This window comes from Aetokthonos hydrillicola CCALA 1050 (assembly GCF_017591665.1).
Classification (GTDB): Bacteria; Cyanobacteriota; Cyanobacteriia; order Cyanobacteriales; family Nostocaceae; genus Aetokthonos; species Aetokthonos hydrillicola.
The window spans coordinates 57,672-156,077 of sequence record NZ_JAAKGC010000010.1 but is presented as its reverse complement, the minus strand read 5'-3'; the positions used below and the strand labels follow the sequence as shown (position 1 = coordinate 156,077).

Genomic DNA, 98,406 nt, shown 5'->3' with positions numbered 1-98,406 from the left:
ATCAAGATTGGCAGGAAGTTGAGCAAGTAGGTTCCGAGATATTACAACGATCATTGAGTGCGATCGCGTCCCAAATTCTCCTTCCCCAACCACCACAGCCAGATGCATTACCAATTGTCGTCTTTAAGACCAAGTCCGCCTAAAGATATTGGGAGCAAAGTTACAACGACGATAATAGGAACAAACACTAAAAGTTGCAAATAAGAAATGGGGATTTTTAATTGTTGCGCGATTAAATAATGGTAATAAACTATGCCAAGCTGAAGTATTAACGAAAGTCCCATTGATAAGGCTAAAGCTTGGGGGTGTTGGGCAAATTTTCGCAACAAAATCTGAATCTTGGCAAAGCGCGCTGCTAGTCGGCTGAGGTTAAACTTTTCTAACCACGGTTCTGCCAAAATTAACAGCTTAGGACTTGATATCAGCAATACTGCTCCGACTAAGCTTGCCACACAGCCAAGAAAAAGCAAAATAATATCCCAACGCCCTATTAGTCTAAATGCTGGTGGTAAACCTAACAACGCTAAACCTGATAAAGCGGCTAAACCTGTAAATCTTTCTAAAAATACAGATACGAGTGCGACTTCAGAATCTTTAGTATGTTTTGCAACTCGATAGATCCGGTAAGCATCTCCACCCAAAGCACCAGGAAGAAAAATATTGAGAAACATTCCAGCAAAATAACTACTTATTAAGCTACTCATTGGTGCTGAATGACCGCTAGAATTAAGAACCACTTGCCAACGGATGCAGCTCAATACTTGACAACCTGTGTAGTAGAGTAAGGCGAAGATGATAAACGGTAACGACAGGTTTTGACACTGATTCCACGCTTGAGCAAAATTTATGTGAGTAAATACCAATATCAGTAGACAAACACTAACAGCCGTTTTAATAAATGTGATTGGTTTTATTTTCAACGTTCCTTCGCTCCCATTAAAAAATACAACGTATGGGGTATGGGGCATGGGGCATGGGGCATGGGGCATGGGGCATGGAGAAATTTCAACCTTAACCACTGTCGATTACCCATTACCCATTACTAATTGCCCATTGTTCATTGCTCCTGTGCTCCTCAGCCCCTCTGCTCCCTTGCTTCTTAAAAGGCTCCCAAATCTTTACCCTGACTAGATATACGACTTGGTAATCCATCTTCTGGTTGCCATAGTCGCAGGCGAGTGCCAAATGAGTCAATAATCGGTTTACCTAAGGTTTCAATATACTTCCAAGTAGTACCTCTAAACCTACGTTCTCTAGTGTCTTCTATATGAATCCATACTCGTTTAGATTTTTCAAGGACACGGTTCATCTGTTCTAAATTATTAAGTACTACCCCACCAGCCCAACGATCAATTAATCTACCTTCATGCCAGTAAGTTGCATCAAAATACCCAGTCCCCATTAAGAAATAATCTAATTTCCCTAAATTGGTAACTGCCAAAGATGGTAAAGTCGAAATAACTACATCTCCTTTCTGTTTGTGTTTCTGGATATATTCAAAAATTTGGCTGTTACGTCTGTTAATCGATTCGTTATACGCAGCTAATGTTCTGGCTGGTTCTATATTGCCAAGCACTAAAAGAATAGCTATGCTCAGGGCGATCGCTCTTATCGGTAGCAAGCCATCCAACACGCCCTGCAATTTTGCTCCTATGCTTTCTGTAATACAAATTGCACTGTAGATAGCTAGTAAAACAAATATTGGATAAATGGCATATCCATACCGTTCGGCTGTATCATAACAGAGAATGCTTACAAGAAGAATTTGAGAAAATACCAAGCTAAATAAGAAAACTATTTTGCCATTCTGACGTTTTATAAAGTAAACAAACCCTACAAAAAATAAAAGAGTATAAAGCGTTTGCATTCTGTCAGAACCAACTAATAAATTCGAAGCAAACTCTGTAATATTTGTAAAGTGAAGCCGTAGATAAGGCGCAGTGCTATCGCTTATTGCCGGGAGAGGAGTCAAAAGTCGGATAGACGCAAAACCTAAATCATAAATGAATATGACTATGGTCATGAAGCTACCGAAAACAATTTGCCAATCTTTTAACAAATTAAAGGGGCGATAAAAGTAAAGAAACCCTAACAAAAATGCTGGAAGTAAAGTTAAGCTAATTTCTTGAGTTAGCAGAGTTAAAGTTAAAGTAACAAAAAATATGGGCTGATAATTATTTTTACGCGATCGCTCAATAAAGGCTTTGAAAAATGTCCATACAGATAACAGGCTCATAAATTGCTGAACTTGGTAAAACCGAATATAGCGGGAATACCAAACTTCCCAAGGATTGATAGCTAAAACTGCTGTTACTAGCAGAGCAATCCATACTTTCCCAGTAATTCTACGAGCAATAATATAGATGAGAATTAAAGTTGCTGTTCCAAAAAACGCAGATAAATATTTACCATGAATGACAGAATCTCCCACGAGCCGTAACCAAAAAGCTAGTAGGTAGTGATAAAATGGGCCACGAGTGTACCAAATACCTGAAGTTGCGATGGGTGCGCCTGTGCGAAGAATACCTCTAGTAGCGTCTAGGGAGGTATGTTCATCTGTATCCAAGTCCATAAAACTGAGGTTATAAATCCTCAATCCAAAACCAACACCGATGATGAAGGCTAGAAAAACCCACTCACCCCAAATAGACCATTTGTGCTGTAAATCTGTGGTATCTTGTTTTGATTCGTAGAAGCAGACAATTGTTGAAGCAATAATTCCAGCAAGAACTGCTAAACAGATAATGACAAAGATGTTTCCTTGAGTTGCTAGCTTTAAACTTGCATAAGCAACTAACCCAAGCACGAACCAAAGAAACCATTGAGCAAATTTTCTCACATGGTGGTGAGATCTGATCAGGTAAAAAAGCAATGTCAGTACAAAACTACCTGTAAAACCTAGCAATATTAGGTAGTTGCTGTGTGAGTGAGCAAATAGCAACCCTGTTTCCGATTCTCCGTAGCGGTGTTTGAGTAAGCTAATGCAAATTAAAAACAGAGTTCCTGGTGAAAGTATTGCTGTACCTATGTTAAAGCTATCCCACCAACTTTTGTGAGGTTCCAGCCACAAGCCTAAAATCAAGGCATAGCCCACAGCAAAGATGATGCCCGCTAATTGCCAAAAACCTTGATGCAAAAGATAATTAGGGTAATTGAGTAGATAAGCATTACCCTCAAAACTGCGTTCAAACTGTTGCGCCTGGGGTAAATTGAGAAGGGTAACTGGTTGAGTCTCCCCTGCACCTTCTGTCCAACCTGGTGTAATTTGGGTTAGTGATGACCAAGTGCGATCGCTCTTGATCTCGGAGACTATTTCGCCTTTGTCTGTATGAGTCCATCCATCTAAGAAAAAGCTCACACCGTTTGGTAATGGCGCATTTATAGGATTAGCCAAGCTGACGGCTAAAATGTTATCACCAGGATAGAGGAACTTCGTGACTTCTATTAAATGTAAGCTATTGCCATTCTCAACGTTATAATGCTTAATCAACGAGCCGTTAAGCAGCAAAGAGTAATCACCATTACCAGCAAATCGAATATAAGCACGAGAAATATCAGCTGACGGTATTTTCCATCGACCCCTAAGCCATACTTGTCCTTTAGCGCTTTGAGTTCCGCTGATCCAAGTTCCTTGTAAGGGACGCTCAAACAAACTTTTACTTAAGCGACTATAAGTTGCTTCTGTAACTCGATGAAGCACCTTGGCTTGCGACCAATTAACATCAACAAAATCAGGGTTATACCATTGCAATGATTGGTAAGCTTCTGATAGATTTGAAACAACCCACTTCTTGACTCCTGTTGTCAATTCAATAGGAGGTGCATTAGCAACAGGATAAACAGCACCCTCAAGAACGAAACGCGGATTTGTTTTTCCTTTAAGAATTTCTAATCCTATGACATTTTTACCAGGACGCAGGAAAGAAGTTAAATCTACATAACTTGTTAGCTTCCAGTCTTTAGAACTGGCGAGTAAATAATTAGCAGTCTGAATATGGTAGTGATGATTATCATTAAAATCTTGCGATCGCGGGATTTTGATCCCAGCCGCTAAACCCAGAGAGCTGTTGAGTGCGCTGTTTTCTCTTGCTACCAGTTGTCCATTTACATAAAGTTTAAAGTCATTATCGGCGCTTAATTGCAGCCAACCAGCCTGTACATCACCAGGTATATCAAATGTGTGGCGAGCGTAGAAACGGTAATTTGGTGATTGGGGTGCGATCCATTGAGCGTTTTCTGACCAAACAACACGCTCTATCGATGTAGGTATTTTCTCACAAATAGAAAACCCCAACATCCCCAGTAAAAGTCCCAAAGTTAACATCAATCCTAATGATAGCCAACTTGTTAACCGCTTCATTATTGCTCCTTTAGGTCAGATTCACCCCAGGTTTTACTGTCTACTGATCTACGATAGCTTTGCCAGGTGTTATTAATATCACCATTTTTATATTCAGCCCAAGCTAAATGTAAATATGCTTGTCCAAGTAAGCCAAGTTTTTGCTCTTCAAAATATCGTTGATCGTTTATAATCTGCTTAGCAACATCTGCTGATTTTGAAAATTCTCCATTCACAACTCTAGCTAACATCAGATCATACAGAGCTTCTACATGACCAGGAAACACTTTTAATGCTCTTTCAAAAGTATCTGCTGCGGCTGCCGCCTTTCGATTATTTTCATTATTAAGATAACTTATAGCTTGATTTAAAATTGATGTTGCAAGATATCCTCTAACTAAAAATTGATTTGGTTTTATATCTAAGGATTTCTGCCAGTCATTTTCTGCTTTTTGAAAATCACCGTTTCTATATTCTTCCAGTCCTTCTACAAATTTGATTAATGCAGGATCCGGTACTTTGGCGTAGTACTCTGCTCTTGCTAACCGCTCTAAGGATGGTACATTTCCCTGAAATGCTGGATACAATTTCTGTAATACTTTGCTAGTATTTATAACTGTTAAATAATTCCCTTTAGCAAATTGCTCATCTAGATTATAGTCAATAATATTAAATCCAATTGTTGAAAATAAAATTATAAAAATTACTAATAATGTTGCTGGAATTACTTTGTTTATATCGCTTAAAAAATTTTTAAAGTTGGTACCTCTTAATCTGACTAACTGCGGTTTCACTATTGCCCATTTTCTCAGAGAATTAATGGGCACAGGAGTCAAATTAGATTCCAAGAACAGCGTATTCTCTGCTTCTAAATAAAGTCCAAGTAAGCTAATGATTATTCCAAAAAAGCAGAAAATCCAACCTCTACCAATAAACGTAAAAACGCTATTTTTATAGCCAAACATTTCAACCACAACTTTATTCCACGACGGCATTTGAAAAAATCGGCTGTCTTGAATTGATATGGTTAAAGTTGGAAGTGGCGGTGTTGGGTTATTTAAAGATACTTTTTGTTTCCATGCTGCTTGGACTTCTGAAAAATTGTTATCTACGTGAGTTGATACGGTTTCTCCTTGTTCATAGTAAGAGGAAGCTATGAAAGCAACCGTAGGCGACCAAGTAACGATGAAATAAGGAAAAAGCAAGGTTGCTATTAATCCAACCCAAAAACTTAACCGTAACTTATGAGCAATCGATTGATTAGTTAACTTGAATTTAAAGATGAAAGCCAAACCGATACTTGCTAATAATCCTGCTAAAACTCTACCAATGTTTGTAATAGCCAGATTGGCGTGAAAAGCTTTTAAAGATTCTGGCGGTAACTGAAACCAAGGATAAATTGCTCCTAGCAATAAAACTAGACATCCGATGAAAAACGTCAGCTTTTCTCTCTTAAAAAAGTTTTGCCACTGGTACAGTTTTTGCATTGCAAGTATCTAGCTAAGACTTTATAATGAGAACGTCGCTTTCTGATCCATAAAATCGGGTTGTGCAGAGGCTGCTGGTTTGGGTTTTGCACTTGATAGTTGCTGATGGTGAGCTCCATCATTTGCTACTTGTGTGAGTTGGGTATGAAGATGATCTCCAGGATTTAAGCCAGCAGGATAGACAACCACTTGCTCTTTAGGTTGTAAGCCTTCTAAGACTTCGCGTTGGTTGTCAATTGTCCTACCAAGCTTAACTTTTCTCACTACAGCTTTTCCTGCTTCTGCAACCATTACCATTCCTTCACCACCAGATAAATGGGTGACGGAACTTTCTGGAATGACTAAATTTGACGAGGCTTGAGTAAACTGAACATAACCTTGCAAACCAGGAGGCATTTTTAAGTTCTCAACACCAATCCACACGGAGTAAGTATACTGGCGCTCAACACCGTTTCTTTGTCTAGTTTGATCTGTTTCTACAGTGGGGTTTAGTTGAATAACCTTTCCTCGGAAGGTGCGTCCTGGATATGCTACTAGACTAACCGTTGCTTGATCGCCTAGCTTGATAGCGTTTAGACGTGCTTGATCGATGTAAGCCTTAAACACAGTATTTTGAGTGAGAGTCATGACAGATGCGCGATCGCGAACATCTATAATTTCTCCACTATGAATATTGACCTTACTCACCAAACCATCAGTACTGGCATAAATGACCGTTCTACTTAAATCCCTTGTTGCTTGTTGCAGTTCTATTTTTCTATTTTCTACTAACAAGCGCGCATCTGCCAAATCTTTATCTAGAGTTTTCTCAGCAAGCTCTAAAGCTTTTTGTGCACTAATTAATTCGTTTTGGCGAGTGATATAAAAATCTTTGTTACTAAATTGCTGTGTTTGGGTATTAAGAACTCCTTGTTGAGCATTTAAAAGTTCCTTTTTCCGTGTTGCATAAATATCTTGGGTATCGTAGAGAGTAAACTTAGAAATTGCTCCTTGTTTAGCGAGTATTTGAACTTGTTTGAGTTTTTGTTCAGTTGTTTTTAATCTTACCTGAGCTGCATGAACATCATTTTTTAATTCCTGCTGTGCTAGGTTATCAATCTCTTTCAATTTTGTCTTAGCTGCATCTAACCTTGCTTGATTAGATATAACATTCTGTTTCAGAACCATTAACCGTTCTGGGGCTGAGTGCTGCAAAGCCTGCAAGTTTTTTTGTGCAGTAGCAAGGTTGTTGCGAGCTGTCTCTACTTGGTCTTGAAAAGGAGCCTTTTGTAACTCAAGCAAAGGTTGTCCACGATGCACCCACTGTCCTTCAACAACATGGACTTTTTCTACTGGTCCAGATACTAAAGATCTAACCTCTACCTGCTGCATAGCAACTGATTCACCGGGAGCAGCAACACCATCTTCTAAATTTTTTGTCGTGACTTCAACAATTGGAACTTTGATCGGTTGACCTAAAGTCCGCTTTACAGCAGGATAACCTATAGCCGAAGAGTAAAATCTTGATTCTGGATCTTGGAGTGCTGGTAAAAGAACAGCAATTGATAAAATGGCTATTCCACCTATAGGAGCTGCTGTAAGTGTTGTTAAAACTGCACGAGATAATAAAAACTCACGAGAGGGCATCTTTTTGTGCTTTTGTATCAGTTGTCAGTTATCATCTTCTAGCCCCTGGGTTATAGCCGGGGGTTAGTGACTTACCGGCGAGCAGTTATTAATTTATTGTTCACTGCTAACCAATTATCCAAAGCTGTAGTAAAAACCTGCTCCCACAATATAGTAATACGAGCCCAGCTGAAACGAACTTGGATATCTGCCAAACCTTTTTGTGCCATTTGTTGTGCTTTAACCGGATTGCTCAGTAGTGTTAAGATACCTTCTGCTAAAGCTTTTGGGTCTTTCTGTGGTACTAGCAATCCCGTGCTATCAGATTGAATTACATCAACAATACCTCCTACAGCACTAGCAATTACAGGTTTTTGGTGAGCTAAAGCCTCAATCATCACAATTCCTAAACCTTCAGTGTCACCTTTGCTATCTACAATAGCTGGCAACACAAAAATGTCACACCCAGCGTATTGGTCAGCGAGTTCTTCTTTACTCACAAACCCTAGGAATTTTACATGGTTGTTGAGATTCATTGCTTGGCACTGTGACTTAATCTCCTGTTCAAGAATTCCCTTACCTACGACGTGTAGGTTTACGGGTTGTTTCGCTAAGACTAGTGGTAGAGCATCCAATAAGTATCGTAACCCTTTGCGTTCATCTAGTCTACCTACGAACAAAAGAGTGGGGATCTGGTCGTGTGGTCGTTCTTTCGGTGGTTTAGCTTCAACAGTTAGACCGTAAGGGATGACGGTAACAGATCCATCGTAAAGTTTACGAATCAGCCCGCAAGTAAAAGAAGAATTGGCTGTGACATTTTTGGCGATCGGTAATAACCAACGCAGTATATGTGCCACAAAACCAAATTTATTTGCTAGCATCAATTCAGCTCCGTGGAAACAAAATACCATCGGAATGCCTAGTAAAATACTACTGGGTAAAGCCATCAATCCATGGGGAAATGGCCAATGAATTTGGAGTAAGTCTGGTTTTTCTTTGCGACATACCCAAAATAGCTGGATTGTACCAAGCAGGATATATAAAGCAGCTGCTAGCAAATAAAGGGGCTGTCTTTGTAACTTAGTGGGAGCTCCGTCTCGTGCTAAATTTTCAAACCGTTTTGGTGAGTAGCGGAAGCGATAAACTTTCACTCCATCTAATACATAGCTTTTGCAAGCTTCATAAGCAGGTGCAAATACTGTAAATTTTCCAACTTTTGCTTGCAAACGCACAATTGCTTCCCGTACGAAGGCTCCATGATTTCCATCAGCCGTCATCGGATAAACAGATGAGACGACCAAGATATGTTTATCTTCAAGAGTCACTGTGATTGTTTAGTTGTTGGCGAATGGGCAATGGGCATGGGGCATGGGGCATGGGGCATGGGGCATGGGGGATTATACTAATTACTGCTCCCCTGCTGACGCCAGTCGCCTCAAGTCGGGAAACCCGCCCACGGCGCTGGCTCCCCTGCTCCCTTTTACTCTTTGACTCCGATAGTTTCTCGTTGATAAATACCTGCATAATTCGGTGCAAAGTTCACCGGCTTTTGATAAGGCTGTATCATTGATTGACGGCCTTCAGTTTGAAACCACCACCATAATTTAAGGAAATCAATAGCAGATGTTACAAGGCGTCCTTTGCCAAATTTACTCTTTCCAGAGTAGCGATCATGCCAGGGAGTAGGAACTTCCGTGACTTGATATCCCCGTGCTGCAAGTATTGCTAGTAAGTAGCGATGGGTAATTTTTTCTAGGGGTAAATTCATTAATACGTCACGGCGGACTAATTTGATCCAATTCATGTCATGGATTTTTAACCCAAAAACCAAACGACAAGTTAGGTTCGCCACTGAAGAAGCCAAAATTTTACCGTCACCGCGCTTTTGTCTCCAACCTGCAACTGCATCTACTCCAGGCTCACAGGCTTGTAAGAGTAATGGTAAATCCGTACGAGGATCGGATTCTAAATCTGCTTGTCCCCAAAATATCCAATCAGTTTTAACATGCGCTAAAGCGGTCTTCCATACTCCTGTTACACCGCGTCTTACAGTATGACGTATGACTTTCAAAAAGTCATATTTCTTAGTTAAATGAGCTAGTACTATTGGGCTATGATCTGTGCTGCCGTCATCAATTATGATTACTGGTAAAGTAAAGCCAAGGTTCTGGAATGTTTCCTCAAAATTTAGTAGGAGTTTCTCCAAATTACCTTCCTCGTTCAATGCTGGAATGACTACTGTAATAGAACGACTCTGATATGCAGGTTCCAACGAAAAATTTGAGTTTTTTTCCTGAGTAGCACGAGTTTTATAGGGCATCATGTCTTTCCTTGAGCTAATTTCGGTGCTATTGGCTCGATACTATTTCCAACTGAATTACTTTGATACACGTTGATAAAACCGTGCATCACAAAGTTAATAGCAGTAGATAGTAAATGCTCCTTCTTTAGCTAACCATCAAAGTAGCTGGTAGTTAGGTGTATCTCCAGGCTTATACTTTTGGATTAGATTTATCAGCTGCCTCCTTTAAGACAGCTAAATACACACAGGAATTTTCATGAAAAAGTATTGATTTTTCCACAGTATAATTAGGTGGTAGATGCTCGCATTCCTATGTTTTAAGAAATTCAAGCCGTACACACATATGCGATGTGTTTTTGTCACTTTCACAAGTATAGATGGTTTAGTGAAAAAATCAACAAGTTTTTTTATGGATTTTGAAGTTGTGATGAAATCTTTTATATCTACTCCCACAGAAAATTAAGAAATTTTACGTTTTTACATTTGAAACCCTTATGTAAAAACCTACATATAATATACAATTTTTATCAAAGCAATTATTATAACTTGATTTATAAAAATAATTTTATTTTTTATTTTATTAATTATTTTTACTTTATTAAAACCAAATTGTTATCTCTTTTCTATTACTCTAAAAAAATAAAAATCTACGATACTTGCCAATACTTCCCACGTCTTGAGAACATAAGAGCTCAGTGGGGTAGAAAAGGAGATAAGAATTTACGGATTTATTTGTTATAAATTCTACACCCCTATCAGTTAATACAACGATCATGAATAGATCTTGCGGTAGTAAGTCTGATAATCTTCTGAAAGCAAGGGTTGCCACCAATCGCGGTGAGCCAAGTACCATTCAACTGTTAAATGTAGGCCTTCTTTTATCGTTACTGACGGTGTCCAACTTAACTGAGCTTTTATCTTCGTCGAATTAATAGCATATCTTCGATCATGTCCAGGTCTATCCTTGACAAATGTAATTAAATCTGAAGCAGGACGTACTGGCAGTTTAGATGCTAATTGATCCATCATCTCACATAGTATCTGAACAAGGGTGATATTTTCTACTTCATTATTACCGCCAATATTGTAAGTTTCACCTGGTACCCCAGAATGAATGACCATATCCAATGCTCTACAATGGTCGTATACGTATAGCCAATCTCGAATGTTTTTGCCATCACCGTATACTGGTAGTGGTTTACCAATCAATGTATTAATACACATTAATGGAATCAGCTTTTCTGGAAACTGATAAGGGCCATAATTGTTAGAGCAATTAGTGATGATTGTTGGGAGTCCATATGTGTGAAAAGATGCACGAACTAAGTGATCGCTGCCAGCTTTGGATGCAGAATAAGGACTGTTGGGGGCGTAAGGAGTCGTTTCACTAAAAGGAGGATCATCAGAACCAAGACTACCGTAAACTTCATCTGTAGAAACATGAAGGAAGCGATAATGATCTGGTTTGGAGTTTGCTTCCCAGTGTTGGCGAAAAGCTTCTAGCAATCTGAAAGTTCCCACAACATTGGTTTGTACAAAAGCATCCGGTTCTAAAATTGACCGATCAACATGAGATTCAGCAGCAAAGTGGGCGACTGTGTCAATACTTTCAGTTTTTAGGAGATAATCCACAGCAGCGCGATCGCAAATGTCCCCCTGTACAAAGCGAAAATTTTTACAATCTTCAACTTCTGTTAAATTACGACGATTTCCCGCATACGTTAATGCATCTAATACTACTACTCTATCATCAGGATACGTTCGGCACCAATGATGCACAAAATTTGAACCAATAAATCCTGCACCACCAGTTACCAATAGCCGATGATTCATTGAACACACTCCTCTTCTATCTTTTTATCTAAATAGGATACAGCAGGAATACTACTTTCCTCCCTCTTTTCCCCGGCTCCTCTCCTTCAATAGGCTGTTGAATCAGCATGGTAAAAAATTGATATTAAATACCTATTAAGTAAATTTTTTCTGTCCGGAAATATTCTTGGGCTAATGAATAAATATCTAAGGAATACCTAGAAGACCAATAAAAAAGTGTCTCAGAGGTTTCGGAGTTATTGTCTACTTCAAAGTACGGAGTAGCAAAAATGACTATGGGCTTCGTAACTTCATACCTTTTCGGGGTTGGATGCGCTTAACAGTAATTTATCAGCAAAGAAGATGAATATAATTCGTTTGCTTAGCATATTAGCCATACAGGCATCTACGTTTACTACCATAAATTTTGTTGCACTAGCACAGGCGGTTCCGACTGTTCCTCAACAAACAATAATGCGGAAGATATGTTCTTTTGATGCAGTTGAGGAGTTGTTACCTTCCCCTTTCGCTTTAGACCAGCAGAATAATACTAGACTTTCGTACCTCAAAGACCAAGGTTTTAGAGAAGAATCTTCTGGTTCTTGGGTTTGCTATGTTAATGAACAGAATAGGGACTGGGGTTATTACACTCTCTTTAGGGTGCAACAACTCCAAGGAAAAGTCATTGCCAGTTCCTTCCTAAAGAACGGCAGTTTAATCAACGGACAAGACTACCGCAGTCTAGACTTATTCATGAGTCTGATTGAACACAATACAAATATAAAGCAGGGGACTCGCCAAAGTATACAAAGATATTTACAAGCTTTTATCACTCTTATCAAGCAAGGTAAAATCACACCTTCACGTCGTGGCTATATTTTCGACCAACCAAATAATGGCTATGTCGTTTACCATCCTATTTTTGCCGGACAACTAAAGGGTACAGCAATCACAATCAACATTAACACATCCCAAAAATAAGTAATTTTTTAAATCTATCTCCTCTGCTCCTCTGCTCCCCCCTGCTCCGTAAGTTTTGACTTTTGACTTCCCCGTAGGGGCTGCTCCCTTTCTTCCTAAAATCTAGGTGGAGATATTATTAACTCCACCTAAATGAGCAGTTCGGCACTCTGCTGCTGCTAAGCAATTAACAAGTTAACTCTTAAAAGTCACGATGCGTGAGAAGTGTAACAATTTGCTATCAGTCAAAATTAGCTAAGCAGGGTATATAACGAAGTGAGCTACATTTTGACTGGCAAATTGTTCAATCGTTTACGTTGGGCAAAGTACAGCAATTAACATCATTCAAGCAGACTTTACCCCACTGCAAAGCCCAACGGACAAGAGCTACTCGATTGTCTGTCCCGGTCTTAGTAAGAATATTGCTGATATGATTATCAACTGTACGCTTGCTAATTTCCAGTTTAGCTGCAATTTCTTGGTTAGTTAAGCCAGCGGCCACTAAATCGATAATTTGCAGTTCTCTGTCTGACAGACTAACAGGGGTCTGAGACTCGCCACCAGCCATGAGTTATTTAATCCTCCATTGGTATATGTACTTAATGACTCCTTTTCATTTTAGAAGATTCTTTTAGCTGTAGGCATTTCAAGTGTTAGCGACGATACTTTTATTGATATTTATTTTGCGGCTACGGTGAATATGAGGGTAAAACAAACTGTTCTCGTCTCCGAAGCCAAGGACACAAGCAACTTTGAATCTTCATTACTCAAACTAGGCGATGCACTGGAAGAATTTCGGTATTTAACCCAAATTTCCTATTCCTGCTTTAATTGGGAGCTTCGTCAGCATAACACAGAGCATTTGATTAATTGTATGAATAATTGCCGACATATAGCTCAAAATATTGTAGATTTTATACGGGAATTTGTAATCAAAAATCGACAATTGAAAATCAGATGAGCAATCCCCGTGTTTTATGCTTGGGTGAAGTTTTGTTAGATTGTTTAGCTGACCAGTTGGGTCTAAAGTACGAGGAAGTTCAATCTTGGACTCCATACCCAGGAGGCGCACCAGCTAACGTTGCTTGTGCTTTGGCAAAGCTAGGAACACCAGCAGGATTTATTGGCGCAATAGGTCAAGATCAATCAGGAGACGCGCTGACAAAACTTCTGCAAGAAGTAGGTGTGGATATAACAGGTGTACAACGCCATCCTACAGCACCGACACGGCAAGTTTATGTTGTGCGTGATCAAAAAGGCGATCGCAACTTCGCTGGGTTTGGTGAGTATGACACTACTGAATTTGCGGATGCTTTCCTCAAAGCTGATCTCCTACCAGAGTCACTATTTCAAGAAGCAGATTTTTTAGTTCTGGGAACTTTAGAGTTGGCTTACCCTGAAACTGAAAATGCTATTCGCCGCGCCTTAGAACTAGCAGAACGATACGATCTTAAAATTGTGCTAGATGTCAACTGGCGTCCTGTATTTTGGACTGATCCTAACGCTGCGTTGCCAAAAATTCGCGAATTATTTAACCAAATCGATTTTATTAAACTCTCTAAGGAAGAAGCTGAGTGGCTATTTGAAACAAGCGATGCAGGAGCTATTACTTATCGCCTTAGTTCGGTTGAGGGAGTGCTGGTAACAGATGGAGAAAACGGTTGCAGCTATTGTCTTGGGGAAAATGAAGGTAAACTAGCTAGTTTTTCTGTTCCAGTTGTGGATACAACTGGAGCAGGAGATAGCTTTTTGGCTGGGTTCATCCACCAAATCTGTCAACATGGTATTATGAGTTTGAGTAACCACGAAACGGTAAAACAAATTATCACGTATGCCAGTGCCGCCGGGGCTTTGACGACGATGAAACCGGGTGCGATCGCATCCCAGGCAAAGGCAGGCGACGTAGAAGCTTTTCTAGCATCTCAACGACTTCCATAGATGTGAAAATTCATCCCAACACCTCTAAAGAAGGTGATTGGGATGAATTTCGGCGAGCCTAGAAAACGAAAAACTGTTTACATTGCTAAGTTAACGATGAGCCAGTACCCAACAAGTAGTGAAAAAACACCAATCCACAAAGTTAATGGGCTTAGTTCGGGTAGCTTATTTGGAAGTTGGGGTAGTTTAATTTTGTTTATCATACACCTGCTCCTTATTAAAGTTGATTTTTACTACCAAGCGCAAGTTGTACTTTTTAGGTACTAGGAATTGATGTGTTTAAGACAACCTAACGGTAAAGCCTTACACTCTAAACCTCGTGGTTTTTTTATTCCTGTTTCTTTGCGCTTTGAGCTAGAAATCCGAAAGATAGATCTGCTCTAGACCATGTCAACAAGTATTTTGTTTAATACCAAGTGTCCTTAGTACAGCTTTCTTAGAACTTCTCAAATGAGAAGTACCATTCAAAATTGTTGATGAGCTTAGGGTGTAAGCTTTTGAACGGTTGAATGAGTAATTTGTTCGAATTAGTACTAGTCCAGCACGGAGTAAATAAACTTCCCATTCCCTTAGAGGAAGCCCAAAGGACTACGAAATTGCGCAAAAGACCAGTAGAATTAATTCTTGTGACTTTTGACTTCCGCGCAGCGACGCTAGGCAGTTGGCTATTAATATTTGCTGTTTGATTTTGTAAAGCAGTGCGTTACTCTTTAGTTGCTATTGCCAAACAAAAATCTAAGTCCCCTCAATTTCAGCCAACACGTCCAGGAATTTTATCCTTTTGTACTGGCTCTTTCACCACAAGGCACACACATTTCATTTTTACTATTCTAGCAATATTAAAATTTTTTGAAGAATTTAAGTTACAAGCCTACATATCTAGTCAAGAGGGGCTTAGTTAATTAGTCGATTAACTACGTAATTGCAAGTAAATTTTATACATTCATCCTTTGCTTTCCTAAATTCAAAAAATTGTCATCGTTCCCGAGAAATAATAGATTAATTTGAAAATCAAATCAATCTGATAAATTTTTTAAATCAGATATATAGTAATTTATTAACCTACGGATAGAAGAAAATTAGATTGAAATGATATAAATTTAATGTTACATTCTTACTGCTGTTGCATCTTATTTAATTTAAAAATCTTTTTAGTAAGAAAGTTACCCTTTTTTTTAATCTTACTTTTTCGGAGGTTTTTTATGCGAATCGCTCAAGTCGCTCCACTATGGGAGAGAGTGCCACCTCCAGGTTATGGTGGTATAGAGCTAGTAGTTGGATTGCTGACTGATGAACTGGTTCGACGTGGTCACGAAGTGACGCTATTTGCATCAGGCGATTCGATAACATTAGCAAAGCTAGTGTCAGTCCATCCCCGTGCTATAAGACTTGACCCGACCGTAAAAGACTATAGTATTTATGAAATGCTGCAACTGAGTCAAGTATATGAACAAGCGGACGAATTTGACATCATTCATTCTCATATGAATTGGTCTGCGTTGTCTTACGCAAATTTAGTAAAAACCCCTACAGTTCATACGTTGCACAGTGTTTTTACTTCCGATAATGAAAAATTGTACAAACATGCAAAAAATCAACCATATGTGAGTATTTCTGATTCACAACGGGAACCAAAGTTAGAACTTAACTGTGTAGCAACGGTATATAACGGTATTGATGTCAACACTTATAAGTTTTATCCCCAACCGGAAGAACCACAATATTTAGCGTTTTTAGGACGGATGTCTCCAGAGAAGGGACCACATTTGGCGATCGCTATTGCAAAACAAGCAGGTTGGCACTTAAAAATGGCAGGTAAAGTAGATCCTGTTGATAAGGAATACTTTGAAACCCAAGTCAAACCTCATATTGATGGTAAGCAGATTGAATACTTGGGTGAAGCAAACCACGAGCAAAAGAACATACTGATGGGTGGTGCAGTAGCCACTTTATTCCCAATCACCTGGCGAGAACCCTTTGGGCTAGTGATGGTGGAATCAATGGCGTCTGGGACACCAGTCATTGCAATGAGATTAGGATCCACAGCAGAAGTTATAACTCACGGAAAAACTGGTTTCCTGTGCGACAACGTAGAAGAATGCGTCAACGCCATTAGCAAAGTTCCTGAACTAAGCCGCGTTGACTGCCGAGAATCTGTATGTAACCGTTTTAGCGTCGAGCAAATGACGAACGGTTATGAAGCAGTTTACCAAAAAGTTTTGGCAAAACAATTTGCTCAAAAAAACGGACACTTTCGCAATACAGTGATTGCACGCGATTAAAGAAGGAGTTAGGAGTCAGAATACAGGAGTCAGAATTAATCTCGTTGGGTGTCTAAAATTGCCAACAAGATTGAAAAGACTGTACAGATGGTAGATAGAGATTTAAACCTCTTTATTGATCTGCGCGCACTGCAGTAGTCATTCTGACTCCTGACTCCTGACTTCTGTATTATTGTTACTGGCATGATGAGGAAGTCAAACCAGGAGTGTAGGGCGTATTTGTGGAGGCTTGAGCTGTTAGTATAACAGTCCCTTTTTGGTTAACGTACCAGCCTCGCGCTGGGGGTGGTAGCTTTGAAGTACTTGTACTTTCTATTGTCGTTGTAGAATTAGGAATATATTCTGCTTGAGTAGTAGAAGGTTCAAAAGTTATCAAAGCTTCGCTTGCTAAAGGTTCAGTGGGGCGCGGAGGTAATCCTCCCCGTCCTCTGAGAGTAAGCTCACTCTTATTTCGTTCCCTGTTTGCTGGACAAACTTGTGCCACGATTTGTTCCGGTTTAACTACCTCTTGTGGCAAATTGATCACTTCTTGCTTTATTTGAGTGTCTGGTGTCTTGACATTAACAACACCATTAAACCCTAACGTCGAGCTAGCACTGATTTGGCATTCACGGCAGGTAAATAATCCAGAAGTATTGATTTGGATCTTTCCACCTCTCCCTTGAAAAGCGTTAGCGTTAATTGTGCTACCCTCTAGCAACACAACAGAGTTGGTAAACTTAAATCCACTAACATTAATATTACCACCGTTGCCAGTTCCACCTGCTTGTGCTGAAATCTGGCTACCACGGCGCATTTGTAAGCTATTGGTTTGGAGGGTGATGTTACCACCTTCACCAGACGTAGTACTTGCAGATAGAGTCCCTTTGTTATCAAGCTTGATAGAGTTAGCTACAATTTCGAGGTTCCCTGCTTTTCCCTTACCTAGAGCTGTAACATCTATAGTGCCCCTATCTTGGACAAACAAAGAACGAGCATTGATCTGCAAAGTTCCGCCATCTCCTGCTCCATCATTCCTAACAGTAACTTGACCACCATCTGAAACAATCAGTTGTGCTGTATTAATCGTCGTGTTACCTGATTTTCCGGTTGGGGTAGAAGGCAATCTAAAAATCTGTTGCAGGCTAGGATCTACAAAGCTTGCAGAAGCACCGATAACACTAGGATTAACTGATCCTGGTACTGTACCTTTAACTTCTACAAAATCTCCAGCGTTGATAACCACACTCCCAGAGGAACCACTCGCGAAGGCAAAAGCTCCAACTCTTCCCCCATTTTCTACTGTTAATCTTGGTGTATTGATTGTGAGAACGCTTGCATCTCCAGAACTAAACGAAGAAGCTAACAAACCGCTAGGGATAAAAGATGGGGTGTTTACACCATTGATATCTATAGAATCAGAAGCATTGATATTAAGATTTCCACCTTTACCTGTTCCAAAAGTAGTAGAATCAACTGTTCCACCTGCACTTGTGGTCAAGCGACCAGTTGATATTGTGTTATCGCCCGAATCTCCAGGACCAAAAGTAGAGGTAGCAACAGCACTGCTAAGGAGAGGGTTAAGAGAACTCACACCTACGACTTGTAGAGATTTGGGTGCTTTGATATTTAAGTTACCGCCTTTTCCCTGACCATAGGTGCTTGCAGCAACACTTGCTCCTCCTTCTACGGTTAATTGCAGAGTAGAAATTTCAACATCCCCTCCCTTACCAAGCCCCACTGTTTCATTAGTAATGCCGCTCCGGATTGTACCATTTGCATTAGTTCCCTGTAATGTCACAGATTCAGAGGTGCTGATGTTAATTGTTCCTGCTGCTTGAGAACCTTGGTTTTGAATTAAAATTACTGAACCATCTCGCATTGTGAGATTTCGCCCTTGAAGTTGAATAGATCCAGCATTAACACCGCTAGCATCTGCTAATGAGAGCGATCGCATATCAATATCTTGGAAAGAAGACACTCCTTGATAGCCTAAAGTCCAGCCACCTAAAGTTGGTTGAATACTAACCAATCCTTCTCCAACACTGCCTAACTCTATTCTCCCTCCCTCTGCTGTGAGTGTTGCGCCATTAAGATTAATATCACCCCCAACCAATGCCAACGTTTGTCCCGGCTGTACCCGTAAACCTGTTGAATTAGTACCTCTCGTTACTGGATTGAAAATGCTATTAGTTATAGTTAAATTATGACCCGTACCTTGCACATTAATCGCGGCTGGATTTCGCCCAAATTGTAAGCCTATCGGCACACTAACCGTCAGCAAGGGCGCATTCTGAGGGTTTGTGGCGCTAAATTCCGCACCATTGGCAAATTTTAGGCTACTTGCTGTACTTGCTAGGAACGAACCTCCAATACTTAACTGTGCATTAGAACCAAAATTAATCCCATTGGGATTAATTAGGATCAAGTTAGCACTGCCGTTGGCTCGAAGTAAACCATCAATAATAGATATAGAATTGCCCGTCACTCGGCTAATGATATTGCTAATATCTAAGGCGTTATTGAAAAAGGCTGTATTGCCAGTTGGAACTGAAAACTCTACAAAGCTGTGGAACAGATTTGCACCAGCTTTTGACCCTCCAGTAATTTCATATACATTACCAGCTTTACTAACACTGGTTGAGACAGTGCTATCAGGTGTAATTTGCCCTTGAGCAAAGCTAATAGTGATAAAAAGGCAACAAAAATTTATAATGCTTGTTGCCAAAGTTCGGCACACAACCAGTTTCATAGCAACCTCATGTATAGATGTATAAAACCGTCAGTACTCAGAGCGATTAGCTCTAGGTGGGGACTTTCAAGAAAATACGGTTAATCTAATTTAAACTGATTGAATGAATATATACAAGTCTAAATCTAAATTTAACATCAAATACTACAAGCTGCTTTTTTAATAGCAAAGACGCATTGGTTCAGCAGTTTCTTTAAGAAAGGATTCTTTTGTCAATAACTTTATCTTGTTCTCCATTTAGCAGTTTCTTTAAAAATTGTTCTCCCATTTTTAATAACTGTTAATTGATGAGGGGTAAGAACGTAACGGTAAATATCAGGATAATCTTCATTCAGGGCAATAAAAGTATTACGCTTTTTTGTCCGAAGCAGAGGGATAGTGATTTCAGTACTACCATTTTTTGCTCTACCGACATAGATCTGGGGAAATTTGCTGCCGCAAATAAAAATATCAAAGTTATGCGTTTCAGCGTATATAAACTCATTTGGGTTATCTTCAGGACACTGGCTATTAACTGGCTTTGCTTCCGCTGGAGTTGCTAAGAAAAATGATAAGATCAGGGGTACAGTTGTTAAACACAAGATTGCGCGTTTCATAGTACTTTCAATAGAAGTGTAAGAGTATAAGAATGTCAATTTGTTTGAAGATTCGAAGTTCAAAATTAATTTTGAACTTTGAATCTCAAGTCAGCCAGCCAGCGATTTAAATCGCTGGCTGATAGCTAAAGTCCTCTCAAGAGGACTGCTCAAAGATTTGAGTCCATTTCAATGGAATGCGCGCTATTAGCCCGGAACTTAAGTTCTGGGCGGGATATCGGGCTAAATAATTAATCTTAAGCTTCAGTAGCTAAAGTTTCCCAAGTCACATTATCAACAACTCCTGTTGGGGACAGTTCACGGGATGCTTGTAAGTCTTTGATCGCATTCTCTGTTTCTGGTCCAAAGTGGGCATCAGTTGCAATACTATAGCCATGAAAGTTAACTAAAAGTAGTTGAACAACGTATACAGCCTCACCTTTTGAACCTTTACGTAATTTGGGCAGACTAGGTGCTGTTAAGATTTGTTCTGACATAACTTTTCACTCCTCTAAAAAGTTAAATACTATGTGATTGGTGAAAGGGTAATGTGGTAGCTCTCCGGGACGCTTCATACTCGAAGTAGCTATTACTACACTATCATTGTTATCTACCTTTTGATATAGATGTAACTAAAATCAACTTATGCACTATCAATGAGCAGACGGAGCTTTTCCACCAGAACCACCTTTACCCAGAAATAGCAATAAAGGTAGTGAGCAAAAGAACACTACTCCGACTACCCGAAAGATATCAGCGAAGGATAAAACGGCGGACTGTTGATTGATCGTTAGATCAATTACGGTTAGTGCTTGTAGATGAGCTGTGTTAGCATCCATTCCGCGACTCTCGAATAGATGAGTCAGTATGTCGAGGCGCTGATTGGTTAGTAAATTGTAAGGAGTAACATGGCTCACTAATATTGAGCGGTGGTAAGCTTCTCGTTGCTCAAGGAGTGTAGTCAGTAAAGCAATTCCTACACTACCTCCTAATTGACGGGTGAGATTGTAAAAGCCAGACCCGGCTGAGATATCTTCTTTAGGTAGTGGACTTAAACTTGCTAAACTTAGGGGAAGAAACATCAAAACTGTGACTGCTCCTCGCCATATCAAAGGCCAAAATAAATCGTCCGTACCTGTTTGCGGTGTGATACTTGATAGCTGAAACATCACTAAGGTCATGCCGATCGCACCGCTACCAATCAATAATCTGGCATCCACTTTACCGGCTAGTTTGCCTAACATAATCATCGCGATCGCAGAAGCTAAGGCTCCAGGTGCTAGTAATAGTCCTGTCTGCGTTGCGGAAAACCGGAGTATATTCTGCGCAAAAATCGGTACAGCAAAGAGCGCTCCATAAAGCCCCATACCAAGAATACCTGAGTAAAGACTCCCCGCAGCCAAGGAGCGGTGACGTAGCACTCTCAAGTCAACCGCTGGATGTTTTGTTGTGAGTTCTTGCCAGATAAACAGTCCCAATCCAACGAAAGCAACTACTGTTAGGGTGCTAATAAAACCAGATTCAAACCAATAATTCTTTTGTCCTTCTTCCAAAACGGTTTGGAAGCTACCTATAGTGAGCGTCAAAAGCGCAATTCCTAACCAATCAACGGTTTGATTTTGGCTTTTACCTTTATTTGTGTCTTTTAATAAGAATATTGAAGCCAATATTATAGCTACAATACCAAAAGGAATATTAACAAAGAATATCCAACGCCAACCTAAACTATCTGTTAAGAATCCTCCCAGAGTAGGACCAATCGCTGGTCCAGCAATCACCCCAACACCAAAGACCGCTTGAGCAACAGCTTGTTCTTGAGGTGGAAAAGTTTCAAAGAGGATTGCTTGAGCTTTCGCAAGCAACCCTCCACCACATAAACCTTGAAGAATACGGGAAATAATAAGTACTAGCAGATTGGGAGACAGTCCACACATCACTGAGGCAATGGTAAAACCAATCAGCGAGAAAATGAAATAGTTCTTCTTGCCAAAGTAATCTCCGAGCCAAGCAGTTAAAGGAATTAAGATAACGTTGGCGATCGCATATCCTGTCACAACCCAAGCAACTTCGGTGATTGTTGCTCCCAGACTTGCTTGAATATCTGTCAAAGCAACGTTGACAATGCTGGTGTCAATCACTTCTAGAATGGCTCCTAGGGAAGCCGTCAGTGCGATCGCCCATTTGCGAGGACCATAGACATAACCAGATTCCGTAATAGTCAAAGGTCGAGCTTGATGAGAAAGTGGACGCTTGGAGATTGTGGTCATTTTTAGTAAGGAGTCAGAAGTCAGGAGTCACAAGTCAGAATAGAATTTTGTCTTACCGGTGAATCAATGCTGGTAAGACGGAGTAGAAATTTCACATGAATGAAGTCAGGGTTTCAGCACAGAATCTCCTGACTCCTGAATTCTGCCTTCTGACTCCTTTTCACTGATCCCACGGACAAAAATATCTACGCAATTATGGATATAATCTTCACGGCTGTAGCTCAAAGGAGTTAACGCTGCGCTACGTCGTAGCATTCCCGCTAGCAAGATACCTATAAACATATCAATAGATGCAATTAAGTTGATGTCTGACCTGACAGTTCCTCTTCCTTGACCATTACGCAGGTATGCGATCAGTTTTTCTTTCAAGGATCTTGCAGCTTCTTGCATTATTTGCCTCGCTGCTTCAGGATGACGTTTGGCTTCTCCAATAAAGGTACGAATTAAATCTTCTTGTGCCTCTAACATGGAGTTATATAGATGGGCATAATTTTTTAAATCGACGTGTAGATCCTGTGTCCACTCTTCTGGATGCGCTAAGGCTTCTGTCTGTAGAGCCAATACATTTTCAATCACAGCCTCTAGGAGTTGTTCTTTGCTGGCAAAATGGCGAAATAAAGTTACCTCATTTACACCCGCAACATGAGCAATTTCACGAGTAGTTGCTCCCTGAAGACCAGCTTGAGCAAAGACTTGCGTCGCAGCTTCTATTAGTCTTGCCCGAGTAAGGGCAGGAGAACGTATAGTTTTATTCATATAATGAAAGTAAGTAAACACTTGCTTTCATTATAGTAACCAAAGTACACCCCGTCCAGCCATAAGCTTTTCCACATTTAAGTTGCTTTTTGCTCTATTAGTCGCAAAAGCTTCAAACCCTATGCCCTATGCCCTATGCCCTATGCCCCTTGCCCCTTATTGTCTAAATACGCAAACTAGATGTGGAACATCTTATTTCGATACATTGAAAATATGAGCCCGTAAGTTATCTTGCCTTCACGTTGATGTGATGCATAGTTTTTCTAGATACTTGTGTCAAGTCTGCTCAAACTGAAAAAACTTATCAGCCTGGTTACGAAAAGTTATAGATAAAATGATAATATTTCTGAGTAATAAGTAAAGATTTGTTTTATTTTGCAAAAAATTGTGATAACCTAAGTATGGAAGGTTAAATTTCGTTCACAAAAATTCTCGCCTCTGACTTGCAGCAACGTCAAGTTCAGAGTTATTGAAGGAAAATGTGGCAAAAGCCTAGTGGTGGCCACCGAAATCCGAGATTTTGGTGGTCAACAGCAAACATGGAGTCACAATCCTCGACTATGTCTCGCTTGTGCCTTTGTTCAATTTTTTCTCCTAGCAAATTTAGTAAGGTAGGCTCACACTATGCCATTCACCATTGATTCAGCCCGTGGTATTTTTCCTAACACTTTATCTGCTGACGCTGTACCTGCCACCATTGCCAGGTTTGCTCAGCTCAGTGCAGAAGATCAGTTAGCCTTAATCTGGTTTGCTTACCTTGAAATGGGTAAAACAATTACAATTGCTGCTCCTGGTGCAGCTAAGATGCAGTTTGCAGAACCCACTTTAAAGGAAATTAAGGAATTGTCATTCCAAGAGCAAGCACAGGTGATGTGTGACCTTGCAAATCATGCTGATACACCGATTTGCAGAACCTATGCTACCTGGTCTGCGAACATCAAACTGGGTTTCTGGTATCAGCTTGGAGAATGGATGGAAAAGGGAATTGTTGCTCCGATTCCAGAGGGTTATAAACTTTCTGCTAATGCCGCAGCAGTGTTACAAGCGATTAGAGAATTAGACGCAGGTCAACAAATCACTGTTTTACGTAATAGTGTAGTTGACATGGGTTTTGAACAAAGTAAATTGGGAAATTATACAAGAGTTTCTGAGCCTGTTGTGGTTGCTAAAGAGATATCACAGCGCACTCGAGTCTTAATTGAAGGCATCGATAATCCGACTATTCTCAGCTACATGGATAACTTGAATGCTAACGACTTTGATGCACTGATTGACCTATTTTCATCTGATGGTGCTTTGCAACCTCCTTTCCAAAGACCAATAGTTGGAAAAGATGCTGTCCTTCGCTTCTTTAGAGAAGACTGCCAAAACCTCAAGTTGATTCCAGAACGAGGAGTTCAGGAGCCCGCAGATGACGGCTATACTCAAATCAAAGTTACTGGAAAAGTTCAAACCCCCTGGTTTGGTGCAAGTGTAGGGATGAATATGGCTTGGAGATTCTTGCTCAATCCCGAAGGCAAGATTTTCTTTGTGGCGATTGATTTGTTGGCATCTCCTAAAGAGTTGTTAAACCTCGCTCGCTAGATGGATTCGAGAATATAAGCTAACCTTCAATGATTGTGAGTGAGCGCTCTCTTGTCAAGGGCGCTCCGCTCCGCATCGAATATCAAGCCTGCATTTAGATAACTGTATAAATTTTCAGATTTGATGACGGACGTGACTAATACTGAGTGGTCTGAGATAGAAAAAAAAGTTGCTCAAGATGCTTTTGAGAAAGCCTATGAACGAGAAACTCATGCTTTGATCGGGGAAGTTCGCTCGCAAGCAAATGCCATTAAAGAAATTCATGACATGTGGCGTTTACACGATTTCTTGAGTGCAAGGAGACACGAGATGGATGGTAAGTACGACTACAGTTACTCAGTTCTCATCTTTGTGTTTGCTAAGTTAATCCAACAGGGTTGGCTGCATATTGAGGAATTGGATGGAGTTTCCAAAGATAAGCTTACCAAAATTTCTGCTCTGGCACGTACTATATAATTTGTAACAGTATTTTGCCTAAGTTGATAAATTTGTTAACTTATCAAACAAAGACGCAGGGATTGATGACTTTGTAGAGATTTAAAGATATAGAGAGGCTTCAGTAAGCCTGTTATTTCCTACTCTTTGAGTTTCTGCCTCGTTTTCAAGCTCTGCGTCAATATCAATCAATCTTGATTTTACGCAAATTTGTACATAATTCTCTCTAAAGGAGTAATTTCTTAAGAATACCCCCCCAAGGGATTGTGTTTTTTCATGCAGACAGGTTTTATAGAAGAGTTACACACCTAATTCAAAAGTCAGGGCGTTTAAAGCACTTATTTTTATATGGGTACAATCGCTTTTTCAAACTGGCAAATCTGGTTAATCCAACCACATTTAGCCATGCACGTCCCAGATGGCTTTTTGAACTTACCAGTTCTTCTTGTCACTTGGGTAATCGCCATCGGTTTAATTGCGATCGCCCTAAAGCAGGCACAACTAGAATACAAAGAACGAACTGTACCTTTAATGGGAGTTTGTGCTGCTTTTATTTTTGCCGCTCAAATGGTGAATTTCCCAATTCCTGGTGGCACATCCGGTCATCTTCTAGGTGGAACTCTAGCAGCATCACTATTAGGACCATGGGCTGGAGCATTAGTTATGGCTTCAGTTTTCATCGTGCAAGGTGCTGTGTTCCAAGATGGAGGATTGACAGCATTAGGCGCAAACATTTTCAATATGGGATTGATCGGCACCTTTGGCGGTTACTATATCTACCGTACAATTCGCTTTGCTATTGGCCGTGATAAGTTGAATGGGATGGTAGTTGGTACAGCTATTGCTGCTTGGGCAAGTGTTGTAGTGGCATCAATTATCTGTGCATTCGAGCTAGCTTTATCGGGTACAGTGCCTTTACCAGTGGCTTTAACAACTATGGCTTCTTGGCATGTAGTCATTGGTATTGGTGAAGCATTGATTTCAGTGATAGTTGTGAGTTTCGTTTGGCGGACTAGACCTGACCTATTATATGATCCTCCCCGTAAGGTTCGCTCATCTGCCTCTCGTCCCCTTTCGCCGCGCTAATAGAGACTTGATTTATGAGTGATAATCTCTCACAAACCCGAAATAACGCTTTAATTATTGCTGGCTTAGGCATAGCCTTACTGATGGCAGTTTTTCTCTCTCCCTTTGCTAGCCAGAACCCAGATGGATTAGATAGAGTTGCTAAAGATCAAGGCTTTGACAAAAAAGAGCTAGAGCATCCACCAGCTAAACAGTTACCCTTTAATACAATCTTTGATTCCTATACTTTTCGATTTATACCAGGATATGATAAGGGGGGTTTGCCTAATAAAGTTGCGACTTCAATAGCGGGTTTAGTTGGAACTCTAGCGACTTTTGGTTTAGCTTGGGGAATTGGTAAACTTGCTATTCGAGGCGCTGGCTCATCTACCAATGATGAATCCTTACACTCTGAGAATTCCGATCAACAGCTCAAATAAATAGGAAGTTTTATAGATGTTGTTGCATATAGGAGCATTTCATCTTGATATTGACAGTCAACGGGTGACTCCTTGGCACAAACTCACACCTCGTATTCGGATACTGTGTACAGTCCTATTTGTATTTGCTATCGTTCTGACACCAAACGGACATTGGTGGACTTGGGGTATTTATGGTTTAACGATATTGAACTTAGTCTGGCTTAGCCAAGTAACTCTTATCGTCCTAGTGAAGCGCTTAGCAGTTGAATTTAGTTTTATTGGAGTTGTTCTACTTGGGACTTTATTTCGTGATGGTGGTAAAGTTCTGTGGTCTTGGGGATCACTAAAGATAACAACATTAGGTTTGACGATCTTGGGAAGTGTAACCCTCAAAGCAATGTTGTCATTGTTAATTTTAAATGTGTTGACGCTCACAACTTCAGTGCCGGTGCTATTGCAATCCATGATTGAATTGCGAATTCCACCCTTGTTGGTAGCGATTTTGAGTTCCATGTATCGTTACATTGGTGTTTTAGTTGGTGAGTTTAATGCTATGCGTCGTGCTGCTGCATCACGCAACTTGATGAGTAATAAACGTTGGCAACGCTTAGTAATGGGTAATATGATCGGCTCACTATTTATCCGCACCTATGGACGAGGTGAGAGAGTTTATTATGCGATGATATCACGAGGTTATCAAGGGGTTCCTTCAGGGGAAAAAGTCTCACCAACTCGACGGTATGATATTTTGGCTCTGAGTTTGACAGCGATTTTGGTCTTATTAGGACAGGTTATTTATATACTTTAATTTGTATATAGGACGCGGGCAAGATGCCCGCACTACAACAATAATTTTAGGTTTTTATCTTACGTAATTTATCTGCACATTATATTTATTTTATCTAGATGCATCACAATCCCATCTCAATTCAAAACCTTAGCTATACTTACCCTGATGGGACTCAGGCTCTGAGGGAAGTCAATCTATCTATAAAAGCAACTGAGCGTGTAGCGTTAATCGGCGCTAATGGTTCAGGAAAGTCTACGCTACAATTACATCTAAATGGTATTATCTTGCCTCAAGAAGGACAGGTAACGATTGGTGAGTGGTCTGTCTGCCAAGAGTATTTACAATTAATTCGGAATTTTGTTGGGTTAGTGTTTCAAAATCCAGACGATCAGTTATTTATGCCCACAGTTTGGGAAGATATCTCATTTGGTCCTCTTAATCTTGGGTTAAAAGGTGAACAATTGCGAAACCGTGTCCTGCAAGCAATGAAATCAGTTAATCTTGATCCCGAATTGTATGGACAACGAAGTACTGAGAATTTGTCTGGAGGTGAAAAGAAACGGGTTGCGATCGCTGGAGTTTTGGCAATGCAACCTCAGATATTAGTATTTGATGAACCCTCCGCTCAATTAGATCCCCGTTCCCGCCGTCAGTTGATAGAGTTATTACAAACCTTACCTCTCACCCAGTTGATCGCAACGCACGATTTAGATCTAGCCTTAGATCTGTGTACTCGCACAGTTGTTTTAAGTCAAGGTCAAATCGTTTATGATGGTGCAACTGAGTGGGTTATGAGTCATCCAGAATTTTTACAGCAACACTCTCTAGAATCCCCCCTCTGTTACAGTCGCCCTTACTGTCAACTAGAACACGCACCTATTTCTAGTGTGACTGCATTTAAATCAGCCAGGGATTATAAATCCCTGTCTAAAAGCTAAATTCCTCTATAAGAGGAATGGAAACGAATGTTTTATAGTTCAATCTTCGATACTTTTGTGGCGTTGATGCAGTATTTACACCACTTTCGAGGTGCGTTTATCTGTTGTCTGGCCACTACCTATATTTCAATCAAGGAAGACTTCTATATCAACTTTTGCTATAATGTAAGTACATCACGTGCATACACTATGAGTAACTCCTACAAAATCCGTAGCACTAAGATTGGTAACAGCACAGGATTTCGGCTACCTGCGGAGTTCTATCGCGAACATCCCCAGTTTGCGAATGCTTCTGGTTGGATAGAAGTCTTATCTCCAGATACCGCCATCGTCAAAATTATTCCTGAATCAAACGAGGATGAGGAAGATTCCCTGATGATGCTGCTGTTCCTCGATTTTGCAATGACAGAAGCATTGAGGAATAATACCTTACAACCTTACACAACCGAAATGTCTGAATCTGCGCATCGATTAATTGAAGGCGTAGAATTAGAAGACAATTCCCTGGAAGGTGGCTAAACTCCTCATTAATGCTTGGGAGATTTATTTTCACCCGCAACTTTTTGGTACTCAGTATCAAGAATTATTTGATCGGGTTTCTCATTTGCGTGAAAAGTTACCAGAAAGTGAGTTTAAAACTCATGCAACAGCGAAGTTATTTGCAGCGATTACTGTTGCAATTGAATCCAAAATTCCCTCAGATCCTTTTGCAAGTCATTTTGCATTGACAGGAGTGTTAAAACGTTACGGACGAGTAAAGAAGATGGGTTTACCGCAAAGGTACCGTCTGTTTTTTCAGGCTTTTGATACCCCACAGTTAAAGGCTATCGTAATTTTATGGTTGGGATTTCCCCGCAAAGAGGGTGCGAAGAATGATTGTTATGAAGTATTTACCAAGATGGTGGCAAGGGGAACATTCCCAGATACTTTAGATGAATTGATTGCAGAAGAGGAAAAAATCGATAAAGCAGATGAAGATTAACGATGATTTAATAAGCTAGCGATCGCCGTAACTTAGATCTTGCACCTTTAAGTATAAATACTGGATCAACGCCATAAAAGTATCGAAGATTGAACTACAAAACATTCCTTTCCATTCCTCTTATAGAGGAATTTAGCTCTTAGACAGGGATTTATAATCCCTGGCTGATTTAAATGCAGTCACACAATCAGTATCGTCGCGGTAGCATTTATATTTATCACTTTATTGGTGCAAGATATGAGGTAACCAACTTCGTTGGCTCAACAGGTTTAGAAATATGCTCTTGGAACCCGGCTCATACCATTTCACGAAAATCATGATACAAATACGGAGTGTAGGGGCGAACGCCGTTCGCCCTTACAAATGTTTAATGCGTTTATACCAATTCGTATTTAATTTGTAAAAAAATCTCAGGAAGCGATAGCTTGCAATGGTGCGTTACGGACTTCGTCCTAACACACCCTACTGGCGTGGCAAGGCTAAAATGTTGCATTAGATTTTGAGAGCATCCAATTTTCAAAATGTAATGCGTCCCTTGCGCGTGTCCGCAGGACTCACATCTTGCTCTCTGGTCATAATAAGCGAGCTTTCCGGCTCGCACTACCAAATCATAAATTCAAACATCTCGGAGTTTTATCAACAGAAATGTCGGAGTCTGCACATCAACTAATTGAAGGGGTGGAATTAGAGATCTAATTACTCTGTTCACTTACATCAAAGTTACAAGCGACTATTGATTTTACTGGCTCAGTTTGACTCAAGTTAATGGGTTGATGAGGTACGTTACCAGGAATATAAATAAAATCTCCGGGTTCAATAATCACCGATTTTTGTAAGCCTTCGCCATACTTAAGCCTATAGGGAACATAACAAGCTCCACTGATTATCGTCATTAACACACCAAAGATATAATTTAGTTTGGGCTTTTGAAATATCGTGTCATGCATGAACTCATGAGTTAGCAATGCAGCCCAAATACTGGTATGAGTAATGAGTATTATTCCTAATAAGTTGACCCATATCTGACCCACTAATATTAGATAAAAACTTATAAAGAAACCACTAATTGTGTAAATTAGGACAAGAACATCTAAAATGGACTTATTTTTGAGCCAATCTTTTTGGGTAGCTTGATATTCCATGCTTCAATTTGATATACAAATAACTTTATTAATTAGAAAAAAATACCACGTTATGAAGTGTTTAGCAAGATGGTTGTAAAGGGGACATTTCCAGATACTTTAGATCAATTGATTGCAGAAAAGGAAAAAATCAATAAAGCAGATGAAAATTAATGATAATTTAATAAATTAGCGATCGCCTCAACCAACTTTTTCGGTTCAACCGGTTTGGAAATATGCTCTTGGAAACCTGCTGAGAGTGCAAGCTGCCGATCTTCCTCTCTTGCATAGGCAGTTATGGCGATCGCGGGAATGACTCCTCCCTGTACTGATTGTAGAGAGCGCACTTGCTTCACTAACGTATAACCATCACTTTCTGGCATCCCAATATCGCTAACCAGGATATGGGGTTTAAAAGATTCAATAATTGCGAACACTTCACCAGCTGATGCCACTCCCATTACCTGCGCCCCATACTCTTTAATGATAAAGGCGAGTAACTCGCGGTTATCTGCTTCATCATCAACTAGTAAAACTCGTGTCCCCGTAAGATCAACTTCACCGTCTTTCAAGCCTTTGGAGTCATCTTTTTGAACTTGATCACTAAGCAATGGTAATCTAATGGTGAATGTTGCACCTTGCCCCACACCAGGACTATTAGCACAGATTGTGCCACCATGGGCTTCCACTAGAGAGCGCACAATTGCTAACCCTAGCCCTAGTCCACCGTACTGGCGAGTGATAGAAGAATCTTCTTGGCGGAAATACTCAAAGATGTGTGGCAAAAAGTCGGGATTAATACCTTTTCCAGTATCCGTAACTTTAATCTGAGCATGCCCATCGATCCGCTTCAGATAGATTGATACTCGTCCATCCATTGGAGTAAATTTAATTGCATTAGACAGCAAATTCCAGACAATTTGCTGTAAGCGCATAGGATCGCCCAAAACCTGTCCAATATCAGGCAACACCTGATGAATCAAGATTGACTTGGCGATCGCCGCAGTTTTCACTGTTTCAATAGCTGACTCAATGACAGCTACTAAACTAGTAGGTGCTGCATTCAAACTCAGTTTGCCGCGCAAAATTCGAGCAACGTCCAGCAAGTCATCTATAAGTTGAGCTTGCAGTTTAACATTGCGTTCGATGGTTGCCAACGCTTCCTTAGTTCTTGATTCATCCAACTTACGAGTTTGCAGCAGTCTTGTCCAGCCTAAGATTGGGTTGAGAGGAGAACGCAACTCGTGAGAGAGAATAGCAAGAAACTCATCTTTAATACGGTTGGCGTGTTCTGCTTGAGATCTTGCTAATTGCTCCTGTTCCAACAGGTGATCGCGTTCGATTTCAGCTTCTTTGCGATCAGTAATGTCTTGCACATTACCGATCATGCGTACAGCATTGCCCAAATCGTCATAAAAGATTTGTCCTTTGGACGCCAACCAACGAATACCATCTGGATGTAGAATACGGTATTCATCCTCATAATAGTCCTCTCTCTGCTGAACGGTCTGCGTTATTTCTTCAATTGCTGGGGTGCGATCATCCGGGTGCAGAAAAGCCAACCACTGTTCAGCGCTCACATTCTGTGTGCTTGGATCAAGCCCAAACAGAGCACAGTATTCTTCAGATACATAAGCACTACCACCAATCATATCCCAGTCATACAACCCTGATTTGGTAGCTTTATATGCCAATTTTAACCGTGCTTCGCTCTCCCGTAAGGCTTGCTCTGTCTGCTTCCGCTCAGTGATCTCAGCACAAACCGTGCTGATACCGATAACTTGATCCCCATTCTTCAAAGGCAAAAAATGTTCTAGCCACGTGCGTTTTACTCCTGGTTTTGCTGGTGTTTCACCTTCAAGTTCCACATTCAATAGCGGTTCTCCGGTTTCTAAGATGGGACGCAAAACCTGTTCGGCAGTATCCGCTAGCTCTGGAAGTAGTTCCCGTATGCTTCTCCCAATGTGGGCTTCAACCGGTAACCCATTCATTTCTGCCAGTCGTTCATTGATCCGCACAAATCTGAGTTCAGTATCTAGGACATTCAAACCAATGGGTGCAGACTGATAAATTGCTTCTATCTGTGCCAGTTGCTGCTGAAGTTGAGCCTGGCTTGCTTCTAATGCTAGTTCTGCCTGTTTGCTATCAGTGATGTCTTCAGCAATACCAGTGAGTCGATAAATTCTGCCTGATTCATCTTGAAGGGGAAAACAGCGATCGCGCACCCAACGCACTCTGCCATCGGGTAAAACAATGCGATACTCTTGATCAAAGCTACCACCTTCAGCCGCCTTCTGTTGAAATGTTCTCTCTGTTTCTTCCCTGTCTTCTGGATGTAATAGATTAACCCAGGTTTGTTGGCTATCATAGAGATTCTGGGGGTTCAATCCCCATAAACGTTCGTAGGCAGGGCTAATATAACTGACTCTTCGTTCGGGGAGTTCAGTCACCCAGAATACTGCATCAATATTTTCTGCTAGTTGGCGGAAGCGTTCCTCACTTTTGCGTAGCTCTGCTTCTGTTCGGCTCCGTTCAGCCAATTCAGTTTGGGCTTGCTGATAAAGTTCTGCTTGTTGTAAGGCAATCCCAACCTGAGCAGCTAATTCTTTAAGCAAATCTATTTCTAAAGGTTGCCACTGGCGAGGAGCTGCACAATGATGGACAATTAGCATACCCCATAATTGCTTATCTTGGAGAATCGGCACCACTAAATTTGCTCGCACCTGCAAATTTTCCAGCAATTCTACGTGGCAGGGACTGATACTACCATCATAAATATCTTTTTTAGCGGTGATCAATCCCTGAGTGAAGGATTCAAGGTAACTGTCATTAAAGCAAGGATCATAAAGTGATGTAGACAGCAGGGAAGTCCATTGGGAACTAACCGATTCGTTTGTAACAATGCCCCACCCATCGGGGAGTAAGCGAAAAATTAGCACGCGATCGCTGCGGAGAAACTGACGCACTTCAGTGACTGTCGTTTGCAAAATTTCTTCCAGATCGAGGCTTTGATGGATCTTCCGCGTCATCTGCGAGACTAGACGCTCTCGTTCAACGTGCTGTTGTAATTGGGTATTTAACCGCACCGTTTTAATTGCCCTATTTACTGCCAGTTGTAGCCCTTCAGGAGTGATTTGCTCCTTGACAAGATAGTCTTGTGCACCCGCTTTCATCACCTGCACGGCAACCTGCTCATTTCCCTCACCTGTAACCATAATTACAGGCAAACACTGCTGCTGAGTCTGTTTTGACATTTCCGCCAAAAACTCCAGTCCATCGCAGTCTGGCAATCGATAATCTAGAAGTATCGTATCTGGCTGGTTTTGCTGCCAAAGTTCTAACCCAAGCTCACCCAAACTGGCTTCTAAAATTTTGTAGGAGTAATCACCATCTTGTAGCAGATAACGGCGATATAGTTCCCGATCTTCTGGGGAGTCATCTATAATCAAGATGGTACGCGTATCACGATTCACGATTCATCCTCCAAGCGGGTTGCTAGTGTCGTTACGTTAAACCACTAACCTCCGAGCATTTGAATACTCGTGTAAAATTGTCTCTTGACTACTCTCGAGGAAAGTAGTCTTCTAGAAGCTGTTGGCAAGGGTCTCGCTGTTGTACGAAAGAAGAGCAGTTAATTATCTCATTTAGCATAGCTTGAATTTGCTTGAGAGCCAGGGGAGACGGTTGTATTCGACCATTTTCCCAGCGATTGACTGTGGTATAGGTAACACCCAATACTATTGCAAACTGTTCTTGGGTTAAGCCAGTTAATTGCCTTAATTCACGAATCAAGGCGCTGACTCTCGGTTGCTCCAGAGCAGCAGTTTTCTTGAGCATCAGGGCTTTGAGTGGATATTGCATACAATACCATAGCACATGCTATAGCTGATCTTATGCCATTCGATAGATCGAAATCTCTATTGCAAGATAGATTAACAAATTAATTATTGTATGATGGGTTACACTAACAAGCTTGATAAGAGTACTTACCCCCATCGCGGTATAGGATACAATTAGACCTGCCAGGATAAAAAAATTTCTTATTTCTGTTTTCAAAAATATGAGTTCCATGAGTCACTAACCCCCGGCTATAAGCCAGGGGCTTGAAAGAGAAAGATTAACCACCTTTTGAATTCGAGTTAAACCAGTGTCTAGACGCTAGCGCAAGCTAGGACAAACAACTGAACCGATTAGCGTGGTAGCGAATCGGACGGAAAAATGCCTCCCTAGTTTTTCTCCTCTCCATCGGTCAGTGTCGAAGGGAAGTATACACCTAGAAATAGGATTTATCGTAAATGTTCGTACCAGTTGTAGATCAGAATAATAGACCACTGATGCCAACTTCCCCAGCTAGAGCAAGACGTTGGATCAACTCAAAGAAAGCAACACCATTTTTCAAAAAAGGAGTGTTTTGTGTTCGACTTAATGTAGAACCATCTAATAGAAATTATCAGCCAGTAGCAGTAGGTGTTGACCCAGGTTCAAAGCGTGAAGGGTTTACAGTTAAATCAAAAGCTCACACTTATTTGAACGTCCAAACACACGCCGTCGATTGGGTAAAAGAACATGTTAAAGCACGTCGTAACATGCGACGTACCCGAAGAAACCGTAAAACGCCTTACCGTCAAAATCGTAGTAATAGGTTAGCCAACAAGCAACGGTTAGCACCGTCCACCAAGGCTAGATGGCAATGGAAGCGAAGAATATGTAAATGGCTGTCTGCTATGTTCCCGGTTACTGTTTTCGTTGTCGAAGATATCAAAGCTAAGACTTGGAAAAACGGCAAGAAGTGGAATCGCATGTTTTCACCCTTGGAGGTTGGCAAACAATGGTTTTACGGTGAATTAAAACAGATAGCGCCATTAGAAACAAAGTCAGGTAACGATACTTACGAGTTACGACTAGTCTTAGGGCTGAAAAAGTCTAAGAACAAGTTATCAAAGAAGTTTGATGCTCACTGCGTTGACTCGTGGGTACTGGCTAACTGGTACACAGATGGTCATTCTAGTCCGGACAATACCAAGTTGATTGAAATTATCCCTTTAAGGTTTCACCGTCGTCAACTTCACCGACTAGAACACGCTCATAGACACATCCGTTCTCGTTACGGCGGAACAATTAGCGTAGGCTTTAAACGCGGCTCTATCGTTAAACACCCCAAGTATGGATTTACTTATGTTAGTGGCTGGCACTCTTCGCCCACTAAGAAAGATCCAGACAGAAAAACAATTAGTTTGTACAGCTTAAAAACTGGCAAGCGACTAACTCAAAATGCAATACCTACAGATTGTAAGTTTTTATCTTACAACTCGTGGCGTGTTGCCAATTAATTGTAAAGCCGTCCTAAAAGGACGGGGTTTCGGTTCTTGCGTACTTAACGTGCTAAATTTTTAATTACAGTCGATAACTTTGTTTTAAAATCAAGGCTTACAGGCGCTTATAGCCAAAATTTTAATCATCAGACCTAAAAGGCAGTAAATAATGGCTGTCATCTTATCCCAGCAAGGATTTCAAGCTTATTTTTCAACATATTTAGCACGCTAAGTACGCAAGAACCAGATTTGGTTGGTGCGGAAGCTACTGACATAGAGCTTTCCATCTGGTCCAAAAGCAGTACCATAAGGGCGAATGAGTCCACCACCGGAAGCAAATCACTATTGCTAACTAACACTAATCCATTCGCCTTACAAATACCGTAGGAAAGGATAACAACGGTGCTCAAAAAGATTGAGAGCGGACTGGCGGGTAATTTAAGTCTCATAAGGTTATGAAATACGTAGATTTCTTAGCTGAATGTTGTAAAAAATATAATACCAAGAGAATGGGACAAATTTTATAGAACTCGTGGAAAATTTATACAATACCAGCGCCTCTATATACTTAAACCGCTCTTACTTTGCATAAATACTACTTGTCAATAACGTAGTAATCTTCCAAGGTGAAATATCGAATGTCTTTCCCTTAAGCCATTCCCTTGAGGGTTGTGTAAGTTTTTCTAAAATATCAATCTTGTGCTTTACTGTTAACTCTAAATCACTATGTAGTGATAGGATTGCTTTCTCACCATAGCATTCGTAAAACCGTAAAATCCATTCATTGGGGTTATCTTCTGACTGCTTGAACGCCGTTAACACAAGATTTTCGGCTGATAAATCTAACAATCGTCCAACTGCAGGTAAAGGTTTTGTCTTAGTAGCTTCGACAGAAGAACAAACCATCAGTTGTAAGGGTAGATTCAGTTCATAACCACGTCGCACTGTATGAGCTGACTGCCAATTACCTGCATGAGGATAGACGGCGTAAGTAAATTTATGATAACCTCGATCTGGTTGTGGATCTGGCCAACTTGGACTACGTAGTAAAGTTAGGCGCAGCTGATCGGGTTTGCTGTCGTAACCGTACTTGCAATCATTTAGTAAACTGACACCGTAGTGATCAGAATCTTGATAATTGCTAGACAAATCTGCCCATCTTAAAGCAGGAACTTCCCATTTTGCCTGATCTCTAGGTTCTGTAGGTTGGGTTAGGCGTTGAATAGCACCGCAAGGAATTTCATATGTGGCATAATCTGCTTCTAAATTTAGAGGAAAAGCAGCTTTTACTAATACGTGATTTTCTTGCCAGTCTACAGTAGTTTCAATTTTTAGGATTGGTGATCCAACACAGAGAATATAATCTTGGCAAAATTCAGATTCTCCCAACTGTCGCACAACCCGCAAGCGCTGTTGTATTGCTCCTGACTCTACCAAATCGATAGACTTTAAAGTTGCTGGGGGTAAAGGGTGTTGAGCATAGTTTGGGTCAATATTCCAAGCATCCCAATATTGACCACTATCCTGGAATGCTTGCAATTGATTACATTGTTCTTTATTTTTGACTATTTCGCGCTGATATACTTTATCAAAAATACTAGAAAATTCGCCAGTTTTACAATCAACAATCACCCGCAAAAATTCATTTTCTAAAACCCAATCTTTTGTAGTATTAGATTCACCTATTGGGTTTGTGAATTGCCTTCTAGCTTCTTGGCAACATAGCCAAAAGACGCGATAACCAACTGACGGAATATCATTTGCTAGAAATAGAAGTACAGATTGTTGTGACGGTTGCGATGGTAGCTGCTGTCCTTCCAAATCGTAAATTTCCCAGTGCTGATTAGAAGAAGACGTTGGTAAGGTTACAGCAACAACCTCTGAGCGTTGCCAATTCAAGGGGTTAAAGACGACAATTGGTAATGCATCTGGCTGTGGTGGTTGGGGAAGGAGAATTTGGGACGCGATCGCACTCAATGATCGTTGTAATATCTCGGAACCTACTTGCTCAACTTCCTGCCAATCTTGATTTGCATCTACATAAACCGGGGTAATTGAAGTTCCTGGTAGAATGTCGTGGAATTGATTAAACAACATTTTTTTCCAAGCATCTTCTAATTCAGCTTTGGGATAAGCTACCTCAGCGCTTAGTGTTGCTAAAGAAGCAAACAGCTCTGCTTGGTACAACAAACCTTCAGAGTATCGATTACAACGCTTTTGATCAGCATGAGTGGTGTAGCAGCCACGATGGAATTCAAAATAAAGCTCATCATCCCATACAGGAAACTCCTGAGTGCTAATTTCTTGCAAATATTTACTAACTGGACTAAATTCTAAGCTAGGGAACAAAGGAGATTTTTGCCATCGGCTTGCGACATTTAGCATATCAGCTGTTGGTCCACCACCGTGATCCCCACAACCGAAAATCCACAAAGCGTCTTTTAAACCAGTCTGCTTTTCCCAGTCAATAGCATAGTTAGCCATTTTTATAGGGTCGATACCTTCCCCAATTTTCGCAGACATCAGGCTGAGTATATCAGTGCCATCAGGCGATCGCCACTTAAAAACTTCGTAAGGAAACTTTGTGGTATCATTCCAGGTAAGCTTCTGAGTGACAAAGTATTCAATCCCTCCAAGTTTTAGCATTTGAGGTAGAGTTGCACAGAAACCAAACGTATCTGGTAACCAGACAACTGTACTGATAGATCCAAACTTTTCTTGTACATAACGCTGACCGTAAAGGATCTGCCGTACAATTGATTCACCATTAATTAAGTTAAGATCTGGCTCTATCCACATGCCAGCTACAATTTCCCATCGCCCTAAAGCAACTTGCTGTTGAATAGTGGCAAATAAATCAGGACGATGTTGTTCAATCCAAGCATACAAAGCTGGGCTAGAATGGCAGTAAGTCAAACTGGGAAACTCTTGCTGTAGCTTTAGAACTGATTTAAAAGTACGCTCTGCAACTTCCCAAGTTTCGCTGATTGGCCACAACCAAGCCATATCAAGGTGAGAATGACCTTGGAGTAATATGCGGCGTTCTTTTAGTAGGGGTAATTCATCAATTGTGGTTGCGAGATTCTGGCGTAACGTGGTGAGCGATCGCTCAAATTTTTGAGCATCTGGTAGTACGCTCCAATCAATCTCAGCGACCGCAGCTTTCAGGATATCTAATTTCTCTGTTGCAAAAGCTTGTAAATAGCGCTGCAATACTGTTAACTCATCAGCCACAAAACCAGGATCAAGTTCGTCATCAGTGCTAGACTCGTATACACACACCGATTGCATCAGCGCTCCTGCATCGTTATCTGGACTGACAAGGCGCAATGCAACTATAAACTCTTCTTGTGGTTTTACAGATGGGCTAATTAATGCTCTGGTTGAGGCATCAAACAAATCTCCTTCCTGTACCAGAGAGCCATTAACAAAGATCTTCACATCTTTTGCCCACCAAGTTAGCATTAACCGTAGTGCTAAACCTGCTAAAGGATATTCTTGCAAATCTTGGGGAATCACGAATCGCTGGGCAAGCCATAAAACCTGACCACCAGCAGGTACGGTAATGTGTCCTTTGGTATTGAGATTAGCGATCGGCCATTGTGAAAAGTCTGCCCTGGGGCTGATACTCCCGACGCTAGCATCAGAAGAGCAATATCGCCAGCTGGTCTGAACGTCAAGCCGAGCCATTTGGTTCAATCTTTCAATGGCTTGAGAAATTAGGCTGTTATCCATTTGGCCATCACCCCATTTTACCAAAGTCGGCTGTTTAGTATAACATTATATGCTCCTTTGTACAAATTTTAAGAGGTAATAGCTTTCCATACCATGCCTCTAGCTGCTCTTTTTCCTTATTAGGAGTTGGTGGGCAAGTCTCGAGCGATTGTGGAGTTGCTCCCCCATTTCATCTGAAATCATCAGTTCTCTCCTGACTTATGTTGCTGTGAAAATTGTACTTAGGGAAATGGCTTATTGCTCCTCCATCGTCTGCTCGCTCCAACCAAATCCTTTGCTGCTATGTCAATTTCAGTAGCCAGATTTCCGCACTTCTCAAATTTTCCGACTTTTTTTAATTGCACAATTTGTGGGCTTTACATCCCGGTTTTTTGACCTCTAATCCTTTCCGCATCTATTTTATAGCTTTATTAATTTTCTTTGTGATATTTGTGACTAAAGGATAGCTCCTACTGCTTTCTGAAAAACAGCGCATAAGCTAGTTATTCTTGCAACTATTAAAAATCACAAGAAAAGCAGAGGAGTTAAAAATTATCGGTGTAATTATCTATGAAGATGAACATTTTTCAAGATGTCGTGAAAAGTCTGGTACTACACTAGTTATTCTACAAAGAAGAAATTCAAATTATGAGTTCTAGCAATCAGGTTGTCGTTTATGACGACTCTCAATATCGTGGATTTGCTCAAACTTTAGATATAGGCAACTACGACTGGGGTCAAATTCACAATGATACGATCAGTTCGTTGCGGGTTCCTACAGGACTGAAGGTTACGCTCTACAGTGATACTCACTTTCAAGGTAAGAGCAAGACTTTCACTCAGGATACTCCTTATGTCGGTGACGACTTCAACGATATTACTTCCTCCATCAGAGTCGTACAGGCTTCCGGTCTAAATTTGGACGCCACTTTTTACAGTCGAGAAGAAACAAGGTGTCATCCGCCTGCGACGGAGATACATGGGCTGACATTGAAAGAAGTGCAGTCAGGGCAGCAGTCTCCACAGTGTGGAAGTCCAAGTGTTGCGCGTCTACAGTGTGCAGTAGATCCAAATGTTATTCCCCTGAAAACAGAGTTTACCTTGCGCCTTTGGGACGGCAGTAAGGTTCCTGCGAGTGCTCTAGATACAGGAACAGCAATCATTGGTAATAGAATTGATATCTTTGTTGACACTAACGAAGAAGCAATCAATTTGGGTCGTCAGGGCGTGACGGCGTTACTTTAACCTAAAACTTGTATGCTTTGTACAAACAGAGTTTCAGGCTCCGATTAATTTCATTCATGGGTATTCAGATTAAGTTCATTTACAAATATAAGGAGAATCAGTTTATGAGTTCTAGCAATCAGGTTATCGTTTATGACGACTCTCAATATCGTGGATTTGCTCAAACCTTAGATTTAGGCAACTACGACTGGGGTCAAATTCACAACGATACGATCAGTTCGTTACGGGTTCCTGATGGGATGAGGGTTACGCTCTACAGCGATACTCATTTTCAAGGTAAGAGCAAGACTTTCACTCACGATACTCCTTATGTCGGTGACGACTTCAACGATATTACCTCATCCATCAGAGTCGAAAAAGGTTCCTCCGACGTTGTTAGTCGAGTGCTGGAATTGGTTAACCAACAACGGGGTGCAGTGGGTGTAGCTCCACTCTCGCTCAATTCTCAGTTGATGGCTTCTGCTCAGGGACACAGCCAAGACATGGCAGACAACAACTTCCTCGATCACAAGGGTTCGGATGGATCGTCGCCCGCAGATCGCGCACAGCGAGCTGGTTATCCATCTTCGTTTGTCGGAGAAAATATTGAAGCGGGATCGTCTACACCTGAAGATGCCATGTCAGCTTGGATGAATGAAACACCTCCCAATGATGGACATCGCAGAAATATTCTCAGCCCCGATTATCGTGAAATTGGCATTGGGTATGCCTTCAACAATGCGTCTCAGTACAAACACTACTGGACTCAGGATTTTGGTACACGCAGTAACTAAGTAAACAGACTACATTCGTCTACAAAAAAGGAGAATCAGGTTATGAGTTCTAGCAATCAGGTTATCGTTTATGACGACTCTCAGTATCGTGGATTTGCTCAAACTTTAGATGTAGGCAACTACGACTGGGGTCAAATTCACAACGATACGATCAGTTCGTTACGGGTTCCTGATGGGATGAGGGTTACGCTCTACAGCGATACTCACTTTCAAGGTAAGAGTAAGACCTTTACTCAGGATACTCCCTATGTCGGTGATGACTTCAACGATATCACCTCCTCGATCATAGTTGAAGGTCTAGGGGGTTTGATTAAAGGGTACTGGGACAAGACGTGGTCTCCTGGAAACCCCTTCACCGACGCTACACTGGGTATCGCTTTTAGTGGCTGGGCCGATCTATCTCAGGCTTTATCCGATAGTGCCTCAGTAAAGAACCAGTTGGTAGGTGATAAATACATTTCCGTAGGCGGTGGAAATGCGAATGGCAGGTTCGACTACAGCAAGATTGAAAGGATTATTGCTGTTATTAACAACGGTCAACTTTCCGATTACAAAGGAATTGCTTTTGACATTGAAGAGTGCGATAGCGGACTTACCCAAAAGTTCCGAGAAGCTTTTGCAACGGCCAAAAACAATCACCTCCAAGTTTTGGTTACGGTTAGTCATTCAGCTCCTTACGGGGCTGCGGACGCAAAGGATTTAATGACCGCCTTCTTTGCGGATGGAAATATAGACTATCTTTCTCCACAGCTATACACCAGTGGCAATGAATCTCAAAACGACTATACAGAGAGCATGGGCGTAAGCTGGACAGACTACGCGGGTGCGAAAGCAGCGATGGTTCCTAGCATTGTGCAAGCCGGACTGTACAATGATGCCAAAAATTTCTTCCAGCAACGGGGAATAAACACGAAAGGGTTTATTCAATGGGCATAAGAGACGTTTGAGCAGTCTCCGTCCACAACCTTCTAGGGGTGAAGCATTAGGAAGGACAACGATTTTTTGATACTTTCGAGGGATCGTTTGTCGGATGCTTCACCGTTACATTTTTCCTAGACTTATGTGAGATTGAAACAACTTCTTCCACAACAATAACAACAAAAAATGAAATCGGAAATTAGTACAATTGCCTGATCCTGGAGATCGCACTAGTCTAATTAGACTATACCGATTCAAAAAATGTTTGCGACATATGAACCAGTAGAAGCGTAGCCTATGGCTTCCCGCAGGGTACGGCGTTCGCCCTGAGACAGGTATTTGTCGCATTCTTTTTTCAACTTGGTATCATAGGGCAGTGCATGGTAGCTCAAAGTGAACATTAAACCTTGGCGACTCCCCATAGTCCCAATAGGGAACGGGATGTAAATATATTGAGCCTACTAACACATGACTAATGTCATAGTCACAGTCCCTACTACAGAACGGTCAGTTTGAGTAGATTAGTCACTACTGTATGACACCTCTAAACTCTACGATTGAAGTGTCAAATGTTAAGCCAGCTAAGTTTCTAATTTATAGTTCATCAGATGAAAACTAAATTTGCTATTAAACCAATATTAGGCGCTGTAGCTATCGTTATTCTTGCTGCGGGTTGTCAATTACCGTCTTCTAGTGGTGCAAATTCTACTGAAAATGCGACTAATACTTCTCCAAACAGTGCAGATGTTCAAGAAGTTTCACACCGCATGTCAGATCTCAATTTAACTGATGCACAAAAAGCTCAAATGAAACAAATTAGAGAGCAAACTCAAACGAAAATATTTGGTATTTTATCTTCTGACCAGCAACAACAATTTAAAGCTGCAACTCAAGGTAAGCATGGAGCGTCAATGAGGGAATTAAAGAATCTCAATCTTTCAGATACTCAAAAACAACAAGTTCGCGAGATTATGACTGCTCAACGTCAACAAATTAATGCAATTCTTACTCCAGAACAGCAAGCGAAAATGAAACAGCACCGTAGCTCAAGAGATCAATCTTCATCAAATTAAAAAGTCTAAATCTCTATCAGCCAGGGAGAAGCAAAAAATAGTGTTAACTTCAGCTTAACTGACTTCCTGAGCTATAATCTGGGGTAACGACCATTTTTCCCAAAACTTTATGTCTCCCCTGCAAATTGAACAACGGCTCAGCAACCTCGAAGCTGAAGTTTCTCAAATCAAACAAGCTTTACTTAATAGTGCAATTCCAACAAAACCTTGGTGGGAAGATATCACAGGTATCTTTGCTGACGATCCAGCTTTTGAAGAAGCAATGGCTTTAGGACGGGAATACCGCCAATCTTCTGGTATTGAAGCAGAGACACCTAACGCCTGATATGTATTTGCTAGATACCGATCACTTGACCATTCTTGAGCGTGGTGGAAATGTTGCACAGAGACTCAGAAAACGACTTTCTAGCCTAACAACAGCAGAAATAGGTGTTACTATTATTACCTACGAAGAACAAACCCGTGGCTGGTTAGGCTATATTGCTAAAACAAATAGCGTAGAACAACAAATTATCGCCTACAGCAAACTAGAAAAGCATATTGCAACTTTTTCGAAGATTACAATTGTTGGTTTTGATGATGCAGCAGCAACTATTTTCAAGCAATACCGTGCTAATTATCCGCGTCTTGGAACAATGGATTTGAAAATAGCAGCAATCGCCATTTCTAGAAGTGCCATACTGCTAACTCGAAACCTGTCTGACTTTGGTAAAATTTCCAACTTGCAAGTTGAAGATTGGACAAATTAATAACCGTGACAAAAACTAGAGTTTTGTTAACTTCAGCTTAACTGACTTCGGAACTGGCGGACACTTAAAGTTATCAACACTGTGGCAAAAATAAGCAAAATTACTACTTGAAACCAAAGTGTTTCCAGACCAACTCCCTTCAGCAGTACTCCGCGAGAAACTTCGATAAAATAACGGAGAGGGTCGAAATATGTGACCCATTGTACAAATGTAGGCATAGAAGAAATTGGGGTGGTGGCTCCAGATAAAATCACTAAAGGCGGATTGATAAAAAAAGCTGACAGCTGTGTTTGCTGTTGGCTTTTTGAGAAGGTAGCAATTATAATGCCAATGCTAATTCCCACTAAGAAGTAAAGCACAGCGATCATAACAAACACTAGTAAATTACCCTGAAACGGTACACCAAAAACTAGCCTTGCTATACTAAGAGCAATGAAAAGATCAAGGGTTAGTAGAATAAGTAACGGACTTACTTTAGCCAGGATCACTTCTGTATTTGAAGCTGGAGTCATAACTAATTGTTCGATAGTACCCGCCTCTTTTTCGCTCACCACTAATGATGCAGCAGCTTGGGAACCAATAACCGTAAGTAGAACCCCAAATATCCCTGAGACAATAAACCAAGACGGCTCAAGTCCTGGATTATACAATACTGTTGTTGTAACTTGAACTTGTTGACGCTGTAGAGAGCTACTTTGTTGTGTATTGGTTGTTGAGCTAGAAGTAGTGCTTTGTTGAGTCAAAGCACTATTAGTTGCAACCCCAGAACCGCTCACTCTTTGACGTAAAGATTTAGCTAATTGTGGTGCATTATTTAATTGACGTATATTATAGTCACTTACCAACTGAGTAACGTAACTTGAGGCAATAGTTGCTGTATTGGCATCAACAGCATCATATAATGCTTGCACTTCAACGGTACGTTTATGAGCAATATCATAATTAAATTCTGGTGGAATAATGATGCCAACAGTGAGCGAACCTTTTGCTAAATCAGTAAGCATATCTTGCTGGTTAGCGTAGTAATGACTAATAACAAAAGCGTCAGTCTGCTGGAATATTTCAATAAATTCACGGGAAGCGCTGCTGTGACTATAGTCAGTGATACCAACCTTCAAGTCGTGAAATTTAGGGTTGAGCGCAAAGCCAAACAACATCAAAAAGACGGTAGGCGGTACTAACAATTGAATGATAAGTTGACGATTACGAAGTATTTGAGCAAATTCTTTTTGAAATAACGCCCAAAATCGACTACCTAAAATCGTATCTATAAAGTTTGTAAATCTTTTTTTTCGCATACAAGGGATTGGGGACTGGGGATTGGGGACTGGGGATTGGAAATAATATTAAGAAGTCGTGTTATGCTACCCAAGTTCTAAGGTTGTCACACCAAATATATGATTTACAGGTAAGTTAGGAGGGCTTTGGGTATACATGCGAGCAGCCTCAAAAACTGGTTTCATCCCGTGACGTTGAGCTAGGGCGATCGCGTGTGGATTCACGTCTGGTACATCAAGAAACACTTTTTTATCAGGACTCTTAGCAACCAAAGCTTGAAAAATAGTTTCAGCAATTTGCTCATCATTAGCAAACAGTGGTCCAATCTTGAAACCTATACCACAGGTACGAATAACACCATAACCAACTAAATGTTTATCTGTAATAATTCCAAAAGAAGCGCTCTCTGGTTGGTGTATCCAATTTTGCAAAAATACTGACCGTTCTGCTGGAAAAAGTTGCCGATCATAAATCACCAACTCCTCAAAAGCCAGAGTGTTCAATTCTACAACACCAGGAGGTACAACACCACCGCCCACTCCCTCGTATCGAATATGGTTGTAAGCAAGTTGGAAACCTGATTTTCGGTAGTTGTCTTGTTGAGCAACCACACCATCTAAGCCAATATTACGCTCAGTACCTAAATATACCATTGCTGCGTGCCAAAGTTTCATCCCGAAGCCTCGTCCACGAAACTGTGGCTTGACAATGTAAAGACCAACAAAACCAAAGAATTGATCGTAAGCAACAGCAGAAATGCTACCTATTGGCTCACCATCTAACTCACCCAGTAAAAAACCGTGTTGGTCACATTGATAAAAACACTCTGCGTCGTATATTCCTGGATTCCACCCTTCATCCGCTGCCCAAGATATCACCAGATCGAGTTCTAATCTATTCGCTCGACGAACAATAAAATTGTCCTGTGTTATCGATGAAACTGTTGTCATAAGCTCTCAACCTCCCCCTAAGAATTGATTTGCATACTTTGCAATCGACGCCAAGCTAAAAAGAAAAATAAGCTAGCTAGTACCAACAAAGCCAATATTGGAACCCAAACTCCCAACCATCCTACACCACGAGCATAAGCATCACGAGTGATCAGAATATAGTGGCGGGCAGGAATTAAGTAAGAAATCCAACGGATGGCAATTGGAATATTTGATACTGGGTAGATGTAGCCGGAGAGTTGGAGTGACAATAAAAAAGCAGTAAAAGAAACAGCTTGGATTGCAGCACTTTGTACTTGAGTATTTCTACCAAGAAGGATACCCCAAAAAACTCCACAAGCGATGTAAATAGCTGAACCAATAATCATAGGAGTTGGATCGCCAGCAAACCACAGACCAAAGATTAACCATCCTTCTAGGTTTACTAAAAACACCTCCGCCATTCCTACTAGCCAGAATGCTGCTGCTTTACCAAGTAAATATTCCATAGCTGTTAGGCTAGATGCATAAACTTGGAGGATAGTCCCTTGTTCATACTCTTTCGCTATTGCTAAAGCAGCTAGAAGAGCAGGAAATAAGGTAACAGTGATTCCTAGTGCACCAGGACCAATATATCTTAAGGTTTCTAGCCCAGGATTGTACCACAGCCGTGACTGAAGACTCACCGGGACAACATGACTACCCCTCTGGGTTTCAACAAAAGTATTAGTGATTGCGTTAGCATATCCTCTTACAATGTTGGCTGTGTTGGAATCTGTCCCATCTACCAAAACTTGTGCTTCAGCACTACGTTGTGCTCGTAGAAAATCACGGGCAAATTTTGGAGGGATAATCAAACCGGCTGAGACTTTGCCTTGATCTAACAGTTTTGGTACATTAACGTTTGGGCCATAGGCGACTATGTTGAATTTGGTGGTGCGCTCAAACGTAGCAATATACTCTCGGCTAATTTGTGTATTGTCTAAATCCTGAATCGCAAAGTTAATTTGATTTACCTTTAGCGACACTCCAAAGCCAAAAAGTAACAGTAGTATTAATGGCAATATAAGTGCCATCGTCAACGATAGTTTGTCTCGCCCTAATTGTGTTAGCTCTTTAATTGTCTGAGCAAAGATGCGTTTTGTTCGCATATGTTTGGGGGATTGGGGACTGGGGACTGGGGATTGGGGACTGGGGGTTAAACTAATGTTTTACAATACTTAATCTTTCGGTACATCTAAACCGCGTTGGCGCGCTTGTTCGACTACGTTGATGAATACGTCTTCAAGAGAAAATTCTATTTCTCGGTGGCTTTGCACTTTGATTCCGTTTTCTTTGAGCCAATTTTCTACTATAGGAATTTCAGCCTGTGGATTATCTAAGATGGTATGCAACCGAGAACCGAAAATAGATACTCGTCTGCGATCAAGTCTCTCTTTCAGGAGATCTGAAGCTTGTTGGAGGTGAGTACATTCCCATTCAACCAACTGTCCTGGTTGTTCTTGCTTGACTTGGCGCGGGGTTCCTTGTGCTACAAGTTCTCCTGCTACCATGAATCCCAAGCGGTGACACTGTTCGGCTTCTTCTAGGTAGTGGGTGGTGACTAAAACCGCCATACCTTCACTAGCAAATTGGTTAATCCAGCGCCAAAACTCTCGTCTTGCTAAGGGATCAACACCAGAGGTTGGTTCGTCAAGAAACACAACTTTTGGTTCGTGCATAACTGCTGCGCCAAAAGCTACTCGTTGTTTCCAACCACCTGGTAAATCTGCTGTTAGTCTATCTTCTTGCCCTTCTAAGTCACTCATTTGGAGTACCCAGTTTTTCTTAACTCGGCGATGACGGCGCGGTATACCATAAACACCACAGTAAAATTCTAGGTTTTGTCCTATTGTTAAGTCATCGTAGAGAGTAAATTTTTGCGACATGTACCCAAGTTGTTGGCGGACTTTAGCACTACGCAATTGACCTGTTTCTCCAACTAAACTTACTATTCCAGAACTTGCACTCAGCAATCCACAAAGCATTTTGATTGTGGTAGTTTTTCCAGCACCATTCGCTCCTAAAAGACCAAAGACTTCACCATATTTGATATCTAAATTAATATCTTTTACCGCTCGAAAATTACCGAAAATTTTATTGAGATTTTCTGCACCAATTGCTGTTGCTGTAGATTTTTCTAGGGGGAAAAATCGTGGGTAGTTACCAGCAACATTATCGCCTTTGAGTTCCCGCAAGCGAGCAACGAAAGTATTTTCTAAAGTTGGGCTATCGACAGCAAGATTTTCGATTTCCATCTGTTGCTGTTTTAAGATGTTTTTAATCCGCTTTGTCGTTTCTTGCGGTTGGGCTGTCAGTACATCCAAGCGATCGCCAAAGCGTTGCACATCGGAAACTGTATCTCGCAAATCAACATTATTCTTCAAAATGTCTGCTGCCTGATCTAGTTGCGCGATCGCCAGGTAAACCTCTAATCGTTGCACACCTAAACTCGCTTTCACATTAGCAGGTGTATCACATTGCTGAATTTTCCCTTCATACATCAAAGCAATTCGTGAACAGCGTTCTGCTTCATCCAAGTAGGGTGTAGCAACGACTGTAGTTATATTTTCAGTCACAGCAAGCTGTGCTAATATATCCCAAAACTCCCGACGAGACACCGGATCTACACCTGTAGTCGGCTCATCTAAGAGTAAAATTTTTGGCTGGTGAATGAGTACACAGCAAAGAGCAAGTTTTTGTTTCATTCCACCTGAGAGCCTACCAGCTAAGCGTTCTTGGAACTGTGCTAAGTCTAACAACTCCAGGTAGTGTTTGCTACGAGTTTTGAATGCTGCATCACTCACCTCATGCAAACCGGCTGCATAACGCAAGTTTTCCAGAATGCTCATGTCTTGGTAAAGACTGAAACGCTGGGTGAGGTAGCCCAATTGCAAGCGCACATCTCTAGCTTGAGAATTCAGAACTTCAACAATACCGCTCTTTTGGGGCATAACCCCTGATAGAATCTGAAATGTTGTGGTTTTGCCTGCTCCATCTGGTCCAATTAACCCAAAAATCTCGCCTTGATAGATATCTAAGTTAAGACCTGCTACAGCTTCATCAGTTTGTTTACCATAAAAATGGCGCAGATCTCGGACAGAAATGACAGTATGGGGCATGGGGCATGGGACATGGGGCATGGGGCATTGCGCGGACAAAAAAGCATTCATTTCCTCTACTCCCTTGCTCCTCTACTCCCTTGCTCCTCTGCTCCTGACTCCTGACTCCTGACTCCTGAATTCTGAGTTAAAATCCGACCATCAGCAGGCATTCCTGGTTTTGCTAAACCTTGGTTATTTTTCAAAGTCAGTTCCACGCCAAAGACTTGAGTGACTCTGTCTTTTTTAAAGTAAGTGTTTTCTGGGGTGAAGCTAGCTTTGGGATCTACTCTTGTGACTGTTGCTTGTAGTGGTTGTTTTGGAAAGGCATCTAGATATACTAGTCCTTGATAGCCTACTTTAACTTTACCAATATCTTGTTCTGGAATGAAACCACGCAGGTATAGGTCGTTAGTATTGACAATCGTCAATAATGGTGCACCTGCTGCAACAACTTCTCCTGGTTCTACAGAACGGGTGATAACGGTGCCAGTTAAGGGGCTGTTAATAGTTAGGTAATTTAAATTTGCTTTATTCTGCGCTAATGTAGCTTGGGCATTCTGCACTTCTGCTTCTTCTGTTGCAATATCGGTGCGGGCTTGAACAATCTGTTTCTCTATTTGCAATGCTGCGGCGGCTTTGATTGGTTGATTGCGGAGAGTTGCTTGAGCTTGTATCAATGTTCCTTCCGCAGATTGTACTTGTTGACGAGCAGCATCGACATTGGCTTGTGCTGTTTGTGCACTCGTATCATACTCATCTCGTGTTTGAACTGCTACTGCACCTTCTGCTGCTAAGGTTTTGTAGCGTTGCTGTTTAACTTGTGCTAGCTTTAGATTTGCTTGGGCTTGAATTAGTTGAGCACGAGACGCCGCTAATGATTTCTCTGCCTGTTGGACTCTACCTAGACTATCTTGCTTAGACTGCTCTGTTGTTAAGTTGGCTTGCTGTAGTTGAGCCTCTAGTATCGGTAGCTGTTGGCGATAACGCTTTAAAGTTTCCTGTGCTGATCTAACTTTGGCTTGTGCTGCTCGCACCTGCGCAAGCTGATCTGCGTCGTCAATTTGCACCAATAGCTGATCAGGCTTAACAATATCACCTTCTCTAACTGCTACGTTAGCTATCCGACCACCAATTTTAGCTGATACATCGGTTTCGTGACCCTCTATTCGACCGCTTAAAAATAAACCAGGCTCAGGGTGATAAAAGAATATGCGGTAAACACCGTAACCTACACCAGCGAGGAGTGCGATCGCGCCTAAAATTAATAATGGTTTAGGTATATGTCTCTTACGGGGTTTGTCTACTTGAGGCTCTTTTTTGTTGGATTGTCTACCGTCATTCTCTGAACTACTTTGTTCCTTTTTAGGCTCTTTGTCTAGTTCTTTGGGCTGCACTTGTGTCATAACGACTCCCTGGTGATAATTTTTCGAACCTCAAAATTGATTGATTGGTTAATCAATAATATAAAGCAACAAAAACTGCTCCTTAAGATAGAGTATTGCAATTCTTATTGTTTGTCGTGCGTACTTCCTGTAACTGAATAAAGTAATCTGTCTTTAGGAAGATTGTGTGAATGCCTATCAGTAAGGGAATTAAGAGCCTCTGGTTGAGAAGTTTCCAAGCCTCGTAGGAAAACTTCTACAGCAGTTGCTACCATTGTAGCAGCGGAGATTCGCTGAACATCAGGCTGTAAAAATACTTCACGGGTAATAATATACGCGATTAAGGAACCAACAAAACAGCGGGCTGCTGCTCCTGTGTCGATTGGTTTCATAACTCCGGCGGAGATTTGCTTTTCCAAATAGCGAGTTAAGAAAGCAATGGAACGACTTGGTCCTATTTTATTAATGATCTCCGCTATGGAGGGTTGTCGAAAGGCTTCAGATAACAATACCTTCATCAGTGCAAGTGATTTCGGGGCTTCTAAAGCTTGCAAAAACGCCTTCGCAAAGATAGTCAGTGCGTCCTCTGGCGGTTTAGTCATGATCTCTTCCTCTCTATGAGAGAGCAATTGCAGCACTGGTAGGCGTTGCTCAATCACCTGTTGAAGCAAGTCATTTTTATCTTTAAAGTAGTGGTAGATTAAACCAGGAGAACGAATTCCTGATGCAGTTGCAATATCCTTGTTGGTCGCCTTTTCAAACCCTTTACTAGCAAAAACCTCCAACGCACCGTCAATAATCTGTTGTCGGCGACCTTCAAAGCTTTGCTCGTCTCGTAGAGGCATAGAAATAGTTGATTGACTGGTCAATCAAACTATAACACGATTGACCTAAATAAAATTGCTATTCGCTAAAATTTGATATAACTGAGTACCTGCCGCTGAAGCGGTTGATTTTTAACTTTATAACTATGGGTAAACCTCTTTCGTTATTGCTTGCTTTCTTAATTGGTTTTGGAACCACAGTAGGTTTAGGATTGTCTACATTAACACCTGCTAATGCGATTCCTTGGGGGAATTTACTTCTCAATGGAGCGCAAGTTCTCCAACTTTCTAACCTATCAACACAACAAAAAGTTCAACTTGGTGACCAAATTCACCAAAAAGTGCTAAGCACTTATAAGCTTGATACTGATCCACAAACCAACGCTTACGTAAGGCGTGTTGGTCAAAGAGTAGCAGCAGCTAGTAGCTGCAGTAAATATCCATTTCACTTTTACGTAGTTGAAGACCGAAGTATTAATGCATTCTCCACTACAGGTGGCTATGTCTACGCTAATACAGGATTGTTAAAAGTAGCCGATAACGAAGATCAATTGGCGGCAGTTATGGGTCACGAGATAGGTCACATTTGTAACAACGATTTAATCAACAAGATGAAGAAATCGGGTTTAGCTCAAAGCTTAGCCGCTGCTGCTGGTTTAGATCAAAGCACTGTGGCTTCCTTTGCTTATAAGTTAGCTTTTGAGCTACCAAACAGCCGTCAGGATGAGTACAAGGCTGATGCTCAAGGGCTGAAGTACATTGAAAGAGCTGGCTACAATCCCAATGCAATGCCACAATTTTTAAGTAAATTGCTCAATCACTCTTCTCCACCATCGTTTTTAAGTGACCACCCAGGAGCTAAAGAGCGAATCGCTGTTTTACAAAAGAAAATTGCTGCTGGACAATGAGGGAGTTGGGAAACTCACTGTCCCTTGTGGCGATAAGTGGAAACGTTTTCTGGTATCATCAAATCCTGAGCCGGGAGAAGCAAAAATACAAGAATCCTGAGAGGTTAAATTCCTCAAAGATAACTCTTGACTAAAGTAGGATGTGTCTTACCAACTTTTTTGAGAGACTTTTCAAGAGTTTTACCCATATTTGTAGTTTGGTGATGATGATACCTTTAATACAAACGCTACAATTAATTGTTAATCCAACTAAATTTTTAGAGGATTGTGCTGCCAAATATGGCGATTCTTTTACCGTAAATGTGTTGGGTATAAATTCACCACCAGTCGCATTTTTTAGCAGTCCAGAAGCGATAGTTGATTGTTTTAGTCTACCTGGAGAAGAGTTAGATTTCCAAAAAGCAACTCACGTATTTCGACCGTTATTTGGGCCAAATTCTATTGTATTGCAAGAGGGTCACAAGCATAATCGTCAGAGGCAGTTGTTACTTCCACCTTTTCATAGCGATGGCATGAAAACCTATGGTCAAATTATTTGCCGAATTACTGAAGAAGTCACACAAAGTTGGAAAAAAGGAGCAACTATCTCCATACAGCAAGTGATGCCAGATATCACTTTACAGATTATTTTACAAGTGGTCTTTGGTATTAGTCATGGCCAACGTTATCAGCAATTAAAAATATTACTGAGTTCATTATTAGAAGATATAACCAAACCCTGGTATTCTAGTTTATTTTTCTTTCCGTTGCTGCAAAAAGATTTTGGTGCGTGGAGTCCTTGGGGAAACTTTCTTCGACGGCGAGAACAAATTGATAAACTTATTTATGCAGAAATTTATGAGCGGCGTTTATTAACTGATGCTTCCCGTACAGATATTCTAAGTCTATTAATGTCGGCTGTTGATGAAAACGGGGAGCAGATGACGGATATAGAATTACGAGATCAACTAGTTTCTCTGCTGCTTTTAGGTTATGAAACTACAGCTGCTGTCTTATCGTGGGTATTTTATTTGATACACTACCACCCACACGTAAAAGACAAACTGATGCAAGAACTAGATACTTTAGGCGATGAACCACAACCAGAAGCAAAAGCGAAACTACCTTACTTAACCGCTGTTTGTCAGGAAGCACTAAGACTTCATCCTATTGCTTTAATTTGTACACCGCGACAAGTAAAAAATACCGTAGAAATCGCAGGTCAAAAATTTACATCCGGTACAATTTTAGTACCCTGCATTCATTTAGCTCATCGTCGTGCTGAAACTTATTCAGAACCAGAGAAATTCCAACCAGAAAGATTTCTCAACAAAAAGTTTTCACCTTTTGAATATTTACCATTTGGTGGTGGCTATCGTGGCTGTATTGGCGCGGCGTTTTCGATGTATGAACTGAAATTGATAGTAGCGACAATCCTATCACGCTTTGACTTAACTCTTGTGGATCATCGTCCTGTACATCCTGTACGTCGTGGAATTACCATTGTTCCTTCTGGCGGTGTGCGGATGATCATAACACATATAATAAATAAAGTCTCTGGAAAAATAGCGCTCAATAGTGGCAAGAGATAATTTTTCCATAATGAAGTAAATAACGTATCTGCTACATGCATTGCAAAGATAGCATGGGTGAGGTTTACCGCAATTCTATGCCTTCAAGCAGATACGATTCCTTGTATCTAACGTCTAGATTGAGCAGTAACAAGATACGAGGTGATAATTAAGTTATGCCAGACGAGCAACGACTGGAAGCACAAATACTCTCCAAAGAAGCTGAAAGAAGGCTATCGGATCAACTCGATAAATCAGAAGATATAAATGTAGACGTCCAAACAGATCTACTGAAAATATTTCAGGGAAAGATGGATGGAGTTTATCTGTCGGGTAAGGGATTAGTCTTTAAAGGTATCCGCTTGCAAGATATAAAGCTACAAACAGATAGTCTTGCTGTTAATCCTTTCAGCGCTCTTTTTGGTGAAATTCAACTTGACCAGCCAGTAAATGCTACCGTAAGTTTGACACTTACAGACTCGGATATTAACAGTGCTTTGAAGTCAGACGTTGTCAGTAGCAAAATCTCTAAGCTTGACTTAAATGTAGATGGGGAAATTGTGAGTTTAGAGCCACAAGAAATCCAAATTTTTCTACCAGGAAATAATAAAATGGCATTTGCTGGTAAAATATACCTACAAAAAAACGATGATACCCGTTTAATAGGTTTTACCGCCTGTATTCGTCCGCGTACTAATAAGCAGCCTATAATTTTAGAAAGTTTCCAAATCACTGAAGGAGAAGGTATTTCTCTAGAAACTGTTACCAGCTTGATAGAAATGGTAAAAAAACTTGTAAACCTCCCTTACCTAGAGTTTGAGGATACAGCGGTACGCATTAAAAATATGCAAGTGGGAACAGGGAACCTAACACTCTTGGTAGAGGCTCGTGTGGGACAAATACCATCGACATAAGAGAAATATAGTGACTAATTATAGAATCAGGCATACCATCTAACAGAGGTGTGCTGCCACCAATTACGTCTTCACCTCTTCTTAAAATTCTCTTGGTAACCAGAAAGTTTTTTATAACTAGTGAATGATACAATCTTTCTCTACCTTTAGTAAAGTTGTACCATTAGTGTATCGCGATATTTCAACTATGCAAACGTATGATGTCGTTATTATAGGAGCAGGGCACAATGGGTTGGTGTGTGCTGCGTATTTGCTAAAAGCTGGCTATAGCGTATTATTATTAGAAAAACGTTCTGTGCCCGGTGGTGCAGCAACAACTGAGGAAAGTTTGCCAAAAGAAGCCCCAGGATTTAAGTTTAACTTATGTGCTATTGACCATGAGTTTATTCATCTTGGACCAGTTGTTCAGGAATTAGAACTAGAAAAATACGGCTTGGAATATTTAGAGTGCGATCCAGTTGTTTTCTGTCCTCATCCTGATGGCAAATATTTTTTAGGTCATAAATCGGTAGAAAAAACCAGCGTCGAAATTGCTCGTTATAATGAACGTGACGCCAAAAAGTATGTAGAATTTACAGAGTACTGGCAAAGAGCACTTGGTGCGATGATTCCCATGTTTAACGCACCGCCAAAGTCAGTTTTGGACATTCTTGGTAACTACGACATTGCAAAATTGAAAGATTTATTTTCGGTTATTGGTTCACCATCTAAAACGCTGGACTTTATTCGCAATATGCTTACCAGTGCTGAGGATATTCTTAACGAATGGTTTGACTCAGAATTTCTCAAAGCACCTCTATCAAGACTTGCGGCGGAACTTGGCGCACCTCCTTCACAAAAAACTATTGCTATTGGTGCAATTATGATGGCGATGCGTCATAATCCTGGTATGGCAAGACCGCGTGGTGGTACTGGCGCACTGGTAAATGCTTTAGTAAATTTGGTGACAAGTAAAGGCGGTGTGATTTTAACTGATCAGCATGTTGACAAAGTGTTGATTGATAATAATCGTGCAGTTGGTGTGAGGGTTGCAAATGGCACCGAATACCGCGCTAAGCAAGCCGTTATCTCAAATATCGATGCGAAAAGATTATTTTTGCAATTAATAGATAGCAGTGACGTTGATGCTGCTGATTCAGATTTGCGGGAAAGATTGGAACGGCGGATTGTTAACAACAATGAAACAATCCTAAAAATTGACCTAGCTTTAAATGAACCTCTACGTTTTGAACATCACGAACACAACGATAAATATCTGATTGGATCTGTCTTAATCGCAGATTCTATTAGTCACGTAGAACAAGCTCATAGTAAATGTACTTTGGGAGAAATTCCAGATTCTGATCCATCAATGTATTTGGTAGTGCCAACAATGTTAGATCCATCAATGGCACCACCTGGTAAGCATACCGCATGGATTGAATTTTTTGCACCTTATCAAATTGCAGGTGCAGAAGGAACAGGTTTAAAAGGTACAGGGTGGACAGACGAACTTAAGCACAAAGTTGCTGATAGGGTAATCGACAAATTAGCAGATTATGCACCAAATGTAAAAAATGCTACAATTGCTCGGCGTGTAGAAAGTCCTGCGGAATTAGGGGAAAGATTAGGTGCATATAAAGGGAACTACTATCATATTGATATGACTCTGGATCAAATGGTGTTTTTCCGTCCTTTACCAGAGATAGCGAACTACAAAACACCAATTGAGAGTCTATTCCTCACAGGCGCAGGAACTCATCCAGGTGGTTCCATCTCTGGAATGCCAGGACGTAACTGTGCAAGAATATTTTTGCAGACAAAACAGCCGATCGCCCAAACGCTTAAAGATGCACGAGATTCAATTAAATCAACAGTTGAGTCTGTGTTTAAAATTGGCTGAGGAGGCACAACCAAAGCTAATCAATCATTTAACTAGCAGCTAGCTTCGCGATCGTCAGTGCTAATTCAGAGGGGTTGTAGATATCTGTAATAACTTGAGGATACGCATACAAGCTGTTTTGCCCTCTTGGTTCCACCATCGACAATCTCGACGGATAGAACAGGAGGGTAAAGTCTTTAGGTGATTTATAGGAATAAATATACCACCGCCGTTGGTTTCGGCTTCGCTCAACCAACTGAGAGATCGCGAGTTGAGCGAAGTCGAAACTCGCATTCCCCAGGTATTTTCTTTCTTGGAAATCACCTTAAAGAGGAATGTCTGCTAGTTTCCACAAGCCCAAACTTTTTTCTGGTAAATCTCCACTTTCAGTTGTTTGTTCATTGATGACTTTGATTGGTGGCGAAAAATTGAATGGAGACAACTGTAAATCAATAGCTCGCCAGTTACCGATAATAATATCTTTATTTTTTTGTACGCCTCCAGGGTATGTCGTAGTCAGAAGGTAAGTTGAACCACTGGTTTTAAAATTCTTGATCGCGGTAATAATATCTTTGAATGGTAGATGAACAAAACAATCTCTACAGAAAATTAGATCTACAGTTGGCAATTGATCTGCAACTATATCCAATGTGATAAAGTTCCGCTTTTTATTCGCATATTTTTGTTTAATTTCGGTGATTAAATCTGGAACAATATCCCCTCCCCAGTACTCATCTAAATCCAATTCAACTTCCTTCATCCAGTAAAAATCGCCACAGGGAGCATCCAACACAGATTTGACGTTTAGCTCCTTAAGTAGAAGGGGTAGCATCTTTCTGATGAATGCTGTTTGTTCTAGTGTGGAACCCGGACCCGAAACTGATTCTGATTCCAACCATCTATTGTGAGAGAATATGTTCGAGAAGACATAATCTCGAGATTTCCCAAGATAAGTTAATAGATTTAAATGAAAACCGATCGCGTAGTGCCAAAACTTAATCTTCTTTTGAAGATTTAGGATCAATGAGTCAACAGATGCATTACTTTGTTGTGTTTGATTCATGTTACATATCTCCAAACTATACAGTCATAACTCGTAATTGCGGTTCGTCTACTACCGTTAGTTGAGAAGGACTGTCAAATTTTTGACATTGTAATAATACAACGCAAATGTTTAGGAGTATATCTATACAGCTATTAAACTTATAATAACGTGATATAAGTTTATATAGGGCTGCTATAAAGCAACTATTTACCAATGAATACTACTTTTGTTAATAAATCTTTCGATGAGGTTGACGCGTTACAAAAAAAGGAGTATACGGCAGGGGTGCTGACTTTACCATTGTGTGGGCTTCTTTCCCATTAAAGATTTATCAAATTAATGGGAAAGAAGCCCCTCTGCTTATACCAATTTTCTGTGAAGCTGCACATAATTTTTACCCCTCCTAACCTCCCCTTGCCAAGGGGAGGTGCTGCTATACGGTGGGGATTCTTATGCGTCTTTATATAAAAATGGTATTACTCTGAAGACTTTTTCCTTAAGAAGACCAAGCTTTTTTCAAAGCAGCGCAAGGTTTCTCAATAAAATAATAAATTGCAGTTGCAATACTAATTGATAGTCCCAGACCTAGCAAGATTTGAATGCCTATATTTAAGTGCATGGTTTTTAATCCACTCAACACAATATCATGCACGAGGTAGAGTGAGTATGAAATTAACCCAAGGAATTTTATCCACCTGAGATTAAGCAAACGGAAAAAGGAAGAATCACTATAACGAATTGCTGTTATAAATATTGGCAATAATGCAATTCCCTGAATAGTGTAACGAAAGGTTTCACGAAATTGAAAGTCTCGAATTACCAAGGTAAATAATATTGCAACGACACCCAACGGTAGCCAGAATCTCATCAACCAACGGGCTGAGTACTTGACGTTATCTAGTACAGGATTTCCATATATTGCTAAGATACAACCAAATAGAATGGAGTCAATACGGGTATCTGTTGCGAGTCGTGTCCGAAGTTCTAGAGAATGTAAACCATAAACAAGGATGCACCGCCATAATAGGATAATTGCACATATACCAAGCAAAACCAACATTTGATGGAAACGTGATGGTAGGTAACGCCTTAGGAGTAAATAGAAAAATGGGAAGACAAGGTAAAAGTGTTCTTCCACAGCTAATGACCAAAATACAATAGTACCAGAAGGGATTCCGTGCCAAGATGCGTCTACTTCATAGTAGTTAGACCAGTAAAAAGCTTCGGAAAAGATTCCAGATAATGTCAGTTTCTCTGGTAAAATTCTTACAAGTGTTAGGATAATTCCTACGATTAGAGTCAGGTAAAGAGGTGGAAAAATTCTTAGAGTACGACGGATATAGAAATTTTTCAGATTGATATGTTCTGTCTGATCAAACTCTATACGTAGGAGGGTAGTAATCAGATAACCACTCAGAAAGAAAAAGATAGTAACACCAAAGATCCCCGGAATAAACTCAAAACCAGCATGTTGCAGAAAGACTATGAAGAAAGATATGGCACGAATGCCATCAAGCGATGGAATGTATAAAGACCGCTTTGTTGCCATATGTTGATACAGCGCTTATTAAGATAGATTCCTGATAACCAATTATGTAAGTTCAGATTTTACGCGTTATTGGATACGCAGTCAATTAAGTGTAGTCAAAAAAAATCCTCCTTTATGATCAATTAAGCTCATACTTGTTACCGATGACAGCCGTAGCCAAAAGCTGGTCTAATGAAGGTGCTGTTGGCAATACAGGAACAATGACAGATAGGGTTTTGATTCTTGGGGGTCGGGGGCGGATTGGTAGTAGTGTTGCTCAAGATCTTATTACGCATACCCAGGCGCATATTACTATCACTGGACGTACTCCAAGCACTGAAACGACTAATCCACGATTTTCATTTTTACTGTTGAATTTAGATGAGGTTGATAAACTACGGGATGCGATCGCGTCCGCCAACCTCGTGATCCATTGTGCTGGTCCCTTTCACTACCGAGACGCAAATGTTTTAAAAATCTGCATTGAACAAGGCGTTAATTATTTAGATGTCAGTGACCACCGTTCTTTTACCAAAAAAGCTCTCAATTATCATGATGCCGCCGTGGCTGCAGATGTAACAGCAATTGTTAACACTGGCATTTTCCCTGGTATTTCTAACAGTATGGTACGTCAAGGCGTCGAAAAATTTGATGTACCGGACAAGATTCATTTAAGTTATTTAGTATCTGGTTCTGGTGGGGCTGGCGTCACCGTTATGCGAACCACTTTTTTAGGATTACAACATCCTTTCGAGGCTTGGATTGATGGTCAATGGCAAACGGTAAAACCTTATAGTGAGCGAGAAACTATTAACTTTCCCGAACCATATAAACGTAGTGGTGTTTACTGGTTTGATATGCCAGAGACATTTACACTGCCCGATGCTTTTCCACAAGTCAAAACAGTCATTACTAAATTTGGTTCAGTTCCCGATTTTTACAACCACATGACTTGGATAACGGCTCATATTTTTCCTAAGAGGTTAATGCAGCAACGAGATACAATTGAATTTTTAGCTCACGTCAGTCATTTTATGACAGATTTTACTAATAAATTTACTGGAATTGGTGTAGCGGTACGCTCAGAAGTTACTGGAGAAAAAGATAATCAAACAGCCATTTATTGTTCAACTTTGGTACATGAAAACGCCGCAATATCTGCTGGATATGGCACGGGGAGTATTGCTCAATTATTGCTAGAAAGAAAACTCAAAAAACCTGGTGTTTGGACTGTTGAGCAAGCAATACCGACCGATTTATTTGAAGAAACAATGGAAAGCCGAGGGGTTAAGATTCATCAAAACTGGTTGTAGCGATAAGTGGGTTTATAAAAGAAATTTCAACAATCTACCGAAATAGATAAGAGTTATTCTACCTGCTGACTGATGACACTTGATTGATTAAGTCTCAGAATTTAGAAAAATTAGGAGGGTATTTTCATGGAAAAGATTTTATCAATTTTCAATCAAGGATTACGTCGAACTATTTGTGTCTTAGGATTGATGATTTTAATAGGTATATCTGGCTCATTCTTGTTTTTCCAGGAACCTAGTTATGCAGCTAGCAAGCTGACACCAGAAGAAAAAATTGATCGCGCTTACGAATACAATGAAGCTGCTGGTTTTCGAGAAGAACAACGAGAAGAGGCTTATGAAAAAGCTATAAAAGATGCTAAAACTCCACAAACAATGGAGAAAGCTTACGAAAGAGAATTGAAGGCTGAAAATGTTCAAGAGCCAAATATAATTCAACAGGCTGAAAAAGTCGTTGAAAAGATTACAGATAAATAATTACGTGGCTTTGATGGAATTAGCAATTTATAGTAAATTGCTAATTCCATCCATCCGATTAGATTTTATAACAATACAATAATCCATAATATCGCTCGGATTTTAGGATTTACCATGGTATACTCGTCACGGCGTTTAAATTGTGTTGATCGGTTAAAACTTTGTACTTAAGGAAGAAAGTATGAGCGATTTGAACCCGTCGGTAGCCACAGAGGAATCACAAACTGATACCATACTGGCAAATGTCTTAGAGGAACAATCACAAAAAGGACCTGATCTACGCCAGACACATCCAAAAAGTCATGGTTTAGTTTGGGGAGAATTCATTGTTGAAGACAATATACCCGAATCATTTCGGGTGGGTGTGTTTGCCACAAAACGGAGTTATCCAATTTGGGTAAGGTTATCTAATGCTTCTGCACCTGAAAAACGGGGTAAACTCAAATCAGACTTGGAACCAGATATTCGCGGTTTAGCTATCAAACTTCTGGAGGTAGAAGGAGAAAAGGTACTTGATGATGAGAAGTACACACAAGATTTTATTTTTCTTAGTCACCCAGTTTTTATAACACGAACTGTGCAACAGTTTGCTGATTTGAGTAAACTGGGTATTGGTCAAGCTAATCCCGAATTGTTGCAATCCCTTGCACCAGTATTTGAAATTATCCAAGCTGCTGCTAGTAAACAAATAGTAAACCCGTTACTCGTTCCATACTGGAGTACGACTCCCTATAAACTTGGTTCCCATGTGATTAAGTTCTCACTGAAGCCGCATCAACAGGATGAAGTGTCTGACAAAAAACCTGAGTCGGAAAATTACCTGCGTGAATCAGTCGTCAAGTATCTCACTCAAGAAGCAAAAGAAGCAAATTTTGACTTTCTAATACAGCTTTTTGTAGATGAAGAAAAGACTCCGATTGAAGATCCGACTCAAGAGTGGAAAGAAGAGGATGCACCAACTATAAAGCTGGCTACCGTCAAAATTCCTCCTCAAAAATTTGATTTTGAGGAACGCGATCGCCTAAACGAGGGATTATCTTTCTCACCTTGGCACACCTTACCTGAACATGAGCCTTTAGGTGCAATTAATTTAGCTCGTAAAAAAGTCTACTTAGAAAGCGCTAAGTTCCGGCGTGAACATATTGAACAGCGGCTAAGAGAACCTCAGCCTTATAACCAAATTTTAGATGAGCTTGATAATAGCTAGTAGGCTAGGAAAGACTTCATCAATTATAGGACTTACGCACTATACAAAATGAACATCATGTGTATTAACGGATAATGGTAGTTTCAGACCTGTAGGGGCGCAAGGCCTTGCGCCCTTACAATGGACGGTAACACCCTCATTTCTGGCCAAATTTTTCGTTGAGGCGCTATTAATTCCTACCGCATATGTAATGATTTCTGTCAATGCGTAAGTCCTAAATTATAGAGTAGGAACATCCTTAATATTTTTCTCTGTTTCTCGCACTCCTGTGTCAACAGGAATATGCTAGATAAAGAATGAAAAATGTGCTGCTTTCGAGGTGCGTGAGGTACATTGGTAGGGGCGTAGCCTCTGGCTTCTCGCAGAGTACGGCGTTCGCCCTTTGACTATCGGTGTAACTGATTTGGCTCAAAACTGCTGTAAAACTATTACAACTAAGCTTTGCAATGGTAGGTTGCAGGTTTTAACTTACGTAACACTTACATCTACAAAAAATAGTACATTCACCAGCAGCATTAGGGACGAAACCAAACGCTTTGAGGATTTTGTTGGGTTGACTTCGTTCAACCCAACCTACCCCGTTGAAGGTTTTTTGGCGCTAACTGAACCGTATCGATTGATAATCCTGCATTAAACCAAGGCTGGGAGAGTATTTGTGTTCACAATGATATTGCGGAATTTACAGTTAATTGTGGTTAGGTGATTTACAGGAATAAATATACCGCCCTAGTTGGTTTCGACTTCGCTCAACCAACTGAGAGATCGTGAGTTGAGCGAAGTCGAAACTCGCACTCCCCAGGTATTTTCTTTCTCGGAAATCACCTTATACCAATTTTCTGTGAAGCTGCACATTATTTTTACCTCTGCTAACCTCCCCTTGGCAAGGGGAGGTGCTGCTATACGGTGGGGTTCTTTCTATGCGTCTTTATATAAAACTGGTATTAGTTATTAGTTGTGCATAATAGGTCAGTTTCTTTAGCTGAAGCGAGTTCTGGAGTAACTTGATCTTCAAAAATTATTGGGTATGCATTCTCAGCCACTTCCAAAAATTTTTTCCAAGTAGCAGGATCCTTACGATAAAGATCTTTTGACTTAAACTTATCTAGAGATTTAAATTCAGTTCTAATGAAAATCATAGCAAAAAAATACCTAAATATTTTTTGAGGGAATTCATATTTCCAGTCACTTCTTCTGAAGAGGAGCGAGCGTTCAGATTCCAATGAAGTAAAAATATCTTGAACAGTGTAGAGTTTTTGAGTGTTCCGATTGGGGTCATTAGAGAGCATTTTTTGAATATACTCTTGTATAAACTCTTCAAGCGTTTCTCTATCTAAGCAGTCTTTTCCACTTTCAATTAAGTGAAAGGCAACTAATGATAGAAACTTAGCTTTATCTCTTCTACTAAAGTTAGTTTCTGTTTCGTAAGTGATACCTTGCTCTCTGTCCCATCCTTCTAAAAGAACAGAGATTGCCTCATGAATAACTTTCCACTTCTCTTTCTTTAGCTCCTTGAGTTCTGGTTTTTCATACGTCAGACAAATTAATACAAGCAAGAGCGGATTCTGAGCGATCACGAATAAATCTGGATCAGATTTGATTTCTTTTAGCAGCTTATTTTTGTTTTCTTCAGATAGGTAGGGAGACTTTACCTTTATTCTCTTGTCTACAAGACTACGAATTTGTTTCTCGTCTAGAGGGCATAATTGAATTTGTTCAAACCTCTCAAAAATCCGTTCCTCATTTTTACAGGAAATTATGTAGTCATTATTTGGGAATTTATCAACAAATTTATTTATTTGATTGTATACATTTTCTTTATTATTTGACTCTATTGAGTCAAATCCGTCAAGAAGTATGAGTAATTGACCAGTTTGTGATAATAGTCCTATATCTGAAATACTAATATCATATTCACTGACAATGTACTGCTCCAGAGCAGGAATTGTTTTTTCTTTTTCTATATAATCTCTTAAGCGTATATAAATTGGCAAATGTTGCTTGTTATTTAAAGAATTCTCTTGAAAACAAGTCAGCGCCAAGCTCCGAAGTAGCATTGTTTTGCCAGTCCCAGTGCTGCCAACAACTATTAGTCTGTGGCTATGAGGTTGATCATTTTCGCGGCGCTTAACAAGTTCATTAGCGAGATTATCATCTAAATGCAACCTCTGTTTATTATCACTGCTGTTAATATCTAGGTTTACATAGACTTCTAAGGTTGGAATTGGCTCTTTCATTGTCAAGACTCGCATGGTGCCACATTTCTCATGAATCCTTTTTTTTAAGGCTATTTGGATTTGATTGGTTCTATTTACTTCATCCTCAGGTTTTGGACTACTTGCTTCCTTTTCCTGCCATTCTAAATCTTCTTCTAGTAGATGTGTTTTTGTTAAATACCGATTTACTTTCTCTTTGGTTTTACGATCTACGGATCCACAACCCATCATCCTGTTAAAAGTAGTCTTACTTATTTCACAGCCCCCGTAGAAGTCCGTTTTTGTTATCGTTTTCTTTTTAAGAGCATCTTCTATTCGCTTTACACTTATTTTATCGAGACAGTAAGTATATCCCATAACTCGTTTAACTTTCCTAAGCAGTACAGGTGTAAATAGTTAGGTTTCCACTGTAACAACTATAAACACAGTACCATTTTACACATGTGTTGTCGAAAAGTTATGAGCTTTCTATAAAACCTTGCTACGTGCTATGTAGAAACCTCTGCGTCAGAGCGTTATTAAGCTGTTCCACATCTAATTTTCCGTAAAAGGTTATGCAAGTTAAATGTAGAACAGCTTATCTGCTGACTCGTATTAAATAATTAATATTACTTAATTAAGTATAAGATTTCTATGTGATCTTTTAACGCAACTTAGTACACTTTAATTGACTGTAATCTTCTTTGATCTTACTCTGTAGCTTTTGCCTATCTAAGTAAACGATTTTAGGAACTAAAGCGCATTCCTGTATCTAGGAAAAGATATTTTTCGTAATGTCAACGTGAAAAGGATTTGTGAGCTTAAAAACGCTGAATGTATTTTATACACATTAAACACACAAACAAAAAAAGTACGACCCTGGAGCGAAACTGGAACGTGCGTGGGGCGCAAGCTTAAAAATGTTTTGGCAAGATGAAATACAGCACCTTAAAGTCATGGACAGTGTAGAGTTGAATACGCTTAACCCTCACCAATCCACTTCATCTACTTCTAAAGTGCTATGAATACAATATGGAGAAAACACTGTGGTTACAACTCTTAGTTTGAACTTTTGTGAAATCCAAAACTTCTTTCAAGAAGTTGATACAGATGATTGCTTAGCGTCTAAATTAGAAAGCATTGAAGCTCCAAATCAGTTTTTTAACTTGATAGAGCAGCTGAGCCAGAAGTATGGCTATAGCTTCAGTGCAAATGATGTCGAGCAATTTTTCAAACACCAGTACCAAATTGCTGACGCAATACTGGATGAGACAGAACTACAAGCTGTAGCTGGTCGTTCATCTATCAATGCTTGTCCAATGAACACTCGATTTACAGTCTGTGTCACAGTTAGCGGCTGCTGGACAAGTGTCTGTTAGAAACACAAGCAGCCACTTCATGGATTAAACATCTCCGCACAACAGTATAAAAGTCTTGTGCAATTAGGGGGGTAGATCACTAATCCCTTGAGATGTCTATTAGAATGATGCACCTCTGCTACTTGAGGTGCACTTTTAAAAATTGAAGCAACCTAAGGACAAAGCATATGAGTGGTCCCAGCCAAAATATCAAGACCATAATAAGCCAAAGTAACTATTTTTTTGAAGCTTTAAGTAAAAAAGACAATCAGATTCTTGAAGTAGATGACTCGGTAAATGAACTCCTGGCACAACAACGGCTAGCCGAATGGCTTAAAGTTGTTGCTCCAGAAGAAGAGGAACAATTTAAAAACCGTTTACAATGGAGTGATTGGGATATTCCGCAGGTACTTAAACTACTCGGAACTAGGTTAGATAATCAGATCTGGCCAGCATGGGCAGATACTTTGACTGAGCTTATTGAGCAAGTTTCACAAATTAGCTTGTCAAATGTTTATCCGAGCCCTATCGAACTGGAAAATCCGCTACCATTTCAAGACGTAATACTACCATTAGTGGTATTTGCGCGGTTCAAATTACTCGCTCATTTGGGTACTAATGGGTTATCTCCAGAAGAGCTACCTCTAAAACTTATGAGTGAGTCTGCTTACCTAAAGCTGGAGCGTAGCTTATTTCAGAGGTTGCTGCAATTTACAGGAAAAACTTTAGATTACGAATTCTCTCACTCCAAACCTATAGGGCAGATCCTACTTAATTTAGTAATCCAAAAACCACAGTCTAGTCAAGTCAAATACAATGCTTTTGTCGAAAAGATCTTAGATGATGGACTACTAGCTTTTTTCCTGAAATATCCAGTCTTGGGGCGATTAGTCTCAACGATTATCGATTTTTGGGTAGAAGCCACAGCAGAATTTTTGGAAAGACTGAATGCAGATTTACCCCTAACTCAAGAAACTTTTCAGGCAGAAAATATTAATTTGGGGAAAGTTATAGAAATCAGCACGTCTCTTTCTGACGCACATAATCGCGGTCGCTCTGTTATAGCTCTCACCTTTGAATCAGGGCTAAAGCTTATTTACAAACCAAGAAACTTAGGAGTAGAAGTTGCGTTCAATCAGTTATTAGCTTGGTGCAATCAACAACTAAGCCAAGAAGGCACATTTGAAAACAATCTTCTTCTTAAATTTTTTAAGGTGTTGAATCGAGGTACTCACGGTTGGGCAGAATATATAGATCAACAACCATGCAAGGATGAAGCCGCTGCACGACGCTTTTATATGCGGGCGGGGATGTTATTGTGTCTTCTTTATGTACTAGGAGCAACTGACTGCCATAATGAAAACGTGATTGCAAATGGTGAACATTTGGTGCTAGTTGATTTGGAAACTATCTTGCAACACGAAGCGAAATTAGTTGAAGATGTTGAAAAAACAGCGATATTAGAGGCAACTAACCAACTCACTAATTCTGTACTTCGCACGGGATTCTTACCAATGTGGGAGTTTGGGGCTGATGATTCTATAGCTTGCGATTTCAGCGCTTTGGGCAGTGTTGAGGCTCAACCAGTATTGATGCCAATGCCTGTATGGAAGTTTGTGAATACTGACGATATGTACCTTGGCTATGAGACAATAAACAGACCTTTGGCAGCTAATGTTTCAATTCTGAACGGTATAGCTCTCTCACCTAATGACTATCTACCCCAATTGCACGCTGGATTTGAGCGAATGTATCGCTTTCTGATGAAGTATCGAGATAACTTGCTCAGTACAGATAGTCCCTTAAGAGCATTTCATTCCGTACAGTTGCGATTTATAGTACGCGCTACCAAAGTTTATGCAAAAATTTTGGGAAGAACGCTTCAGCCAAAATTTTTCAAAAATGGGATTGACTGGAGCATTCAATTAGATTTTTTAAGTCGTGCTTTCCTAACTAAAGAAAAGCCTCATGATTGGTTGATTCTGGCAGAAGAATTAAAGCAATTAAGCCAGGGGGATATTCCTTACTTTCAAGCTACTGCAACCCGCGATACTCTGGTTTTAGATTCTGGAGAACTAGATAACTATTTTCAAGAGTCTTGCTGCGAGCAAGTGCAAAGGAGACTGGAAAATCTAAGTGAAGCTGACTACATACAACAAGCTGAGATGATCCAGCTGGCTTTTCATGCAAGAGTGGCGCAAACTATCCAAACAATTCCAGCAAATTTGTCGATAGAATCCGAAGACTATGGATACGACGCTATCTTAACCGCTCAGGAATTGATAAACGAAGCAGAAAGGATTGCCAATCAAATTAAAGGACGCTCGATTAGTGGTAGCGATGGTAGTCTAAGTTGGATTGCTTTGAGTTACATCCCTACGGCGGAGCGGTTTCAACTCCAGCCCTTGAGTGCGAGTTTCTACGATGGCAATGCCGGGATAGCCCTGTTTTTCGCTGCGCTTGCTTTTGTCAAAGGCAATAGTCAGTTTGCTGATTTAGCCCTTAGGTCAATACAGCCTATACGGCAAATTTTATCAGGTGCTGATAGAGAGCAGGCTCTAAGCTGGGCTAAAAAATTAGGAATTGGGGGGGCTACAGGAGTTGGCTCGCTTGTCTACTGTTTGTTGAAACTAAGACAATTCTTGAATTTACCTGAACTTTGCGAAGATTCACTACTCGCGTCTAAACTGATAACTCCTGAAGCAATAGCCAGCGATTCTAACTGCGACATTATGAGTGGCTCGGCTGGTACAATTTTAGGATTACTAGCACTCCACGAGGAGACAGGGGAGTCAGAGGTTTTGCAGCAAGCACAAGCCTGTGGACACCATTTAGCTAAATATTCCCACTCTGTATATTCCAATAGAAAGACTGCTCGTCCGCAAACTGGCTTTTCTCACGGCGCGTCTGGAATTGCATACGCTCTTGTGCGGCTGTATGGGGTAACCAAAAATATTGTCTATTTGGAGGCAGCTCTTGAGGCTCAAACCTACGAGTCAAAAGTATTTTCGCCTACTGCTGGCAACTGGCCTATAATACCACGTAACTCAAATCTCAACGCACCTCTAGTGTTCTGGAATACTTGGTGCTATGGTGCACCGGGCGTTGCCTTAGGAAGATTGGGAAGTTTATCCATTTATCAAACACCTGAAATGCTTGCGGATGTAGAGGTAGCCCTCAAAACTACAAAAAACAGCGCGTTGCAAGTGATCGACCATTATTGCTGCGGTAACATAGGGCGTGCTGAAGTGCTGTTGGTAGCATCTATAAAGCTCTCTAACCCCCACTGGCGACAAGCCGCGCAACAGGTAGCAACTCAAGTGGTACAGCGAGCGGCACAAACAGGCTCTTATCAGTTATTTACTAACCTGCCTACTTCTGTATTCAGCCCCTGTTTTTTTCAAGGCATTTCTGGAATCGGATATCAGTTGCTTAGGCTAGCGCACCCAGAATTAGTTCCCTCTGTACTACTTTGGAATTAAGGCTCTTGTGAGATGATCTGTACTAATCAATCACTTTACAAAATCACGACCGCGACTACGTCAGGCAGTAAACCTGGAATCCCCCGATAAATTAGGTTTCACGAGAACGAATAGCACCATTTATCCCAGCTGAACATGTGTCTGGTTAGGGCTCTCGAAACTGGAGATCTAAAGGCCACGTTTCGGGATTTCGGTATAGTAGGTCTAAGTTGGCACAAATTTTCTACAATTCCCAATCCCACCAGCTTAATGCTAGTAAGCGCTCAATGGCTTGAGATTCAAAGCGGTAGCGAATAACTTTAGCCGGGTTAACCACTGCGATCGCATTCTTCTTTCTTACTATGTTATTTGCTGTATTTTCGCAACTAAATAATCAGCCAAAGTATGTACCAAACTATGTCGCTTATGACCCTTATGACCATTCATTAGCGAAGGTGCGATCGCGGACTTCAGCTTAAATCACGTTGAAGAACTTAACATGCTACTCTACCGTTTTTAGCACTCACCATCACTAAAAAAATAACTTCACCAGTTGCACTGGCAGCATTTCATGTTATTGTGCAGGCTTGATTTTATAGGAAGTTTCATATATTATGGTTGATGGTGAGGATCTTCCAGAGGTTCCTTTACGCCCTATTGTTTGGATGGGCGATTCGCGCAAAAATATTCGGGAGTTTCCTGAACAGGTTCGTGCATCGATGGGCTATGCGTTGCAACTGGTGCAGGCAGGGGAAATACCATTGGATGCCAAGCCTTTCAAAGGGGTGGGAAGCGGCGTGTATGAACTTGTCAAACGCTACAACACCGACACCTACAGGATTGTTTATGCCGTTAAGATTGGGGAAAATATTTATGTCCTGCACGCTTTTCAGAAGAAATCAAAGAAAGGGATTAAAACCCCACAGACTGACGTTGACCTAATTAAACAACGCTATAGGGATGCGCTAGAAAGAGAGAAACAGCTATGACTCAAGAATCGGTTTTTGAAAAAAGCACTGGCAATGTCTTTGCTGACCTCGGTTTAGACGATGCAGAGGAACTTTTTACCCGAGGCAAGATCGGGATTCAGGTACTTCGCCTGTTAAAACAACGTAACCTGAAACAACGGGAAATCAGTAAACTGCTCGGCATTCCCCAGCCGGAAGTATCTTATTTGATGCGGGGGGAGTTTCAACGGTTCAGCGAAGGGAAACTTCTTATTTTTCTTAAACGCCTCGATACCGAAGTCACCTTGCATCTTCGCCCCCGCAATGCTGGAACAAAAACGGTTGAAACGGTGGTGTCGCTATAGGGATTACACTAAGATGCTTGTAAAAATCTGCTCAGATATCGTTGTAAAAAATGTATGACCAGCTCTAATGTGCCGACTTAGCATTACTGGGTATTGAGAACAAAGCCGAGATTACCAGGTCGCACTATTACTATGTTCGGTAAACCGGAAATAAAAGTACGGTTTACCGAACAGTCTTAATCACATTTACTCTTTCGTCAAGCTTTTAGCTTCACGCCTCGAATCGAATAATCCAACAACTCCATTGGATGCATGATGGGAATTTGCTTATCGTGCGATAGCAAATGCTTACTAATTTGCAAAGTACAACCAGGATTAGCAGAAGCGATTAAATCAGCACCAGTATTCAACAAATTCTGCACTTTTTGTTGACCTAATTCATCAGCAACTTCCGGCTGCAGCATATTGTAAACCCCAGCACTACCACAACACAAAGCAGCATCTAATGGTTCTTGTAACCTTACCCCTGGAATTTGTCTTAAAACTTGACGTGGCTGAACGCTAATTTTTTGACCATGCAACAAATGACAAGCATCTTGATAAACCAAAGTCAACTGTTGATCAGTAAGTGGAGCAAGCTTGGCTGTTAAACCCACATCTGCCAAAAATTCTTGCACATCTTTGACCTTAGCGGCAAATTCCTTTGCTTTTTCCTGATATTCTGGGTCGTCTGCTAATATGTGACCATATTCTTTCAAAGTATGACCACACCCAGCAGCATTGATAATCACCACGTCTACATTAGTATCTGCAAAACTATCAATCATTTGTCTTGCTAAAGCCTTTGCTTGTTCTGTTTGTCCTTGATGTTCAGGAAGCGCTGCACAACACCCTTGACTTTTGGGAATGACGACTTCACAACCATTCGCAGTTAAAACTCTCACCGTTGCTTCATTCACAGGCGAGAAAAATAACCGTTGTACACACCCCAAAATCATTCCTACTCGATAGCGTTTTTCACCCTGTGCTGGAATCAGATCTGGGAAATTATCTTGAAACGATTTCCAAGTGATTTTTGGCAAAATAGATTCCATCGCTGCCAAACGGGGAGATATAAACTTAAGTAACCCAGTTGCGCGCACCAATTTTTGTAAACCTAGGTTTTGATAAAACCACAATGGAATGAGAAAAATTCGTAAAAGCGCAGGATAAGGAAACACAGAAAATATCAGTTTGCGGAAAAGCTTATCCCATAGACTACGGGGATAATTCCTCTCAACCTGGTGACGAGTAGCGGAAATCAACTTATCATACTGAACACCAGAAGGACAAGTTGTCACACAAGCAAGACACCCCAAACAAGAATCAAAATGTTCTGTTGTTGCTGTATTTAGCGGGATTTTACCCTCATTAATCGCGTCCATCAAATAAATGCGCCCTCTGGGAGAATCCATCTCCTTGCCAATCACCCTGTAACTTGGACAATTTGCTAGACAAAACCCACAGTGAACACAAGTGTCAATTAACTTCGGCTCAGGAGGATGATTTTCGTCAAATCCAGCCAAATCACTCAAACTAGCTGTTCTTTTAGAATCTTCTGAAATTTGCATATTATTTCTTTGGTATTTCTTTGCGCCCTTAACATTTTTGCTACAGGATCGGTTGAAACCTACCCCTATACCAATTTACTTAAATGTTGATACACATTAAATATCTGTGAGGGCGAATGCCATACTCTGCGAGCAGCCAAAGGCTACGCCCCTACATACCGTATTTGTATCAGGATTTTCGTGAAATGGTATTACCTGCTTAAATTTTGACTTTTGACTTTTGACTTCCCCGTAGGGGCTGCTCCCTTTTCCTAAATCCCACCTACAAAACGACTTGGACTTAAAATATTTTCAGTATCAAACTGTGCTTTTATCCGACGCATTAACGACAAAGCATTGCCAGTGTAACCCCAAACATCGATCTGTTGCTTAACTTCTACTGGTGCTTCTTGAATGCTTAAAAAGCCACCACGAGAAACCAAATGATTTCGCATGTGTAAAACTTGCTGTGGACTATCGAACTGCAATACCCCTAACCCGCTAGTCATGTGAATTAAACCTATCTGCGCTTGATTCAAAACCTCAACAGCAGCAGTAGGTAATACACCTATTTTGCTCTTAATTGCTGACTCACTGGATAAAGAATGTATTTGTTCTTGCAATGTTTGCCATAAATTACCTTCATCGACTGCTGAATAAATAACACCATCTAAGCCAAGTTGTTTTCCTAATTCTAAAAGTCGGTTTGACTGTTCATGGACACTTTCTGCTATACTCTCAAATCGAGCAATTAATCCTAATCCTTGACCCAACTTTAAGTTAGACACAAGTTGAGTAGAGAGCAAATCAGCGCGCGTGGGTGTTAACGCAGAATTTCTAAGGGAGTTAGCTGCCTGAGATATAGCTTTTGCGGAACCATGAAGCACAACTGTCGCTGATATCTCTTGCATTGGATAAACCCGAAATGTGACTTGACTTATAATCCCTAATGTACCGTATGATCCAGTAAATAACTTCATCAAATCGTACCCGGCGACATTTTTCACCACTCGTCCCCCAGCTTTGGCTATTTGTCCATCGCCACGAACAAAAGTAATGCCTAAAAGTTGATCGCGGACACTACCATAACGTTGTCGTAATGAACCTGTGTCGGCGGTAGCGACAATACCCCCTATGGTTGCTGAATCTGGTTTAGTCGGATCTATAGCAAGAAATTGTCTATTATTTGCTAATCGTGCTTGGACATCACAAAACTTCATCCCAGCTTCTACGGTGATAGTCAAATCCCCTACAGCATGTTCAATGAGTTGGTTAATACGTTCCGTACTAACTACAATGTCAATATCTTTAACTAAACCACCCCAGTTAAGTTTACTACCACCACCAGTTGGTAAAATCCTCCACTTGTTTCGATGGGCTTCTGCGATCACTGCAGCTAGTGCAACGGTTGTTTGAGGGTAGACAACGCAACTCGGAGGTTTGTCGTTACAAATAGAGTGTAATATAAGTTTTTGCTGACTGCTCGGTATATTTTCCCAAGTACAAACAGCATCATTTTCTTCACCAACGATAGATGCTAGACAAGAAGCGATCGCTTTCATCTAATAATCTCCAATAAAACAGAATTCAGGAGTCAGGAGTCAGGAGTCAGAATACACTACCCACTTTATCAGTGAGCAGTCATCAGTGAGCAGTTATCACTTTAACACTGATAAGTGATCACTGAATTCACCCTCCTGTCTTGGTAATGAGTGGACGAGGTTTTAAACCAATAATCATTCTGACTCCTGAATTCTGACTCCTGACTGCTTTATAAAATACCCGTCATGAATCATCTTTTTCATAGTAGCGCTTAGTTGCAATCCAAAGAAGCCCTGCAAGGGAATACGGTAAGCGTAAAAACCAAATTTTTATCATTTAACGGCAAAAAACGTTAAATTTTCATGAAAAGCTTATTAAGTATTAACCACGAGGCTATCACATAAAATTTAACTTAATCTAAAGAGAGAAAACCGAAGTTTAATAATTTCTTTGTTTCGAGTGTCTGAATTAGCTCCAGCCTTACTGTAGCCTTTAAACATCCTATATGTATCTTCTAGACTATATTATTCGAGACTCGATTTTAACTGTTACTCCTGACACCTCAGTAGTAGAAATAATCGACTTGATGGCACACAGCAAAGAGGAAAACAATCTACAGATAGCTACAGTTAGTGCTTTGAATGATCTATCTTCTAGTCACGTAGATCATAAACCAAGCTTAAAATATGTCAGACAACAGCCTATAGATTGTGTTCTTGTCATGGAAAACGCCCAATTATTGGGTATCTTTACTCCTACAGATGTGGTGCGTCTAGTTGCTTGTGGAAAAAATTTTGTAGGAGTAGAAATTAACGAAGTAATGAGGGAACCTGTTATGACTTCAAACCAAAATTTGGATGTCAAAACAACATTGCACCTCATGATTCAAGATGGTATACGTCACTTAGCGATTGTAGATGAAGAAAACAAATTTTTAGGAATTGTAACACCTGAGAGCCTTGCTACAGGATTAGAAACAGAAAGACTCTCAACAAAAGAGCAGATGCAACAAGAAAAGATAGTACAGGGGTCATTTTCTGACACACTTGAAAAGCAGATTACAGAAAGAACACAAGAATTGGTGAAAGCCAATAAACTTTTGCAACGAGGAATATGCGATCGCATTGCCATAGAAGCACACCTACTGCAAACCACCTCTGAATTACAAGAACTTTTTCAAGCTTTTCCCGACATATACTTTCGCCTTAACAGTGACGGCACAGTTCTGAGTTGTCATGCTAGAGAAACAACTGATTTATACCTGCCACCAAAAGATTTCTTAGGGAAGCGGATGCAAGATGTTCTACCAGATGATATTGCTAAAAAATTCCAAGAAGCTATTCTGCACGTTAACGACAAAAATTCTCTAGTATCAATTGAATACTCATTACCATTGATTCTAGGTTCAAAAAGTTTTGAAGCACGGTTGTTTCCTTCAATTCCCAATCAAATTATCATCATTGTTCGGGATATAACTGAACAAAAACAAGCTCAGGATGCTTTACAAAAAGCTAAAGATGATCTAGAAATTAGAGTTGAAGAACGAACCTGTGAATTAAAAAATACTAACGCCCTATTGCGACAAGAAATTGTTGAACGTCAACGTGCTGAAAGACAACTTAAAATGTCTTTAGAAGAAAAAGACGTACTGCTAAAAGAAATTCATCATCGTGTAAAAAATAATCTCCAGATTATCTCTAGTTTATTACGGTTGCAAGCTGGATATCTGAAAGATGAACAAGTTGTTGGCATTTTTCAAGATAGCCAAAATCGTATTCGAGCAATGGCAATGATTCATGAGAATTTATATCAGTCTGATGATTTAGCGAGGATAGATTTTTCAGATTATATTCGCAATCTAACCAATAATTTAATACGTTCTTATAGTGCCAATCCTAACATTAATTTCAAGTTAAACTTTGATAAAATATCATTAAGAATAGATACTGCTATTCCCTGTGGTTTAATTATTAATGAACTTATATCAAATTCGCTAAAACATGCTTTTCCTAATAATACACCAGGAGAAATAAGCATAGATTTTTCGATGATACAGCCAGGGCGATATCTATTAAATGTTAGTGATAATGGAGTAGGAATTACAGAGAATATAGAATTTTATAAAAATAGATCCCTTGGATTACAGTTAGTCTGGAGATTAGTGGAACAAATAGAAGGAAATATTGAATTTAATAATAAAAATGGCACGTATTATAAGATAAACTTTATAGAACAGAAATAAATATGAAAGAAAAAATATTAGTCGTCGAAGACGAAGGAATTATTGCTTGTGATATTAAATATTGTTTAGAGAAGTCAGGGTACACTGTTCCTGCTATTGCTGCTTACGGAGAACAAGCAATTGAGAAAGCGTCAGAATTACATCCAGATTTAGTTTTGATGGATATTATGCTAAAAGGAAATATGAGCGGGATAGAAGCAGCAGATCAGATTATTAGTAATTTCAATATTCCTGTCATTTACCTGACTGCGTATTCAGATGAAAAAACTCTGAAGAGAGCAAAAATAACACAACCTTTTGGTTATATACTTAAACCTTTTGAAGAAATGCAATTAATCACGGCTATTGAAATTGCACTTAGTAAATATCAGGAAGAAACTCTGATTCGCAAAGCTTTAGAAAAAGAAAAAGAGATGAGAGAGCTTAACTCTCAGTTTATTTCTATGGTAAGTCATGAATTTCGTAATCCATTAAGCACTATTTTAACTTCTACAGAACTACTAACCCACTATAGCCAGAAACTAAATGAAGAGAAAAAAAGTGAATATATTAATCACATTCAAAATGCTGTTAAACAGATGAATCAATTGATGACCGATGTTTTAACACTTGGCAAAACAGAAATAGGCCATGTTAATTTTAATCCTGTAGAGATCGATCTAGAACAATTCTGTAGTGATTTAGTTGCAGAAATACAATTAAGTGCTAGTGAAAATCATAAGATTATCTTTACAACACAAGAAAACACTACCAAACAAGATGATGCTACCGTTATTCAAAATACGCAATACCTAGCGACAAAAACAAGATTACCTTGCTTGGATGAAAAACTACTACGGCATATCCTCTCTAATTTACTCCTAAATGCCATTAAATATTCTCCTCATGGTGGTGTGATTCATTTTGAACTTTTTTGTCTCGAAGAAGAAGCTATTTTTCGTATTCAAGATCATGGTATTGGTATTCCAGAAACTGACCAAGATAACTTGTTCAATTCCTTCCACAGAGGTAGTAATGTAGGTAAAATACCAGGACATGGGTTAGGACTAGCAATTGTTAAACAATATGTGGAATTACATGGTGGGGAAATTACCTTTGCTAGTAAGGTAGGAGTTGGGACAACGTTTGTTGTCAGTTTGCCATTCCATAAACGTCAGCCTGAAAACTGTTCTGCTAATCCTAAACGTCGTTGATATAAACTTTGTCTCCAACTGCCATGCTCGATTAATGCTCCCCATAGTACAAAAGGAATCTCTAGTCTGGGTGTTGTTATTTCACTTTTTCCTAGACGGGAAAACAAGTTTTGTGCTTGTGGTTGTGTTAACCCTGGTAAAGGTATTATAGTCTCACGTGTAAGTTCTTCTGGGCAAAGTTGTCTCGCAACGCATAAAACACTGATGTCGCAAATCATGTCACTCGGCTCGAGGGAGTAAGTGCGATCGCATTCATTATACACTCCCTTGCTTTTAAGCATCTTATGCGTACAGTAGCCCCAAATCTTTACATAACCTTCATCAGGGTCGATGTACACTGCTAAATAATAATCCCCAACCCAGCCAAGTATATCTATCCATTCCTGTGGGACTCGAAACTCACTCAAATCGATGTCCTCACTAGGAATTAAAACAAATTGAGTTTCTCCTACAGTGATTACAGATCCATTAACCACTTCCCAAAAGCTAGGTAATATAGCAGCATCTTGCCAGGGTTTTGCTTCGGGTGAGATATCCTCTTGAAACCACTGTAAAACGGTGCTTAGACAAAGTTTATTTAAATACGCTTGATAGCAAGAATGAGGGTTGGAAAAAGCTTGGCTTTCTTCCCAAACCTGCTTTTGAGTATCAGGTGGTATTTCTAAAATGAGGTCAGTTGAACAAGCAAAAGTTAAAATAGTTGAGTTAGCGATCATGGAGATGGCTCCCAAAAAAATAGGGTGTTTTCAGGAAAACTAAGAGACCGAACATTCGTTACCCTCTACACTGGGATTGTAGTAAGTTTCTAGCCATTCCTCCATTACCGCGCTGACACTTTTTAATATGTCTGATGTAACTGAAATATGCAACTTTTCTTGACCCCACCTAGCTAAAGACTTTAGTAACAATTCTCTAGTTTTTGTTAGTCTTCGAGAAACAGTATACTGTTGTAATTGCAATTTTGTCGCTATTTGCTGCTGGGTAAGTTTTTGAGCGTAGTAGAGTTGCAACATTTCTTGTATCTCAGGTTCTAATTGATCAACGGCGGCTACTAAGACCGCATTGATTTCAGATTGCTGATAGCACCTCGTTTGTTGTTCTTCTTGTGCAATAATTTGTGTGAGTGGTGAATCATGCTCATTTGTTGGTAAAAAATCTAGCCAATCGCTACTTTCTTCTGGACCAACAGGACTGTTTAGAGAAGTTAAATTAGGATAGAGATACGTTCGTACAGTTTTAGCACAATTTAACAGCCAATTTTTTAGAACTTGTGGTTCTACGAAGGTTTGGGTTTGTGACTTGTAAGCTGTGGCGATCGCCTCCCACGTTTGGCAATCTGGTGGAGAAAGTCGGCGAGTGTGGTTCGCGATCGATGGAACATAAAGCGACTTAAAACATTTCCATGCCGTGACGTAAGCATTTATAGTCTCTGGAGACAACCCAGCAATATACATTGCTTCTACCAAACGCTTTTGACTAACTTTGCGCAAAAGTCCCCAATCTGTACAGATATCAACTTCGTGGCTTTGCCGTAAAGTGTCGCTAATAATGTTACTAAAGATAATTGTGGCATAATTTTTTAGAACAAAGTTGCTCTTAGGGTTAAAACCTTTGAGTACTTGATCAACTTGGGCGATCGCGATTTGAAAAAAATCTGCTATTCTGTACTGGCTACAGGGAAAGCTAGCCGATATTTTTTGAGCTATCCAGTAGCAAGGCTCTTGTAAATAGGCTATCAGATGTTGTTTAGCCTGTTTACCAAGTTCTGGGTTTTGCAATAAATAATACCAGTATAATACCCAAAAATTCTCTGAAGTTTCTTGTGGGGTGAGATCGATTACGTTTTGTATATTACGACGTAACCTAGTGTTTGTTGTCCAGCCACAGAGGCTATCACCACTAAAGTCCAAAAATGTTGAAAATGTTTCTACAATACTGGTTCGAGGTTGCATAAAACTTTGCCAGCCGAATCTACAAAACAACTGAGGGGTCTAGCAAAGAATGCTCCCCCCAAGTTTACTACACAATGTCATTGATGTGTTTCGACCAGGGACGAAAATTTTTTTGGTTTTTAGTATTAAGTTAGATTGCGACTGGCAGTCAGATAGGTTACAACAGGGATGCAACTGCTGCACAAAAGCGTTCAACTTCTTCCTCAGTGTTGTAGTAGTGAACAGAGGCACGGACAATTTCGGTAAGTTTTCGCTCCTCCATATCGAGACGGGTGGAGCTTATAGTTGAGATTGAGACGTTGATATTTTGCTCAGAGAGTGTATGAAAAATCTCTTTTGCGCTTTTGCCGTCAACAGTGAAGCTAACAATACCACACCGTTCTATACCCAAATCCCAAACCTTTACTTTTTTAAGGGAACTTAGCTGTTCACGGAGAGTACTAGCGAGGGCTAAAATACATGGCCAAGTAGCTTCAATGCTCCACGTTAAGGCATAGTCAATAGCGACGCCAAGAGCGATTTTGGTAGCATAATTAGTCTCCCAGTTCTCGAAGCGGCGTGCATCTGGGCGTACCTGATATTGGTCTTTTGCTATCCACCGCGCTGCACGAATATCTAAAAAGGGAGGCTCTACCTTTTCTAGTGTATCACGCCGGACATACAAAAAACCAGTTCCACGGGGACCACGCAAATATTTACGACCAGTTGCTGAAAGGAAGTCGCAGCCGATAAGATTAACATCTATTGGCATCTGACCAATGGATTGACAAGCATCTAGTAAGTAGAGGATCCCGGCTTCACGCGCTACCTCCCCCACACTGAAGGCAGGGTTAACAAGTCCACCATTGGTCGGGATATGGGTGATGGCTATCAGCTTAGCATGTTCGTCGATCGCGTTACGTAGAGCATTAATTGAGATTTGACCATGTTCGTCGTTAGGAATAACCTCAACCTTTGCACCTGTCTTGCGACTCACCTGAAGAAAAGCAAGGTAGTTACTCCCGTACTCAGCAGCAGACGTCAGGATTCGATCTCCAGAACTGAAAGGAATCGAATAGAAAGCCATGTCCCATGCTCGCGTCGCATTCTCGATGATTGCTATCTCGTCGCGATCGCAACCGATGAGTGTAGCCACAGAATCATAAACATGTTCAACAGCATCACGTGAACGTTCAGCAGCCTCGTAGCCTCCAATTTCTGCCTCCAAAAGCAAATGACTGATAATGCTGTCTAGCACTAGCTTTGGCATGAGTGCTGCACCTGCATTATTGAAGTGCAAAACGTTTTCACAACCGGGTGTTTCATTACGGGCACGTATAAGATCGAAGGCCATTGTATTTGCTAAGATTGTACCCACCGTATTTTACTTTCAAACTAGCAAGGAGTGAAAGTAAATTTAATCTCGTAGCCTTTATCAATTCTTAGTTGAGTTTGCTGTCCTATAGCTACGGTTCTAGCACGGGCAATCAAAACGGTGTTGATACCGAAGACTGTATCGACTGGGTTAGTACAAGCATCTATTGCATCTGGTGTAATAGCTATATTTTTTTTCCACACACCTGAAAATTTCGACCCAAACGTGGCATTTGGATCATTAGTCGTTGGGACGTTTTTGCCCTGAGCAACTATTCTAACTTTCAGATCAGCGCTGCCCCCTTGAGGTACATTTGCAAAACCGATATACTTGAGATTAACAGGTCTGACTTTATATCCAGAAGGCACATTCAGCCCAATTCTCAGATTGCAAGATTTCGATACAACCTTCGGATGTAAAGCTACAGCTTGAAACTGAGGTAATTTTATCGCTAGAGTGTCCCCATTAAAATTTGATTCGAGATTTCCCGAAGGACAACCATTTCCAAAAATAGTTAAAGGAATACTTTTAAACTGAAATCTTTGTGGTTCAGCTTGTACCTTTGTGAAACCTACAAGATTTATACATACTAAGAGTACACTAGAGATAATCGTGTTAATAATTGTCATCTTAAATCAGAAAATATGCAGAGCAAATGCGGCTGTGTTTAATAACGGTGCGTTACGGAATTCCTCGTAACGCACCATACAATAAATAACTAACAAGGATTAAAAGCAAATTTGATTTGGTAGATTACAGGTCCAATTGTCGTGTCAACAGTATCAATTCTGATTTGCGTTGCTTGATCTTTAGCAACCTTTTTTGCCCGTGCAATCAGATTGGAGTTGATACCAAAAACTGAAGAAATTGGTTTAGCACATGCATTTATTGTACCTAAAGTAATGCCTATATTCTTTTCCCAAGTACTTGAAAATCCAGGCTGAAAACTAGCATTTGGATCATTATCAGTGGCGACATGTTTGCCTTGAAAAAGGACTTTAACATTCAGATCCGCACTGCCTCCTTGAGGTACATCTGCAAATCCAATGTACTTAATGTTAATCGGTTGAACATTAAGTCCAGATGGCACATCAAGTCCAATCCTCAAATTGCAAGATTTTGAGTTCACGCTAGGAGATAAAGCTTGAGCTTCAAATTTAGAGAACGTGATCGAAAGAGTATCTCCATTCAAAATTCCTTCAGCTGATCCTGGTGGACAACCATTTCCTGAAAGAGTAACGGGAAATTTTTGAAACTGAAATCCCTGCTGTTGAGCCTGTACTTTAGATAAACCTGCAAAATTTAAGCCTATTAATGTCAAGCTAGAAACAATAGCGCTCACAATTTTCATATTTAACTCCATAGATTTATTGCTTTTACTTCGATGGAATGATTCAACAATGCACATCACACTAATATAATTTATGAACTTTAAAGAAATAGTATTCTTTAAACAAAAATTAAACAATCCCAAAGTTTAAAAATGAGTTTTTAAATGCAAATAATTTACATCAAAAATCAAGAAAAATGCATTTTATACAGCACCTCAACAAAATAATAAATCATTTTTGGCTGTTATAGATGCTATATAAACTTCAGTACATGTATTTAATTTTTGGTATTCTAATACCTTGTAAGCAGCTTGTTAGGTGATGTAAAATGATAAAAAATCAGGCAAAAAACCCTAAGATAAAATGTCGCATCAAGCTCTTTCTATATCGTATTATATTGGTTAAATTCTAACCATTGCCCAGATTTACCTACGTTGGTTCATAATGCTTCTCCCCAATTCTTGAAGTTCAAGAAGGATTCATAAATTATTGAACGTAGTATCAAATTACGAAAAGAATGTGAGGAACTTGTGACGGCAACATTAATTAACACTGGAGTTTAATTGACGTATTTATCTACACAAAAGGCACCATTTTTAGACTTTTATTGATACTTCTGATTACACCTAGCAACTCGTAATCGTCTGTTTTTTCTACAACAAAAAATTTATGTCGATTTATTTCTAGTTATTGATTTAATTTACAGACTGTATAGAGCCGCCCTGCGGGCATAGCGTGCGCTTTGCGTCTGTGCTCGTGAGAAGATGAGCGCAGGAGTCTTAAACCCGTCTACAGAATTTAGCATGAATTCTATTCTAACTCCTGAACGCCAGTCGCCTCGAGTCGGGAACCCCGCCCACGGCGTTGGATCCTCCTGAGCTCTGTTTGATAAATTTAATTTTGTTACAACATTGGTGTAGAATATTTTTTGTCCCGAAAAGAAAATTCGATTGGTTCTGAAAAACATGTACCATCCACCAAGCTCAGCGATTTAACTGACTCACTACTATAAGTACTGAGGATATTTTTCTCTTTGATGCACTACTGCTCATTTATCAGGGTGATTACCAGTCATTAGTTAGTTATTGTCCACTCAAGAATTAGAGACTGAGTATGCCTTGTGTCATTAATCCAGATATTTACAAGGAAGTAGAAACGTTTTCACAACTGTTTGCGACTGCTACTCCGTTCCCTCATGTTGTCATAGATAATTTTCTAGATGAATCACTGGCAAATGCGTTGATTAACGATTTCCCGAAAAATTCATCTATGCATCGTTCTCACCACTACTTGTTTACCAATAAACATGAATTACCTTTTTGGAGTAGTATTTCTGAATCTTTTCACCTACTTCATCAAGAGTTACTATCTAATCAATTCCGGTCATTTGTGAGTTCGGTATCCGGCGAAGATTTATTCATGGATTCTCAGTTTTATGGTGATTTACACCAAGGAACTGATCAAGGCTTTCTCAACATGCACACAGATTTTAGCCTCCACCCTCTACGAGATAATTGGGTACACCGGCTAAATGTCATGATTTATCTAAACAAAAATTGGCAACAAGAGTATGGCGGCTATCTTCGATTAAGAGCAGGTTTGAACGGAGAAAGTCAAGACATTTCTCCTGCATTTAATCGTTGTATTTTTATGCTGTCAAATGATACAACATATCATGGTTATAGCAGGCTAAATCTTCCTGAAAATGTGACTCGTAAATGTATCGTTGTTAACTTCTATAAAGAAGAGCCTGTTGACAAAGTACCACCTAGAAGGTTAACAAAATGGGATTCACAAGAGCAAGGATTTATTTTCAAGGAGCAATTCACTGAGTTGTATAATTCATTAACTTCGTTAAAAAATCGTTTGTTAAGGGTTAAGTGAAAACCCAGTCTGTTTGCCAATCGATACAGATCTTACAAGAGTTAGGGTCAGAAGGGCTAACTGAAACCAGCCGCACAGGTAGGATTTTACGTAGTCTTTGTACTAATCTATATGCCTGGTGCTCATAGAGGGATAATTCCATCACACCAGGTACGCCCAAAACACTAGGCAGATTTTTCATGAACTCTCTAGCATCATTCAAGCTACAGCCTGAAATATTAGTTAATGTATCTCCAGCGTAGTGGATTGCTTTAGGATCAAGGGGTTTAAGTGCTTGCAATTGCCAACGACGACAGGGAGCAAGGATTCCTCTCTCAATTCTTCGTAAACCGTTAATAGTCGCAAGAACAACCAAGCGATCGCCTACATACAACCGCGTATCATCTGAAGGCATCAATTTGGTATGATCATCATGCTTACATTGATAAAAAACTGGTACGACCCCATAGCCATAAGCGATCTCTGCTAAAATTTTACCGTTTAAGGTATCATTCGCCTCAATTTCATACTCTGTTACCAAAACAGTCTGATCTTGGAGGCGAAACAAACTCAAAATATTTTCCCCAAATGCAGCACCAACAAAAGCTTGTGCTGATAAGGCGTAAGCACAAAAGGACTTGATATCAGGAAGCAATCCTGCTAAATGATCACTAAACCTCTGGTCGTAAGTGCGAATGACCAAATCAATGTTACGGTTTATAGTTGACGCTACATCACGAGCTGTTAACGCTACCTCCAAGTTCAGCATTTGATCCTCGGTTACCATAATCACGCTTTTAGCATATGGAAGGTTTACTAACGTCAATCCCTTTACTATACCGCCGGAAATTATCGGCACTTGAGGCATAAAGTCTTGTTGCTCATTTTGGGAAGTTAAGCAGACAAACGGCTGCCCTAAGTCACGTAACAATGTTGCTATTCTCTTTCCCAGTCTCCCTAGTCCTACCAATATCACATGATCCGCTTCCGGAATTGGCGATCGCCTTTGCAAAAATTCAAATCTTGAGCTAATGATGCGATCGGCTATCAGTCCTAAAATGCTTAAAATAAATAGCAGACTGAACGCTGTAATAATCAAGCAAATCAACTGTGCCCACCAAGGAAGCGGAACTGTCGTTGAAAGACCGCCAAAAACATCACCATAACCTCCCAACAGCAGGATAATAGTATCAGAAATTGCGGCTTGCCAGGACATATTGGGTATATTGAACTTGAGTACTACCGATCCAATCACGCCGAGAATTAAACCAGTAAGCACACCGATACTAACAACTCTACGGGTTTGCTCTTGATAAACCCAATTCCAGGCGTATGCTATGCCTTCTCGCCAATCAAGCTTTGCGAAATATTGGAACTTTTGTACTAGTTGTCGCCAATTAAATTGAGATTTGGTTTTGGGTTTCTCGACGACAGGAGCTACAAACTGTTCTACTTCCTCGATATAAATAATAGTATCCCCTTCTTTGACTCGAGTATCTGGAGTCCATTGATGAAAGGCTCTTAGAGGAGCTTCAGACTCAGGTAATTTAAGTTGAGTTAACTCAAAGGAATTGATGAGTGCTGCCTTTGGATAACTTAATAAGCGTTGATTTCTCTTGTGCAGTCGATAAACAGGAAAATTCTCAAAACGGTAATCTCCAGATTTTACCTGATGCTCAACGACTCGTAATCGGTGAGTACCCACATTAAAAAAGCCGAGAGTTTCCCCACCTAGTGCTGCTACGGCAAACGTAGTAGCATGAAGCTCCGTGGGATCAAGCGCAACAAAATTACCTAACTTTTGCTCAAGAAGTTTATTTAAGTTTTGTTTACCAGAGCGGACGACTAACCGGGTGTTGGGATTGATTCGACGAGCTGCGATCGCCGTTTCAATATTTACGCTATCATCACTAGTTACAATAATAATCGCCCGACAGTTAGTAATTTCAGCTTTGAGCAAAACACTATCGCGACGGCAATCACCCAGAATTAAACTTGTTTCTAGTGAATTCGGAAAGTCCTCAAACTCCCAAGCTGCTGGTTGCTGTCGATCAATAGCAGTAATATGAACCTCAAACTCCTGTAGGGCAAATTCTTTCAAAGCCACAACAGAATGTTGTCCCAAACTCCCCAGTCCACAGACTATAAATCTTTCAACTCTATTTGCTGGCTGGTTATCTGGAAATTTTCCGATTTGACTGTGTTTGTTATTTACAAGATTGGCAGTTGTTGATGAGTTACTTTTCAAGTTTAGTCCAATCTCGTGGCTCCAATCAGTAAATGGATTTCCAGCTTGACGCCCGTAAACTTTTACACGATTGAATGGTGCGTCTTTTATGCTGCCCACAGCCAGATTCACCAATGCAGCCATTTTCTGCTGTTCAGGTACAGCAGTTGATTCCAATAGTACATAGAGACAGCCGTTCTCTTGTTCAGCTATAGCAGTGATACCTTGAGGCAAAACCAAGGAATTCATCACCTCTAGGATCTCTCTTATATCGTTTTGTCCAGCAGATTGCGAAAACCCTGACTGCATCAACAACTAAGATGGGGGTATAGGGGATAGAGTCTAGGGAATGGATAATAAGGTTTTGTGGAATTAAAGAAGCGTAAGTTTGATCTTTAAAGACTTCTATCCTTTGCCCCTATTACCTATTCCCTACCCACCAGTTTAACTGATTTAGGTACCCATCATAGTTCTGATGCTGAGTTTGGAGCAACAGTCTCACCTTTACCAATATTCAGGATTATGTCCTGATCGGTAATCAGTTCAGTGAGTTCCTTCACTTGCAAATTCATGTCTTCACAAGCTTTCCGCAATTCACTGGAGAAGGTATTAAGATCTTCTCCATAACCGCATTGATAAGCCGCAGTTTCGATTCCCTGTTTGGCATTCGCTCTAGCACAATCTACTAATTCTGTGCCCTTTAGAGGTGTTGTGGATGCCATAGTCGTTATCATTCGTTGATTCTAAGTATTCTTTGTTAGAATAGCAACCATTGAGAACGAAAACATCCTTCTAACGGTTGAACGAGAAGTTTACCCCAGGATGACAAACTGCATCGGTGAAAGATTAAGTTGTACAAACAGAGACGGATTACTCACATCGGGATGGCTTTGAACAGTGACGCTTCCGTCGCCACCGTAGACGAATCTCAATTCATCTCCTGCCTGATGAAGACTGCTGTCAACGATGACATAATCCTCTCGCGCAGATGTGGTAGACGTGTTGTAAGCAACCAAAACTTCTTGAAAGCCTAACAGCCTAGAAAAAGCAAGAGTGCAGGGATGAGTTCTTGGCAATTCAAAGTCCCGACTATTAACGGAAATCTCCCGAAAGTACATCCGACCAAAGCGTAATGCTTCCAATTTTCGTTGAACTTGAGCAATCTTAGCAATTTCTTGGTAAATTATGCAGTTCTGGTTGAGTACGTTAAGCTCGGAATTATCCCGATCAAACATGGCTTCGCGGATCAAGGCGTCATCATCACCTATACCGGAAAATCCTTGCTCCGTCCCGTAGTAAATACAGGCAGTTCCTAAAGCACATAATAGATAGCCCATTCCAGCAATAATTTGTTTGTCGGGTGTATCTGCACCAAAGCGGCGTTTGGGATTCGCTCCTACTTGATCGTGATTATCTAGGAATGTGACTCGATAACGTCCTAATTCTCCCCGATTCAGCGCCGCACTTCTCAAAGCTTCGTAGCGATCAATTAAATTACTAGGAGGGCTGAACCCTTTGATTACTGAACTCACTCTCCAGTAAAGTGGAAAATCCAAAACAGAGGAAAGTCCAAAAAAAACGGTTTGATCGCCGATTTTAGTTGGTGTATTTGGTCCAATATAGCGATCAACAGTATCATCTCCTGCGATTAGCTCCCCAAACAGAAAAAACGAGCGTTTGCCTAATCGATAGGCATATTCTCGAATTGTTGAACAAAAGCGAGAAACGGCTAGTGAACTGAAATGTTTAACGGCATCCATTCGGAATCCATCTATATCGGCTTCCCGTATCCAATAGCAGTGTGCTTTAATTAAATACTCTTGAAGTTTTAAGCCATCGGCATCATCATCGTTATTGAAATCTTTTAGGGATTCAAAATCTCCATGTTGATATTCTGGATAGCTGTCCCAATTACGAATTCGCCCACGACGATGATAGTAATTCGGATTTCTTAATTCCTGTGGGATTGGGCGATCAGGACGTCTCCACATACCAAATTCAAATTGTATATCATTGAAAAATTTATAAGGTTGAACTCCTGGGTTATCTTCATCTTTGTAGTACCAGGTATCACCAGAGTGATTGATCACCACATCGAGAAAGACTCGCATCTCTAGATTATGGGCTGCATCAACCAAATCAATCAAATCCTGTTTGGTTCCAAAGCGAGGATCGATACCAAGGTAGTTTTGAATAGAGTAGCCGTGGTAGTTACCTCCATTGGGATCTGGTGCATCAGTGTTTTCAAAGATCGGACTTATCCAGATTGCTGTACAGCCTAAATTATGAATATAATCGAGATGATTTTTGATTCCTTTTATCGTACCGCCATAGAATTTTTTCAGCTGCGTTGGGCTACCCTTTCCTGAGGATCTGTCTGTTGTGTTGATTGGAGTTCGTTGAAGATCATCGTGAAAGCGATCTACTAGCAGAAAGTAAATAAATTCTTCTCTCCACTCTCGATCACAGTTCCAATATTTCTTCCCTGGTACGGGATTTAAATTTAGTTCAGAAATACATGTTGGGTTGTTCATTATAACTGTGCAATTTAAGAGTTGATTTAAGACTATAAAATTAATGTGAGGAATTTGTGAGGTTATGGGTATTTGCACAGATTCGAACGCTTGAAATTTATGCCAATCACGTTGCCATGCTAGGCGCTCGCTCAGAGCAGCAGGACTTCATGCTATGGGTTGTTATTTCAATATTCAGTAGTCATTCGCTATCCTTATTGCCAAAATCTTTGCTGCATTGGGGTTTTGAGCGTTGCAGACGCGATGGGTGTCATGACATAATGTCCTGTAATTTATTACCTTAGAAATATAAATAAATTAGCTTTTTAATTGAGAATACATTATATTATAATACGATTTAATTTGCATAAAAATTCATAAAAATTATTTCTCCTATCTACGGAACTGCTATAAATAAAAGAAGTGTTGCACGCTAGTAGCAAACAAGTTCTCTTTAAGATATATAAGATTAAGAATATGGCAATTATAAAAAGGCAGCTACCACTATGCAAACGGTAGATTTAAAAAAAATAGAATATAATGATAATTTTCGTAATCTTCAGTTGACTCTACGGGATCGCTGGAAAACCATTGATCTATTTGATAATAGCGATGCTGATATTTTAGTCATTCCTTCTCTGAGTATCGACCAGCGAGAGCTAAAAAAGATAGAAGGCTGCGAGCATTATGAAGAACGACTGCTATTTTCTTTAATTCGGTTGCAAAATCCCCGGACAAGGTTAATTTATATTACATCAATGCCACTGCACCCGAGCATCATCGATTATTATTTGCAACTTTTACCAGGAATTCCTTTTTCTCACGCTCGCAGTCGCTTATTATTACTTTCTACTTATGATTCATCTTTAAAACCTCTGACTCAAAAGATTTTAGAACGACCTCGCTTGGTAGAGAGAATTCGCCACGCCTTAAGGTTAGAAAAATCATTCATGATATGTTATAATTCCACGGAATGGGAAGGAAAATTATCTCTAGAATTAGCTGTACCGTTATACGCTGCTGCACCAGATTTGCAAATTTGGGGAAGTAAAAGTGGTAGTCGGCAAATCTTTGCTGAAAGTGAAGTGCCTCTTCCTGATGGTAGTGAAAGAGTGTGGAGTGATCTAGATTTGGCAGAAGCAGCTGCTCAGTTGTGGGAACGCCAGCCGACACTGAAACGAATGGTCGTAAAACTTAATGAAGGCTTTTCTGGAGAAGGAAATGCACTGCTAGATTTAAGACCAATAGCAAGTTTAGCACCTCCTGGTGGTTCTTCTGCCGAAAGGTTGACAGCAATTAGCGATCGCCTGCGGAATATGAGCTTTCAAGCCAAACAAGAGTCTTGGGAAAATTTTTCAGGACGGATCCCTGAATTAGGCGCAATTGTTGAGGCTTTTGTGGAAGGAGAAATCAAGCGATCGCCTAGTGTGCAAGGACGCATCACACCAAATGGTGAAGTAGAGATTCTCTCAACCCATGATCAGATCTTAGGGGGACCAGATCATCAGATATATATGGGTTGTCGATTTCCTGCTGATGAAGCTTATCGACTGCAATTACAACAACTAGGTTTAAAAATTGGCAGAAATTTAGCGAAAAAAGGAGCTTTAGAAAGATTTGGCGTAGACTTTATCGCTGTTGATCAGGGTAATGGCAAGTGGGACATTAACGCGATCGAAATTAACCTCCGGAAAGGAGGTACCACTCATCCTCTTATGACCTTAAAATTATTAACTAACGGTCGTTACGATCTCTCCACAGGTTTATTTTACAGTCAGCAAGGACGTCCTAAATACTACACTGCCACTGACAACTTACACAAAGATCACTACCAGGGACTTCTCCCGAACGACTTGATGGATATTATCGCCCATCATAGACTGCATTTTGATAGCGGAACCGAAACAGGCTCAGTGTTTCACCTAATGGGTTGTCTTTCTCAGTTTGGTAAGCTAGGTTTAACTAGCATAGGTGATTCTCCGCAACAAGCAGAAGACATTTACAACAAAGTCATTAAAGTCCTCGATGAAGAAACTAGCAGTGGTCATAATGATTTTTTGACCTTAAACGAAACTGCTTTCCCGATGACTTGGGATGGTTACAGTTACTGATCTCTGGATGTCATCTTTCTGCCCCGATATAAATACCGGGGCTACCAGACTTCCCGATCTAATCTGGTGTACAATCAACAAAGGCCTTTGTTTTTTTACCGGCTGCATTCGACTCAAGTGCGTGCAATTCACTGCATTAATCCAGATTGTCACCGTCCTTATCCTCAACGTTGGGGAGCTAAGTTTTGCAGCAGCTGTGGTGCATCCCTACAGCTTGTAGATCGCTATACTCCTCTTGAGCGCTTGGGTTCGGGGGGATTTGCAGAGATTTATACTGTATGGGATGAAAAGACACAAACAGAAAAAGTACTGAAAGTCCTAGTGGAGGATTCACCAAAGGCTCAGGAGTTATTTGTCCAAGAAGCAAAAGTTTTAAGCAGTTTACAACATCCTGGTATCCCTAGAGTTGATGCCGATGGATATTTTTATCTAGAGAAGTGGTATCCGAACTCATCACGCAAGATATTTTGTCTGGTGATGGAAAAAATCAATGGTCAAACATTAGAAGAAGTATTTGAGGAATTTCCCCAAGGATGTCCGCAAGATTTGGTGTTGAACTGGTTGACGCAGGCTGTAGATATTTTACAAGAATTACACAGACGCAAAATTCTTCATCGTGACATTAAACCTTCAAATCTCATGTTGCGATCGTCCTCAACAATGGTTGCTGGTAATCAGGGAGTGCCAGGGAACAAACAAGCTCAAGATCAGCTAGTACTCATTGATTTTGGTGGGGTAAAACAATTTAGTTCTAAATTGTTTGGTTCTCAAGGTTCCTCAACCAAATTATACTCTTCTGGCTACAGTCCACCAGAGCAATTAATTGGGAGTAGTGTTGGACCAGCAACAGATTTTTTCGCTCTTGGTCGAACAATGATTGAGATGTTAACAGGCAAATCAGTGTTAGATTTGGAACATCCAATCACAGGAAAATTACTGTGGCGCAACGAGGTAAATGTTAAGCCTGAACTAGCAGATTTGCTGGATGATATGATTCAACCGGATATAAAATCGCGTCCAGCAAGCGCAACTATCATCCACAAAAGTTTGGAGTCAATTGCTCAGTCATCTCCTCAGCAAGGATTATTCTCACAGCTAGAGTTCTTGTTGCAGCTTGCTTTAAATCGTGTAAAGCAAGCCTTTACTAACTTGACTAAAGCTATTGGTAAAACTATTCGTTTTATCATCAAAGCAATCTTTAAGGTTATAATAGCCTGTTTAGATACAGTTTGGACAATGTTTCTAACTGGTCTTGGAGCTGCTTTTGGTGCAACCTCTGGTTTAGTTTTGGCATCTCAAACAAACTTAAGCAGCCTACTTACGGAATTTTTATCTCGTCAGTTACCCTACCTTTTTCTCAATCCTAACAATGTTTCTGCTTCCGAGATTCTTTTATTTGTTGGTGCTGGTTTGGGAACTGCTTGGGGGCTTTTGGTTGCGGGAGGTTTTGGGCAAAAACGACGGTTCTTAATAGCGTCGCTGATGGGTATTATCAGCTATGGTTTTGGTGGTTTAGTTTTGCAATTGCTAACACCACAAGATGCTACCAGTGGGGTGGTAGGAATGATTGTAGCGGCTGTTTCTCTACTCACTCTTAGTTTAGGTTTACGCAGTCATCATATAGTTCATGCTGTGATCGCAGCACTTGGCACTGCAATGATATTTGCTGGATTCCCCAATCAGGTATTAAACTTTCTTAATCCTACTTGGGATCAGCCGTGGATTCCAATTACTTTTTTTGGTTTTATGGGAATCTTTATGAGCTTTTGGTTGGGCGTTAGTTATTATTTGATTGTACCTTGGTTACGCTTATTGGGTTGGCGTTGAACAAATTCGACTTAAAATTTTGCTCCAGATCGTATAGCGTCACTGAGTTCCAAACGGGGTTTTGGAAAATCGTAGGTTGGGTAGAGCGCATAAGCGTTACCCAACAAATCCTGATAAATGTTGGGTTTCGTTCCTCAACCCAACCTACATTAAATTTAAATTTTCGGCTTAACCGAGCAGTATTGGAACACCACCGCCTTCTTTCCTCCCCTTGGAAAGGGGAGGTTAGGAGGGGTAAAAATAATGTGCAGCTTCACAGAAAATTGGTATTGTAAAGTTTTACAATTTAAAAAAATAAGGTTCAATCCCAAAAAAATGTTGATTTTTGTAATGTGAGATTATGCCATTCATTGAGATTTAATGGTTGCCAATCACTAATTGTGACTCTTGACTCTGATGTCAAATCTAGTGGAGTGTTATTGATATAATCCGTCTCATTTATGAGGTCTAGTGGAGTGTTGTTGATATAATCTCTCTCATGTATGAAATCTAGGGGAGTGTTATTGATATAATCCGTCTCATGTACGAAGTCTAGTGGAGTGTTATCGATATAATCCGTCTCATGTATGAAATCTAGTGGCGTGTTATTGATATAATCCGTCTCATTCTCCTGTAGGCATGGGAGAGTGGGCTCGATATCCTCTAGACTTGGGGGACCGGGCTGCATATCATTATTATTTAAAGGGACATCATATGGATTGGCAGTTAGCTGTTCTTGAGAAAAAGCTGTTTGTAAGATCTCGGCTAGTTCGTCTAGGCTAATTGTTGTATATTCTTCTTCGTGAATCTGTGTGTGGGATACCTGTGTTGGTATTTCAGGAAGTAAAGTTTCCTGCTCCTGCTCAGGTTTTCTGGGTATTTGCATCTCAGGGAGTGAAGGTTCCTGATACTGCTCAGGTTTTCTGGGTATTTGCATCGGAATGTCTACTGTTATGCGACAGCCGTATCTTGGTTCAGTTTCTAACTTGAAATGACCTTGTAACACTGCAACTCGTTCTTTCATTCCCCGCAATCCGTAACCTCCGGAAATTTTTTGCGGATCGAACCCACAACCATTATCTTGAATAACGCAATGTACCCATTTTACATTTGTGTGAATGTCAATTTGTACTGCTGTTGCTTGGGCGTACTTACAGATGTTATCGAGAGCTTCTTGGATAATTCTATAAATAGGGGTTACAAGCTCTGATGGTAAGGTGATGGGTAGGTTAATCTCAACCTCAGGCGAAACCCCTGTTATGCTCTCAAAATCATGAACGAGTAATTGAATCAGTGTTTTTATCGACTGGTTTTCAATTTCGTCATTGCGGAAACGTTTTAAAGTTCGGCGCACTTCTTGTGTTGTGAGCGTGACTAAACGATGTGCTTCTTTAAGAAATTCTTGAGCCTGACTAGGATCAGGTTTGCAAAGCTTGATAGCAGATTGTAGTTGAAAGTTTAATGCAGTAAGCGCATCTCCCAGCGAATCATGCCAATCTCGCGCAATCCGATTGCGTTCTTGAGTTGCTGAGAAATTCGCAAATCGCAAAACGCATTGCCACAACTGCTGATGGATTTGATCAAGTTGTTCCGGGGTGTACAGTTCTTCAACCACGACAGGTACTCTCTTTGTGTTCTTCCTGCTAATACCATTATATTTCTGGCGTGATCGAGCTTATGCAAAAAATTTGGGAATGGGGATTGGGGAATGGGGATTGGGGACTGGGGATTGGGAATTACTTCTCAGTCCCTGATCTCTAGCGCGTAGCAGCTAGTACCTAGTCTTCAGTTTCTTTGTCACGAATATATTGGTTTCCGTATTCAGCACCTCCTTGTTGTTGAGAGCGAATAAAACGACAGTAACCATTAAGACTCTTTTCAATTTGTCCTTTAATCTGACTCACCCAGTTTAATTGTTCTGTAGAACAGTATCCAACAGTCTCAGCAATGATGAAGGCACTTTTAGTTTCAGCCAAAGAGCCACGAGCAATATACATAAAGCGTAGCCTGTCTAGATAATGATAGCGTCCGTAGCCTTCGGCTATATTCAGTACAATACTACAAGCTGCACGTCGCAACTGGTCGCTTAAGTTATAGCGTTCTTTATCTGGTAAACTCTCTGCTAGTCGATAAGCTGCCTTGAGCAATTTTAAGCTGTCTTGATAAAACTCTAACGATTCAAAACCTTTATCCTCCACCTTTTCCTAATCCCCCTCATTCCTAGTCCCCAATCCCCAATCCCCAGTACCCAGTACCCAATCCCCAATCCCCAATCCCCTAAAAAGCATTTGCCGTAATCGAAAAATATAGCCCGTTTTCTTGTACTGTTCTCTTGTTATTAGCAACTCCTATTAAGGGAATACCCCAATCTAGCCGGGCGTTTAGGCGATCGCCCTGAGTTAACTGCAAACCCAAGCCCAAACTTGCTAATGTATCTTGTCTGATAAATGCTCTCCCGCCGTTATACGATACTGCACCAAAATCAGCAAAGGGAATAACATGAAAAACTGTTCCAGAGCTAGGATTCCTAAATATTGGTAATCGTAACTCGGTTGTGAGTAATACGCCGTTATCAGCTAGCAGCAGATCTTGACGATAGCCTCGAACACTTCCTAAACCACCTAAGGCAAATTGTTCTATGGGTACAAGAGCTTGGTTTGCAACTTGTGCATCGCCACGTATTAAGAATAATGTATCGGGAGCTAATAGGCGAGCCCATTGTGCTTGAACTTGCCAACTAAAAAACCGACTATCTGGTGCTGAGCGATTAGTTGTAGAATTTAGAAGATTAAGGCCTAGATTAAATTGCGATCGCGCTGCAAATACTTGCTGATTGTCACGTTTAGTCCATTCTTGAAAAAACCGCACCGCTGAAATTCGAGTTCTCCCTTTACTGCTAGCACCTGGTGACAAAGGATAAGGAATACCCAGTAAAGTCGTGTCATTTTCATACCGGGAAGCGGTTAAACCTAGAGTAAATTCTTGGGTGGGAGTTTGATTTATTGGCTGACGGAAGCTGATCTCATAATTGCGAGAGTCTGATTCAATATCAATGCGGTTAAAAGGCGGCTCTATGATCTTACTTGAGATAATGTTATAACCTAACCTCACAGTACCATTGTGAGCATTTACGGGTATGGTATAATTAATATCCCCTCCGTTACTACCGTCTGTATTGTTGTAGCCGACTGTTAATCCATCCCCGATTCCTAGTAAGTTGGCTTGTGTCAATCGAACTTGGCGACGGAAACTACCCACACTAGGTTGACGACCATTATCTAGACCTACTTGAATGTTAAAAGTATTTGCTTCTACCACGGTTACATCTAGGACATTTAAACCTGGACGTGTACCAGATGACAACCCAGCAGATAAATTTTTGATCAGGGGATTGATTCGTAGTAATTGCAATGCTTCTAATAAGCGCTTTGTGTTGAGTGGCGCATGAGTAGCTATAGCCAATCGACTACGCACATAATCTTGATCGAGTCTTTTCAACCCCGTAATGTTAATCGCTTCTAACTTACCTTCAATAACCTTAATTGTTACGACACCGCTAGTAAAATTTTGTGGTGGGAGGACTGCGGCTGAAGTGATATAACCACTCTTAATGTAAAGTTCCGTGATTGCTGATCGCGCTTGCAACAGTTCAGTAAAAGAGAGAGTTTTGTTCGTAAAAGGAGCTAATACTTCATCTAACTTCTCTTTATTAAAGGCAGTGCTACCTTCTACTACGAAACGCTTGACGCTAATTTTTAAGGGCGCTTCAGAAGGAATCTTTTCTGGAGTTGTGGAGGGTATTGGTGGTTTCAGTAGATCTGCTGGCGGTGGTAGACTCGGGGAGGGCGAAGGTATTGCTGGTGCTGGTGTAGGAAGTTGCGGATTAACATCTTGCGGTGGTGGTAGTCTTGAGGGTGGTATCTGTGCTCTTGCAACATCACTTGTTTGAATCAGTAAATACCCAATTAAGTAAAAGTAGGCTAATCTCAAGAGAATAACTTTGTTCATGTATTTTTTTTGTAGTTGTTAAAAAAGGAGTCAGGAGTCAGGAGTCAGGAGTCAGGAGTCAGGAGTCAGGAGTCAGGAGTCAGGAGTCAGGAGTCAGGAGTCAGAGGAGCAGAGGGAGCAGGGTAGCAGGGTAGCAGTAACAATCCCCCATGCCCCATGCCCCATGCCCCATGCCCCATGCCCCATGCCCCATGCCCCATGCCCTATTAAATCCAATTCCCAAGCAAAACATAAGCAGCCCAGTAATATGGGGATTTATACTGGGATTTTTGTAAGATAGCGAGTTGAGCGCGACGTAAGGCTTCGGCTTTTGAGGTACCTGTTTTTTTCGCTTTCACCAATTCGTCATAGAATTGGATCATTAATTGTGCTGAAGCTTCATCATCAACGCGCCACAAGGTTGCGACTGTGCTACGTGCACCGGAACGGACTGCTATACCTGCTAATCCTAATGCAGATTTTGCATCACCAGTGGCTGTTTCACATGCACTGAGAATAAGGAGTTCGAGGGCTTTTCCTTGGGAGAGTTCGACTGCTTTGAGCAAGCTGCTGAGTTCGTTGACTTTGATTTTACTATCCCAGGTCACAATAAATGTTTGGTCTGGTGTAGAACCAAATTGACCGTGGGTTGCTAAGTGTACAATTGGGTAAGAAATACCAGAGACTTTATTTTGAAAGGCTGTGTTTGTGAATTTTTCGTTCAAAAGGACTTGGCTTGGGATGTCGCGTTGAATTGTTTTAACTTCTTCTGCTACTTTATCCAGTGCTGGATAACCAGGACGAGATTTACTCAGTCCAGCTACTAAGGCTCCTAGTTGTTTTTCTGGGCGCGATCGCGGTGCGAGTAATTGTAGTCCTGGTGTGAGAGCAATGCTATATTTCTCAATGAGGTACTTTTTCTCTTGTTGATCATATAGTCCTGCCATTGGAACACTACGCAGAGTACCATCTAAAACAAATACTAATGTTTCAACTTTACTGTTCTTGAGGTCTGCTGCTTGAGGTGCGATTATTAAATCGTACATCTGTTGAAATAGAGGTTTGACTAAATCAGATGTATTCGCTTGGTTAAGGTTATTCCGCAAACGTGTTGCTAACTTATCAACATCGTTTTTACTAATTTTAGTTGTGTAGTAATGAAACTCACGCTTATCTGTCTCTGTTGCTTTATTTGCTTTCCCTTGAGAATTTTGTCCAGATTTAGGTAAGCTGGTAATTATGGCTAGTTGGTCTTTTAAAATAATCGGATAAATAACTGCTGCTCGTTTATCAACACGGTCTATTTGTTCTGGTTGAGCATTGAGACAAGCTTGTCTAAAGAAGTTATCAAGTTCTACTAATTGTAATCCTTCAATAACATCTCGCGCTGTTTTGAGATGATCTTGATCCTTTTGATTTCCTGTTATTAGCAACTCGACGAGTTCACGGTGTATTGGCTCAACTGATTTCCCGAAAGAAAACTGCAAATCAGGATTTGCTCCTGCTAAGTCTGCCCGTAAGGATTTAATATTATTGATAGCTTCTTTATAAGCTGCGATCGCGACTTCGGTTTTTCCTTGCTCTTTGGCAACTCTTCCCAATTGCCATTGCCAACGATAGGCAAGATCCTCAGCGTTGACTTGTTGTGCTAGTTGAACCGCTTTCTGAGTCAGATCTTCTGATTCCTTCCACTGATGAGTGTCTTCGTAGACTTTCCCAAGGGTTCCCAATGCATCAGCTTCGAGTCGAGAATTTCCTAATTCTTTAGCTTGTTGAATAGCTACTGCTAACAGTTTTGCTGCATCTAGTAGAATTTCCTGATTTTCGGGGGTTTTCTCTAAAGATTTTTCTTCTTGTTTTTTCTCTGCCATCTGTATAATGCTATTGGCAAGATTTACC

General features: G+C 40.4%; 75 protein-coding genes (1 of these 75 cut by a window edge). 34 read left to right on the top strand and 41 right to left on the bottom strand.

Annotated elements, in window-relative coordinates; translation table 11 throughout:
- Positions 1-107 precede the first annotated feature (107 nt).
- The 7 genes from G4P69_RS07805 to rfbB form a co-directional block, all read right to left on the bottom strand.
- A complete protein-coding gene (locus tag G4P69_RS07805; protein WP_208349119.1) occupies positions 108-920 on the bottom strand; it encodes a lysylphosphatidylglycerol synthase transmembrane domain-containing protein in 813 nt (270 codons plus the stop codon).
- 179 nt (positions 921-1,099) lie between these two features.
- A complete protein-coding gene (locus G4P69_RS07800; protein ID WP_208349116.1) occupies positions 1,100-4,360 on the bottom strand; it encodes a glycosyltransferase family 39 protein in 3,261 nt (1,086 codons plus the stop codon).
- Positions 4,360-5,826 (bottom strand): hypothetical protein, encoded by a 1,467-nt coding sequence (locus G4P69_RS07795; protein WP_208349113.1) that lies wholly within the window; start codon positions 5,824-5,826, stop codon positions 4,360-4,362. The genes G4P69_RS07800 and G4P69_RS07795 overlap by 1 nt, the downstream gene beginning before the upstream one ends.
- Positions 5,827-5,847: 21 nt before the next feature.
- The gene (locus G4P69_RS07790; protein WP_208349110.1) at positions 5,848-7,452 is read right to left on the bottom strand and encodes an efflux RND transporter periplasmic adaptor subunit; all 1,605 of its coding nucleotides are present in this window, start codon (positions 7,450-7,452) and stop codon (positions 5,848-5,850) included.
- Between the two features lie 71 nt (positions 7,453-7,523).
- Entirely contained in the window at positions 7,524-8,756 is a 1,233-nt protein-coding gene (locus tag G4P69_RS07785; protein ID WP_208349104.1) for a glycosyltransferase family 4 protein, read from the bottom strand.
- A 155-nt stretch (positions 8,757-8,911) separates the two neighbouring features.
- Positions 8,912-9,754, bottom strand: a complete 843-nt coding sequence (locus tag G4P69_RS07780) for a glycosyltransferase family 2 protein (protein WP_243902901.1) — start codon at positions 9,752-9,754, stop codon at positions 8,912-8,914.
- A 750-nt stretch (positions 9,755-10,504) separates the two neighbouring features.
- A complete protein-coding gene (gene rfbB / locus G4P69_RS07775) occupies positions 10,505-11,566 on the bottom strand; it encodes a dTDP-glucose 4,6-dehydratase (RefSeq protein ID WP_208349102.1) in 1,062 nt (353 codons plus the stop codon).
- A gap of 342 nt (positions 11,567-11,908) precedes the next feature.
- Between rfbB and G4P69_RS07770 the strand changes: the two genes are divergently transcribed.
- Positions 11,909-12,526 carry a hypothetical protein gene (locus tag G4P69_RS07770; RefSeq protein ID WP_208349100.1) on the top strand — a complete coding sequence of 206 codons (618 nt, stop codon included), beginning with the start codon at positions 11,909-11,911 and terminating at the stop codon, positions 12,524-12,526.
- A gap of 283 nt (positions 12,527-12,809) precedes the next feature.
- Here G4P69_RS07770 and pedR read toward each other — a convergent pair whose 3' ends face one another.
- On the bottom strand, positions 12,810-13,073 hold the full coding sequence (gene pedR, locus G4P69_RS07765) for a photosynthetic electron transport-dependent transcriptional regulator PedR (protein ID WP_208349097.1): 264 nt from the start codon (positions 13,071-13,073) through the stop codon (positions 12,810-12,812).
- Positions 13,074-13,462: 389 nt separating this feature from the next.
- Here pedR and G4P69_RS07760 point away from each other — a divergent pair, with 389 nt between their 5' ends.
- Together G4P69_RS07760 and G4P69_RS07755 are read left to right on the top strand one after the other, a co-directional pair.
- Entirely contained in the window at positions 13,463-14,443 is a 981-nt protein-coding gene (locus G4P69_RS07760; RefSeq protein ID WP_208349093.1) for a carbohydrate kinase family protein, read from the top strand.
- Between the two features lie 1,202 nt (positions 14,444-15,645).
- Positions 15,646-16,725 (top strand): glycosyltransferase family 4 protein, encoded by a 1,080-nt coding sequence (locus G4P69_RS07755; protein WP_208349091.1) that lies wholly within the window; start codon positions 15,646-15,648, stop codon positions 16,723-16,725.
- A 175-nt stretch (positions 16,726-16,900) separates the two neighbouring features.
- Here G4P69_RS07755 and G4P69_RS07750 read toward each other — a convergent pair whose 3' ends face one another.
- The 5 genes from G4P69_RS07750 to G4P69_RS07730 all read right to left on the bottom strand — a co-directional run bounded on the left by G4P69_RS07750 (position 16,901) and on the right by G4P69_RS07730 (position 23,054).
- A complete protein-coding gene (locus tag G4P69_RS07750) occupies positions 16,901-19,456 on the bottom strand; it encodes a two-partner secretion domain-containing protein (RefSeq protein WP_208349089.1) in 2,556 nt (851 codons plus the stop codon).
- Positions 19,457-19,677: 221 nt separating this feature from the next.
- A complete protein-coding gene (locus G4P69_RS07745; protein ID WP_208349087.1) occupies positions 19,678-20,115 on the bottom strand; it encodes a hypothetical protein in 438 nt (145 codons plus the stop codon).
- 173 nt (positions 20,116-20,288) lie between these two features.
- Entirely contained in the window at positions 20,289-20,528 is a 240-nt protein-coding gene (locus tag G4P69_RS07740) for a peptidoglycan-binding domain-containing protein (RefSeq protein WP_208349085.1), read from the bottom strand.
- A 156-nt stretch (positions 20,529-20,684) separates the two neighbouring features.
- The gene (locus tag G4P69_RS07735; RefSeq protein ID WP_208349083.1) at positions 20,685-22,298 is read right to left on the bottom strand and encodes a DHA2 family efflux MFS transporter permease subunit; all 1,614 of its coding nucleotides are present in this window, start codon (positions 22,296-22,298) and stop codon (positions 20,685-20,687) included.
- 105 nt (positions 22,299-22,403) lie between these two features.
- Positions 22,404-23,054: a TetR/AcrR family transcriptional regulator gene (locus G4P69_RS07730; RefSeq protein WP_208349074.1), complete on the bottom strand. Its 651-nt coding sequence runs from the start codon at positions 23,052-23,054 to the stop codon at positions 22,404-22,406.
- A 624-nt stretch (positions 23,055-23,678) separates the two neighbouring features.
- On the opposite strand from G4P69_RS07730, the gene G4P69_RS07725 reads away from it, so the two are divergent.
- From G4P69_RS07725 to G4P69_RS07690, 8 genes are all read left to right on the top strand, one after another.
- Complete coding sequence (locus G4P69_RS07725) at positions 23,679-24,638, top strand: orange carotenoid-binding protein (protein WP_208349072.1); 960 nt, start codon at positions 23,679-23,681, stop codon at positions 24,636-24,638.
- 123 nt (positions 24,639-24,761) lie between these two features.
- Complete coding sequence (locus G4P69_RS07720) at positions 24,762-25,094, top strand: hypothetical protein (RefSeq protein WP_208349070.1); 333 nt, start codon at positions 24,762-24,764, stop codon at positions 25,092-25,094.
- Positions 25,095-25,421: 327 nt separating this feature from the next.
- Positions 25,422-26,159 carry a cobalt transporter CbiM gene (gene cbiM / locus G4P69_RS07715; RefSeq protein ID WP_208349068.1) on the top strand — a complete coding sequence of 246 codons (738 nt, stop codon included), beginning with the start codon at positions 25,422-25,424 and terminating at the stop codon, positions 26,157-26,159.
- Positions 26,160-26,173: 14 nt separating this feature from the next.
- The gene (locus G4P69_RS07710) at positions 26,174-26,578 is read left to right on the top strand and encodes a PDGLE domain-containing protein (RefSeq protein ID WP_208349066.1); all 405 of its coding nucleotides are present in this window, start codon (positions 26,174-26,176) and stop codon (positions 26,576-26,578) included.
- Positions 26,579-26,594: 16 nt separating this feature from the next.
- Positions 26,595-27,368 (top strand): cobalt ECF transporter T component CbiQ, encoded by a 774-nt coding sequence (gene cbiQ, locus G4P69_RS07705; protein WP_208349065.1) that lies wholly within the window; start codon positions 26,595-26,597, stop codon positions 27,366-27,368.
- A 98-nt stretch (positions 27,369-27,466) separates the two neighbouring features.
- Positions 27,467-28,288: an energy-coupling factor ABC transporter ATP-binding protein gene (locus tag G4P69_RS07700; RefSeq protein WP_208349056.1), complete on the top strand. Its 822-nt coding sequence runs from the start codon at positions 27,467-27,469 to the stop codon at positions 28,286-28,288.
- A 189-nt stretch (positions 28,289-28,477) separates the two neighbouring features.
- A complete protein-coding gene (locus G4P69_RS07695) occupies positions 28,478-28,807 on the top strand; it encodes a hypothetical protein (protein ID WP_208349044.1) in 330 nt (109 codons plus the stop codon).
- The gene (locus G4P69_RS07690; RefSeq protein WP_208349042.1) at positions 28,800-29,270 is read left to right on the top strand and encodes a type II toxin-antitoxin system YhaV family toxin; all 471 of its coding nucleotides are present in this window, start codon (positions 28,800-28,802) and stop codon (positions 29,268-29,270) included. The genes G4P69_RS07695 and G4P69_RS07690 overlap by 8 nt, the downstream gene beginning before the upstream one ends.
- Before the next feature lie 692 nt (positions 29,271-29,962).
- Here the strand turns inward: G4P69_RS07690 and G4P69_RS07685 are convergent.
- The 3 genes from G4P69_RS07685 to G4P69_RS07675 all read right to left on the bottom strand — a co-directional run bounded on the left by G4P69_RS07685 (position 29,963) and on the right by G4P69_RS07675 (position 34,252).
- Positions 29,963-30,412, bottom strand: a complete 450-nt coding sequence (locus tag G4P69_RS07685; protein ID WP_208349036.1) for a hypothetical protein — start codon at positions 30,410-30,412, stop codon at positions 29,963-29,965.
- 149 nt (positions 30,413-30,561) lie between these two features.
- Complete coding sequence (locus G4P69_RS07680) at positions 30,562-33,864, bottom strand: response regulator (protein WP_208349034.1); 3,303 nt, start codon at positions 33,862-33,864, stop codon at positions 30,562-30,564.
- Positions 33,865-33,952: 88 nt separating this feature from the next.
- Positions 33,953-34,252, bottom strand: a complete 300-nt coding sequence (locus G4P69_RS07675) for a helix-turn-helix domain-containing protein (protein WP_310833544.1) — start codon at positions 34,250-34,252, stop codon at positions 33,953-33,955.
- Between the two features lie 434 nt (positions 34,253-34,686).
- Here G4P69_RS07675 and G4P69_RS07670 point away from each other — a divergent pair, with 434 nt between their 5' ends.
- Positions 34,687-35,721, top strand: a complete 1,035-nt coding sequence (locus tag G4P69_RS07670) for an RRXRR domain-containing protein (protein ID WP_208349023.1) — start codon at positions 34,687-34,689, stop codon at positions 35,719-35,721.
- 561 nt (positions 35,722-36,282) lie between these two features.
- On the opposite strand, the gene G4P69_RS07665 is transcribed toward G4P69_RS07670, so the two are convergent.
- Positions 36,283-39,438, bottom strand: a complete 3,156-nt coding sequence (locus G4P69_RS07665; protein ID WP_208345217.1) for an alpha-mannosidase — start codon at positions 39,436-39,438, stop codon at positions 36,283-36,285.
- 627 nt (positions 39,439-40,065) lie between these two features.
- Here G4P69_RS07665 and G4P69_RS07660 point away from each other — a divergent pair.
- From G4P69_RS07660 to G4P69_RS07635, 6 genes are all read left to right on the top strand, one after another.
- Positions 40,066-40,662: a 3D domain-containing protein gene (locus tag G4P69_RS07660; RefSeq protein ID WP_208345218.1), complete on the top strand. Its 597-nt coding sequence runs from the start codon at positions 40,066-40,068 to the stop codon at positions 40,660-40,662.
- Positions 40,663-40,766: 104 nt separating this feature from the next.
- Positions 40,767-41,435: a CAP domain-containing protein gene (locus G4P69_RS07655; RefSeq protein WP_243902681.1), complete on the top strand. Its 669-nt coding sequence runs from the start codon at positions 40,767-40,769 to the stop codon at positions 41,433-41,435.
- 42 nt (positions 41,436-41,477) lie between these two features.
- Complete coding sequence (locus G4P69_RS07650) at positions 41,478-42,371, top strand: hypothetical protein (protein WP_208349020.1); 894 nt, start codon at positions 41,478-41,480, stop codon at positions 42,369-42,371.
- A gap of 590 nt (positions 42,372-42,961) precedes the next feature.
- Complete coding sequence (locus tag G4P69_RS07645; RefSeq protein WP_208345076.1) at positions 42,962-43,426, top strand: Spy/CpxP family protein refolding chaperone; 465 nt, start codon at positions 42,962-42,964, stop codon at positions 43,424-43,426.
- Between the two features lie 109 nt (positions 43,427-43,535).
- Positions 43,536-43,751 carry a hypothetical protein gene (locus G4P69_RS07640; protein WP_208345077.1) on the top strand — a complete coding sequence of 72 codons (216 nt, stop codon included), beginning with the start codon at positions 43,536-43,538 and terminating at the stop codon, positions 43,749-43,751.
- 1 nt (position 43,752) lies between these two features.
- The gene (locus tag G4P69_RS07635) at positions 43,753-44,175 is read left to right on the top strand and encodes a type II toxin-antitoxin system VapC family toxin (protein ID WP_208345078.1); all 423 of its coding nucleotides are present in this window, start codon (positions 43,753-43,755) and stop codon (positions 44,173-44,175) included.
- A gap of 32 nt (positions 44,176-44,207) precedes the next feature.
- Here G4P69_RS07635 and G4P69_RS07630 read toward each other — a convergent pair whose 3' ends face one another.
- The 6 genes from G4P69_RS07630 to G4P69_RS07605 form a co-directional block, all read right to left on the bottom strand.
- A complete protein-coding gene (locus G4P69_RS07630; protein WP_208345079.1) occupies positions 44,208-45,473 on the bottom strand; it encodes an ABC transporter permease in 1,266 nt (421 codons plus the stop codon).
- Between the two features lie 66 nt (positions 45,474-45,539).
- A complete protein-coding gene (locus G4P69_RS07625; protein ID WP_243902900.1) occupies positions 45,540-46,403 on the bottom strand; it encodes a GNAT family N-acetyltransferase in 864 nt (287 codons plus the stop codon).
- A gap of 17 nt (positions 46,404-46,420) precedes the next feature.
- Positions 46,421-47,533: an ABC transporter permease gene (locus G4P69_RS07620; protein WP_208345080.1), complete on the bottom strand. Its 1,113-nt coding sequence runs from the start codon at positions 47,531-47,533 to the stop codon at positions 46,421-46,423.
- 69 nt (positions 47,534-47,602) lie between these two features.
- Positions 47,603-49,543 (bottom strand): ATP-binding cassette domain-containing protein, encoded by a 1,941-nt coding sequence (locus tag G4P69_RS07615; protein WP_243902899.1) that lies wholly within the window; start codon positions 49,541-49,543, stop codon positions 47,603-47,605.
- A 56-nt stretch (positions 49,544-49,599) separates the two neighbouring features.
- Complete coding sequence (locus tag G4P69_RS07610) at positions 49,600-50,928, bottom strand: HlyD family secretion protein (RefSeq protein ID WP_208345955.1); 1,329 nt, start codon at positions 50,926-50,928, stop codon at positions 49,600-49,602.
- Between the two features lie 104 nt (positions 50,929-51,032).
- Positions 51,033-51,776: a TetR/AcrR family transcriptional regulator gene (locus tag G4P69_RS07605; protein ID WP_243902898.1), complete on the bottom strand. Its 744-nt coding sequence runs from the start codon at positions 51,774-51,776 to the stop codon at positions 51,033-51,035.
- A gap of 101 nt (positions 51,777-51,877) precedes the next feature.
- Here G4P69_RS07605 and G4P69_RS07600 point away from each other — a divergent pair, with 101 nt between their 5' ends.
- The 4 genes from G4P69_RS07600 to crtO all read left to right on the top strand — a co-directional run bounded on the left by G4P69_RS07600 (position 51,878) and on the right by crtO (position 56,985).
- The gene (locus tag G4P69_RS07600) at positions 51,878-52,639 is read left to right on the top strand and encodes a M48 family metallopeptidase (RefSeq protein WP_208345135.1); all 762 of its coding nucleotides are present in this window, start codon (positions 51,878-51,880) and stop codon (positions 52,637-52,639) included.
- Positions 52,640-52,842: 203 nt separating this feature from the next.
- The gene (locus G4P69_RS07595; protein ID WP_208345136.1) at positions 52,843-54,210 is read left to right on the top strand and encodes a cytochrome P450; all 1,368 of its coding nucleotides are present in this window, start codon (positions 52,843-52,845) and stop codon (positions 54,208-54,210) included.
- A gap of 155 nt (positions 54,211-54,365) precedes the next feature.
- On the top strand, positions 54,366-55,103 hold the full coding sequence (locus tag G4P69_RS07590; RefSeq protein ID WP_208349016.1) for an LmeA family phospholipid-binding protein: 738 nt from the start codon (positions 54,366-54,368) through the stop codon (positions 55,101-55,103).
- 124 nt (positions 55,104-55,227) lie between these two features.
- The gene (gene crtO / locus G4P69_RS07585) at positions 55,228-56,985 is read left to right on the top strand and encodes a beta-carotene ketolase CrtO (protein ID WP_338001569.1); all 1,758 of its coding nucleotides are present in this window, start codon (positions 55,228-55,230) and stop codon (positions 56,983-56,985) included.
- A gap of 60 nt (positions 56,986-57,045) precedes the next feature.
- Here the strand turns inward: crtO and G4P69_RS40205 are convergent, their stop codons facing one another.
- The 3 genes from G4P69_RS40205 to G4P69_RS07570 form a co-directional block, all read right to left on the bottom strand.
- Entirely contained in the window at positions 57,046-57,258 is a 213-nt protein-coding gene (locus G4P69_RS40205) for a hypothetical protein (RefSeq protein ID WP_310833560.1), read from the bottom strand.
- A 31-nt stretch (positions 57,259-57,289) separates the two neighbouring features.
- A complete protein-coding gene (locus G4P69_RS07575) occupies positions 57,290-58,027 on the bottom strand; it encodes a class I SAM-dependent methyltransferase (protein WP_208345138.1) in 738 nt (245 codons plus the stop codon).
- A gap of 478 nt (positions 58,028-58,505) precedes the next feature.
- Positions 58,506-59,558 carry an acyltransferase family protein gene (locus tag G4P69_RS07570; protein ID WP_208349014.1) on the bottom strand — a complete coding sequence of 351 codons (1,053 nt, stop codon included), beginning with the start codon at positions 59,556-59,558 and terminating at the stop codon, positions 58,506-58,508.
- A 200-nt stretch (positions 59,559-59,758) separates the two neighbouring features.
- Here G4P69_RS07570 and G4P69_RS07565 point away from each other — a divergent pair, with 200 nt between their 5' ends.
- From G4P69_RS07565 to G4P69_RS07555, 3 genes are all read left to right on the top strand, one after another.
- On the top strand, positions 59,759-60,850 hold the full coding sequence (locus tag G4P69_RS07565) for a saccharopine dehydrogenase family protein (RefSeq protein ID WP_208349143.1): 1,092 nt from the start codon (positions 59,759-59,761) through the stop codon (positions 60,848-60,850).
- A gap of 126 nt (positions 60,851-60,976) precedes the next feature.
- Positions 60,977-61,327 (top strand): hypothetical protein, encoded by a 351-nt coding sequence (locus G4P69_RS07560; protein WP_208346458.1) that lies wholly within the window; start codon positions 60,977-60,979, stop codon positions 61,325-61,327.
- Between the two features lie 181 nt (positions 61,328-61,508).
- On the top strand, positions 61,509-62,534 hold the full coding sequence (locus tag G4P69_RS07555; RefSeq protein WP_208349012.1) for a catalase family protein: 1,026 nt from the start codon (positions 61,509-61,511) through the stop codon (positions 62,532-62,534).
- Between the two features lie 941 nt (positions 62,535-63,475).
- On the opposite strand, the gene G4P69_RS07550 is transcribed toward G4P69_RS07555, so the two are convergent.
- On the bottom strand, positions 63,476-65,104 hold the full coding sequence (locus G4P69_RS07550) for an NACHT domain-containing protein (RefSeq protein WP_208349009.1): 1,629 nt from the start codon (positions 65,102-65,104) through the stop codon (positions 63,476-63,478).
- A gap of 668 nt (positions 65,105-65,772) precedes the next feature.
- Between G4P69_RS07550 and G4P69_RS07545 the strand changes: the two genes are divergently transcribed.
- From G4P69_RS07545 to G4P69_RS07530, 4 genes are all read left to right on the top strand, one after another.
- Positions 65,773-66,105: a Nif11-like leader peptide family RiPP precursor gene (locus G4P69_RS07545; RefSeq protein ID WP_208348994.1), complete on the top strand. Its 333-nt coding sequence runs from the start codon at positions 65,773-65,775 to the stop codon at positions 66,103-66,105.
- A 167-nt stretch (positions 66,106-66,272) separates the two neighbouring features.
- On the top strand, positions 66,273-69,566 hold the full coding sequence (locus G4P69_RS07540) for a type 2 lanthipeptide synthetase LanM family protein (protein WP_208348986.1): 3,294 nt from the start codon (positions 66,273-66,275) through the stop codon (positions 69,564-69,566).
- Positions 69,567-70,159: 593 nt separating this feature from the next.
- Positions 70,160-70,534: a type II toxin-antitoxin system RelE/ParE family toxin gene (locus tag G4P69_RS07535; protein WP_208348983.1), complete on the top strand. Its 375-nt coding sequence runs from the start codon at positions 70,160-70,162 to the stop codon at positions 70,532-70,534.
- On the top strand, positions 70,531-70,857 hold the full coding sequence (locus G4P69_RS07530; protein WP_208348980.1) for a helix-turn-helix domain-containing protein: 327 nt from the start codon (positions 70,531-70,533) through the stop codon (positions 70,855-70,857). Before G4P69_RS07535 ends, G4P69_RS07530 begins: the two co-directional genes overlap by 4 nt.
- A 197-nt stretch (positions 70,858-71,054) precedes the next feature.
- Here G4P69_RS07530 and G4P69_RS07525 read toward each other — a convergent pair whose 3' ends face one another.
- Both G4P69_RS07525 and G4P69_RS07520 read right to left on the bottom strand, forming a co-directional pair.
- The gene (locus tag G4P69_RS07525) at positions 71,055-72,407 is read right to left on the bottom strand and encodes a (Fe-S)-binding protein (RefSeq protein WP_208348976.1); all 1,353 of its coding nucleotides are present in this window, start codon (positions 72,405-72,407) and stop codon (positions 71,055-71,057) included.
- A 251-nt stretch (positions 72,408-72,658) separates the two neighbouring features.
- Positions 72,659-73,948, bottom strand: coding sequence for an FAD-binding oxidoreductase (locus G4P69_RS07520; RefSeq protein ID WP_208348973.1), 1,290 nt, complete (start codon positions 73,946-73,948; stop codon positions 72,659-72,661).
- Between the two features lie 485 nt (positions 73,949-74,433).
- Between G4P69_RS07520 and G4P69_RS07515 the strand changes: the two genes are divergently transcribed.
- On the top strand, positions 74,434-76,170 hold the full coding sequence (locus G4P69_RS07515; RefSeq protein ID WP_208348972.1) for a histidine kinase dimerization/phosphoacceptor domain -containing protein: 1,737 nt from the start codon (positions 74,434-74,436) through the stop codon (positions 76,168-76,170).
- A 2-nt stretch (positions 76,171-76,172) separates the two neighbouring features.
- Positions 76,173-77,363 (top strand): hybrid sensor histidine kinase/response regulator, encoded by a 1,191-nt coding sequence (locus G4P69_RS07510; protein ID WP_208346277.1) that lies wholly within the window; start codon positions 76,173-76,175, stop codon positions 77,361-77,363.
- On the opposite strand, the gene G4P69_RS07505 is transcribed toward G4P69_RS07510, so the two are convergent.
- From G4P69_RS07505 to G4P69_RS07485, 5 genes are all read right to left on the bottom strand, one after another.
- Complete coding sequence (locus G4P69_RS07505; RefSeq protein WP_208348960.1) at positions 77,324-78,079, bottom strand: DUF1822 family protein; 756 nt, start codon at positions 78,077-78,079, stop codon at positions 77,324-77,326. The genes G4P69_RS07510 and G4P69_RS07505 overlap by 40 nt on opposite strands.
- 39 nt (positions 78,080-78,118) lie before the next feature.
- Positions 78,119-79,315 carry a sigma-70 family RNA polymerase sigma factor gene (locus G4P69_RS07500; RefSeq protein WP_208348958.1) on the bottom strand — a complete coding sequence of 399 codons (1,197 nt, stop codon included), beginning with the start codon at positions 79,313-79,315 and terminating at the stop codon, positions 78,119-78,121.
- A 157-nt stretch (positions 79,316-79,472) separates the two neighbouring features.
- Positions 79,473-80,648 (bottom strand): aminotransferase class V-fold PLP-dependent enzyme, encoded by a 1,176-nt coding sequence (locus G4P69_RS07495; protein WP_208348956.1) that lies wholly within the window; start codon positions 80,646-80,648, stop codon positions 79,473-79,475.
- Positions 80,649-80,689: 41 nt separating this feature from the next.
- Positions 80,690-81,298 carry a DUF4360 domain-containing protein gene (locus G4P69_RS07490; RefSeq protein WP_208346294.1) on the bottom strand — a complete coding sequence of 203 codons (609 nt, stop codon included), beginning with the start codon at positions 81,296-81,298 and terminating at the stop codon, positions 80,690-80,692.
- Between the two features lie 89 nt (positions 81,299-81,387).
- Positions 81,388-82,143, bottom strand: a complete 756-nt coding sequence (locus G4P69_RS07485) for a DUF4360 domain-containing protein (RefSeq protein WP_208348954.1) — start codon at positions 82,141-82,143, stop codon at positions 81,388-81,390.
- A 970-nt stretch (positions 82,144-83,113) separates the two neighbouring features.
- On the opposite strand from G4P69_RS07485, the gene G4P69_RS07480 reads away from it, so the two are divergent.
- Complete coding sequence (locus tag G4P69_RS07480; protein ID WP_208346185.1) at positions 83,114-83,884, top strand: 2OG-Fe(II) oxygenase; 771 nt, start codon at positions 83,114-83,116, stop codon at positions 83,882-83,884.
- Here the strand turns inward: G4P69_RS07480 and G4P69_RS07475 are convergent.
- From G4P69_RS07475 to G4P69_RS07465, 3 genes are all read right to left on the bottom strand, one after another.
- The gene (locus tag G4P69_RS07475; protein ID WP_208348952.1) at positions 83,877-86,339 is read right to left on the bottom strand and encodes a potassium channel family protein; all 2,463 of its coding nucleotides are present in this window, start codon (positions 86,337-86,339) and stop codon (positions 83,877-83,879) included. The genes G4P69_RS07480 and G4P69_RS07475 overlap by 8 nt on opposite strands.
- Before the next feature lie 215 nt (positions 86,340-86,554).
- The gene (locus G4P69_RS07470) at positions 86,555-86,812 is read right to left on the bottom strand and encodes a hypothetical protein (protein WP_208348942.1); all 258 of its coding nucleotides are present in this window, start codon (positions 86,810-86,812) and stop codon (positions 86,555-86,557) included.
- Between the two features lie 90 nt (positions 86,813-86,902).
- Positions 86,903-88,624, bottom strand: coding sequence for an alpha-amylase family glycosyl hydrolase (locus G4P69_RS07465; RefSeq protein ID WP_208348940.1), 1,722 nt, complete (start codon positions 88,622-88,624; stop codon positions 86,903-86,905).
- A gap of 485 nt (positions 88,625-89,109) precedes the next feature.
- Between G4P69_RS07465 and G4P69_RS07460 the strand changes: the two genes are divergently transcribed.
- Complete coding sequence (locus G4P69_RS07460; protein ID WP_208348938.1) at positions 89,110-90,714, top strand: peptide ligase PGM1-related protein; 1,605 nt, start codon at positions 89,110-89,112, stop codon at positions 90,712-90,714.
- A gap of 117 nt (positions 90,715-90,831) precedes the next feature.
- Positions 90,832-92,541, top strand: a complete 1,710-nt coding sequence (locus G4P69_RS07455; protein ID WP_310833578.1) for a serine/threonine-protein kinase — start codon at positions 90,832-90,834, stop codon at positions 92,539-92,541.
- Positions 92,542-92,842: 301 nt separating this feature from the next.
- Here the strand turns inward: G4P69_RS07455 and G4P69_RS07450 are convergent, their stop codons facing one another.
- The 4 genes from G4P69_RS07450 to G4P69_RS07435 all read right to left on the bottom strand — a co-directional run.
- The gene (locus tag G4P69_RS07450) at positions 92,843-94,135 is read right to left on the bottom strand and encodes a sensor histidine kinase (protein WP_208342033.1); all 1,293 of its coding nucleotides are present in this window, start codon (positions 94,133-94,135) and stop codon (positions 92,843-92,845) included.
- A gap of 163 nt (positions 94,136-94,298) precedes the next feature.
- Positions 94,299-94,718 carry a four helix bundle protein gene (locus G4P69_RS07445; RefSeq protein WP_208342034.1) on the bottom strand — a complete coding sequence of 140 codons (420 nt, stop codon included), beginning with the start codon at positions 94,716-94,718 and terminating at the stop codon, positions 94,299-94,301.
- Between the two features lie 79 nt (positions 94,719-94,797).
- Complete coding sequence (locus G4P69_RS07440) at positions 94,798-96,528, bottom strand: ShlB/FhaC/HecB family hemolysin secretion/activation protein (RefSeq protein WP_208342035.1); 1,731 nt, start codon at positions 96,526-96,528, stop codon at positions 94,798-94,800.
- Positions 96,529-96,734: 206 nt separating this feature from the next.
- On the bottom strand, positions 96,735-98,406 hold the 3' portion of the coding sequence (locus G4P69_RS07435) for a CHAT domain-containing protein (protein WP_243902413.1). The gene runs 965 nt beyond the window's last position; 1,672 of the gene's 2,637 nt are visible here — the last part of the coding sequence; its start codon lies beyond the right edge, outside the window — the gene reads right to left on this strand; it ends in the stop codon at positions 96,735-96,737.

What these genes read in the sequence shown, in the direction of transcription:
- pedR (WP_208349097.1), bottom strand. Translation starts at nt 13,073, where the DNA reads ATGGCTGGTGGCGAGTCTCAGACCCCTGTTAGTCTGTCAGACAGAGAA.
- G4P69_RS40205 (WP_310833560.1), bottom strand. Translation starts at nt 57,258, where the DNA reads ATGCGAGTTTCGACTTCGCTCAACTCGCGATCTCTCAGTTGGTTGAGC.
- G4P69_RS07525 (WP_208348976.1), bottom strand. Translation starts at nt 72,407, where the DNA reads ATGCAAATTTCAGAAGATTCTAAAAGAACAGCTAGTTTGAGTGATTTG.
- G4P69_RS07755 (WP_208349091.1), top strand. Translation starts at nt 15,646, where the DNA reads ATGCGAATCGCTCAAGTCGCTCCACTATGGGAGAGAGTGCCACCTCCA.
- G4P69_RS07675 (WP_310833544.1), bottom strand. Translation starts at nt 34,252, where the DNA reads ATGCAATATCCACTCAAAGCCCTGATGCTCAAGAAAACTGCTGCTCTG.
- G4P69_RS07735 (WP_208349083.1), bottom strand. Translation starts at nt 22,298, where the DNA reads ATGACCACAATCTCCAAGCGTCCACTTTCTCATCAAGCTCGACCTTTG.
- G4P69_RS07500 (WP_208348958.1), bottom strand. Translation starts at nt 79,315, where the DNA reads ATGCAACCTCGAACCAGTATTGTAGAAACATTTTCAACATTTTTGGAC.
- G4P69_RS07535 (WP_208348983.1), top strand. Translation starts at nt 70,160, where the DNA reads ATGGTTGATGGTGAGGATCTTCCAGAGGTTCCTTTACGCCCTATTGTT.
- G4P69_RS07670 (WP_208349023.1), top strand. Translation starts at nt 34,687, where the DNA reads ATGTTCGTACCAGTTGTAGATCAGAATAATAGACCACTGATGCCAACT.
- G4P69_RS07590 (WP_208349016.1), top strand. Translation starts at nt 54,366, where the DNA reads ATGCCAGACGAGCAACGACTGGAAGCACAAATACTCTCCAAAGAAGCT.
- G4P69_RS07640 (WP_208345077.1), top strand. Translation starts at nt 43,536, where the DNA reads ATGTCTCCCCTGCAAATTGAACAACGGCTCAGCAACCTCGAAGCTGAA.
- G4P69_RS07490 (WP_208346294.1), bottom strand. Translation starts at nt 81,298, where the DNA reads ATGACAATTATTAACACGATTATCTCTAGTGTACTCTTAGTATGTATA.
- G4P69_RS07520 (WP_208348973.1), bottom strand. Translation starts at nt 73,948, where the DNA reads ATGAAAGCGATCGCTTCTTGTCTAGCATCTATCGTTGGTGAAGAAAAT.
- G4P69_RS07645 (WP_208345076.1), top strand. Translation starts at nt 42,962, where the DNA reads ATGAAAACTAAATTTGCTATTAAACCAATATTAGGCGCTGTAGCTATC.
- crtO (WP_338001569.1), top strand. Translation starts at nt 55,228, where the DNA reads ATGATACAATCTTTCTCTACCTTTAGTAAAGTTGTACCATTAGTGTAT.
- G4P69_RS07750 (WP_208349089.1), bottom strand. Translation starts at nt 19,456, where the DNA reads ATGAAACTGGTTGTGTGCCGAACTTTGGCAACAAGCATTATAAATTTT.
- G4P69_RS07470 (WP_208348942.1), bottom strand. Translation starts at nt 86,812, where the DNA reads ATGGCATCCACAACACCTCTAAAGGGCACAGAATTAGTAGATTGTGCT.
- G4P69_RS07795 (WP_208349113.1), bottom strand. Translation starts at nt 5,826, where the DNA reads ATGCAAAAACTGTACCAGTGGCAAAACTTTTTTAAGAGAGAAAAGCTG.
- G4P69_RS07615 (WP_243902899.1), bottom strand. Translation starts at nt 49,543, where the DNA reads ATGCCCCATACTGTCATTTCTGTCCGAGATCTGCGCCATTTTTATGGT.
- G4P69_RS07800 (WP_208349116.1), bottom strand. Translation starts at nt 4,360, where the DNA reads ATGAAGCGGTTAACAAGTTGGCTATCATTAGGATTGATGTTAACTTTG.
- G4P69_RS07635 (WP_208345078.1), top strand. Translation starts at nt 43,753, where the DNA reads ATGTATTTGCTAGATACCGATCACTTGACCATTCTTGAGCGTGGTGGA.
- G4P69_RS07695 (WP_208349044.1), top strand. Translation starts at nt 28,478, where the DNA reads ATGAGTAACTCCTACAAAATCCGTAGCACTAAGATTGGTAACAGCACA.
- rfbB (WP_208349102.1), bottom strand. Translation starts at nt 11,566, where the DNA reads ATGAATCATCGGCTATTGGTAACTGGTGGTGCAGGATTTATTGGTTCA.
- G4P69_RS07460 (WP_208348938.1), top strand. Translation starts at nt 89,110, where the DNA reads ATGCAAACGGTAGATTTAAAAAAAATAGAATATAATGATAATTTTCGT.
- G4P69_RS07665 (WP_208345217.1), bottom strand. Translation starts at nt 39,438, where the DNA reads ATGGATAACAGCCTAATTTCTCAAGCCATTGAAAGATTGAACCAAATG.
- G4P69_RS07530 (WP_208348980.1), top strand. Translation starts at nt 70,531, where the DNA reads ATGACTCAAGAATCGGTTTTTGAAAAAAGCACTGGCAATGTCTTTGCT.
- G4P69_RS07700 (WP_208349056.1), top strand. Translation starts at nt 27,467, where the DNA reads ATGCATCACAATCCCATCTCAATTCAAAACCTTAGCTATACTTACCCT.
- G4P69_RS07440 (WP_208342035.1), bottom strand. Translation starts at nt 96,528, where the DNA reads ATGAACAAAGTTATTCTCTTGAGATTAGCCTACTTTTACTTAATTGGG.
- G4P69_RS07610 (WP_208345955.1), bottom strand. Translation starts at nt 50,928, where the DNA reads ATGACACAAGTGCAGCCCAAAGAACTAGACAAAGAGCCTAAAAAGGAA.
- G4P69_RS07710 (WP_208349066.1), top strand. Translation starts at nt 26,174, where the DNA reads ATGAGTGATAATCTCTCACAAACCCGAAATAACGCTTTAATTATTGCT.
- G4P69_RS07655 (WP_243902681.1), top strand. Translation starts at nt 40,767, where the DNA reads ATGAGTTCTAGCAATCAGGTTATCGTTTATGACGACTCTCAATATCGT.
- G4P69_RS07770 (WP_208349100.1), top strand. Translation starts at nt 11,909, where the DNA reads ATGAATATAATTCGTTTGCTTAGCATATTAGCCATACAGGCATCTACG.
- G4P69_RS07685 (WP_208349036.1), bottom strand. Translation starts at nt 30,412, where the DNA reads ATGGAATATCAAGCTACCCAAAAAGATTGGCTCAAAAATAAGTCCATT.
- G4P69_RS07760 (WP_208349093.1), top strand. Translation starts at nt 13,463, where the DNA reads ATGAGCAATCCCCGTGTTTTATGCTTGGGTGAAGTTTTGTTAGATTGT.
- G4P69_RS07560 (WP_208346458.1), top strand. Translation starts at nt 60,977, where the DNA reads ATGGAAAAGATTTTATCAATTTTCAATCAAGGATTACGTCGAACTATT.
- G4P69_RS07505 (WP_208348960.1), bottom strand. Translation starts at nt 78,079, where the DNA reads ATGATCGCTAACTCAACTATTTTAACTTTTGCTTGTTCAACTGACCTC.
- G4P69_RS07790 (WP_208349110.1), bottom strand. Translation starts at nt 7,452, where the DNA reads ATGCCCTCTCGTGAGTTTTTATTATCTCGTGCAGTTTTAACAACACTT.
- G4P69_RS07510 (WP_208346277.1), top strand. Translation starts at nt 76,173, where the DNA reads ATGAAAGAAAAAATATTAGTCGTCGAAGACGAAGGAATTATTGCTTGT.
- G4P69_RS07565 (WP_208349143.1), top strand. Translation starts at nt 59,759, where the DNA reads ATGACAGATAGGGTTTTGATTCTTGGGGGTCGGGGGCGGATTGGTAGT.
- G4P69_RS07575 (WP_208345138.1), bottom strand. Translation starts at nt 58,027, where the DNA reads ATGAATCAAACACAACAAAGTAATGCATCTGTTGACTCATTGATCCTA.
- G4P69_RS07725 (WP_208349072.1), top strand. Translation starts at nt 23,679, where the DNA reads ATGCCATTCACCATTGATTCAGCCCGTGGTATTTTTCCTAACACTTTA.
- G4P69_RS07465 (WP_208348940.1), bottom strand. Translation starts at nt 88,624, where the DNA reads ATGAACAACCCAACATGTATTTCTGAACTAAATTTAAATCCCGTACCA.
- G4P69_RS07625 (WP_243902900.1), bottom strand. Translation starts at nt 46,403, where the DNA reads ATGACAACAGTTTCATCGATAACACAGGACAATTTTATTGTTCGTCGA.
- G4P69_RS07730 (WP_208349074.1), bottom strand. Translation starts at nt 23,054, where the DNA reads ATGAATAAAACTATACGTTCTCCTGCCCTTACTCGGGCAAGACTAATA.
- G4P69_RS07480 (WP_208346185.1), top strand. Translation starts at nt 83,114, where the DNA reads ATGCCTTGTGTCATTAATCCAGATATTTACAAGGAAGTAGAAACGTTT.
- G4P69_RS07475 (WP_208348952.1), bottom strand. Translation starts at nt 86,339, where the DNA reads ATGAATTCCTTGGTTTTGCCTCAAGGTATCACTGCTATAGCTGAACAA.
- cbiQ (WP_208349065.1), top strand. Translation starts at nt 26,595, where the DNA reads ATGTTGTTGCATATAGGAGCATTTCATCTTGATATTGACAGTCAACGG.
- G4P69_RS07600 (WP_208345135.1), top strand. Translation starts at nt 51,878, where the DNA reads ATGGGTAAACCTCTTTCGTTATTGCTTGCTTTCTTAATTGGTTTTGGA.
- cbiM (WP_208349068.1), top strand. Translation starts at nt 25,422, where the DNA reads ATGGGTACAATCGCTTTTTCAAACTGGCAAATCTGGTTAATCCAACCA.
- G4P69_RS07620 (WP_208345080.1), bottom strand. Translation starts at nt 47,533, where the DNA reads ATGCGAACAAAACGCATCTTTGCTCAGACAATTAAAGAGCTAACACAA.
- G4P69_RS07540 (WP_208348986.1), top strand. Translation starts at nt 66,273, where the DNA reads ATGAGTGGTCCCAGCCAAAATATCAAGACCATAATAAGCCAAAGTAAC.
- G4P69_RS07630 (WP_208345079.1), bottom strand. Translation starts at nt 45,473, where the DNA reads ATGCGAAAAAAAAGATTTACAAACTTTATAGATACGATTTTAGGTAGT.
- G4P69_RS07650 (WP_208349020.1), top strand. Translation starts at nt 41,478, where the DNA reads ATGAGTTCTAGCAATCAGGTTATCGTTTATGACGACTCTCAGTATCGT.
- G4P69_RS07660 (WP_208345218.1), top strand. Translation starts at nt 40,066, where the DNA reads ATGAGTTCTAGCAATCAGGTTGTCGTTTATGACGACTCTCAATATCGT.
- G4P69_RS07740 (WP_208349085.1), bottom strand. Translation starts at nt 20,528, where the DNA reads ATGTCAGAACAAATCTTAACAGCACCTAGTCTGCCCAAATTACGTAAA.
- G4P69_RS07555 (WP_208349012.1), top strand. Translation starts at nt 61,509, where the DNA reads ATGAGCGATTTGAACCCGTCGGTAGCCACAGAGGAATCACAAACTGAT.
- G4P69_RS07570 (WP_208349014.1), bottom strand. Translation starts at nt 59,558, where the DNA reads ATGGCAACAAAGCGGTCTTTATACATTCCATCGCTTGATGGCATTCGT.
- G4P69_RS07595 (WP_208345136.1), top strand. Translation starts at nt 52,843, where the DNA reads ATGATGATACCTTTAATACAAACGCTACAATTAATTGTTAATCCAACT.
- G4P69_RS07495 (WP_208348956.1), bottom strand. Translation starts at nt 80,648, where the DNA reads ATGGCCTTCGATCTTATACGTGCCCGTAATGAAACACCCGGTTGTGAA.
- G4P69_RS07780 (WP_243902901.1), bottom strand. Translation starts at nt 9,754, where the DNA reads ATGATGCCCTATAAAACTCGTGCTACTCAGGAAAAAAACTCAAATTTT.
- G4P69_RS07515 (WP_208348972.1), top strand. Translation starts at nt 74,434, where the DNA reads ATGTATCTTCTAGACTATATTATTCGAGACTCGATTTTAACTGTTACT.
- G4P69_RS07550 (WP_208349009.1), bottom strand. Translation starts at nt 65,104, where the DNA reads ATGGGATATACTTACTGTCTCGATAAAATAAGTGTAAAGCGAATAGAA.
- G4P69_RS07720 (WP_208349070.1), top strand. Translation starts at nt 24,762, where the DNA reads ATGACGGACGTGACTAATACTGAGTGGTCTGAGATAGAAAAAAAAGTT.